The organism is Sphingobacterium sp. BIGb0116 (assembly GCF_024808035.1).
GTDB lineage: Bacteria > Bacteroidota > Bacteroidia > Sphingobacteriales > Sphingobacteriaceae > Sphingobacterium > Sphingobacterium paramultivorum.
On record NZ_JANUDT010000004.1, the window covers coordinates 173,014 to 288,356 of the forward strand.

The following is a 115,343-nucleotide window of genomic DNA, read 5'->3' on the forward strand; positions in this document are numbered from 1 at the left end:
TCAGATATTAATAACCCACGTCTTATCGTAAATGCTAAATTGCCGAATATCGACATAAGCTCATTGGCAGTTGATGGCAATAGCCTACTCTTAGCTGGAGCAGCAGATGAAGGTGTATTGGCAAAAATGACCTCCCCTGCAGTTCTTATTGTTTTACCGCTTCAGAATGGCTTACCTACCGATGCTTATCGTTATACAGGTCTACCAAGCTATGTGGCAACAGATGTTACTTTTAACAACGAAAGCCAGTATGCTGTTTCAGGTAATGCGGGTGCTATTTCCAAAATCAATAAATCTTCGGGTGCTATCGAAAAATCGGTAACTATTGCGGATCTCCTATCTGTAAGAACATACCAAAATCAAATGTATGTGCTTTCAGGAACACAGGGGATAAAAGTTGTATCCAATAATCTTGATCCGGTTAAAACAATCAATGTGGGTCAAAATCCAAGTTCAGCAAAGCGTACTATCGATTTTTACAGCAATTATCTTTTAGCTTCTGAAGGCGCTCAGGGCTTGGGTATTTATAATATAAATACAGGAGCTTTGGATAAACGCATTAGTATTCCAGTAAGTCCTGATGACAGCAACATGGATCCAGAAGATATTGTGACCAATGCTGTATCCACAAACGACAAACGTGTATTTGTTGCCAACGGTGGTGCTGGTATCGCAGCCTATCAATTTGATACACAAAACAACTTTAACTATATCGGTAGTGCAAGTTTCAATGCGATTGACAACAGTTCAAGTAATTTTGTGATCAGTAGAGATAACTATGTTTTTGTAGCAACGGGAAAAGGTGGCTTAAAAATTCTTAAACTCATCGATCTGAAACCAACAACTCCAAGCTGTAATGGTACTTATCCAGCTTTCACAGGCAGTACACAAGGAGACCTGAATGTTAATAATGAAGCGAGCTACTCAGATACAAAAACATTTGCCTCAAATGTCAATATCAACCGGAATTTTAACTGGTGTGGCACACTTAATATCAATGGAAATTCTGTTAACATCAACAGCGGTGTATTCAATATGTATGGTTCAATCGCTTTGAAGCAAAACATTAACATCAATTCAACAATGAATTTGGTGGGCTCAGGTGTTATTGGTGGAACTTTTACCGTAAACGGAAGCGGTATCTTGAGTGTAACAGGTTCACTTTCTCAGGGAACTGTCGGATCAAAATCCACTTCATTTATCAATGGTAAGATGGTTATTGACGGTGAAGTTGTCGTATACGGTAACTTGACTATTAATGGTAGCGGAAAGGTAGAATTTGCCAACAGTAAGTCCAAATTAATTGTTTATGGAAGTCTTACAAATTGGGGAAGCGTTACTAACGGAACAATTACACAAGTCAAATAAGACATTGTATAGCCATTAAGCAGAACACAAAAAAGCCACATCATCTGATGTGGCTTTTATATTTACCGAGAATTACAAAAAGGTCATTATATTGTTGTTATGCTTAAAACCTCATAAATAATCTTATTGCAAAATAGTCCGTGGGGTCAGCGGAACCTTTTGCTTCCAGGTACCCTTCACTTGGAATTCGTGTCCGGATGTTTTATTCTTGATCGTGAAGATATAATTGCAAGTTCTTTCGAGGTATTTGAATTCACCTCTCGCGGTTATCTGGGCATTGGGCTTGAGCAGCAGTTCTTGTTTATCTCCAGATTTAATATAATTTTCAAAAGTTTTGCCTTTGCTGTAAGGAACTTTACCTTGCCAGCGAACTCCACCATTTACCATTAATTCATCCATGAAGATCGTAGAGTCTGTTTTATTGAGCCAGTCAAAAGCGCCGTAGCTGTCACTTATGAATTCGGAACTATACTTTACGTCCTTAAAAATGGCAGTGATATCGACTTTTCGCTCCCGATTTGAGCTATTTACCAGATTCATCGCAGTACACCCTTCGGTACTGACATAGATTTTCCGGCTTTCCTTCACTTCTTCGATTTCTTTTTTGACCAACTCATATCCATCAGCTCTAGTTTGAATAAAATTCACTTCATCCATTTTATCCGCTGATAATATGCCAATAGCAAAATTCCTAGGCTGATCACTAAAATTTTCCAATAAGGTCAATTTAAGCTCGTTATTAATTGTTTTTTCCAACTGTAGCCACCCGCCGTCAACCCCAATCGAGCCCGTACGCTCCAACTTGAGCTTTTTTCCAGTGGAATCTTTCAATATTTCTCCTGTAAGGGCATCTTTGACATAGGACACATACCATAAATCCGCTTTGATTGGAATTACATTTTCCTTGATTCCGGTTTGTAAGTTGACAGCTTTAAAACCGGGATCTATTAGACCTCCTTGTGAATTAAGTCCCTCTTTAGAACAGGATGTTAGTATAAGCAGACAAAAGGGCCATACCAGATAAGAAAAGGAAAACGTTAGCTTCAATGGATTTTTCATAAAATCGATTATTTGTACAACACAATTTACCAAACAAAATCTATCTTGTAAGTTAAAAAAAACAATAGACCTTTTCCCATCAATCCTGAAAAAAATACGCTTAAGCCAGAAATCTTGACAAACAAATAGAAATCTTGACAGACTAATCATCCCTATATTAACCTTCGTCACTACAAAAATGCCGTTCGTCAAACTCTTTTTGCCAAGGAATTGATCCTTTGTTCTTTTGAACAAATCAAAACAATATAAAATGAATAACAAAGCAATTTTATCATGCATCGTATTATTTGCCATGATGTTTAGCAAAAAACTGTTTGCTCAGGAGCAACCTTTCATTCAATTGGGTATTAAAGGGGGAAGTAGTCTCAACAAACTCAATACCGAATTAGCAGACTTAGATGACAAATATGCCATAGGGTTACACGTAGGGGGTATGGCAAGAGTTAATCTTGGAAGAGCCTATATCCAGGGTGAAGCTCTTTTCAATAAGCGTAAAGCAGCACTTAAACCGCAAGGGCAAACCGAAAGCAAACTCAAATGGAATGCGATTGATATCCCCGTCGTTGCAGGCTACAAAATCTACCAAAATCAGGACATCAATTTCCGGGTATTAGCTGGTGCAATTTACAGCTATACGCTAAACGACAACTTGCCGCCTCTAAAAGCAATACAACAGGGAATGAAACATTTTGATAAATCAAACTTACAAGTTACCGGCGGTCTGGGAGTCGATATTCAGCGATTTACACTCGATGTTCGTTATGAACGCGGTTTTTCTGACCTTAATAAATCTTTTAAATCCAAACCACAGGCATTTTCCATTGGATTGGGTTACTTTATCTTCTAAAACAATGAATAAGTTTTACCTTTGGAGCTACCTCGGGATCAGGCTCCAAAGGTATTTTTTTTAAATCGTCATATGTTCAAAAAAAACTATTTAAATAAACATCTTTTTCTCATTTCTTTTTGGTTCGTTCTTGGGTTTGCTGTATGGATTCAAATAAAAGGCGAGTTCGATTCGCTCCAGGCGTTACTGCACACCTCGCTAATCATGGCTTCTTCGATTATTGTATCGCAGTGGCTGAGTGACCGGGTTCTACCACGAGCGATCAAGGCTCAACAAATGAAACCTTTTGTACTAAAAGCAGTGCTTTTTGTAGTTATTTTAGCTATTTTAATTGGAAGTATAGATTTCTATTTCATTCTCACCAAAGAAGGAATAGCTAACCATGAAAGGACAGAGCTAATACTCACTCATTTCTATCAAGCAATTCCATCTTCCCTACTGATCAATGGTACGGCCTGCGGAATTAGATTTTATCAGGAACATGCAGATATTCAACGTATCCATAGTCAATTGCAGCAGAATTTTCTTGAAAGTCAGGTAAAATTTTTACAGGATCAGGTCAATCCTCATTTTATGTTTAATGTCTTGAACCATATTCATATCCTCATGAAAAAGAATGTGGAAATGGCCGATTATTTGCTTCTGAAATTTTCGGACATTCTGAGGTATCAGCTCTATGAGTGCAACCAACCGCTCGTACTTTTAACACGCGAACTGCAATATTTACAGGATTTTATAGCCATAGAAAAAATGCGGTGGGGTAACGAACTGGATGTAAGCTGTTCATGGAATCAATCTTCAAAGGATTTATATATTGCACCATTGATGCTCATCTGTTTTGTCGAAAACGCATTTAAACACGTAAACCGCCTTCCAAATCAAAAAGGAAGCATAGAGCTATCCTGTGTTGAGGAAGAAGGAAAACTTCAATTCAACATCAGTAATAGTTATCAGGACTATCCGCAATTAGCTTCGACAGGACACTCGGGCATAGGGCTGGAAAATGTAAAAAAAAGACTGGAACTGCAATATGAAAACAACTATTCGTTAACAATACATAAACTTGACAACAGTTTTACTATACAACTGACCATCGATCTTAACAGCTAACTATTGACAATGGAAGAAATTAAAATGAAATGTATCATCGTAGACGATGAACCTATGCTGCGGCAACATATTGCCGAAATGACCGAGCAGATCGATTTTTTGGATTTAGTGGAAACATTTCCTTCAGCACTAGCTGCAACTTCGAGGTTACAGCAGGGCGATATAGATCTTATTTTTTTAGATATTAATATGCCCTATCTCAATGGTATAGACTTTTTAGACTCCCTTGAAAACCCGCCTTTATGTATCTTCATCACGGCTTATTCAGAATATGCGTTGGAAGGATTCAGACTTCAAGCTGTTGATTACCTGCTCAAACCTATAATTTTCCAGCGTTTCTATCAGGCCAGCACCAAAGCTTATCAGCTTTTTGTACAGCGGAACAAACCCTTACAGGAAAGTAGTCCGAATGACAATATGTTATTTGTAAGACAGGGGGATGCTTTTGTTAAAATCTCCTGGACAGATATTCTGTACGCGGAAAGTATGCAAAATTATACAAAACTTCACTTTAAAGAACGTACAATTACAATCCATCAAACCATGTTAGCTTTGGAAGAGGCATTACCCGGCAACCATTTTTTTCGTATTCACAAATCCTACCTAGTCAATGTAAACCACATTGATATTATTACTGGGGGGAGAGTATATATACAGGAAAAAGAATTACCGATATCGCGTACAAAAAGAGAGGAGCTTCTCCAAAATGTTGTTTTTAAGAAGCTCCTCAGCAGATGATTAAGGCATATTCCATTTAAGTGCTATGGAAGTATAGAAGGTTGGAGAAAACCGGGGATCCGCCTGACTTTTGTTCTTGAATAAACTTTTCAGCGACCTATCATTCTCTACATACAATCTGGCAAGTGTGCTTCCGCCGGTCAGCTGAAGTTTAAGGCTCTTGCCCAAATTGAACTGAGGCTGAAGCCCAGCTGTCAATAACATAAAACCAGCCAAAGTAGATTTCCCATTCTTTTCTCGCTCTGCAGTCATACCATCTAGATTAACGACAGCACGAAGATCAACCAATTCATTGAGGTGATAGGATGCGGAAAGACCCTGTGGGAAATTCACATTGAACTTCACTTTTCCATTTGTTTTCCAGTCAAAATACAAGCCAGGTAAGATCATTGGCACGCCAAAACTATTGCTCAACACAGGGCCAAAACCAAAAGCTAAATTCGGTCTAAATTTTTTGATAAAAAGCACTCCCCCCTGCCCCAGTACATCCTTACCATTTACTTTAACGAGGTCTGAATAAATCCCAACGGAGGCGAAAGTCAATAGAGACCAATTTTTCCTTAATGAGGTCAGGTATTGAAGTCCCATTTCTGCATTGAGCATTTCAGTCGGGAATAAGGGCTCTTCGTACCCTCTATTTTCCATCTTTGCATAAGCTGCCCCTATCTTCCAGGACCAGCGTTTTATATTGCCAGAAGAATCTATTTTGGTAGATAATGGAACTTCCAGGTTAAACTGTATCCGCCTAAAATCGCTCTTTGAACCTGTCTTAACACTATCTTCAGGGCGAATATAATTTGATAGTGGGACATAATCCACAGCAACCTGTCCCGATACTGCATTTTGAGCATGTGCAGCCAGCGTAGTAAAACCGCTGAGTATAACTGCACATAATACTTGTTTCCTCATGTTTTTTCAACAAAGGAAGCTTTTGGACGGCTCAAGCACCAATCTTTTTGATATAGTGCATGTATACGTTGACCAAATGCAAATTTATCGCGATGTCAAAAAATTTATAACGGCAAGAAGTGCGGATCAAAAGCAATGTTATAGATTAAAATCACACATTGCCGGCATATTAATTTCCTTTACACAGCTTGCCGCTGAAGTAGAGATAATAAATCGTAATGCCTGGATTACATCTTGCAGGGGAATAAGATTACCTTGTGTTTGTACAATAACGTTTTCTATTGTTTCATTATGATCAAATTCTGTCGCTAAATAGCCCAAATTTAATATGGAAACACCTATTTTATCTTTTCTAAGGTTTTCTCGTAAGGAATGGACAACACCACGTAATGCAAACTTTGTCGCAGAGAATGCAACTTCTTTTCCACTATGGTTATCTAAACCCCAAGTAGAACCAATCAATATAATCTTAGCGTTGGACGATTGTCTTAAATTATCTATTACCGACTGTACATTTAAAATGCAAGACGTAATATTCGTATTGATTAAGTTTATTATTTCGGAGGCGCTGCTATCTGCAAAATTATACGCTTCCGTAAATGCATCTTTTTCCCATATCCCAACATTATAGATAAAATAATCAATCCGCTGATTTCCTATTATTGCCTTTATCGTCTCCGAAGATTCTTTCGGTTGGGATAGATCGGTAGCAATCCATCGGATGTCTGAATTGGCACTTAAATAATTTGGTTCATTCCTGGAAATACCAAATATTAGATCATTCTCATTTGGCAAATTCAACGCTATAGCTCTACCTAATCCCCTACTTATACCAAAAATCAAATATGTCTTGCCACCTGTTTTCAATATCTCTACTGTTTTGTTGTGCTCGGATGCCATTTTTTTCTTAGTTTTAAATATCCACTAAGATAAGATTTATTTTACGGCCTCTACTTTGAATCCTTTTTCTCGGAGTAAGGTAATCAGCCCCTGATCACCGGCCAAATGCCCTGCGCCAACGGCAATAAAACAGGATTCTTCATTGATCATAGGGGGTATCAGGTTACTCCAATTCAAATTTCTCCCAATTAACAATTTTTCTTTTTGTTCTTTCGTCATCCAGGCTGGATCTTGGAGCAATTTTGTCAACTCTTCCAAATTCTCTGATTTATAAGCTTGAACCATCTTAACGGTCAATGCAGGGTATTCCTCCAACTGAAAAACAGATTCCATGAACAATTTAGGTGTAATGAGATCCTTCAGCAAATTAAATTGAAAATCAGGTGTCTCCAACTCTCCTATTACCTTTCCTTGGCTGGTCGCAAGTGCTGACAGCTCAACCTCATAAGACTTCATCTTTGTAGGATCCGGGCAATTAAATCCTTTCATCGAGAACAAGGATATAACAGCAACAGGTGATACATAATCCAACAATTTGATTGAAAGCTGCTGTGCGATCAACACGCTGTCCATCTTTTTGATGTCGTCTTCAGAAAATGACTTTATAAAATTCGGATCCGAAACAGTAAATGCCTGTAGAGATTTTGCATTTTCTGGTTTGGAAAGATCAACTTCAAAAACTACCTTTTTACTAGCATTGAGCGCATCTAAATTCTTCTGTTTGATGACAAAGTCGTCTGGACACAACATATGGATCGTACCGAACAAATAAGAATCTTGTTTTAGACCATTACCGGAAATTTTCCATAACATCGAACTGCCTTGGGCAAAGCTATTAATGGTCATACAAATCAGCAGCGCCAATAGAAGTAATGTCTTTTTCATAAGATCGTATAAATTGATTTTTTATATAAAAAAATATAATTTTTGGCTTTTCACCAAAATATTATCTACTGTTTATGGTATTAAATGCTAGTCCCCCAAAATTCTCGCTGCTGTTTTTCGCTTTTAATATCTTCGATATTTTTTTCAATCAACCAGGCTCTAAAATGCTCCGGATCTTGTGGTGTAAAATGGATTACTTCACCACATTTTAAAAGTAGGGAAAAGATTCCGCTAGCGGCAGCGAATTTTACGATTTCGTTAGAATGGTATCCAAGTTGGGAAAAATACTCCATTGTTCTTATTCAATTCTAGAAATAAATGCTTTCCACATCAATGCGGATCCATAGGTCCATTGATCTTTCAGAAAGCATATTAATTTTTATTTCCTCACAGTTTTATAATTCATTCAAATATCGTAAATTATTTCAATTATTTCATCAAACAGATTATTAATTTAATTGTTATTTTCATAAATTAATCAAACAATTAACAAAGCTTCTACAAGAAATTATAGCTATCATAGTTCCATTGTATTCAGATCCAATCAATTTTTCCACAGTGGAGAGGTTTATTTCGACCGTGTCATTCTACATGACATCAGGAGTAAATCTGAAGATGAGCTGGGATCCAATGGATATGTGATAGACAGCTTAGAATCAAGCCTATGTTACTTTTTTTGGGAAAGAAAAATTATAGGGGCACTCTGTTTTAGGGATTATTAATCTTCGAGGAGAGACAGATACTGGAGCCCCCCAAGGGCTGGCTCTCAGTTATATATTTTATTATGGTAAAAAATCCATTCCGGAAGCTTGGTTGCCACATCCAGCCCACTATGAAGATAGTAATACCTTAACAGAAGCTATATTTGCTAGCAAGGATCAATTCGAAAAAGGCTGTCCTTTACCTGTTTTAATATATGCTTCTAAACTTTTCACAAATTGTCGCCATCCATCTGTACAAATATCATAGCATTCGATTTCAGGGGATAAGCCAATATGTTCAAGTTGCAACACAATCCCGTTTTCTTTTTCAGTGATGTCCCAAACGATCGTTGTGCCAATCCATTCTTTTTGATTTTTCAATCCAGGAAGGGTTATCAATGAATCTTCGACATGCCAAACAACTTTTGCATTTTCATATAAGTCTTCCACTTGCATTACTTTGTAAATAAGATCGCCAAAGCGAATTGTAAATCTATCGCCCTTCTTATTGGAAGAGCCCTCAAACATGGTTGTCCACCAAAATGGTATTTCATCGGTTAGCGCTTTAAAAAGCCGATCCTTTGTTACACCCAACTGGATAGTTTGACTATAATTTTCCATTGTCAATTTTTATTTTTTGAATATTAAACACGGCCTGGATTTTCCGTTATTATTAACGAATTTATAGATAGATTTCCCAATCGACCTTAGCATAAGACAAGTTTTTCTTTAGTGTCAGGATAGTACATGACGCTTATATAAAATTTATTGCGGATAATAGCTATATTACTATTATACTCCAAGCAACACGTTACTAATCAAATATAAAACCATCTATGAAGACTATGCTTCAAAAATTAGGAATATTAGGATTTCTGATCGTACTAAATCTCTCCACTTTCGCTCAAAAACTAGAGGTAATTGACCTAAAGGTAGAACATCTGAGCAATCCATTGGCCGTTGAAACCGAGATTCCGAGATTGAGCTGGAAAATAAACTCTACGGAGAAAAACACGCAACAAGCCGAATATGAAATCCGAGTGGGAACAGACAAAGTTTTCTTAAATAAAGATAAAGATCTAGTTTGGAAACATCGTGCTTCCACAGATCAATCTGTGTTAATTGACTACGCGGGATCTCCCCTTCAGTCAAAGAAAAAATATTTTTGGCAAGTTCGGGTAAAAGACAATCATGGCAATACATCTGCCTGGTCCACAATTGGATTCTTTCAAATGGGAATCTCAGCCTCAGATTGGTCTGCACAATGGATCACTGCCTCAGGAAAGGACACTTCGTCCCGAAGTCCACTTTTCAGAAAAGAATTCAGCCTGAAAAAAAAGATAAAATCAGCGATGGCCTATATTACGGCAAAAGGCCTATACGAAGCCAAGCTTAATGGCGCCCGTATAAGTGACACATATTTTGCTCCGGGATGGACCAGCTACAAGAACCAGTTGCAATACCAAGTTTACGATGTTACAGCATTGCTTAGGATCGGTTCGAATGTGCTGGGCGCAAGTCTCGGCAATGGCTGGTATAAAGGCCGTATTGGATTTGGAAACCAGCATAATTTCTATGGCGATACACGGGGACTGCTTTTACAACTTGAGGTCGAATATACCGACGGCACAAAGGAAACAATAAATACGGATGAGAACTGGAAGTATACTTATGGGCCTATTATGGCGTCGGATATCTATGATGGAGAGATTTACGATGCTAGAATGGAGATTACTGGATGGGATAATACTGATTTTAAAGAAGATAGCAACTGGAAGAATGTAAATGTGATGAACAAAGGAACGGAAAAGCTTATCGCGATGAGCGGTCCTCCTGTTAGGAAACATGAGCAGTTTAAAGCCCTCAGCATTTTTAAAACCCCAAAAGGGGAAACTGTGGTAGATTTTGGGCAAAATTTGGTGGGATGGGTGATTTTGAAGGCACAGGGTCCTACTGGAACAAAGATTACACTAAGTCATGCTGAAGTACTTACTAAAGAAGGTAATTTTTATACAACAAATCTACGATCTGCCAAGGCTCAGGACAGCTATATTTTAAAAGGTGGGGCCGAACAAGTCTTTGAACCGCATTTTACTTTTCAGGGTTTTAGGTATGTAAAAGTTGAGGGCTATCCCGGAGAATTAAAATCCGATGATCTAACGGCCGTGGCTCTCTATTCTGATATGGCGACAACGGGTAAATTTACGACTTCCAATCCCCTAATCAACCAATTGCAGCACAATATTCAATGGGGACAAAAAGGAAATTTCCTAGACGTACCTACCGACTGTCCACAACGCGATGAACGCTTAGGTTGGACAGGCGATGCACAAGCTTTCGCGAATACCGCGGCTTACAACATGGATGTAGCAGGATTCTTTACGAAATGGTTAAAGGATGTCAAAGCTGACCAACAACCCAGCGGACTCATTCCTCATGTCGTACCAAATGTACTCGGGATCAATGATGGTGCGTCAGCTGGTTGGGCCGATGTAGCCACAATTATTCCTTGGGATATGTACCGCGCTTATGGAGATCGCAGAATATTAGAAACACAATACGAGAGTATGCAAAAATGGGTGGGTTATATTACTTCTGTTGCGAAAAATAATCTCTGGAATTCAGGTTTTCATTTTGGGGATTGGCTTTTTTACCGTCCGAATGATGATAATGATGGAAGAGCCGCTGTAACCGATAAATATCTAATCGCACAGACTTTTTATGCTCACTCGACGCAACTACTGATTAATGCAGCGGAGGTCTTAGGCAAAAAAGAAGACGTTGCCAAATACACGGCATTACTTTCTAACATCAAAGCAGCCTTTGCAAAGGAGTATATGACTCCAACAGGTCGCCTCGTATCCGGTACACAGACTGCTTACGTACTGGCACTGCAATTTGATATGTTGCCTGAAGGATTACGAGCCGCATGTGCTGATCGCCTTGTTGCCAACATCCGGGATTATGGCAACCACCTCACGACAGGTTTCTTGGGCACCCCTTATATATGCCATGTCTTAACTCGATTTGGACATAATGACGTTGCATACGATCTATTGATGCAAGAGAGTTATCCCTCGTGGCTCTACCCCGTGAAAATGGGCGCTACCACCATCTGGGAAAGATGGGATGGTATTAAACCTGATGGATCTTTTCAAACTCCAGACATGAATTCCTATAACCATTACGCCTATGGCGCCATTGGTGACTGGATGTATCGAACAATAGCTGGAATTAACTCGGCAGCAGATGCTCCGGGTTATAAATCTATCGTTATTGCCCCAAAACCGGGAGGTAAATTAACACAGGCATCTGCAGAACTTGAAACGGTGTACGGTACGGTAAAATCGGCCTGGGTCTTAGAGAATAATCTATTGAAACTAGATGTCACCGTCCCGGCAAATACACGGGCAAAAATTGTACTCGTTGATTCCAGCCATGATATAGGTTCGGGTACTTATCATTTTGAAAGTAGTGTCAAATAAACATAAAAGCCACGTCTCACGACGTGGCCTTAAACTAAACATATGAAACAATTGTATTTTCTGTATCAACAGCTGGAAGATTTTTTAACTCTTTACCTGAAATTTTTGATATCTCTACAATAGCTTTTGTGCAGAAGGTACTTTCATAAGTGATTGCCACACCCTCGTCAATAATACCGAGTGTTTCGACCAAGGTGAAGACTATTTTGCCACCTTTTAGTCTAGCAAGACTGTTACATTATGATTGATGGCTTTTTTACACATTTTTATATCTTTAAATTGAAAAAAATCATTTACGGAGGAACATCAATTATAGACCCAAGCACTAAAATGACGAAACTAAAATGCATCATCCTATTGTTGTTCTTCAATCGTTTTATGGCAGTTGGTCAGGATGCGATTAGAATAAATCACTTACCTTTCATTCAAGGTTTGACAGAGCAATCTGTTTCTATAATTTGGACAACAGACAAACCAGCTACCGGTTGGGTTTAGTTGGCCCTAGATGACTCCAGCCACTTTTACTTTAAGGAAAGACCAAAATATTATGCGGCTGCCTATGGCTTCAAAAAAGTAGGCACCTTACATCAAGTTACATTGACCAATTTAAAACCTGGAACACGCTATAGATATCGTGTGTATAGTCAGGAAGTTCTCAAACATGTTGGAGTCAATGTGCAATATGGAAAAGTAGTGGCCACTGATGTCTATCAAAAGGCACCCCTAGTTTTCCAAACCTTTGGCATGGCCAAATCTACCCATTTTATGGTAGTTAATGATATTCACGAACGCAATGAGGTTCTCGATAAGCTATTGGATATCGGCGGTCTAAAGACTAGTGACTTTGTGGTATTCAACGGTGATATGGTTAGTAACCTATTAAGTGAAACACAACTATATGAAGGATTTATGGATACCGCCATTAAAAAGTTCGCCAGCGAAAAACCAATGTTTTATTCAAGAGGCAATCATGAAACACGTGGACCTTTTGCCACTGAATATCCCCAATATTTCCCAACACCAACAGGTAAACTATATTACCAATTTAGGCATGGAAATGCTGGTTTTATCATTTTAGATTGTGGTGAAGATAAACCCGATACCGACATTGAATATAGTGGCATTGTAGATATGGATAACTATAGAAGCGAACAAGCGGCCTGGTTAGCTCAAGCTATTGAAGATCCGTCATTTAAAGATGCCAAATATAAGATCGTAATCTGTCATATGCCCCCTTTTGGTGGTTGGCATGGGGAACAAGAGATTTTAGAGAAATTTGTTCCTATCCTCAACAAAGCAGGAACACAGATCATGCTATCAGGACATTTACATAGACACATAATCAAAAATGCGACAAATACGATACAATTTCCGGTCATTGTAAATTCCAACAATAATGTGCTTCGCGTAGATTTAGACGATGAAAAAGGAATCTTCAAAATTCTCGATCAGCAGGGGAAAACGGTGGACCAAGTGATCATTAACCCGTTAAAATAAAACAACAAATTTGCTCATGAATGAGGACTATACGGCCATAACCGTATGTTGTAAAACTACCATATAGATAGTTTAACTCTATTCTTTATAATTCAGCAAATTATGGTAAATTAATCTAAATGAATACAATATCGACTGAATATCTGATGACCTCAGAACTTGACAGGAACGAAAAAATTGCTATCATGGGATTATGGAATGAAGAATATCCCGCAGTTATGGCATATTCCAGCCTATCGACCTTTGAGAACTATCTGGAAAGCTTAGGCCAACCACAACACATCCTTGTCAAACAAAATCAACAAATTGTCGGTTGGTGTTCAAAATTTGATCGCGATACAAAACGCTGGTTTCTTATTATACTTTCAAGTCTTTTACACAAAAAAAGAATAGGTTCCAATCTACTTGACAGATTGAAATCTGAAGAAACGGAGCTTAACGGCTGGGTGATAGACCATCACATGGAGAAAAAAAATAATAATTGCCCGTATAATTCACCGCTAGGTTTCTATATGAAAAATGGTTTTGAAGTCGAACCGAATCAACGTCTTGAGACTTCCAACCTATCAGCAGTAAAAATAAAATGGTCAAGAAGATAGCGCAGGAAATTTACCTGCACTTTCATATGCAAATGCTAATAGCAAATCGTACTGCCGTCAATTTCTAACAAAAAAGCTTCGAAAGAGCCAAGAAAAACGCCCCATGTGCATCTATCAGGGGAACGAGCATTAGCTGAAGAGCCTTTGAACCTGAATAAATTTTGAAAATAATGAATGCAATATACCTTAAACCATGGTCAACTTAAAACCACTCTCTGTTGAAGATGTCTCACCATTTTATGAATGGCTCAATGACGATTTATCTATTAAATATTCCCTCTCTCTTTTTCAGTCACTCCGATCAAAGGATCATATAGACAATTGGTTTTTATCCGTTGTCAACGATTCTAAAAATTTTAATCGTGGAATTTTCCTAAACGATTCGAATAAACTGATTGGGTATGCGGGCATTTGTAATATTTCCAAGCTAAACAGATCCGGAGAGTATTTTATCTTTATAGGGGATCGCCAAGAATGGGGAAAAGGGATAGGCTCTTTAGTTACCAAATTAATCCTAGATATAGGGTTTGGAAATCTAGGGCTCAATAGAATTATGCTTACGGTATCTGAACCGAATTATGCAGCGATAAAAGCATATGAAAACGCAGGATTTCAATTGGAAGGAAGAATGCGTAAAGCCTGTTTTAGGGATAATCAATTTCACGACAAGCTATTGATGTCAATTCTGGAAGATGAATGGCACGATAGAATAAACCTAGGTATAAAATAAAATTAATCGCTACATATCTCCACACTATTTTGAATAAAATGTTTTTGGATACAACTTCTTAAAAGCGTTGTAGACCGCTTGATGTATTACAGTGGAATGCAATTCATCAGGCATGTAATCAAATACAAAATGAATTTTTTTATTGTTATTAAGTATATCAGATAACGCTATGGCCTCATCATACATTCTCACATCTTCTTCTTTATTGGGCACACCAAGATAAACTTTTATATCTTTTTTCAAATTACTTTGTAGAAACTTCTCCGCTTTTTTCAATAATGACTCCTCGCCCCACCACAAACTTGGGCTTATAATAATATAGTCATCAAATAGTTCGGGTTGTTTTAATAGTATCTCTACGGAAAGAAGCCCAGCGAGTGATTCTCCTATTAAAGTCTGTTTTCCATTCGATTTATAATTGCCACTTATGTAAGGAATCAATTCATTTTTCATGAAGGTTCTATATTTATCGGAACCACCATACGAGGGAAAGCTAGCTTTTTGAAAACCTTCCTTTTCTATAAAATCTGTATTTTCAACAGGGAAGGTAAAATCTCTCCTACGTGTATTTCCACCTATTCCAACAACAATACTTCGAGGGAACCTATCGATCCAGGGTTGTGTACTGAAACGGACAATACCCGCAATATGAAAAAAATCTTCATCAACACCACCATCAAGAACATATACAATTGGATAGCGAACAGAATCATTGGGGTTATAATTGTCGGGAAGATAAATGTTGATCATTCTGTCTTCACCCAAAACTTTTGAATGCAAAATCTCTGACCTCCCCATCAATAAAGGAGTACCATTTTGTGCCAAACAATCTGTGTTAAAAATAAAGAAAATTAAAAGAATGAGCATTCTATTACCAATCATATCCGATATATTGCGCTTACCAACAATGTTTTTTTAAATAATCCTATATTGAAATCCTTGACTATTCGACATAATATCCCTAAGACCTGCCAACAGTTTTGTTCAACAAATTACCAGCACAATTTACAATGAAAATTAATATAATTGTTAGTTTTTTATTTTTTGAATATAATTAAATGATTCTTTCACAACGATAACCCCACTCAAACATCTTTCTAACAATGCTGTTGGTCTCAATTTCCAATTGTGAAGATTCAATTCTTAGAATACGTTCTTCATCGTCAAGATCGAAGTTAATTTTATAAGAGGAAAACAGGCTGACAAGAGTTGCAACAATTCGCTGTGCATCCTTCATTCGATAAACATTGGTTTTAAATATTTCGACTCGTTTCATTAGATCTGATTAAGTTCAATTCAAGAAATACGGTGTTAATCCTATTCTATTTACTCATTCTAAACTACAATACAGCGCGTGCAACAGCTACAAAATTTAGATAAATACAGTAAAAAACTCGGTAAGTATGGTAAATTAAACGGTAAACACCAGGTTGCTATTTGATAACTGAATTATAACCGTTCATAAATCCCTGAATAAGTTCAGGTAGATTCAATAATAGAAATACGCAAATGACAATAGCAATAATGGCATAAAAAAACCACGACGAACTTTTCTTTTTCATAACAAGCTATTTAAGAATAATCAATTTAAAAATATAGGCTTCACAAAGATGGGAATTGCGCTAGAGCGCTGCAAAAACAGAACAGACACTATAACATACCCTCTTGATTTTCAATATAACCCAATATACGAAATTAATCTATATAACAATAAAGTAATTTAAAAAATTATATTTTTCAAAAAATAAAAACAGTCACTTCAAATAAGAAAGTTAATGTTACAAAATAGAATCTTTGTAATCCATATTATATAGTTGAACCTTATCTTGTCGCATATTGTGTAGGATACTGGGCTTAATAGCGCGATTGATTGAAGATTTATATTCTACTATAGTGTCCCCAATATTGGCCTGAGGATCTTTAGTTTTCACGTTGGTAGAGATGGTTATCAATCCTACTATAGTTAAAATTACCAATGAATTAAAGAAGTGTATCATAAATAAAGATTGAATAGTTTATCAATCCAATTTCAAAAAATAAACTTTAAAAAACCATAAGTTTTCGGTGAAAGAACAATTCCCATCGGTAAACAACAGACTTTTACCTATAAACCGATCAGCTTTTGCTATAAACAATTACACAAGAGAATTCCATACTAAATTTTCTGTCATATATTATTTTTTTTTGCAAACAGATTTTCAGAGGCTCTTGACCATACTAAAAAACAACGCGTTATAACCTACGCTAAGTTCGCGGTCCAATATTAAGTTTTCTTTAATTTTGATGCTTCCTATTTAGTCTGACTACTCAATTTCGTAAATATGTCCCATGAAAAGAATAGGAACATTCATTTTGACAACGTGCATGTTTGCAACCTCGCAGCTCACGTTCAGTCAAAACAATATACAAAATAGGATTAGTTCAATTTTGGAAAGCAATAAGGTTGGACTACCAAATGGCTGGACACTAATCCCTGTTGGGAAACAAATAGAACTCGGAGATTTACCGCTGAACTTAGTTATCAGTCATCATAAAAAGCTGGCAGCTGTCAGCAACAATGGACAAAGTACACAAACAATAGATCTTATCGATCTAGCTTCACAACGAAAAATCGATAGTATTGCTATACCAAAATCTTGGTATGGATTGGCCTTTTCGAGCGATGATAATACACTGTATGCTTCTGGAGGACATGATAACATGATCAGGATCTATAAGATCAACGGTGAAAAAATTGCATTCAAAGATTCTATTGTTCTTGGCAAGCCATGGCCCAATAAAATAGGGATAGCTGGATTGGCTGTAGATGATAAAAACAAACAGCAATTATACACCGTCACCAGAGAAGATAAAAAACTATATGTCGTAGACTTAAAAACCAAAGCAACGAAAGCAATTTATGATTTGGGAGCTGAGGGTTATACCTGTCAGCTTACACCTGATGCAAAACAACTCTATATCAGTGTCTGGGGTGGAGAAAAGATTTTAGTATGGGATGTTACACAAAATAAGATAACCAAAGAGATTCCTGTAGGTAGCCACCCAAATGAAATTACGTTTAGTAAAAATGGTAAATGGCTTTTTGTCGCCAACGCAAACGACAACTCGGTATCCATAATCGATACCAAAACAGGCGCAGTGGTAGAAACATTGAATGCGGCATTGTATCCTAATGCTCCAAGTGGATCGACCAGCAATGGTGTTGCTTTGTCCACAGATGATAAAACCCTTTACATAGCCAATGCAGACAACAATTGTTTAGCAGTATTCGACGTAAGTAAGCCTGGCCGATCTATTTCGAAAGGATTTATTCCAGTGGGCTGGTATCCAACGAATGTAAAAGTAGTCGGTAAAACAATTCTGGTTACAAATGGCAAAGGCTTATCATCCAAAGCTAATCCACAAGGCCCTAATCCGACAGACCAAAAGGAAAAAGTCGATCGTCATGCGGGCGACCTCAACAAACCAAAAGAGATACAATATATTGCTGGTCTTTTTAGGGGAACGTTAAGCTTTATACCCGATCCTAAACCAGAAGAACTCGCCCTATATTCTCGTGCGGTATACCGGAATACGCCCTATTCGAAAGAAAAGGAGCTGCAAACAGAGGGTGAAGTCGGCAACCCTATCCCAATGAAAGTTGGAGACCCCTCTCCGATCAAATACGTATTTTATGTCATCAAAGAAAATCGTACCTACGATCAAGTTCTAGGTGATGTTAAACAAGGAAATGGAGACACTTCACTTTGTTTATTCGGCGAAAAAATCACACCTAATCAACACAAAATTGTCAATGAATTTGCACTTCTAGACAATTTCTATGTCGATGCGGAAGTTAGTGCGGATGGGCACAATTGGAGTATGGGTGCTTATGCCACCGACTATCTCGAGAAAACCTGGCCATCAAGCTATGGCGGTCGCGGCGGTACTTATGGAGGAGAAGGGGAACGAGAAATAGCCAACAATAAAGGCGGATTTATTTGGGATAATGCCAAGCGACATCAGGTATCTTATCGCACCTATGGTGAATTCGCAGACAAAGGAAAACCTAACGTAAAATCTTTGGAAGGGCATGTTGCCACTGGATATACAAGTTATGACTTGAGTGTTGCCGACACCACACGTATAAGACAATGGAAAGCTGATTTTGATCAACTCATCCAAAAAGGAGAAATGCCCCAATTGACAACCATTCGAATCAGCAATGACCATACGGAAGGGATGCGTGCCGGCAAAAAGTCCCCTTATGCACATGTAGCGGACAATGACCTCGCTGTTGGGATGTTTGTCGATCATATCAGCAAGAGTCCAATATGGAAAGAATCTGCGATCTTTATACTGGAAGATGATGCCCAGAATGGTCCTGACCATGTGGATGCACACCGTAGTCCGGCCTATTTGATTAGTCCCTATGTAAAAAGAAGATCTGTAGATCACACCATGTATTCAACCTCAGGGATGATTAGAACAATAGAGCTGATTTTAGGAATGAAACCCATGACGCAATACGACGCCGCTGCAACACCCATGTGGCGATCGTTTAGCACTAGCCCCGACTATACTCCATTTGACCATATCGACGCAAATGTAGATCTCAACGAGCGCAATCCAAGTAAAGGGAAACTAGCTATATGGAGTGACAAATATGATTGGTCGAAAGAAGACGCTGTGCCTGATTTGGTATTCAATGAAATTCTATGGCAGGGACTTAAAGGTGAATCCGCTCCAGCTCCAAAAAGAGCCGCCTTCCTAAAGGTAAGCGAAAAAAAAGAGGATGATGACGATTAATGTATATTTATAAAACCACAATGGTCAGCAATAGTATCGGGATTACTGCTGGCCATTGATCAGTATCCTAACTACTTTCCCTTTTTGAGAATCCCTCGAGCAACTCCAGCATCGATCAATTTTTCTGCATATTCCCACAATACTGCTGAGCCATCCTTAATGACAGATTTTTTTGCATAAACCTTTTCATAATTTACACCAGGTTCATTCCAGGTTCCACCATTATTGGAACTATTCTGTAAAAGTGGCTCCAATCGATCCATCGCTCGCGCGAACTGTGCTTCTGGCGTTTGACCAGCTTCAAATTCTTCCCAGATCGCAATGAGTTCCTCCGCTTGCTCCCCAGGCAAAATTCCAAAAATCCGCTGAGCTGCCAAACGCTCCGCACCTGTATTGGTATGATTTTTTTCTGTATCATAGATAAAAGTATCACCTGCATCAATTTCGACGATATCGTGTATCAATACCATTTTGACTACCTTCAATAAATCCACGGATTGATTTGCGTGTTCTGAAAGTACAATAGCCATGAGGGCAAGATGCCAACTATGTTCAGCGTCATTTTCGGGACGGTCACTATTGAAAAGTTTTGTCCTGCGCTGGATATATTTAATCTTATCAATCTCCTTAATAAACTCGATCTGTTGTAATAATTTGTCTGAAAGCATCATCCTGAATCACTTATACAATTGAATAATACATAAAATTACTCTTTTTGAGCCACAGCCTACTTGTCATTTGGCAAATTCATTCAAACCATATATTATTGACACCCATCGGACAATCCAAACTACCGATATAATCGCAACATTTATTAAATTTGATTGACATCAAATCCCATTGTGATTTATGAAAAAAATAGGCTTTTTATCTTTTGGCCATTGGTCCAAGCATCCCGCATATAGTACGCAGACCGCAAGCGATACTTTATTGCAATCCATCGATCTAGCAGTAGCTGCTGAAGAAATAGGCATAGATGGTGCATATTTCCGTGTACACCATTTTGCGAATCAGCTAGCATCTCCTTTTCCTTTATTATCGGCCATTGGAGCCAAAACCTCAAAAATTGAGATCGGCACCGGTGTCATCGATATGCGCTATGAAAACCCCCTTTATATGGTGGAAGACGCGGGAGCTGCAGATCTAATCTCCGGGGGCAGATTGCAGCTCGGCATCAGCAGAGGATCGCCTGAACAAGTAATAGATGGTTGGCGTTACTTTGGTTACAATATCAACGAGGGCGAAACAGATGCTGATATGGGAAGGCAAAAAGCATTGGAATTTTTAGAAAAACTTAAAGGAATTGGTTTCGCTGAACCAAATCCCTATCCAATGTTTCCAAACCCGCCCGGTTTGCTGAGACTCGAACCCCATTCGGAAGGGTTACGTGATCGTATCTGGTGGGGAGCAGCATCGAATGCCACGGCTGTATGGGCTGCTCAAAACAAGATGCACCTGCAAAGTTCCACTTTGAAATATGATGAAAATGGCAAACCTTTTCATATTCAGCAGGCCGAACAAATACGTTTATACAAAGAGGCCTGGAAGGAAGCAGGGCACTCTGGTGAACCCCGCGTTTCGGTCAGTCGATCCATATTCGCTCTGGTCGATGATTTAGATCGTTATTACTTCGGGCAAGAGGCTGACAAAACAGATAAAATTGGGGTAATCGAATCGGACAAGCGGACGATTTTTGGGCGAAGTTATGCCGCAGAACCAGATCAACTCGTGAAAGAACTAGCGCAAGATGAAGCAATACAGGAAGCAGACACGCTATTATTGACCATTCCAAATACGCTAGGGGTCGACTACAATGTCCACATTCTTTCAGCCATTTTGGAACACGTAGCTCCCGAACTTGGTTGGCGTTAACTCCGCTCTCGTATGATAAAGAACATTCGCTACAAAACAAAAATTGCAGTCATTGGTGCGGGTCAGGCTGGACTTTCTGCTGCTTATCATTTGAAGAAGCTCGGACTTAAAATCGGGCCGGATTTTATCATCCTGGATGAAGCCTCTGCACCCGGAGGAGCCTGGCAATTTCGCTGGGACTCCCTTACCTTAAGTACAGTCAATAAAATACACGATTTGCCCGGCATGTCGTTTGAGGAGACTTTATCAACAAAAGGGGCGGAAGTTCAAGCCAACACCGCTGTTCCCCATTATTTTAAACTTTATGAAGAAAAATTTGAACTTCAAGTATATCGACCAGCTAAAGTAGAAAAAGTCTACATGTACCAAGATCGCTTTCATATCGATACGGCAGAAACTCTTTTCTCAGCACTCGGTATTATCAACGCCACTGGAACATGGGAAAACCCCTATATTCCTACCTATCCAGGTGCAGAATTATTTCGGGGCGAGCAACTTCACACAAAGGATTTTAAAACTGCAGAGTATTTTCGTGGCAAACATGTTATTGTTGTCGGAGCTGGTATTTCCGCCATTCAGCTATTGGACCAAATTTCCCAGGTTACAACGACAACCTGGGTAACACGACGACCGCCTTTATTCAGAGAGGGGCCATTTGATGACATGGCTGGCCATAATGCGGTTGCTATGGTAGAAGAACGTGTACGATTAGGGCTTTCACCTTTGTCTGTCGTTTCCGTTACGGGCCTCCCCTATTCTACAGAAATCCAGGAGATGGAAAAACGGGGTGTCCTTCAACGTTTTCCAATGTTTCAAGAAATAACCGAAAAGGGGATCAAATGGGCCGATGGAACAGAACAAAAAGCAGATGTTATACTTTGGAATACAGGTTTTAAAAGTTCATTGAGCCATCTAGACGCAGTGCTACCAAAAGAAAAACAGGGCGGCATTCAAATGGCAGGCAGACTAGCGACCATGGTCGCTAAAGAACCAAGAATTCACCTCGTGGGTTATGGTCCATCAGCATCAACAATCGGTGCAAACCGTGCAGGTAGCGCCGCAGCTAGAGAACTTCTAAAAACGCTTTCAGCAGCCGACCTGAACACAAGCTCGTATACAATAAGCTAACCTTAGGGATCAGGTCAACTTTAAACACAATCAAAAAATCGGTCTATATGATATAATAACAACCCGACCAATCTTAAACCCACTACAATCGCTGTTATCAGATAACGAAAACAGAAGCTTAATAAGTCATTCAATATAATACAACTACACCATTTAATTTACATAAGCTACCTCAAACAACAGCTTCGCATAAAAAGAATAAACTTACCCTTGAAATTGTTGCTGGGACTACTCGCCGTTGCATTCTTTAGTTGTAACTCGCACAACAAGCATGTGCAATTATCAGAAAATCAGCATTGCAACATTGGATAATTTCGACACTTATGATTATCCCTCGGTTGACAGTTGCGTGCAGGCTATTAAATGTTATACTCCTCCCTACAGGGGACGTTACAGCAAAATAAGCATTTGGAATGTTGGGACAGCAGTGGATTCGGTCGTTTTAAAAAGTGACCTGGGTCATTACAATCCTTCATTGGATTCAAATTGGATTGCCAATTATTGGCAAAATAATTATGTTAAATTACTGGAACATGCTCAATTATTTCAGGTGAGAAGAAAAAATCCCCTTTTTTATTTCAAATAAGTCGGATTGCATGCGTAGACTTTAGATATACTATGATATTACAAATCCGCTAATGAAAATCTTAGGGCAACTCCATCTTATAATAGATTTTTCGGTATATTTAAACGTACAACAGGTCGTAATCAAAAGCCAACAAAGTTAATTGATGAATTCTCAAATTATCAGCCCTGATACATCCATTACATTATTCGTAAAGGCGATCCTGGTATTTGAAAGTCAGAAAAATGATCGCGTAAACTTACCTTTTTATGCTGATGGTTACCCCGGTCTATTGTTTCAACGATGCTATGGTGATTTTACAATCAAGCCTCATGATAAAAAGATGCCGACGATTTTTCTCTATGGTCAGACAATAAAACCGATTTCAATAGATGTAACAGGACCTTTTCAGATTATCGTTTTTCAATTTTACCCATTTGTATTACGCCGATTTTGGGGTATCTCGCCCGAAAGCATAAACGACGGCTGCTATGATCTAAATGCTCCTTCAAATAGAGACTTCCACCAACTAAGCAGTACATTATCCTCATCTTCAAACGCTGAAAACAGCATCCAACTATTAACACAATCGCTCCTCAGCTTTTTCGATAGCAAGAAATATAACATAGATTTTTCGATTCAGCGAACAATTCTCGAAATCATCGAAAAAAAGGGCCAAATCATTATTAAGGAAATTGCAAAAAAAGAAGCATTGAACATCCGAACTTTTGAAAGAAGGTTTTTCAAGGAAACTGGGGTGTCCGCTAAACAATTCGCTAAAATGGTACAGTTTCAGGCCGCTTTGAAACAGCTTAATAGCAAAGATTTCCAAAAGCTAACGGAAGTTGTTTATGAAAATGGGTTCTCCGACCAATCGCACTTTATTCGTGTCTTTAAGACTTTCACAGGAACAACTCCAACATCATTTAACAAAAAGTAGGTTACTGTCGTTTTTATTCTATATTGACTCACTGTTTATCACAACTTTTGTATTGTCTAAGGGCGAGCTCAACGAAAGTGTGTAATTTCTTTAAGCCTCAACTTCTTCGAAATATTTGCTATAAGAAAACAATGCTTTGATAAATTAGAACACCTAGACAATTAAGTTCAGTAAAACATTGTACATCAAAAAAAATATAGACATGAAATCGCAAGACATCATTTTAGCGCTGGCAACAATATTTTCGGCTATCATATCAGGTTTGTTTTTTTCGTATACCTTTTCGGTCAATTTGGGTCTACATAAACTCAACGATAAAGCCTTTTTGATGGCCATGCAAAATATCAATAAAGAAATACTAAACTCAGCTTTTTACTGCTGTTTTCTAGGCGCACCAATTTTGTTACTCATGGCTACTATACTATTTTTTGACCTGTATTCACCTAAATTTTATCTAATCCTAGCAGCATGCCTAAGCTATATTATTGGTGTACTTGTGGTTACAGGCACCCAAAATGTACCCTTAAATAATCAATTAGCCTCGATAGACCTATCGATATCTTCAGAAAAATCGTTAAGACTTGCTCGTGACATCTTTGAAAAACCCTGGGTATTTTGGAATAACATCCGAACTTGCTCTTCTTTACTTACACTCACTTGTTTAGTTATTAACTTGGTCTTTTTTAAATCAAAAAATTGATCATAACATTGGGCTTATAATATAAGATCAAATCCCTTACAACCTGTTTACTGACATTTCCGCCGAAATAAAACTCGAGTTTATCATTTACCTATCTCTTATAGACGAAAAAAAGCCCAAGGCATGCGAATTTAAATTCATTCCCCCCGAATTTAAATCAAGTGCTAAAACCTCTTCCTCAATACCTTACTTTTATAAAAATTGATCAACGGATGTTATTGAATGTGAGCTTAAATCATCATGAAAGCATGTATATTGATGATTCAAAGAAATCTTCAAGAAACTGCCAAAACATAAATGAGCAGAAGTTGTCTATCAATAAAAAGGGTCTTTACAATTAAAAAAGGAGCATAGCAGTATGAAGTATGTTATGCTCAAAATAATATACAATTAATGAAATTTTTCCCCATGAAAACAAAACACTTAATTTCGACATCATTGTTAGTATCTTCTGCCATAGCGTTGTTCGCATCTTGCAATGGTAGTTCTGTCGATACGGTAAAAGCTATCGAATCAAACTATGACAATCAAAACAAAACCATTACGTTAACAGGTGAATTTGATGCACCTTCCTTTACATTCTCATCAGGTAAATCAAAAACTATGGCCATGAATTTCGTAGTTAAATCTCATGCATTTAGTTCTGAAAAATTCACTGCATTCAGCGTTATATTACCTGTAGGGACAGAAAAAAACAATGTTTTATTTGAAATTCCCGCAGATCAGAAAAATTATACGCTTAAGAACTTTTATGTATTTGACGATAAGGGAGAAAAAATCAATCTAGATTCCCATACAACCTTCAAGATGAAGGGAACCGTTCACTACAGTGAAATGGAAAAACCTGAAACTGAACGGAAAAAAGATAATTTTTCCTATAAAATAACCGATGTAAGCTTTGTAAAAGACTAAAATTAACAACAATTGATAGCATAAGAAATAAAAAAGCCAGATTTCAAAACCTGGCTTCAAAAATAAACATATGATGATTAGTAAATGGTAAGTCCAAAGGTACAACTTAGTAAATAGTTCGATTTATTTAAAAATGCCTCCACCCCGCCCTGACAACCTACGCACATGTACCTATTATTTCAATTGAACGTCACGGACATGCCTGAATAATGAGCAACCAATATTCTCGTCACGTTATCAGTCTTCTTAACGTTAAATATATACTAGGAGCGCCAAGACAGCACGCAACAACATGTCCGCATACGTTCAATTTATAGTCAAATATAGAAATAAAAACTAATTATATTAGTTTTTATTTCTATATTTTTTAGCAAACACATAAAGACTTGATACGGAGAACTTTCAATTTAATAGCGGGCGATTGGATTAATTTATCGCACATATAGCCGAAACAAAAAGGTCCACCTATAAACGTTGATATGAAGAGACGAACCACCAAAACGATCATATTCTGAGTTAGGCTGTTCCTAAAGCGAACGGCTAATATCTACAACATTAAAAATTTGGTCAACATCATCTAAACTTACTTCAAAATCCGGGTATCTTGTTTTATCAGCATTTAGCGAACGAAGGGTAAGAATTCCGTTATTGACATCATGATGAGCAATTTCTTTGATAATAACTCCTTCATATTTATGTACAACAACCCAATAACGATATTTGTGGGTATGAAATTTTGATTGCCATAACTCCCTTTTAATCAAACGTCCCGTCACAATATCGCCGTCCAATACACTTGCATCGGTTCCATCGGTCATACTATCACCACTAACTTCAAAAGAACGATAGGCACCTTTATGAAACTCATTGACCGTAATAAAATGTGCCGGTAAATCGTCCATATATTCAGCATCAGAAAAGCCAGACAAATACCCGGCTTTAGCTTTCTCTGTCACAAGTTTTGTCTGCATCAAATATCGTCCTGGGGAAACTTCAAAAAATATATTATTTTTATTTTCGTCAATAAACTTGACGTCCTCCGAAAAATACCCTATTGACTTACCGTTACCAATACTAAGCATTGCTATCGTGTCGGGGTGCATTAAAGGAGTTATCTCTACTCTTTCACCCTTTCCATATAACAACCAGTCATACTGAACCTGAGGAAAAGCTGCTTGAATACGTGTTTTCATCGTAAGTCCAATAGGATACTCTCCTTTTTTAATACGCGAGTACACCTGTTCGCGTACCCCCAATAAAGACGCGAATTCACGGTTGGTAACGCGCATCTCCAAGCGTAAAACTTCAAAGTTATTATTTGGATAAGTTTCCATAGTCGATCGGGTATTTAACAAATGTTACACAAATATATAACAATCTGACACTAAGTTACACAACTTATTAAACCTAAACAAACAGACAATCAAAATAAAACAATAAAAACCTAATTACCAACAAATTATAGTTAAACAAATAAGTTTATATTTTCATATAAAAAGTAAAAATAAGCTTCGAATAAACTTGCTTGATTAACAAATTTGTTTAACTTTGTTTAACATCAATAGACTATATTAAATTCATAGAATAGACGAACAGGTAGTAAGTAAATTAGCTATTCACTGGATTTGCAATTAGCGAGACTAGAATCAGTTCATACTTAAAGATAAAAAGAAAATGGAACAGCTCATGACACAACATCCTAGACAGCACATTGTTTACGCAGTAGATTATCATCAACGACAAAAACACAACAGTAATTTAAAAAAAGAAGAAAGCAGTACAATAACCGACAAAAATAGCTCACAAGGTATGAACTCACTATATTATTCATTCATCATGAGTTTCTTGAAAGAAAATCATCCTGAAATACTAAAATCCATCGATAAGATATATGAATCTGACCTTTCCAAAATCAGTCAAGTAATTGACTGCTATTGTCAATTTGTGGGTATACCTTCTCAACAGATTATGGGTGAATATATCAATTATAAGGATATTCAGCATCGTTACAAAGCTATCGCCGTTGTTCTACGTATTTTTCAGCCGGAAAAATTAGATAATCTGAAAACAAAAGTAAAAAGTAGCATATATAAGGAACTTGGCCCTTATTTGAAAATAAATAATGACACATTACAGAAATCTATCATCTGTGCTTGCAATCAATTTGACCTCTATCGTGATTTCAAAAAGGAAATTAAACAGATTGCCAATTATTACCTTATTGACAGGCATTTCGATGGGGTTTAGTATTATTTGTACAATCACACCAGTTCTGCTAATTCGGCAATTCTGCCCGGTTCCAAAAATATAGTCCTTGAATTTTAAATACTCAAGGACTATTTTGTGCTTCTTATCTGAATTGCATTAAAAATAATAGTAACATTTTTTAATCGGAAACTACCAAGACTCAACAAACTTACGTTTCTTTATCCACCAAATAATCAAACCGACCAATACACCGCAACCCATTAAAAAATAAAGAAGGCTTGACACCGCTGGTTTTGAAACCTCTTTTGATTGTGCTTTGCGTAGCTCCATTTTCGTTTCAATTTGTTGACGACTTTCTACCTTCTGAGCTTTCCAATTGGTATCGAACCTACTCTCAAGCTGCAGCTTTTCAGAATAATGTTCCTTTTTCGTATAGACTTTTCCCTTACGTAGCTGAAAAGCACCATCCTGCATAATCTGGATCCCTTCACCTTCAATTTGCATCACATATTCATCTGTTACCAAAGCCTCTTTATCTGATCGAACAATTTGTATATGTTCCGTGTGCTGTGCTATAGTAGCATAATTGGTATTTTTCTCTTTGACACCAAACTCTTGTGATCCCTTGGTTTTCTCAACCTTTCTAAACAAACCGCAGCTGCTAACCAGTAGCAGCATTGCGATTACCTGTAGTGTATTCTTCATTTTTAACGCGCTTTAATTCAATCTGTAACCTATTATAAAGTTTCATGAGATCATCATATTTCACTTGCAAATCCGCTAAGGTCTTAGCGCAAGACGTACGTTCGTCATTTGCCAAACGTAACCCTTCATTAAGATCTTCAATGATCGTCCGTAATTGCTCAATATCTTTCTCTAATCTATTGGCATATCCTTCCCATTTTTCAATTACCTTTCCGGCATTCTCAACATTTGTTGCCTCCACTTCAGCTTGCTGCTTGGGCCTTCCAACAAAATACCCCCCTACAGCTGTCACTACAGGGATAATCAATTTCTCCAAAATCTCAAGTAATTCCATTATAACTTCCTTTTGTTAACGGTTTAAATTTTTCCCAGGGAAACTGTATCCCTGGATCCTCCTTTCTTCCAGGCGCAATATCCGAATGCCCCAAAATCTCCCGAATTGAATAAGTACGGACAATTGTTTTACACACAGCTATCGCCACATTAATCTGTTTTTCGGTGTAGCTCTCCGTACCCTTATTTTGCAATTCAATTCCAATGCTACAATTATTCAAATCTCTTTGACCAGCCCAGGTACTAAGGCCCGCATGCCAACATTTAATATTAAATGGGGCCAATTGCGTTATAACACCATCACGGCTGATATGAAGATGGGCGGAGACCTTGCTCCGGGAATCAGTCATCCAATCAATTGCACTCGTTGCATTGGATGCACCATCGTAGTGCATAATAATATAAACGGGTTTAATAATTCCACCTTTGTTTGGTGTATCTCTATAAGAAACACCGATCAATTTGTTTTCTTTAATTTCCATATCACGAACTTTTTTATGACTTAACCTGTTTCTACGCTAAAAAAATTGCCATTGTGTATTAAAAAAGGGAAACACACTTTATCAATCGTCATTTAGCTTCTATTTTTATACAAAGTTAAGTGTGATCCTCTGTCGCAGAACGGACTATTAGCTGGATATAAGCGGTAGATTACAGATACCGAATATTACACAAAATTTTCTTCGGTGTACGCGTTCACCAAAAGTGAGTTTAACAGGACCAACTCTTCATAGTGCCCTCAAAAACAGATAATAACACAACAAAATATTACTGAAATTTATGAGGGAACATGTTAACAAGACCGTGATATCATTGTCAAGCCATATCACAACAGACCTCACATCATTGACGAGGCATCAAACATTTCCTATGCTGCTTTGTTATTTGTTTGTTATAGCATAGGATGAGTTATACCGTGAAGGCTAGGAAGTTGGTTCGCCTAGCCTTTTTTGACGAATAAAAACAACATATCTGACTGATCCGCCCATCGCAATGACATAATCATTTTTTACAGAGGTTTCAATTTACACTATATTGCTTCCATGGCCCTGCAGACAATACCATCACAAATCTAGTTGACATAAATCCTACGATTTTTTATTAAATTCGTAGGAGAGAAATCTAAATTCAATAGATTATATGTTACATCCAAAAATGCGATTGATCGACATCGTCATTTAACTTTACATGCGTGAATCTTGATTTATAATACAATGAACAAGTTTGCTTTATTAGTCGGAAACGACATTAATAATATTTCACCAGGAATAAGCTGGAGTGATTTGCTACACAAAATCAAAGAAAAGTATAAAGTCAGCTCATTAGAAAATGGACAAAAACCTTTTCCTATGTTGTATGAGGAAATATTCCTTAACGCAATTCGAGAAAAACATATTAATGAAAGAGAACTTAAAACCTATATATCGGATTGCGTCTCTCAAATCAATCAAAACGAAATACACCAATTAATTCGGGATCTTTCGATCGAAAACATAATCACCACTAACTATGAATTCAGTTTAGAAGGAGAAATCGCCACAGCAAATACCGGCTTAATCCGTGAAACGACCTACAGTGTATTTCGTAAACACCAAATCGGCAACACGAGCTATTGGCATATACACGGTGACTGCCTAAATCCATCTTCCATTAACCTAGGTTATGAACATTACTGTGGTCAATTGCAAAAAATGAGGGATTATGTGGTTAATGGGACAAATTATAATTCACAAACGGTCTACAAGGCTGCACTAATTAAAAGATTAAGCCGAAAAAAGGATACTAAACTCCAATCCTGGATTGATTTATTTTTCACACAGGATATCCACATTCTAGGTCTATCGCTTGATTTTGTAGAAATAGACCTTTGGTGGCTGCTAACCTATCGCGCCAGAAATAAGTATTATAGACGAAGCGCCTTTATTGAAAATCAACTCTTTTATTATACAACTAAAAAATGGTATGCACTCTCCAAAGATAAAATGCAATTACTTCAAGCAAACGATGTTGAAATTGTCATTATTGACGAAACCAATAAAACTAAATACTACAAGAAAGTCCTCGCAGGCATAAAAAATAGATATAAGCTACCCAGCAAAATTTTAAGTTGAACCACACAGCAATCCATAGATTTTCAACTTGTTATCATGTCATTAATAGAAAAAGAATTTCGCGCTGTCAAACCAAACAAATTTACATTAAGCATTGAAAACTTTCTGAATAGTCTATTCTTGAGGAAAACAAAGTTTATACTTACCAAACCCTTTTCAGCAATAAAATTGAAAAGTGAAATTAGCCATGTAGTTTATTTAAACTGGATGGTACCTCTCGCCGAAATTCAACAATTCGTTCCCTCAGGAATTGCCCTCGATCTTGTCGGTGACCATGTTTTATTTTCAGTGCTAACTTACCGCCATGGCCATTTCGGCCCTGCAAAACTATATCATTTAAAATCCTTATATGGGTCACCTCTACAGAGTAATTGGAGACTTTACATCAGTCAAACCCAAAAGCAATTTAAAGTGCCTACAGTCCTATTTCTCGCAAATGTAATGAGTAGCCAGATCTATTGCATTGGTAGTCGTTTATTCAGTAGCATGATGTATACACATCAACCTTTGGCTTTCCAACATAACCATATCGGCGTTCAAACTCACACCAAAATAATCCCTGGAAGAAGCAATGCACCAGACTTGGAGGTTGTTTGCCACCCCTGTGATCACTGGAATATTCCAAGTCAATTTCTCCATCTGTCAAAAGATATCAATCAACTCCTGAATAAAATAATTATTCAGGACCAAGCCTTAACTCCACTGGACAATGGCCTATTCCGACAGGCGAATATTGCGTTAAAGTTCGATCCAAAAGACATAAGACCTTTAAAAATTGATTTTTTTAAAAGCGAAACATTAGCTGATATCGTTCAGCATGAAAAGTGTTTTGCTTTCGAAATACCGGCGGTCTCATTTTTTATGAATCACGAAAAAACAATAAAATTATGAACTTTATCGATTTTAGTATAGCTGTATTGCTCGCGAACGCGATCCCCCATTTTATTTTTGGAATAACAAAAGTTCGCTTCTTGGGGCTTTTTGGTTATACGGCAACGGCAAATATTTGTTATGCACTATGCCAATGTATAGTCGGAATCGGTCTGTTTCATCATAAATACGGGCTAGATAAACTTTTTAGCAATGGTTTTGCACTTGGCAGCACATTAGTTCTGATACTTTATTTTATTTTCGGTAGCTTACTGCTTGTGAAGTTCCAGAAAAAATAAATATTCTTTTTCTGGAAACTCCCTTTGTTGCTCCATACAGCTTTAGGCGATTTAAGGTTGTTAATCCCCCGATGGATGGGTAAAAAATTCCAGCATGACAGATAAAGCAGTAGCCGAATGCATGCGATCACTATTTTCCAATGTATCCTGTGTTGCTTCTGCCCCCCTTCTTATCATATCTTTTTCAAAATAAGATAATGCTTCCAGCAAAGATTCATGTTTCCTATTTGTCAGGCATTCAGCCAACTCGAAGGCATCCTGCATTGCTACATTCGCCCCCTCACCAGCAAATGGCGGCATGCGATGAGCTGCATCTCCGATCATTGTAAGGTTAGTCTGTGTTTCCCAGTGTTGATCAAGAGCAAAATAATATTGGGGACGGGGTATAAACTGTACATTGTCATTCACAAAAAACTCATCCCAAACCGTGGTCCATCCAGGGAAATGATCTTTAAACCATTGCGATACTTGCTTATTGTCCTTAAAATCAATTCTAGCCTTATTATAATCATCTTCTAGAATCTTTGTACTTGCAACAAACATCATTGAACCGTCACCTTTTGTACCATATCCGATAAATTGTTCCGTTCCAAAAGCCATCACTTTACCACCGTTCGCCAATTTAAAAAGATGAGGAGCATTCTTTTCAGCATCATAGATATTTCCCTCAACCAATGTAATTCCCGAATATATAGGCGTTAGATTACTTAAGTAAGGACGTACTCTTGAATTTGCCCCATCTGCTGCGATCACCAGATCGGCAGATGCATCCACTGCATGTTTAAAATGCAACAACCAACCTTCACCATATCTTTCCATTCCAACGAATTGACTATCCCAAACAACGGTATGCGATTCCAAAGCATTCAATAAGATATCTCGCAAAGGGGCTCGGTCTATTTCCGGCCGATTTTCGGCGACTGACTGCTCTTCATCATGGTCATCAAATTTTACGATGAGATCCTGATCAACAATACGCAGCTTACTCGCAGTCGGTCGATGATATTTATAGAACTCTTCTATTAATCCTGCGCGTTTCATCGCTTCAAGTCCCGCCCCTTCATGAAGATCCAAAGTAGAGCCCTGTACACGAACTTCAGGATTTAAATCCCGCTCATAAACGGCTACATCAGCCCCCTTTAACTGTAATAATCGAGCTAACGTAAGGCCTCCAATTCCACCGCCAATTATGGCTATTTTTTTATTTTCTATTAACATCTTATTTGTTTTAAAATTCATAAAACAAAACTATTGAGATGTAAGCGATGATAATAGTATAAATCGGTCGTTTTTATTTTTTAACAGCTCTTTGGGAACTACTCCCGAAAATTTCTTAATCTCTTTAATAAAATGAGTCTGATCGAAAAAATGTTCCTCTGGAAAAAGTTTCCCTTTTGCAATGTGATTCAATGAGGACCTAAAACGTAAAATATTACAGTACGACTTTAAAGAAAGTCCAAATTGCTGATTAAAATAACGATTAATTTGCCTGCTGTTCCAAAAAATCTGTTCGGAGAGTTCGGCAACTGAAATCGCTCCCTTACGCTGATAGATCAGTTCAAATAACTTACGCTTTCGCTCATCAATCATAGAAGGAAGAAGTGACTTAATAATTTGTACAGATTTGACAACAAATAACTCAAAATCAACTAAATCCAATTCACAAAAGCTCCAAAAATCAGTCGCAAGAAACTTACCCGTATTGATGATACCGGCAATACTTTCTTTTAAAATATACTCCGCCCCAAGCAATTTAAAGCTGATACAAAATAGTTGTCCGTCAATAGGAATAGTCGCTTCTTCATGGGGCATTGTTCCTAGACCAAGTAAAACGATCCGAAAGTTATCTACAGAAGATTTGAAAAGAAACAAATCAACACGTCCATCTGGCAAACCGATGGTTTCCTTTATAACGCCAGATTCATTACGCAAATACCAAAAGCTATCCACAAAACTTGCGATCGCTTCATCAGGTTTAACTATTGTATATTGTAGGCCATCTTCCATCATCAATTGTCCTTATCATTCGTATTTTGAGTATGCTAATTGATAAAACAACATAAAATTAACGATTAAATCTTAAGTTTACTTATTGTCTAAAACCTGAACAATAAGGTCTTGACTTCATGACCAACGAGCTTATTTCCCCTACTAAGCCACAAGATCATGAAACAATGAATAACTTGCGCTACGCAACCGTTCTTTCGTACTGAAAACGATTGGCTGTTAAAGTCAATGAAATTACACGTTCAAATCTTTCCCAACTGATGGATTAAACAAGGGGTACAAGGACGGATTCCACATCATAAATACAAGTCAAAAAGACATTTATAAATCAGAAAACCAAATATTTACGACATATAAAATATTTTTTAAAATCGATTTTGAGAAATAAAAAAAATAGATCATTTTTGCTATCATTTAGCTAAGATTAACAGGGAAAGTAAGACCGTAAGGTACTATCATTTATTTTTTATTGATTCTATATGTCATTTAAGAGAATTGCCTATTTCTTTTTGGGATTTTTGTTATTTATTGGTTGTAAAAGAGATATTCATCCAGGAATTGTACCACCTGATCCCGAAGTCATTGAAAAAGATAAATTACCCATTCCTACAGGTTTCACAAGTGATCTAGGTTCAATAAAAATTAATACAATTGCCAATGCAAACCAACCCGGCGAAGAATTCCCAGGCTGGATACGCGATATCTCTGGCAATAGTGCGAGTTATTGCCACCCAGATGTTGAATATTTCCCTGCCGGTTTCAAAGGATACAAATATTGGATGGTATTTACGCCATATTTTGGCATAATCGGGTCAGACCGTACCGCCTCACTCTATGAAAATCCGACTGTGGTAGTTTCTAATGATGGAAAAGAATGGATTACTCCGGCAGGATTAATAAATCCTATTCAACGACGTCCGGCACTAGAAGATTCTTTCATCCAAAAGGACGGCAGCCCTAATCAAGGTTATTGGTCCGATGTAGACTGGAATTTCAACGGTGAGGAATTCGAACTATATTATAGAGGTTGCTTTTTCTCAAGCAAAATTTTAAAAAAATGGGGCGCCAAAAGCGCAAACAACAATAAAAAATTAAATGAAGAAGCTGAACGTGTTATTGTAAGACAAACATCAAAAAATGGGATTGACTGGACACCGCTGGAACTCGTGTATAATAGTAATGAACCTACATCTTTCCAAGATAACCATATCCTTTCACCAACATTTGTGAGAAATTCGAAAAACCTAACGACGAGTTACGAAGTGGATTTCATGCCAAGCTACAAAGCACCAATTATGACCAATATCCTATCGCGTATTTCTACAAATGGCTTAGATTTCACCGCTTATCGCGACAGTAAGAAAGTTGAATTTATGAATAAACCTTGGCTAGAATTCAGCAAGGGATATTCGACTTGGCATCTGCAAGGCTCCTATATTGATGGATACTATTTTCTATGTCTGGCAATTGGAAATGTAGATCGATTTACCTCAGATATGAATTATCTAGCCTATTCAAAGGATGGTCTACACTTTCGCGTCTTCGAAAAACCTTTAGCTGCGGCCAATGTATACCGCTCTTCTGTATTCCCAAAGACCTCTTCCTCAAAAAGCATTGAATTTGGTGCTGTAATTGGTTATAAGTCTGGAGCCTTTGGCTATCGTGAATTCACCATCAACAAACAGGTACTGGAAGATGGTTTAAAATAAAACACCTATATTTAGGTTCAAAATCATTTCGATGGAGTTATTTCCGACAATAGATATTCAAGAATTTAGAAAAGACCAGCTTGCAGGTAATCAAGGATATTTATACTCGGAATTACGTGGTGAACATCATATAGCGCGTCCACATCAACATCACTTTTTTTTATTGGTACTTTTTGACCAAGCAGAAGGTGTTCATACAATTGATTTTAAAGATTATCACATTGATCGTCATCAAATCCATATCCTGTTTCCAAAGCAGGTTCATAGCTGGAAATTAGGGGCCAATACAACTGGTTTCCAATTGATGGTTGATAGAGAATACTTCGAGAAATTTTCACCCAATTTCCGTTTTTCATTCGCTTACTATCAACGTAATCCTGTTATCTCACTCTCCAACGAAACATTTGCTCTACTTTATTATGAATTTAATGCGATAAGAAAAGAACTTGAGGACCACAATTGCGTTCCTGCTATTATCTATTCTCGCACAGCTGTGATCGCATCGATACTAAGAAAAGAGGTACAAAAGGTAGTCCAAAATGAACAAAATAATGAATCCAATCCACGTCTCTTAAAGTTACAGGAGTTAATTGATATCCATTTTCGGCATGAGAAGTCGGTATCTTTCTATGCGAAAGAACTTAATATATCCACCCCGCACCTTACTAAAATCTGCCGTCAAAAGCTCGAAGTATCTCCAAGCCAGCTCATTCAGCAACGAACTATCTTGGAGGCAAAACGATTGTTAAAAGCAACCGATCTATCTATCAAAGAAATTTCGTTCAAACTTGGTTTCGTCGACTCTCCTTACTTCTCCAATTTCTTCAAACAACATACAGGTCTGAATCCAAAGCAATTTAGAACGGACTGAGGTTCGCCAATACCTAGCATAAATTAAATTTTGTACCAACACATCTTTGTTTAAAATAACTAATTTCTTTTCTATTATACCTGTTAGTTTAATAACGGGTTTCATCCTACTTTTTATCCCGCTTCGACTACGCTGGATAGCACCATGGAGAATCGCGACATACATCAAAGCTTCTCTTAGTTTTTCCTGCTTAGTTTGGATTGCAATTCTTATTTTTATCTTTTGACTTTAACGCGCTAAAAATGGCAATAAAAGATATTAGAATTGTAAAAACTGAAATTCTATCAGACAACTGGTACACTTTAAAAAAAGTGACTTATCAATACAGCAAACCCGATGGCACGGTACAGCAACAAAGCAGAGAAGCTTATGATCGTGGTAATGGAGCTGTCATTTTACTCTATAATACCAGTACTCAAACAGTCATATTAACAAGACAATTTCGAATACCCACCTACATCAACGGGAATGAGTCAGGCATGCTTATCGAAGCTTGTGCAGGTCTTCTTGATCAAGATTCTCCCCACGACTGTATACGCAGGGAAACAGAAGAAGAAACAGGCTATCAGATCAAGGAAGCAAAAAAGATATTTGAAGCTTATATGTCTCCAGGTTCTGTAACTGAAATTCTACATTTTTTTATAGCAGAATACACCAATAACATGAAAGTTGGCGATGGCGGTGGTTTAGAAGAAGAGGAAGAGCATATTGAAATTTTAGAAATCAATATCGAAGAAGCACTACATATGATTGATACAGGTGAAATCAAAGATGGAAAAACCATTATGCTACTACAATATATTCGTTTAAAAAATATACTGTAGACGCCTATTTTAGATGATTAGGGCTACTGATTAACTTTCTCAAAGATAAACTTTGGGTCTTGGAAATTGACGGTTGAAGGTATATAATGTGGAATTCCCATATACACTTGCTCCGTTCCTGAACCTAAAATATACAGAGACCCTTTTTTTAATAAAACAAAGGGTCTTCTTTTTTTCTGTCCCCAGCCAAATGGCGTATAATAATAGTCCCCAAGCAATGTGTCCTTTTGGATATTCCCGCGAATATCTCCCGAATCAACCTCACCTCCAGGTCTATAAAAGAACAATTTGCCATGAAAACGGCTCTCAAAAAGATTAAGATCCAAACGGGCACTATCCCGTTCATTATGCGCCATATAATTCAATACTTTCGTATCTCGCCTCCGCTCTTCACAGCTTATCAACAGCAGAGCCGAAAAAATAAAATAAACAGCAATCGAAAATAAACGCATTTTTCTTTTGATCTACGATAATTAACCCTGCCTCAAGATAAACACAAAATTCAACAATACACAAGGAAATTGACATAAGATGCTTTTTCCAAACTCGATTTACTTAGATTCTCTATATAAGAGAACTCAATGCGACCTACACTTCACCAAATCTCCTATTTTTTTCCTTCCATTCAACATAGTTCGCTTTTAAGCAGTGCCCACAAGGACGATATTGATGCTGTAGCGCTTCTTGCTCAGTGGCAAAAAAGACCCTGTTCTCCCGCTTCATCCTTTTTCCCGAAATACAACAAAGCAATCCATAAATTTTTAGTTTTTCATTGCCTCCTAAGCGAATTTCTCCCGTTCGAATCTTGGCGTGCAATGAAGCATCTGATATATTTTTATGCCATTCCATTGTGCGGGTTTTATCTCTCGGCGTCGTGAAAAATAATACCCAACGCATGGCGTTCACCTGCCGTGACTTCACTCACCCCGTGTTTCATATTAACCCTAAAATATCCGAGTCGTCCTTTCTCAGGCCTAAAATTTGTTGCAAATAGGACGAGATCTCCCTTTTGGGGTTTTAAAACGATAGCCTTTGACTGCGCTCTAGGTATTTGTTGCGTTAGGACAAATTCCCCCCCTGTAAAATCTATTTCTGGCTCGTTCAACATAAACACCGCTTGCATTGGAAAATAGATTTCTCCATATAAGTCCTGATGTAGGGTATTGAAACCTCCTTGACTATATTTCAAAATCAATACTGTTGCCTGTTCTTGTCCTTTCAAGCGGCAATCCGTCAAAAGGTCTTCATGTTTCATCGAAAACGACTTATCGACTTTCAGCGCGCGAAACCAAGCATTAGCAATGACGGCCAGATGGGGATAAAGTTGGGATCGAATCGTTTGAATCAACTCTGGTAGTGGGTAGTCAAAATATTTGTACTCTCCTATTCCGAATCGATATCTCTCCATAACGACAGTTTTACGGTAGAGCGTCGAATCGCTATACCCTTTTTTTAATAGATCGCATTGTAAATCTGTCAATAGATTTGGAATGACCACATAACCATGTTTATGCATTTCTTCTGTAATCGCAGGCCAATCTAGATTTTCTATGTTTTGAATGACATTTTCCATACCACGAATCTCCACATTATAGTCCTGTCAAAAAATCCGAAATATGCTAAAAATGATGTATAATAAAAGGAACGTGAACATTTATAGCTCAAGACAATCCATATCAAAAAAAACTAGCCATTTCCAACATTATTCACGATTTTTTCTGCCAAGGCTTTAAGCTGAACCATATCAGCATACTCGAGCTTGAGGGCTTCAAAAATCTGCATGGGAACACAGCTCGCCTTTTCCTTTAATTGCAATCCTTGTGCGGTAAGCCGTACTTTCACCACGCGTTCATCTTCTTTGCTTCGTGTCCGGGTAAGCAATGCTTTCGTCTCCAAACGTTTCAACAGTGGCGTAAGCGTTCCATTATCTAGAAATAGCTTAGCCCCTAATTGATTTACTGTTTGCTCATCATTCTCCCATAAAGCCATCATGGTGATATACTGGGGATAGGTCAAGTCAATCTCTTCAAGGATAGTTCGATATTGCTGCATAATTTCTCTATGTAGCACATAGACTGAAAAGCAAAGCTGCTTATCTAATTTTAATAAATCATCCATCTTACAAAGATATTGAGTTTTTAAGGGATTGAAAAACAGTAATCAACTATTTGTACTCAACAACAAAATCTTCCTTGGGTATTCGAACCTTCTTCATTGTTGAGATCCAATCCCGGGAACTGTCTGCGACACCAACATACATTAACGAGACACTTTTTAATCCATGTTTTTCCAATTGCAATACCGTATCCACCACATGGTTATCGAAGCCTTCTGCAGGGGTAGAATCGACACGAAGTTCAGCTGCCTGAGCCAAAGCCAAACCTAAGGCTATATAAGTCTGTCTTGCCGTGTGCGCAAAATTTCTTTCTGCAGCTTCATTCAGATAAATTGACTTTAACTTCTCTGTATAGGAACCAAAACGCCCACGAGGTAGTTCTCGTTCATCCGTTGTAAAATCATAAACTTTATCAATACGTTCTTCCGTATAGCGATCCCATGCAGCGAAAACAAGCACATGTGAACATTCACGCATACAGTCTGGATTTAGTGCTCCTTTTGCCAATTCTTCTTTCAATGCCTGATTTTCAACAATCAATATCTTAAATGGCTGTAAGCCCGAGGAAGTAGGTGCAAAACGAGCAGCCTCCACGATTTTATCTACATTTTCCTGACTGACTTTTTTTGTCGGATCATATGCTTTCACAGCATGACGCCATTTTAAATCTTCTATTAGTGACATATAATTATTTAATTATTTTAAGAAAATCATGGATAATATTGCTAACAATGCAGGAACTCCTTGTACAAAAAATATCTTTTTGCTCGCTGTGATTCCGCCAAAAACCCCAGCCACGAGGACACAGCCTAAAAAGAACAGGCGTACATTTCCACTCCAGACCGGATCATTGATAAAAAAGGACCAAGCTAAACCCGCAACTAAAAAACCATTGTATAAGCCTTGATTTGCGGCAAGTCCTTTGGTCGGTTTGAAAAGCTCAGCAGGGAGAGCCTTGCCAAAACTACGTTTTCCTGCAGTTTCCCAAGCAAACATTTCCATCCATACAATGTATACATGTTCTAAAAGTACGAGCGCTGTCAGCACATTAGCCAAGTTATTCATCTATTATTCGTTAGTTGATACAGTCAATTTAACATCTATATTACCCCTTGTTGCATTTGAGTAGGGACAAACCTGATGTGCTTTTTCAATCAATTGCTGGGCGACTTCCAAACTCACTCCCGGAATATTGGCATGTAATTCTGCTGCAAGCCCAAAGCCTCCATTTTCCAATTGCCCTATACTCACACGAGCAGTGACAGAAGTTTCTCCTGTTTTTACCTTTTCTGATCTGATCACCAAATTCAAGGCACTATCAAAGCAGGCGGCATAACCGGCAGCGAAAAGCATCTCTGGGTTAGCATAATCGTCATTTGCTCCACCAAGACCTCTAGGCATGCGAACAGCTAAATCCAGTACACCATTTTCACTTGTTACCTGACCGTTTCGTCCTCCTTTGGCTGTCGCGCCGATGTTATATAACGTTTTCATATCTTAATTTGTTTTGACTGCACAAATGTATAGCAAGAAATTATATTGTGCAAAATATAATATCGCAATTTACATTAAGATGAGAATAACGAAATCCAAAAATATCGCCGTAAGTATTGAATATAATATAAAACAATTACATTTGATTATTGCAAATAGATTTTAAATGAAAACGACTTCCATAGAACAGTTTTATCAGGAGATCAATGCCGGTATTCCAAAGGAAATAGCAAGAGAAATTGGTCATTTTAATGTATTCAGCTTTGAGGAGCTTGCAGCTAAATTAAAAGACAAACCGATCATGCCCTACAATAAGCGTACCTACTACAAAATAAGCTTAATCACAGGGAAAAACATAGCCGAATATGCCGATAAAGTAATCGAAATTGATGAATCCGCGCTTGTATTTGCCACACCGAAAGTTCCTTACCATTGGATACCAAAGGACGAAGATCAAAAAGGTTATTTTTGTGTTTTCACCGATGAATTTCTAGCAAGGAATAAAAGTGGTGTGATCATAGATGATCTGCCGATCTTTCAACCCGGAGGACTTCCTATTTTTCAAATATCACCTGAGCAACGAATTGAAGTAGAGGAAATTTTTCTAAAAATGAATAAAGAACTATCTTCAGATTACGTCTTTAAATATGATCTACTGCGAAATTATGTACTGGAAATTATCCACTATGGGCAAAAACTCCAGCCAAAGAGTATGACGAATCCAACGTCTAATGCCTCAAATAGAATCACATCTCTATTTATAGAATTACTAGAAAGGCAATTCCCCATTGAATCCCCAATGCAACGCCTACAACTACGAACAGCTAATGATTTTGCGGAACGGCTTGCCATACATGTCAACCACCTGAATAAAACCCTAAAAGAAAATACAGGTAAAACAACAAGCCATGTCATTGCCGCAAGGATCGTACAGGAAGCTAAAATATTGCTACGACAAACCGATTGGAACATTTCTGAAATCGCATTTTCACTTGGCTTTGAAGAGATAGCCCACTTTTCAAATTTTTTCAAAAAACAGACAGGTTTGGCACCAAACAATTTCCGCTCTCAAACGTTATAATTTGAATTTTACAAATATCCATTTGCTTATTGCAAAGGAGAATCCGTCTTTTTAAAGGACCTTTGTGTTGTTGAATCTTAAAACAAATCAAAAATGACTACAAATAAAATAGCTTTGGTAACAGGCGGAAGTCGTGGCTTAGGTAGAAACATGGCAATTAATCTTGCGAAAAAAGGAATCGATGTCATCTTAACCTATAACAGTAATCGAGAAGAAGCAGATCATGTGGTTTCACATATACAGTCTTTGGGACAAAAGGCTACCGCATTCCAATTAGACGCAGGTAATGTGCAGTCTTTTGATCTCTTCATCGAACGAGTTACACAGCATATAAAACAAGAAACAGGACAACCAAACTTCGATTTCCTAATCAATAATGCCGGAACAGCATTATACGCCCCTTTCATGGAAACTACGGAAGAGCAATTCGATATAGCTTATAATATCCATTATAAAGGGGTATTTTTTCTCACGCAGAAAGTTCTTCCCTATTTGAACGATGGTGGACGTATTATCAATATTTCTTCTGGTCTCGCACGTTTTGCATTTCCGGGATCATCTGCCTATGGCTCGATGAAAGGAGCAATCGAGGTATTGACGAGGTATCTTGCCAAAGAACTTGGTCCCCGTGGTATTGCAGCAAACGTTGTCGCTCCCGGTGCAATCGAGACAGACTTTGGCGGCGGGCATGTGCGGGATAACAAAGAAACAAATGCGCATATTGCAGCTGTTACAGCTTTAGGACGTGCTGGTGTACCTGAAGATATCGGCGGTGTGGTTGCCTTCCTTTGTACCGAAGACGCAAGATGGATCAACGGACAACGTATTGAGGTATCCGGTGGAATGAATCTTTAGTAACGTACCACCTAAATAAGCACATAGCTGAGGCTATTAGCTATGTGCTTATTTTAAAGTATTTCTTCACCAATTTCAACCAACTACTCCCCTTTTAGCCTAAAAATTATAATGCTATTATCATTTTCTTCCTTACCTCGTAAATTGTAGGTTGACTGATTACCCGAATGATTATGTTTGTAGCATAAGAATATGATACAACTTGCCATAATAAGTGACATTCATGCCAATTTAATTACATTGGATGCGGTATTAACGGATATCAAAAACAGAGGATTAACACAAATCTACTGCTTAGGTGATCTTGTTGATTTCGCTCCCTGGGGGAATGAAGTCATTGACAGAATACAAGAAAAAAACATTCCATGTCTACTAGGAAACCATGACCAGAGAATTGCTTTTGACGAAGCCATTATCCCTTTACCACACCATGATGTAATAGAGGCTTCAAATCGGGAAATCGCCATCAACATAAGCAAGAAGGAGATATCGGCCCCTCATAAAAAGTGGTTAGCAACATTACCCTACAACATTGAACTAACCTTCAAGCTTGGAACGAGTTTTAGGAAAATCCTTCTTGTCCATGCCAGTCTCCAAAGCAATGACGAATACATCCATGAATCAACTCCAAAGCATGCTCTATCGACCCTATTAAAGCAAAGAGCAATCGATATTCTGGTGATGGGACATACACACCATTCTTATATTCAACAGGATGGAGACGTCTTTTTTATCAATTGTGGTTCGGTGGGCCGAAGTAAGGAAAAAGACAGAAAAGCAACCTACGCAATAATAACCTTATCCGATAAAGAAATTAATGCCGAGATCATTAAAGTGGATTACCCAATAACAGCTGTCGCAAATGCAATTTACGACAGCAATATCCCCGATTTCTACGGAGACTTCTTACTTGCGAATAATACACTTTAATCATTGTCTATTTGCCACAATAGTTAAAAGTATCGTTTCATTTTTAACATAAAAATCCCCGACACATTCTCCGCATTATTTTCAAAGAAAGGATCTCCTAAAAAACAATACGATTGCATCGGGGATTTATGTACAATTGTTATTTCAGAAACAGTTTCCGAATAGCTTTATTACCAACATCCAGAAGATAGATATTACCATCTTTATCTACTACCACATCTTTTATCAGACCAAACCGTGCTGTCGATAAAGTACCATCCACATATCCATTCGTTCCCTTTATCAAAGTAGTCACTTCTCGTGTCGACATATTGACCTCCCGAATAGCATAATTGTAGTTATCGGCAACAATCAATCTGTTATTTAATCCTGCTGTGATACCGCCTATTCCGTTGAAATATGTGTTCGTTCCAATCCCATCTTGATAGCCCGCATCCGAACCTCCAACCCAACGTTCCCCACGTGCATCACCCGGTCTTACAATTTCGATCCCGTTATTGCTGCTCGTGTTCTGATCCGAATAATATAAAACTCCTTGACTATCCACAAAGGGCTTAGCCATTACCCAACTAGGTCCGGGTACCTTCGTATAACCTCCAGCCACGTTGACTTTGTTTATACCCTGCGCAAAACCAGCTACTGCGACATATAAATTCCCTGACAGATCTAAACACATTGAACCCGGAGAAAATCCTTTTGCATGTATAGTGCGTTTGCCCGCAGGTGTAATTTTAAAGATCTGATTTGTTCGCTGATCGCTGACATAAATATTGTTTTGTGGGTCAACAACTATTCCTGTAGGATAGTCGAATACAGCATTGGCACCATCTACCTGCAAAATAGATACACTTCCAGTCGGGGACACCTTTTTAACTTGTTTATTCTCTGGATCTGCGACATATAAATTTCCCTGCGCATCTATCGCCATTCCAGCTAGGTTGTTGCCGAATACCGTACTTCCTGGCCCCCCTACGAATGTCATTACACCTGCGCGACGGAACGGTTGCGGTGCTAAAGCATCCTGACCGCCAACGATTACCTTTACCTCGCCTGTTGCAACACCCTGTGGTGCCTCCATAACCAACTTATTCTCACTAGCACTGGTCACAGGGGTCAAAACACCATTAAAATAAACCCTATTTTCGACAGCATTTGTACTAAATCCAGTTCCCAATAAGGTTACACTTGTTCCCGCCAAACCATTGTCTGGACTTATAGAACGAATACCAAGCGTCTGATCCTTAAACTGTGGTCCTTCCACGGATTGATCGTTGACTACAACCCTTACCTTTCCTGATCCAGTTCCACCAGGGATGATCAACTTAAGCTGATTTTCACTACTTGAAGAAACAGCAACTTGCTTTCCATTTATAAAAACCTGATTTTCGTCAAGTTCTTTACTAAACAATAGCCCACTTATTGTCATTTCAGCCCCTTTTGGGCCACTCAAAGGAGAAACTGCGCCGATTTCAGGCTTGCCTACAACCGTAAATTTCGGACCTGAAATTTTCTGTTCATTGATATTCACGGATAGAAGTCCTGTACTGACGCCAGCTGGAGCCACTACGACAATTTTTTCAGGACTAGACTCCAATACGACCGCGATCTTTCCATTGAAATCAACGATATTCCCCGAACTGACTTTTTCGAAGCCTTCACCCGTTAGGGTAACTTTGGTTCCCGCCCCACCTGTTAATGGTTTAATACTGCGGACGACCTGATAAGTAAAATTCTGTCCTTGCGACTTTTTACCATCCACACGAACTTCTACAGCACCGTACCCCGCATCTTCGGGAATTTCTGCAACGATTATTTTATCTGTGACACTTACAACCAAAGCTTTTTTGCCATTAACATAGACTTCTGCAGGTTTATCTGTACTACCAAACCCCTCCCCATCAATCCGTAGCTGGGTGCCTCCTGTACCATTTGTCGGAAAAATTTTTGAGACTGAAAGATCTTGATAGGTATAAGTACCAACATCAAAACTATTACTTCCATACTTCAAGACAATTCCTCCACTTTTGTCACCTTTTGGCACACGTAAAACAAACGATGTTGGAGTAGCGCTAATCACTTCTGCCGAACTCCCTGCAACTGTTGCAGAAAATTCTGTAATTGCCCCGCTGAAGCCCTGTCCTTCAATCGTAACTAGTGTGCCAGCTTTACCAGAATTAGGGTAATAACTATCCACTTTAGCCGGAATTTTATCGACCAATTCTTCCTTTTTACTGCAACCGATCGTCGCAATAGCCATCCATATAGATATGATGACTAGATTAATTGTATTTTTCATTGGAATAAATTCTTGTAACTATATATCCGCTATCCTTTTAGGTTTTTCCCAAATGACCAAACTAGAATGTATATCGAACCCCACATTGTATTTGTGCTCTTGAGTTAAAATAATCGATGCTATAAGGCTGCCCAGGATCACTAAAGGTAAATACGGGCCAGCTATCAGCATTTTGCCTCGGCGGAAATAATGATGGGGTAAGGCCCACACTACTCGTCGAATTAAATGTATTGGGTGAAAAATATTGAATACCCCATTTCTTGGAGATTAGATTAGTCAAGTTCATAACATCCACCGAAAATGTTATAAATTGTTTCTTTGACTTCTGAAGAAAGAGATCATGTGCAATTCGAAGATCTGCCTGTACATTCCATGGTGTACGTCCCATATTACGCTCTGTAAAATCACCCCTACGAGAGCTCAGATAATCATTACCATCAATGAACCGATTAAAAGCATCTGCTTGCTGCTGAGCAGAAAGACCATTTGCAAGATCTTTAAAGTAATGAATTGCTTCCGTCGGTCTTGGAATATAAACCAAACTTACTTGCTGTGGCAAGCCTTGTATGCTGTTATTGACGATACCATAGGTAAATGGACTTCCAGATTGCGCACTGACATACAAGGTAAAATTCGTACGTCCTGCATTACGCCAAGTTTGTTCGTAATTTATACTCGAAACGATACGGTGACGGATATCGAAATTGCTGTAAGCTAACTTTGGATTATTAGGGACAAGTGACTGATTCAGTTGCCAGTTACTTTCCATAGAATTACGTACGCCATTACTTAAATCCTTTGATTCTCCATAGGTGTAGCTCAGTGTAGCATTCAATTTTTCTTTGATCGTTTTCCCAATGGTCCCTGTTATACTATAGCGGTACCCCTGATTGGTATTACTCAGAAGATATACATTCGAGAAACGATTATCCACAGTACCGCTATAAACAGGTTGTTGTTTATTGACGTCATACCCATACCATAATGGGTTATCCTTGTTGTTCAGCTGCTGAAATAGAACATCTTTAATATTCTTTGTATAAATGCCTTCAACCGTAAATTTCCAGCTTTCAACTTTGTAATCTATACCCAAGCTGGACCGCAGCACCTGCGGCAGCACAAAATTGTTATCGACCAGATCAACCTGTGTTTTTCCGGTGCTTGGATCATTAATGACAGCGCCATTCTGCGCTATAAACTCACCTATTCCATTCGGACTTGGCTTTATAGGATCAGACCCAGGTGCAAATGGTTTCTGATCTGCTTTTTGATCGAAAGCACCGTAACTGTTACCCGTATTATAGTATGCATAAGCCAACCAAGCAAACGGTATACGCCCTGTAAACAAACCGGCGCCCCCCCGGACAGTCAGTTGTTTATTGTCCATTGCCTCCCATCGAAAGCCAATTCTCGGAGACAACTGTATCCTATTTAGAAACTCATTTCTTAACCGATTCGGTGGTGTATAGGTGTAGGTTGTACCAAAAGTAGGGTCAGACCACATGTCATTGACTTTACCACTTCGTGTCGGCATTGTTGGCAAAGCTGCCAAATCCGCACGGAGCCCAGGTATGATTTGGAAACGATCATTTATACGGATTTCATCCTGAATGTAGAGACTATACATATCAACAGAGAAGTTAGCCGCGGGATGATCCAAAATGTAAGAACGTGAATTATCCTTATAGTTGTAACTTCCTCTTACACGATACGGAACATTCGCGACGAAATCTGCAATACTATTGTAATCAACCCGACCATTCCAACTATTAACAAACCCATACCGAATGCGATAAAGCTCATTATGTGTTCCAAATAACAATTTATGTCTACCTTTTGTCCAATTTAGATTGGCCGTAATCTCCCAGGTACCTTGTCGCATGTTAAATATACTAGCTTCACGATCAGTTCCAAGATAAATTGTTGTGCCCGGTGTACGTCCTTGTATCTGTACCTGAGGTAAGGAAGGATCACTTAAGGGGTCACGTCGATCATTTACCTGTGTATATCCCAACACAATATTGGAAGAAAGATTATTACTAAATCTACTTTTCAATTCTGCAACGGTACTTGTTTGGTTGTTCTCTTGTTCAAAGGCCATACTACTGAACCGAAAATCCTGTTGATCCCGATCCATATGAGTTGCCTTACTAAAGATTGTATTGTTACGGATTGCCAACTGATGTTTGGCATTTATATTCCAGTCTAAACGATTGAAAAACTTGGTTGACCGGGACCAATTTGTATAATTACCTGCGGTTCCAATATTAAAAATATCACCATAACGAGAACGAGCAGCTTCGGCTATTGCTTCTACATCACGCTGTTCTAGGATATGAGCTGTTTCGATAGTTCCAACACGCAACTGCGTAGGATCTTGACGCCTGGTAAACTCTTCATTACTGAAAAAGAATAATTTATCTTTTATTAAAGGAAATCCTATTCGGAAACCTGTTTGATAATCATAAAAATCTTTATTCATTTTCCCCAAAGTTCCCACACGGTCCTTACCCGTTAATGCGGCATTCCGTCCATAGGCGTAAACCGAACCTTCAACTTGGTTTGTACCACTTCGAGTGACAGCATTGACCGAACCACCTGTAAAATTTCCAATCTTGACATCGTAGGGAGCCAAATATACTTGCATATCCTGGATGGCATCTATTGATATGGGGTTTGTTCTTGTACTGCTCCCCGCCATTCCTGAGGTCCCCGTTTGTCCGCCAAGAGAGGGGCTAAAACCTATTGCATCATTATTGATGGCACCGTCTATCGTGACATTATTATACCTAAAGTTTGTACCACCGAAACTATTATCGCGACTTCCTTGAGGGGTAAGCCGAGTTACATCCGTAATCGAACGGTTGACTGTAGGCATATTCCTGACTTGCTCGCCACTGAAATGATTTCCGGTCCCTACTGTCCCTGCCCTTGTATCAGCTTTCCGGCCAGTCACAACTACCTCACTAAGTGTTTCATTACGCTGTTGCATAATAAAATCAGCTTGCAAGGATTCTCCCAAACGCACAAATATATTTTCTTTACGCTCTGTTTGTAATCCAATGCTGCTTACATCAACTGTATATGGACCTCCAATACGAATATTATTTAAAGTAAAACGTCCATCTTTATCGGTCGATTGCACATAACGGGTCCCCGTTGGTGTGTGTATCACAGTAACGGTCGCCTTCTCCACAAGAATTCCACTGCTACTTTGCACCTTTCCGTTAATTGTACCCGAAGTTTCCTGCGCAAAAGAATTGAGCGCTTGCAAAAGAAACAAAAAGAGTAAAATTAGCTTTAGTATTGACATTATAGGATAGAAAGTCATGGTTGATCTTCCTATGCATATACTGTCATATTGATATCTATTCATTGCTATGTTTCATTAATTCGTTAGATAAATCTTCTTATTACTGTGTTAGCCGTAGACCCTGATCAACAATATGTAGTACCCCATCTCCGGTAAGGATATCCTGTTTCTGTAATAAGACATCATTTGTATTTCCCAAACCCCGAAGTGTTATACCGCTAAAAGAGCCCGGAGAACTGGTATTTGAAACCAACTTAATGTCTACACTGTTACCATCTAGCATGGTTTGCTTAGACATATTTGTATTACCCGTACTCAAGATATAGTCGTACACAAAACGACGGTCATGGAGAATATGATAGCGGACTAATTTTTTCAGATCATCTAAATTGGCCAGCTCCACATCCTGCACGGATTGAAATCCCAGCAGAGTCATTGCAGCATTATTTGGTGCAAAAACTGTATAGGCTCCCTGATTTGTTTTTTCGGATAAAATGCCGGTCCTTTTTATCGCACGAGCAAATATGCTGATACTCGCATCTGCGTTGATAGCATCCACAATCTTGTCATGTACATAAGGAGTCATAACGCGGTCGAGCACTTGAATCAGTCCATTAGATGCAGGCAAATTTTGTGTCAATACACGTGCTCCATTCAGTGTCAGTACTGTATCAGCTCCTTTTACCCAATGTGTGGCATAGACCTTACCTCGACGTGTTTTCAATTCTTGATTGAACAGAAAAGGAAGCTTATTGAGCTCATATTTTCCATCCAGTATGTGATAATTAGCGATATTAGAAACTATCGCTGCGCGTTCAGACAACATGCTCACGACAGTTGGATAACCCGCCTTTCCAAAGGCATTGTCGGATGGAGCCAGCAAAGTATAGGGACCTTCGCCCTTTTGCAACTCCTTATCAATATTACTGACACGCAATGCAGCATTAAATACCGATAAATTAAAATTATCAGCAACAACTAAATTGACCTTATTATTATCAAAACTCGTCGCGTTTTCTTCCTTTTTACAAGCAAATAATAGATTAATCGCCAGCAAAAATAGGCTACACTTACTATAACTAAAATTATGTCGTCTCATCTTTTATTTAAGTTTAAATCCTTTTGGAAGCAGTAGGTTATCAACAACATGGATAGGTCCATTGACCGTATTGATATCTGTATCAATAATATTGATCGGTGCTTGCTCGGCTTCTTTGACCTTCATTTGGATCTGGTTCGCATTTTTGGAAAAGGAAAGCGGCATTTTATAGGCATATTGAACTTGTCCTGACCCTCCCACATTCACATAGTAATCATTTAACAATACAGGATCCAGGTCATTACTGTAAAAGACGGTATTATTAGATAGCGCAATGCCATATGCAGGGTCTTTAGTTGCAAACACTCTACCCCAATTGCGATGAAAACTGAATAAAGTATCTGTCGGATATGCTCCACGTGGTTCAAAATAAATGTCGTCGTATCTTACATCTCCTCGTTTAGCATTAAAAGCCAAAATATCGGCCACGCTATTAAACCCTGCTTTTCGAAAGGCATCATCTGTTGGTGCAAAGGTGGCTGTCAGGGTAAGATTAGGTGACTCATTGTAAGATGGCCCACTATCTACATCCCAGCCTCGTTGAAAGGGAGCTCTGGCCTCTGGATAATAGCTCAAAAACTCCTCTTTACTCATACGATATCCCCATAGAGGTTCAATATCATCCAACATTTTTTCATAAAACATTTCCTCGGACAAACGTTGGGATTCCACAAAAAAAGTAAACCTTCCATCGGCTATTAGCGCCTCCAATATGGTCATAGTCGGTTTTTCGATCACTTTTTCCAACATATAAACACCGCCATTTGTCGCAGGCTCATAGGCTAATTTCCCTTTCGACTTACCATTGACTAGCAAATCGCCATCTTTCACAGCGAGATAATGACGATAAGCATAGATATCGTAACGTCTTCCTACAGGCTCGGTATTATCATAAAAAGGTACGCGGTAATTTTGATTTTTTAACATCGAGCGAACCATGAGACTATATTTACCAAGTTTAATTTGATTAAGATCTCCTAAAAAACTGTAAAATTGAATGAAATCGGCAGCTTCCTCAGTAGTCATTTTTTGAATAGTCTCTAATGTTATTCCTGCTTGCTTCAACGCATTATCGGTTGGGACCAATACGGTCACTTTTGTATTGACTCCCGCAGCCTTGATCAGTGCTACAATGTTACTTTTCTGCCAAGCCGCTAAAAACACTTTTGCTTCATTATGCTTTGTCAATAGTTGCGTAACATCTTGTGAAGCTTCATTTTTATAAGGGACTTCCTCACCCACAAGCTCCGGCATGAACTCAGTTTTTTGGCAAGATAGCAGTACAAACACAGCAGTAGTACATAACAACAGTATATGCCAAACGGCATTTATTGATTTATTTTTCATCTTTTCCTTTTTTTATCGCTTGATCTGGGCTTACTAATCCTTGATCTAAATCATGAACCAAACCATTACTACACAAATAGTCCATTTTAGCGCCGACAGCATACGTTACATCAGCGAGTATAATCGAATAGAAAGTATCATTGTCCCTGAGCCTCATATTATAACTTAGTTTCCAGGTCGGATAGGCTTCATTGGCAAAATATTCCATATAATGTATTTTGTCTTTCAAGTGGTATTTGTAATTACCATTCGAATTAATGACATTAAAAACTTGCGAATCCGATATAAAAAAATGTTTATCGTACATGATGTAAGCACCAAATAATACCTCAGCGATATAATTTTGAGGAACGGCACTATTCAAAAATTCCATCGTAATCCCTCTCTTTTCTAGGGCCTCATTTGTTGGTGCAAATACCGTAAAAGGTCCTTTTTCAGCTAACTGATCCCATAGCCCAAATTTCTTCAGTCCAGCTACAAAAACAGTATAGTCTTTCTTGTCACTGAGCCAATCCTGAATATTTTTCTCAAATTGTGGTTTCATTACCTTATCCAGCACATGCAACACCCCGTTGGATAAAACCACGTCTTTGCGGACCGCTTTCGCTCCGCTAAAAAACAGCATATTTGTTGGAGTAATAGCCCCAGGTGAGATAGAACCGATTGAGGCGTACAATTCGGAACCTTCCAGTGTTGCATACCTAAAATCCACCGAATTGCTCGGAATATCGCTCACATAAAGACGCCTTGTGAGAATATGATAAGAAATCAGTCGCCGCAAGCTATCCTTATTCATTCGATCAAGGTCAGCTGGACGAAACACACCGATCTCATTAAAGGCGAGATCGTTTGGCACAAGAACTGTAAATGGCCCATTACCATTTAGTTCGACATTCAGACCTGTTTTCTCCAGCGCCGCATCAAAGAGGCGCATTTCGTAATTGTTGTGAATAAAGTCGGCGGCCGGTCGTATATTTTCATTAGGTTGGGGCACCGTGAGATTATCATGTTTGCAGCCTTGTAGCAACAAAATAAATAAGCACGCAGAAAACCAGCCCATAGCATGAAGCAGTGAAACCTTCTGTTCTATTTTGCTATTATATTGAATCATTTCTGCTAATTTTAGTAAATAGGTGGAGCATATTTTCGTTGTATGGTAGTTAGGTAGACGCGACCATTGACAATTTCGATCGTATTGACCGTTGCGAAAGTGCGTGGATTATCCTTTCCCGAATGTACATTGACCAACAAATTTGGAAGCAGTGTTCCGTTTTCATTACTGGTCAATCCTACTTTTCCGTTCAGGAGACAATTAAGTACAGCCCAGTTGCTACCTGTATTTGTATCACTATCATAAAATGGATTCGTGACGGGATCCATTCCAAGTGTAAAAAAGTCAAATCGTTGCCAAATAGCTGTGCGGATACCGTTGGATTTACTACTCGCCCATAACGGAAAACTTGCATATGCATTCACTTCATTTGAACTTGTATTACGTTTAACGGTTGTCAAAAAACGCCCTTGGTAACCATTTACTTTCGCAGCATAATGGCTGAGCTCTTCCTGACTTTCATAAAGTGACAAAAACACATTCATTTCATCTTTGACGCCATTTTTGAAGCTTTTCAACCTATAATCATCATCTTTTAAGCTTGCATCAGCTTCCCAGAACCCTTTTGCACTCATATTGTAAAAGTTTACGTACACCAATGAATCTGATAAAGGGAGTTTATAGAAATTTTCATGTCTCAATAAGATTCCATGATCCTTCTTGATAAAATCCGTTTGCAAAAGATGGAGTGTATAAACTTCTTTGCTTTGAAGATTGATAACCGTGTCAATCAGAATGTCATTTTTCAAACGATCTTCCAATTCAAAGAAGGGTACCGTATTTTTTGGACGATACGCAAATACGACTCTTACCTCGCCTGAGGGTACCTGAGCCCAGCTACTTAAGTCAAATCCGTTTAAAATAGGGCCGACTAGGACATTTTCCTTTCCTGGATATTCGGGATTGCTTGGGTCTGTACTATTCCCGATGTGAGAAGGATATGGGGGAGCATAAGGATCTCTTTTATCCAAGAAATCACCTATAATTTCCGCTCCTGTAAATTTTCCATCAGATCCTATTTTCGGATTGATAAGCATGCAGAAATAGGGTACTTTATCATCCTTGCTACCCATAGTCTGTACGTAATTGACATTATTAAAAACACGTAGGTAAGCCGGCTCTGCGATCTGTGTATATTCAATCTTCGTACAGGATGCAAACAATAATATAAAAATGGCCAATAGCCAAATACGATTTGATATGTTTTGCTTTTTCATTATTTATTATGTTTGATAATGATCATTCGCGCTTTCTCTTTATCGGACAGCCCCGTTCCACTTTTTCCAATCAACGCCACAGTATAAATTCCTGGCTCAAATGCTGGTAGAGACCTTCCAATGTTTGTGTATAGTGATTTATTTGCTATAAACTCCGTCGATTTCAATACGTCAATATCATCAGCCCAGATACCTGGTATTACATCTGGTTTAGAACGATAAGCCATTATAGCGTAGGGATCCGTCATAACATTTACATTGGTATAAGGCATATTAATCGAAGGAATCCCAGGTTGCAGATTTACATTGCCATTGTTCCCGAAAGGCTGTCCGTTGGGCAGTGTAAAGGTGATATAAGGATTGCTTGTCGATAGATTTAAAAAGCGATTAAAGAAGAAGAATTTAAAAGCTAGCCGACTGTATGTCCCATCGTCTTCAGCCGGTAAAGGGAGTGTACCACTCAGATCATTGGAAATGAGAAGCAACTGAGCTTTTCCATTTAGGTCAGGATAGAGCCATAACGTATAATTTTGATTGCTCCGCAATTCCTGTTTTATTGTCGCCAGTACGTTTCCAGTTGCATCTATAGCCTCTATATCATATTGCTTCTGGGTAAACACACTATAATTGCTTCCTTTTCCAAATCCGATACCGCTGGCAATAACCTTTCCATCGACCCGAAATCCTATCGATTGATCCTTATATGCATTTACACCTTGTATCCTCAAATAACTTTGATTAACCTGTCCTGAAATATCTGTGATAATCTGAAACGAATTTTGATAGGCCTCAGCTGTTTCGTTCATCTCATTTGAGAAATAACTAAATCGCTGCGGGGTGACTACGATCGTATAAACACCACCAGGTTGGAAATCCTGAATCGGAGCATAAGCAAAATTAGTGGACTTCGCATAATCTTTTGGAATGGTGGAAGTCGGTAGATCAATAAGCCCATACTCAAACCGCCCCGAGCCCAAAGAAGGAAGGGGTCTGCCATCTGCTAGCAATATTTTAAACTGATAGGTCCCATAGGGCAGTTCAATATAGTCTGAATTGCGACGTGCGACAGAAATATCATTCGTTTTTTGATCAACCAAAGTACCATCGGCATAAGCTAACGATATTGCACCAACGAGATTCTCCTGTGCACCGCCCATCCCATTGGAAGGGTTTTTGATCGCTCCAGCTAGGTTAACAATCCGAATCTTAAAATGGTCTGGCTTACTGGGACTGGTAATAGTCCGCGTTAATGCAACAACTTCAGGTTGACCATTCATAATTAAGGAAGGAAGCAAAAAATAATCCTTGGGTTGCTCATAACTATTGTCAACCTTGACTTTAAAATCATGGTTCAAACCAAAACCCTGATAAAAGCGAGCTGCAAACGTAAGATCTGTCTCTTCTTTCTGATCAAAAAGATCTTGTGGAACTGTCCATGTCTTTCCCAAACGTCCGTCTGTTGGGAAATATGACGTTCCAGGATATTTATGATTCCCCGGATTTAACGGATGCAACACAACAAAACTTGTCAAGCTGTCGCCATTAGCAATAACCTGATTAAAGTCAGATAGATTAACAATTCTGGTATTCGAATTTGGTCGGTTTTCAGTTACAGGACGATTGTCATTAATCACATCCAGCTTTTCTTTTTTACAAGAAACAAAGGATAAAAAACATAAAGCTGCAACACCAAAAAACCGACAACTCACACGCTTAAACATACTGATTTTCATTAGATTAAAATAAGTTATAGGTAAAACCGATCATAATTTCCGCACCGCGCTTATAACTTCTGTTGATATACTCATTTCCATACCACTTTCCTCCGGTTTGCGGATTTGCATAAACAGTTTTAATAGCAGGATTCATTATATTTTTGGCATACCCTTTAAACAAGATCCGTTTATTGAGCTTTTGGGAAAAAACAAAATCAAGGTAAGGTACTGGCTGTGTATACAGATCCGGTTCCCCTGTCAGATTAATTTGCACTAAGCGTTCCCCAACCATATTAAAGGTCATTGTGAGGTCGGTCCCTGATTTGTCGTTATCATAGTTTAACCAAGCATTAATCGAATAAGGAGCCTGCTCGAATAAAGGACTATTTTTTGGCGTATATCTATCCAGTGAACGATTTGCTTCATAACGCTCCTCAGATTTTTTAATTTCACTTTGTGCCAATAAAAGATTGGTACCCAAAAACAAGTTTTTTAAAGGATCATATAAGGTTCCTAAGTTCTTAACAACCTCAAATTCCAATCCCCATACCCTACCAGTATTACCGTCATTCTGAAATTGGATGGTTGGAAATTCCGGATAAGTAGCAGCTAACCCTTGGGTTTTTAGATTAAATACCTTAACCAATTGATTTTCTATACGCTTTCCAAAAGCCGACACAGCAATAACCTCTCCTTTAGCAGGAAACCATTCCCAACGAAAATCCGCATTTTGGGTATATTGGTTTTTCAAATTGGGATTACCAACAACTAAGCCCATTTGAAAGGCATCAAATTCAAATACATTGGTAATCTCACGCAATTCAGGTCTTGCCAGGGTCGTGTTGAAGGCCCCACGAAAATTCATATTGTCATTCAGCGTGTAGGTTGCATTGACAGAATAGAATGGTTTATACTTCGTTTTATAGACAGAATTGGGATTAATCGGGTCTAGTGGAATACGTGTACCATCTGGAGATGTTGCGGTCAGTGCAGGGTCTAAAAATACATTAGCAGTATCCACTGCCGAACCAATATTTGTCATCTCAAACCGAACTCCTCCAGCCATGCGGAATCGTTCAGCTATCTTGAGATCCAGCATACCATATAATGCATTGGTTTCAAAATAACCTTTGTAGTTATTTGGCGATTTTTGGCTATTGTATAGAAATCCACCTACTGGCATCATACCTTCACCCTGTCCCGCTTTTGGTAATACAACACCTACAATTTCATTGCTTACCAAACGGTCTAAATTGCCTTGGACGTCATACAAAGGAATGGCCTTATTACCCGTAAAATTTGAACCTGGCAGAAACAGCTGGTTTTCTGTAAATTTACGATCCCTAAATAAATAATTGAACCCCGTTTTAAACAGCTGCTTTTCACCCAATAGCCTGAAAGGAAAACTCAGATCAGCTTTTGCATTAAAATTATCTTCGTTCAAATTTCTCCATCTCCGACCATTAGGTTCAGCTTGAATAATGCCATAATTTCCAAATCCGTTTACATAGCCCGATGTAAGTGCATAGAGATGTTCAGAATATACATAGTCATCAAAATGAGCCTGCTCACCTATAATGGGACGTCGATACCATCCCCCACCCCGAGGTTTGTAGTCTACAAGACTTGCAAATCTAAAATCCGGATCATTCTGTGTGGACTTTGACGTTGCAACATTATAACTCAAACGAGGCGACAACTCATTTTTCAAAAACTTATGTTCGCCCTGCAGGTTAAAGGTATTCAGATTACGGAAAGTCTGCTTAAGCGAGTGTATAGTACTTCTGACTTCGCCAGGCAAGCCCGAATACTCATAGCGCCCGTTTAAATTTGTTGCGATAGATTCTCCTCCCCAGCTTCCCAAATATTGCATACTGATCTCATGCTGCGGATTAAATCGGTAGGTGACCCCTACAAGTGTACCATAGTTTAGTGTTTCGGTTCCTGTATTTTCACTATAAGTTTGATACTTCCCCATAAAAAGACTATTCGGTGTAATATAATTAGGGATATTCCTAAAACTAAAAATATCAGGGTTACCGGTTACTACCCCTTGATAGATGCTATACTGGGTCAGTTCGCCCTGATAAATATCAGCGGTTCTTCTATAATAATTCCCTCCGACAACAAGTCCCAATTTATGCTTTCCAAAAACATCATAACTATTACCGAATGTTGCCGAGTAAAGTTGATTCATCGGCGCACGGCGGTATCGAGTTGTCATAACGGGATCAAACCCTTTCATAATCGTATTAACCCGATTTACCTCCTGGTATCCTGATGGGCTATAGTTGCTATTGGCAATCATATCTTGGATGGAACTTAATCCATTGGGATATTGCGTTGCAAGATTTAGAAAATCCGAGGAAAGGTCTTTTTTATTGATTCGTGTTCCCAATAATCCCATCTCACTGTTCCAAAAGCTGTTGTAATTTCCTCCCAAACCAATGTTCGAATTGAGCCCGGTTTGAGCGATAAGCTCAAATGTCATTTTCTCAGGTACAGATTTCGTTTTGAGCTCAACGATACCCGAAGCAGCATCGGCAGGTTTATCTGGTGTTACTGTTTTATAAACGGTAATATTATCCAATAAGGAAGCCGGAACAAGATCCAATGGGATGGCGCTACGGTCAGGATCAGAAGAAGCCAATCTTACGCCGTTCAACTGACCGATCACAGATCGATCACCTAGCCCTCTTATCGCAACATATTTATCATCAGTCACCGTAACACCAGTAACGCGTTGTAATGCTTGTGTAGTCGTGATACTGGCCGTACGCTCAATCAATTCGGCCGAAATAGCATCCTGTACAATAGAAGCGCGTTTACGTTCTTCCAGCACGGCCGTTTCAGTGTTCATTTTACGCCTTGCCTGAACGGTGACCTCTTCCAATGCTGTAGCAAGAGGGTTCAACCCAATGACAAGGTTTTCCTTCACATCATTAATTTCAATTTCCTTGGTCTGATAGCCTAGATAGGAAAGAACGAGAACAGTAGGGATTTTAGAAATCGATAACGAAAAATTTCCATTTGCATCAGAATTCGTTCCTCCAGATGTCCCTTTAACACGGATTGAAACACTGGCCAATGTCCTTTTTGTCTGTTGATCAATGACTCGACCAGCCAAGCGCTGCTGCAATACATCAGCGGGCTTTTCCAGCGCAGTCCGAAGCGCCGTAACAACAACCAGTTTATTTTTCACAACATAACCGAACGGTTGTCCTGCAAAACATATATTCAATGCTTCTTCAACAGTTGCATTGTTTAGATTGACATTAACGGGTTTTGCTCGATTAAAGAGCCCATTATCGTAAAAAAAATCATAACCGCTCTGCTGCCTTATTTCTTTTAATATAGCTGGGATATGACTATTTTGTTTGTTAAGTGTAATACGTTGACCGTAAGTAAACGCACTGACTTTCATCAACAAACAAGTTAAAAATACCATGGTGATTTTCATAACACGCATGCATTGATAAAAACTCATATATTTGTTGTTGTTAATATTATTTGATGATCATTGAATCGCAACATGATCGATAAGCTTAACACATTGACCAAAGGTGTTACCAGCACCTTTGGTTGTTTTTATCCGGCTTATCGTAAAAATTAGATAGGTCAATCTATCACAATAAGCCTCCTTCCATTTAGCGTTAATTTTACTTTTCCTGTTGTTTGCAACATATCAATAATGGTAGATAGCGGTTGAGAACGCGACACCATACCATCAAATTTCAACTTCTCAAGTCGTTCCGGACATGCTACATCCACGTTGTACCACCTTGAAACTTTACGCAGCAGACTTACCAACTCCTCTCCTTTAAAAACAAAGTCACCATTTATCCAAGCTACTTCCTGAGAAATATCGACATTTTCTACACGCAGGGCTTCATTTAACAAGGCCCGCTGTCCTGGTTTTAAGAGCACCGATTCATTTCTTTTTTTCGAACTAACGCGTACACTTCCCTCCAATAAAGTTGTTGTTGTATAAGGTTCGTCATCATATGCGTTGACATTGAAATGCGTACCAAGAACTTCTATTTTTTGATTTGCTGTCTCCACGTAAAAAGGAATTCGTTTTCCCCCTCCCATTCCCGTCTCAATTTTTGCAATTTCAAAGTAAACTTCTCCGGTCATATGCACATGCCGTTCGTTTTCACTAAATTTCAAAGGATATGTCAGGGTTGAATTTGCATTGAGGAAAGCTTTCGATCCATCTGGCAATATAATTTGATATTGATTTCCCCTATTCGTCGCAATTTTATTCATTGCTGTACTGGCGATCCGTTCCTTTTCAACAGCTTTATACACCAATTCACCATCCTGGTTCTTTTGTATTTCTACCCCGCCCTGAAGTGCAACAACACTTCCATTCTTTATATCAGCTAAGGAAACAACGGAGCCATCTTTTAATGTCAATAAGGCATCATCCTTTCCCGGAGCACCGATATGCTGTACGTTTTTTGGCTGTTCTTCAGCAAGCTGATGTTTAAATAGAAACAGTGAGATAGCGCCAACAACGACTAGGAGCGCCGCAATTTTTAACCAGACAGCCATACCAATTTCTATGAAGCTGTGCTGGTTAGCGCGCTTTTTTATTTGAGATTGCAAACGCTCATAGTTTGTTTGAACGGATAGTTCGCCCGCATAATGTCCCATTGCCACAATGGTTTCCTGCAACTCCGCTATGGACGCTTTATGTTCAGGATATTTTTGTAACCATTTTTCCCATTTTTCGATATCTTCTTTATTTGTTCCCTTACAATAGTTCACAAAAGATTCGTCCAATAATAACGCTTGCAAATTAAGTTCGTTCATACTACTCTAATCGTAATTTATACAATAGAGTGAGCAGGGTCATTTTTTCACTACTCGTTTTTAAGAAAAAATCAACAAAAATGAAGAAAGTAGCCCTACGGCAACTTTAAGAAAGATTTCTTGTTCACTAGAAAGATTATTTTTTATTTTTTCTAGAGATTTATAAATGGTATTATAGATCGTATGGATCGAAACCTGATTGGCATCAGCGATTTCCTGATAAGAAAGATCCAAAAAAAATCGTTGGTAAATCACCAGTCGTTGTTTTTTCCCTAATTGCTCCATATGCTCCTCAACCAACTGTGTGACGGTATTTGTTGTTACCGCACGGATATGTTGTTCTTCAACAGAGTGATGGATTGACGGATCATGGATTTCTTCTACAAAATCCAAATCTGTCAGCTGTAGTGATTCCTTGCGGAAAAGTTTTTGAAAGAAAACCGTAATAATGTAATTATGATGATTACGTATCTGACAATTGCTGGACTTTTTCTCCCATAGATGTAGAAACACATCATTCACGCTATCCTGAACACGCTGTACCGACATTTTCTTTTTTAGCCCCAAATAAGAAAGATAGTGGTAATAATGTTTATATAACGTATAAAATGATTCTTCACACTCCTCTTTCACAAATTGGTCCCAAACATTTCTTAGATCTTTTCCGGTTAGTGCAAACATGATATCTTGGTAACAATGACTTTATACAAAAAAAGGAAAGTCTTATTAACAAGAGATTAACCAAAGATGAAGAATAGGAAAATTGTATGTAAATTGGACTTAGAAAACCAATACCAATTCTTCCTATAGCTGTAACGTGTAAATAATGGCAAAGGGCAGGAAAAAACTAATCATTGGAAAATTTTAACACAAAATGGAAAGACGTATATTTCTTGCAGATAGACTTCGCGAAGTTTTTTTGAATGGACGTTGGATTGCCAACACCAACTATCAGGAACAATTATTGAACACGACCTGGGAACAAGCCATAATCAAAATAAGTAATCTGAATTCTATCGCTGCCCTAACCTATCATATCAATTATTACCTCGAGGGATTACTTATGGCATTTGAGCATGGAAAATTGGAAATCAGCGATAAATACAGCTTTGATATCCCGCCTATCCGATCCAAAGCCGATTGGAATGCGCTAGTAGATCGATTCCTAAAAAACGCAGCAACATTTGCCGACGGCATTGCCCAATTTGAAGAAAACCTCTTCGATCAGCCATTTATTGATAAAAAGTATGGATCTTACCTCAGAAATATCGAAGGTGTAATCGAACATAGCTATTATCACCTTGGTCAGATTTCACTGATCAAAAAGTTAATTCTTCAATCGGAATAAATTGTTATTTCACTAATGCAGCGAGTTCCTGTTTCACCTTCTCTCGGTATTCCAAACCCCAACTGACCAGAGATTCGGTGACGGGGAATACACTTTTACCATAGACCGTAATTTTATAAAACACTTTTACGGGGTCTTCGCTGGGCTGGCGGGCGACTAACAAGTTTAATTCAAGGTCTCGAAGTTCTTTCGTCAACACTTTTGCAGAAATTCCCTGAATCTCCCGTTCCATTTTTTTGAAATAGATTTCCTGCGACTCCCGATTAGCCAAATAACGCAATATCATCAATTTCCATTTTCCGCCCAAAATATCCAGCGCGTCACGCATAGCGCGCAATTCTTCTGTACAACTCGCCTCCCGCATTTGATTTCCGTCCAAAACTTGTCCCATATTGATTTCTAACAACTAGTTACCACTTGTTAACTACCAACAAATATATAGCAAACGAAAGGTAGATTTGTCATAACAACTATATAAGATGTAAAATCTATGGATGCAGTGTAAATTATTTTCAATTTGATTTTTCATCCCTTAAAATAGATAGAGTTATGAACGCCGTTATATTAAATAAAGACAATCAATTGATAAATGCCAACGTTGACCTTCCTCCATTGAAGCCCAACGAGGTGAAAATTACAATAATAGCTTCCGCAATCAATCCCATAGACTACCAAATGCGTGAAAATGAATTTGAACGACGTTATTTATTTTCACCGATACTTGGTAGAGAAGGGGCAGGAATTATTACAGATAAAGGTTCAGAAGTAAGTGAATATGCAATTGGAGATGAAGTGTTTTTTGCCTGTGGTAGCATGGGCAGCAACGGGACCTATGCAGCATACATTCAGTTACCAGCCGGCCTCGTTGCCCCTAAACCAAAAAATATTTCTTTTGAGCAAGCAGCAGCACTTCCTACCGCTGGTATCACCGCATTACAGGTTTTCGACAGAGCAACAATTAATCCGCAAGACCATATTTTCCTAACCGGCGCGTCCGGGGGCGTAGGGCTTTTTGTATTAAAATTACTCCTGGCTAACGGCATTAAAAATATTGTGGCAACTGCAGGAAGTATGAACAGTATTGAAAAATTACACCAACTAGGACTGCAAAAAGACAGCATCATCAATTATCGAAAAGAGAATTTAACGGAAATAATCAAGCGTAGAAGTAATCAGCAGGGTATTGATGTCGCTATCGATGCGGTGGGTCAGCAGCTCTCGGAAGTTGCCGCCGCAGTATTAAAGCCCTATGGAACTTATATCGACATCACACATTTTACCACCGCGGCAGCAAGAGACCAACTATTTAGTTCGGCCGCACAGATCATCAATATATCCAACTTTATCCACGCGCAAAGACTAAATTATACCTATTTCAAAAATGGGCTGGATCGGATCAGACACAATATTGAGCAAGAAATTATTCAATCCGCCCCTATTTATCTTATTGGTAAACTGAGCCCCGAAACAATAGAAAAAGGGCATCTAATGTTGAAAAACAACCAGACTCAAGGCAATAAATTAATTATACAAAATCAATGAGAACTATACCTAGACGAATCGTGACAGGCATACGTGCCGGCAAATCCTTTATCGAAGCGGATGCATTGGTCGATAATGTATCGGAGCACTATCCCAATCTCGTGATCTCGGATATCTGGCAAACCAGTCAAATGCCGGCCAAGTTTGAGAAAGAGCAACCCATAGAAAACACTGCTATACCCCAAGTCATCAAAAATGGCACGTACTTCCGCTATGTACAGATCCCACCCGATCGGGAACTTGGTATAGAAACAACGATTGGCAACCCTCATCCCCTCATGCATCAGACAGCAAGTTTAGATTACATCGTTATTCTTTCAGGAGAGATTTACTTGATTACAGACACAGAAGAAACGCTTTTACAGGCCGGCGATATTGTGATTCAGCGTGGCACGAATCATGCTTGGAGCAATCGCTCCGATCATATGTGCCTGCAATTGGCGATTCTAATCGATGCGAATTAAAAAGCAAATTAAAAATCTACCTATTGCTCAATCGGCAAACAAAACATAGCGTCGATTGAATCACATTGAATTTATCTTGCATGAACACTGCAATTTTTCTAAGTTTGGACTTCATGATAGCAACATATTTTCGATCTTTGCATCTGTTCGAGGAAGAAGAGATCAATCAGATTGTTCAGCTTTTTGAATACAGAAAGCTGAACAAAAACGACTTTTTTGTTAAAGAGAATCAACCTTGTCATGAGGTTGCATTTATACAATCAGGGATCTTCCGTTCTTATTATAGCAGTGCAAAAAAGGAAGATATTACCTATTGTTTCCGCTTTCCCAATACCTGGATAGCGGCCTACTCCTCTTTTATTACAGGCGGGCCGAGTACGGAGACCATGCAGGCCATCACCCCTGCCGAACTATGGACGATCAAAAAAAACACCATTGATACACTCGCTATAAATAGCCTAAAATGGACAAAGTACCTTAAAATGATTGCCGAGGAACAATATCTTGAGCTTGAAAAGCGCGTCTTTCAATTGCAAAAAGAAACCGCATCACAACGTTATGCCAATTTACTCAAAGATCATCCTGAGTTTATCCAACAACTTCCTTTACAATATCTTGCATCCTATTTGGGCATTACACAACGTCATTTAAGTCGTATTCGCAGCGAAATTTCTTTTTAGACATTTGTCCTATAAAGACGGTGGTTCTATCGCTACTTTTGTGATGTAATACGACATCATGCAGAAAAAAATACTGATTATCAATGGTCACCCGAATCGGGAATCCTTCAATTTTGGCATTGCAAATACCTATCAAGAAGCTGCGGTAGCGTCCGGAGCTACAGTACGAACAATCCATATTATTGACCTGGACTTCAATCCAAACCTTGAATTTGGTTATCGTAAACGGACAGAACTTGAGCAGGACCTACTTCTTGCCTGGGAGGACATCTTGTGGGCCGATCATTTGGTCTGGATACATCCCGTTTGGTGGGGTGGTCTTCCTGCCTTGATGAAGGGCTTTATCGATAGACTATTTCTACCTGGACGGGCCTTTCAATACCGCGAAAATTCTCTTTTTTGGGACAAATTGCTAAAAGGAAAATCTGCCCGAATTATTACAACACTCGATCAACCAAGTTGGTATTATGCATTAGTTTACGGCAGACCAAGTGTTAATCAACTAAAAAGATCCACCCTTCAATTTTGTGGAATATCGCCGGTGAAAGTCACCTATATCGGAATTATCAAAACTTCCGATCCTATTAAACGGAATAAATGGCTACAAAAAATACAACAGTTGGGACACAAACAAGCTTAAGCGCAATTCAAATTCAGTAATACTGCTGGCCAAATGATAATGAGGAGCACTTTTTGCCAAATGGCAATTGTCCTCCGCTTTGCAAGCCCTAGCTTTGACCATAAATTCAAGACAAACGCAATATGGACATTCTAATTGGGCTCCAATGGGGAGACGAAGGTAAAGGAAAATTCATTGATCTGATCGGAAGCGACTATGACATTATCGCTCGATTTAATGGCGGCGCGAATGCCGGACATAGTATTTATTATCAAGGTAACAAAGTTACGCTTAAACTACTTCCATCGGGCATCTTTTCGTCGCATGTCAAAAACATTATTGGCACCGGTGTGGTGGTTGACCCATTAGCATTCAAAGCGGAAATCGAAGAACTAGCACACATTATGCCAGATCAAGATCTCTTCAATAGGATTTTGATATCCCAAAAAGCGCATCTCGTTTTACCGACCCATCGCTATTGGGATATCTATATGGAACAGTCCCCATTGTACCGTACAATAGGAACGACCAAAAATGGAATTGCGCCAAGCTATTCCAATAAAATCCTAAGACAGAACCTTCGTGTTGGTGATATTCACTCGGATAGTTTTAATACGGACGTATATCAAATTTTAAATCGTCAATACAATGAACTACAGCTTCTCGGACAAGAAATGCCTGCATTCGAAGAGCTCTACCACGATTTTATTCAAGGATGCGCTTCTTTAAAACAGGTACCAATTATAGATACTGAAATCTTTCTGAACAAGGCAATCCGAGATGGCAAGAAGGTATTGGCGGAAGGTGCGCAGGCAACCCTGCTTGACATCGACCATGGAAGTTATCCTTATGTGACCTCATCAAATACGATTGCCTCCGCAGCCTGTGTAAGCTTGGGTGTGTCGCCTAAACTGGTGGACAAAATTTATGGTGTTACAAAAGCCTATTGCACGCGTGTGGGTAATGGCATTTTCCCAACCGAGATCACAGGACAAGCTGCCAATGATTTACGGGAAAAAGGAGCTGAATTCGGTTCCAATACCAAGCGTCCCCGTCGTGTCGGCTGGCTGGATCTTCCAGCATTAAAATATGCCATCATGTTAAATGGAGTCACTCAGCTTGTTCTTACGAAAGCCGACATCTTAAACGAAATGGCTGAGATTCCCGTCTGTACACATTATGAAATAGATGAACAAAAAATTTCCTTAGCATTTCCTCAATCCGCTGAACAAGAAATTAAACCGATCTGGAAATCTTTAAAAGGTTGGAATACCGATTTCTCTAATATCAAGCAGGCAAACTTACTTCCAGAAACCTTGGGTGCATTTATCTCATTTTTAGAAGAAGAGTTACAAGTTCCCATAAAGTATCTTTCAACAGGACCTCAACGTGAAGAATTGATTAACTTAGCAAAGTAATATAAAGGTAACATGGAGCAATTACTGGAATACATCCGAAAATTTGGACAGCTCGATTTGCGAGAAGAGAACTTAATTCGACAGGCATTCGAAAAAAAAAGTATTCCAAAGTCAAGCTATTTTGTCGCTTGCGGTAAAGTAAACAATAGCATTGCTTTTGTGGAATCGGGGGTATTCCGTTCGCTCTATTACAATAGTAAAGGTGACGATTTTACGCGTTATTTTATCTATGAAGGTCGTTTTATTGGGGATCTTCAGAGCTTCTTGGATCGAACACCTTCCAATGACTATATAGAATCCCTCACAGATACCGAGATCTGGAGCCTTGATTTTGACAATTTTACGCTCCTTGAAAGGGAAATTAAAGTTTGGCCATTGCTAATGGCCAAACTTTATGGTTTTGTGGTGGAAAGCAAGCTAAAAACGGCAAATACCATGATGAATCTCGATGCCAAAGAACGCTACCTCCTGTTCTTAAAGCTTTACCCTGGTTTGGCCAATCGTGTTCCATTAGCCATGTTAGCATCCTATTTAGGGATTACCGCATCATCACTGAGCCGTATTCGGAAAAATATCTAGTAACCTCGCAACATCTAAATCAAATCGAGCCCCACTAATGCATTAGTCACACGAATACGAATCCTTCCGATCAACTCCGATTATTGCGATAAAATCGTGGCCCTGAACCAATTTACCAACGATAAAGTAGTCTTGTTGTGAAGACATTATCTTTCAAATCGGCCGAAAAGTTTGGTAAACTTGTGGTTTCGTTTGTTACATGCTCATTATATACGGTCAATTTTATCCTATTGTTAATCTGATAGGCAAGACCATAGCCCAGCGTACTAAACTTAACATCTCCGTCGGCCGTAAAATTATCAGGCATGCCAATTGTCATGCCACTTGCTTTAGTATTTGGATCATAGACATCATACGCTAACAGCGCGGTTATACCGGTCTTAGCAATCTCTTGCGTAAACCAAAGATAATATCCGTTAAATTTACGCTGATAAAGGTCTGTTGTCGGTTGGGTCGTAAAACTTCTGCTTGCGTAAGGTCCTTTGATATCGGCACCACCCGCTACCCCTGGCTGATCACCGGCGACATATTCTGTTTTAAAGCTGGACTTTCCCAAACTACTATCAAATTCCAACTGTAAATTGGCGCCATAATAATTCCGACCGATCGCCCTGCCTTCATTCTCGTCGCTGGTATGTGCTGTATAACCATTGCTATTGGGCGTATAATAAGTTTTCGTATCATTACGAACCGAACCTTTATAGAATGAGCCACCAAATCCCAAATGAAGTTTTTTATCTGCTAGGCTATCAAATTTAAAAGCAAGATTACCGATGAGATCTTTTTTGGAATCATAATCTTTAGCCGAATGGCCACTCCCATTCACCAAGGCTAAATCTAAGTTCAAGAACTTGGCTTTACCGCCAGGGTGATAGCTTACCATCCCTCCAAGATCACGTTCGCGTGGCATCAACGTCTGGAATACACGTGCCCGTTCCGGAAAATCACGATAGCCGGATGAGTACACAATAGAGTATCCAAAAGGTCTATTGAAAAGACCCGCCGTTAAACTTAAGCCTTTTTGGCTTGGGTGACGCAATTGAATAAAGGCATCCATCAGTTGTACACCGTCTTGAGTAGCATCCAATTGAAAGACAATACTGGAGTACGTATCCACCCGGTCAATTTTAAGACGTCCCCTGCGGATCATAAATCTGTTATCCGAATTCTTTGAAAAATCACCACCCGAAAATGAAGTAATTCCGGGAGATTGCGCTTTCTGAAACTGTGTCTGAAGGTACCCCGTAATCTTGATATCATGTGGATCATAGCTGGAGGGTGCATTATTATTTTGCGCAAACGCTACGACAGGACCTATCAGGGCTAAGAGTAAAAGTGCTTTTTTCATGAGAATTTTAAATAAATTATCTTTTTCGCTTGTGATGATATGATACGAGTAGAATCATTTTTCCATCTTCTATTCCATCATCTTTCAACGGCGTAAAAATAGATTCTCAATATTAAGTTAATATTAATAAATTGTTAGTCTATTAATTTATATACATAAAATTAACGATTTAGTAATATATCTCGTAAGAGATAGGTCAATACAATGGTGACTCTCGCAATGTAGAGGTATCCTTAAAATAAAAAGGCCGATACAAATTGTACCGGCCTTTCAATCCTATTGATTTATACGTTGAATTATTCCAATCCCTTATTATAATCGCTTTCGCGAAGAGGGATAGACCAAGTCCACTTATTTTTATCTTGTGGATTAATTGTAACAGCTAAAGATGTAAGGAAATTACCCCCGTTTGCGTTATTTCTTCTCACAATAGTATCTCCCCAACGTTTCATATCAAACCAATCGAATCCTTCGCCCCATAGTTCAACCGCGCGATAAAGTTTAATTTCATTAAGTAGATCTGTACCTGTTTTTGTACAAACATATTTCACATCTCTTCCTGAAGTTGCGTTTAATGCGTTAAGAACACCTTGAACTTCACTTGCTGCTTTATTTTGGAAAAATTTAGCTTCAGCTTCAATAAGATACATCTCGGAAGCCCTAAAGTGATTTAAATTTCCAACACCCGGTAGATCATTCGCTTTGAACTTAAAGTTCATGTAAGCGTAAGGCACTGCATTAGACTGTAAATCTGGAAATGTAGCAAAAGCCCTAGCCTTCATAGTCGCTCCGGCCAATCCTGTAGCTGTTGTGTACGCTTCGCCTTTTGGATCTAAGAAAAGATCTCTTCTAATATCTGTTGAAGGAATTTTATCGAATAGTTCTCTACTGATACATTTAGGCGCTGTTCTAACAGCACTTGCCGACGAATTATAAGCAATATACGATTGAAATGAATAGAAGTATAACGTTTCATCAGACGCACCGTAGCTACTCCAAATCCACTCTCTATTTGGATTTGCAAAGCCACTTTTATACTCTGCATTATTCATCAGTTCATAATTAGCCCGTGCCAAAACAGCATATTTTTCGGCATTGACATAATCCTGTTTATTCAAAGCTGCTCGCGCATAAACCGCATAAGCAACATCTTTGTTTACTTCGTAATTTTTATTTGCATTACGAACTAATTTTGAAGATTCATACAATGAAATGGCATCATTCAAATCCGTATAGATCAAATCATAAGTCTGGCCCAAGGTAGATAAAGGCATATCTCCAGTTGACACATCTTTTCTTAACACCAATCCATTTGTCTGCCCATTATTTGAATCACTCCATCTATTGCCATAGATCTGAGCTAGCATCATGTAACTGTAAGCACGGTAAGTCAATGCTTGCGCTTTTATAAATTGTTTGTCGGCTAAGTTTCCATCCGCAGCATCAATATTTTCGACAATTTGATTTGCGTTACCAATGATTTTGTAGTAATAAAACCAAGGATAATACAGGTAAATGCTTGTTAAGTTTTGATTATAATTTGCATTGATAATGTCTGCCCAGCCACTTAAGTTGACAAAAAAATTGTTTCCAGGATAGTTCCCATAGTACATTTTGATTGTCCCCTCTCCATTAAAACCTTGGCTACCTAAATACTGTTGGGTCATCATTTTTGCCAAACCGTTAACGGCTACTTCAGCATTTTTTGTCGTCTCAAATACTTTAGAAAGCTCAACGGAATCTGTAGGACTTGTATTTAGATAGTCTTTTTTGCAAGAAGAAACAAGAATCATTCCTGCTAACAATACTTTTATATATTTATTATTTTTCATTGTTTGATTTCTTATAATCCAATTTTTACACCAAAAGAAATTGTACGTGGAGTAACCCAAGCATTTGTGCTGGTACCATTCCATTGCTGTTGCGGGTTCATTCCTTTACGTTTTGTCATTGTAGACAAGTTTTCAATTCCAGCAACAACTCTCACGGAAGACAAATCTATTTTACTAACCAATTTTTTTGGCAAACTATAACCCACCGCAATATTCTTGATAACCAAATATGATCCATCAGTTAAGAAACGGTCACTAGTAGCATAATTATTCATACTACTTTGAGAAAAGTTGATAGAAGGAATACCGTTTACATCCAACCTATCCGCCGAGGAGGCTGTCATTCCATCTGGAATACCGTTCCACGATTTCATGATATCCGTGTGTAGCGCACTTGGCGTACCGGACATGGCCATTAAACTAGCATAGGAAGAATCGTATACTTTACCACCGATAGCGTAAGTGAATAACGCTGAGAAGCTGAAGTTTTTATACTCAAAGCTGGTATTGAAACTTCCATTCATTTTAGGAATAACCGATCCGGACCAGCCCCTTAGACCATAGCTAGAAGCATTAGTAACGTAGTATTTTCCATTAATTTCAACAAGTTCCGCTGTAGGGATCTCTGCTTTTCCTGGGGCAGAACCATTCACATTAAAACGCTCTGTGTCTGCCAGGTAAAGTGAACGACCAGTCATCTGATCTACACCCGCATACTTAAACAACCAGAAGTCATAACGGCTTCCGCCTTCAACCCATTTGAAATTACCAGTTACAATTCCGTTCTCCCTATTTTCTTCAGGTAGTGATAATATTTTATTTGTCAACCAAGTCGCATTCGCACCAACATTCCATCTCCATCCATCACCTTTTAACACGTCTACATCAAAAGTTAACTCGAAGCCCCTATTTGACATTGAACCAATATTCCTTGTTACTGTTGAAACTGCACTTGAAGATGATGTTGCTCCAGCAGACAATGGAAGATTAAAATCAAAAATCAAGTTTTGAGACTGCTTGTTAAAGTATTCAAAGCTTAAATTTGCTCGTTTAAATAATCGAGCTTCTACTGCCGCAGAGAACGAACTAGAGGTTTCCCAAATTAAGTCAGGTGAAGGATTTTGGTTTTTAAAGACCGCCCCTGCATTCGCATTTTGGCTTAACTCATATAAGGATAAATAAGAATACTTACTTGCACTTTCATCATTACCTACTTCACCGTAAGATGCTCTCACCTTTAACTCATTAACAGTATTCAGCATATCTTTAAAGAAATCCTCTTTAGATACACTCCAGCTACCACCTAATGACCAAAAATTCCCCCAACGATTGTCTGGGCTGAATCGAGATGAACCATCTCTTCTAAAAGATGCTTCCGCAAAATATTTACCCGCGTAATTATAACGAGCGCGAGACAAGAAACTTTCTACACGATAATCTTCCTGATAGTCATACAGCGACGTAATTTTGGTGAAATTTACCATATCAGTTTGGCCTTCAAAAATTTCATCTGTTTTATAGCCATATAGATAACTCCAGTTGTCAGAATAATTCTCATGTCCTGCCAATAAGTCCAGATGGTGTAAGCCAAAATCTTTGTTCCAAGTCAATAATTGTTGAACTGTATAGTTTTTGTAGCGATAAATATTCCTAGCCGCTCTACCCTGACCGGCACCATCACCTATTATTGCGTTATTATACGTACGACGTTCCGAATTGCGAAGATTAAGATCACCGTTTAGCGTTAAAGTAAAATCCTTAAGAAACTTAAACTCAAGAAAGCCTCTACCATTTACTGTATTACGAACTGTTTGGTCTTTGTTTAATTCATTTTCCCAAATGGTATGTCTTCCGACATATTGCAATCTTGTAGATTCACCGTTATCATACTGTATTTTTCCGGCCTCGTCCAATGCATAAGATCCGTCTGCGTTATGCAAATGAATTGGATAAATTGGTGCTATCGATCTTGCATAGTTATACGGATTAACAAATGAACTGGCATCGTCAGTAGAACCGCTAATTTGATTTGAGATCTGATGTGAACCTGCTAAGTTAAAGCCATATTTGAACCAATCTTTAGCTTGAAGTTCGGCATTTAATCGTCCAGTAAATCTTTTTAAACCCGAATTTTTAATGTATCCTTTCTCGTCTAGGTATCCTGTCGAATAAAAAACCTTTGCTTTATCCGTAGCGGTAGTTCCATCAATGTTATAATTTTGACGGTGTCCCACACGGTCTACTTCTTTAAACCAGTCCAAATCGTCTGCATATCCACTTTTAATTTGGGCATCAGAGACAAGTTTTCCATTGGAATCAAATAGTTTATCATCAGCCTTATCATAGATGTTTAATTTCAAATAATTGCTCACCAAAGATTTTGTAGCTTCATCATTTGCAGATTGAACTGTTGGATAGGATGCCGAATTGTTAGTTAGTAAACTATTTCTATATCCCTGCCACATGGCTTCCATAAATTGTCTATCATTCACGCGATCGTATTCGGCAATACCTCTCGAGTAGAAACCCTGGTCTGTTGAGATATTAACCTGAGAACGGCCAGCCTTACCCTTCTTGGTGGTAATAATAATTACCCCATTACTAGCCCGACTTCCATAAAGTGCAGATGATGAAGCATCTTTTAAAACTGAAATACTTTCCACATCATTGGGGTTGATATCGGAGATATTGCCACCAAAAGGTACACCGTCCACGACATAAAGCGGGTTGTTAGATCCATTCAATGATGAAAATCCACGTATCCGTATACTAGGTTCTGCGCCTGGCATACCAGAAGTATTGTTCAGTTGAATACCAGCAGCAGATCCCTCTAAAGCTGCAAATGCATTGGTAACAGGTCTCTTTTCGATATCTTTTGCAGAAACAGAGGTTACGGATCCCGTTACAGATTCTTTCTTAGCAGTACCATAAGCGACTACAACGACCTCATCTAATGCCGTATTCTGATCCTCTAAAGACACATTGAATAATGATTGTCCTTCTTTAACGATTACAGTTTTATCAGAATGACCGACAGATCTAAAAACCATCATTTTACCAACTGAAACTGATAAAGAATATTTTCCATTTGCATCTGTTTGAGTAGCAATGTTTGATCCTTGAACGGCAATTGTAACTCCTACCAACGGTTTCCCATCAGCGCCAGTTACACGACCGCTAATCTTCTTCTCTTGCGCAAAAGCAACAGACGACAGGATCATACTCCCCACGAAAAAACTGAGTAGTTTGTGTTTCATATGTTTATGTTTGTTTAAATAAGTAGTTTATCTAACTAAATACGATAAAAGCACCGAAGAAACTTTTAATATATGTTTTTCAAAAGTGATGAGCCCAACAGGCTAATACAGTTAGTGTGCAAAACCAGACATGAAATGTTAAGGTTTTGTTAAAAGCAAAGATAAAACAATCTTTTAAAGATGCAACAAGAAGTTAGAAATAGAATTAAAAAACTGGAAAACAAACGATATAAATCATAGTATTTCACACAAAAAACGACACAAAAAATACTAAATACCAAACAATTACACAAACAACTCACCTTAATCCAAAAAAGTAAATATTTTTTTCATGAAGTAACAATAAATACTGTAATATTTTGTATTTTTCATCATAAAACTATCATTACAATCGATAACAATATAAAAAAAACACATAACTACTATCAAAAAGACAAAACAATAGTTCAAAACAATCAAAGGCAAATAAAGATGAACTACAAAAGCTTAAATCCAATATTATATACAAAAAACTTAGATCAAACTATTCAGTTCTATACTGAAAAACTCGGGTTTACATGTGTTGAAAAAAACGAAGCATTGAACTGGGCTCTACTGCGAAGTGGAACCATCGAAATCATGTTTTCGCATCCTGTTGAAAGCATTGCTTTTGAAACAGCACAATTTACAGGGTCCCTTTATTTTAACATAGCTGATGTTGATAATTTATGGGAAAGTTTGAAAGATAATGTCAAAATATGTTATGAAATAGAAACTTTCGAATAGGGCATGCTTGAGTTTGCTATTTATGATAATAATGGATATGTGCTTCAGTTTGGTGAAAAAATATAGAGGTAGCAAAATACTTGCTACCTCTATATTACATAAAAATTCCTTTTTGATCTAATTAAATATGTGTTCTGAATTCTTTCAAATTCAATTTGAATGGAACAACAACAGAAGACTTTACAGCCTCCCCGTTTTGGGTTGCTGGTTTCCATTTACCTGCTCTGTTAAGTGCACGTTGCGCACTCGTTAATACGCCATAACCAGGATCATCTTTTAATTTAACACCAGTAATTTTCCCATCTTCTTTCACAATAAAATTTAACTCATAATCACCAGACAAGCCTGCTTTCAGTGCTTCAGGTGGATATTGGAAATTTTTATAGAATTTTTCAATGAAAGTAGACATGCCTTCAATTGGTTCTGCCTTTACTAGCAGCGACGAACTAGCAGATTCTCTCAAGCTTAATACTTTGTAAGGAAAACGAACCCACGAAGCTACTGGTGATCCATTCTTCTTAGCAGGTTCCCAATCCCCCGATCGTTTAAGAATATCGATCAAGCGGAGTGAAATTTTATCGCCCAAATCCCGAACGATATCAATTGAATCAATTTTCCCATGTTCGTTGACACGAAAATCAAGAACTACTTCGCCCGAAATATCACGTTGTATTTCGGAATTCGATAATTTTAATTGCTTATTCAATTTCGCTGCGAACTGCTCATCGCCCTCTTTAGGACGGGCTGGGTTATTCTGGCCATATAGACTTATGGACAAAGCCAGAAAGCATAAGGTACCTAATAATTTCATAATATAAGTTCTAGAGATTGTTAACTAAATATAGGTAATTATTACATAAAAACATAGACTAAGGCACCACTAAAGAAAATAATTTCACATAGAAAAGGTCGTCTTTTCAGACGACCTTTTCTATGTGAAATTTGTAGCACTATGGTCTAGGAGAATCAAATTTGATCTGAAGATCAAGAATTTCTCTCTTATTCGTTGTTTGTGCCCAGTCAAAATTTAATGTAAATGTTTTTGTTGCAGGATCATATTTATTGACCTTCCCCGCAATATTTCTTAATGTCGGTGCACCTAAAGCAAACATAGTGACTTCATTAGTAGCAGGGTTAATTGTCGCCCGCAAGTTGTCGATACCAGCAATACCAGAAGTACCACCTGCCCATCTCATATTTGTAATTTCGACAGTGTTTCCATCTATTGATTTAAGCGTAACCTTTGGATTACCAGCCAAACTTCCGTTCAATGCATCACCAATATTTAAAGCACCGCCAGTATAACGTTGTACAAGCCCTTTTTCAACGGTGTAAACACCGTCATATAAGTTTTTCGGTACAACACCTAAGACTATTGCTCCAAAATTACCAGAGATTGTCCCCTCACTTACAGATTTGATTTTTAATCCCAAAGCATAGCTTTCTTTAAAATCGAATTTTTCAGGAAAAAACTTGATGTTTAAGTTTCCAATTTTTTGACCTTTTGGAATTGTAATCTCGTAAGTTGAAACAGTATAATTCGCTGTTTGCAACGGTTGATATTTCGATCCATTCTGTGCATTATAAGCAGTAATTATACTATTATCCAATTCTAGTGTAACTTTAACATCCGCTTTCGGATTATACACCCCTGCTATTTGAACAGGAATTGCAAAATCCGTTGTTGGAACCATATCAAAAGCCTGAATATACAGCGGATATTTACTAGATGTCCCCGAAGATGGCGCTACAAAGTTTTTAAACTCGATGATATTTTCAACATTCCCACCTGCATCGGGACCGATGATTGCATCATCCTTCAAACAACTTGTGAACATAAACGGTAACAACAGTACCGAAATATAATTTATAATCTTTTTCATTTCAAATCAATTTATTTTGCCCAAAACAATTTATCAGTGTATTTATTCACCGTCGGGATATTTGCACCGTTATAACTGAACTCACTTGCTGGATAAGGTAGCCTAGCAAGATTTTTATCAGGAGCGGTCGAGCGTGACTCAGTAGAAATAAAGTTCAACTTACCATTACCAATCACATTTCCACCTGCAATTTTCGGATAACCAATTCTACGGTATTCATTATACGCCTCGTGCCCAAATAAGAAGTTCATTGCTATATATTTCTGTGTCACAATAGCCTCTAATTTTTGGTCTTTTGTTTGTGCTGCAGACCAGTCTGCCAGGTATTTACCTGCATTGGCAGACACGTAACTTGTCAAATAAGTAGCCGCATTTGCACCATTTGATACAACATCGGACTCATTTTTATTTAAATAAGTGAAAGAAGCTTTAATTCCGTTTTCAAAAAATGTTTTCGCATCACCTGAAAGTAATCCTTCAACGACAGCTTCTGCACCAAGAAAATTACCTTCTGCACCAAGCATTAAAGGTTGACCTGCAGATGGTCCTTTAATAACACCATAACCTCTATAGTTTGTTGCACTGATTGTTCCTGAGGCTGGTTTCATAACCCAAGCAGAAGGAGAGATTCCCACTGGCGGATTGTTTGTATTTCCCAACTGGTTTACGTTTGTTGAAATACCATTGGCAAAAAACAAGTTCGCACGTGCTTCATCACTTAATTTAGATCCATCAAAAAAAGCCATTACAAATGGTGTAGGGATAAATTGCGTTCCCCATGTACCTACAGCAGCACCATCAGCACCATATGCCCAGGTATTCCACATTGGATTCTGTTTTCCCGCAATTTTAGTAAATCCAGGTTGTACAATCACATCATCTGTAATTACACCAATAGGATCTATCGTCTTATTTGCAAACGCCGCTTTACTGCCTGCACGCAATACCAACCTTAATTTAAGTGTATTAGCAAATTTAGCCCAAGAGGTATTATCTCCTTTGAAAATGATATCCGATTTTTTAAATACATCAGAAGAAGCATTTGCCTTAAAATACGCCACCGCTCCATCGAGCTTTTTAGCCAAATCGACATAAATATCACTTGCTTTATCGTATTTCGGTGTTAAGAATGCTGCTCCTTGCAGTGCTTCAGAATAAGGAATGTCATTGTAGGTATCTACTAAATTAGCATAGTTGTAGGCCATCAACACTACGGCAGCTTGATTTAAATCCTGATAACCCGCGTTTCCGGAGGTATTTTTAACAACATAATCCAAATCCGTAAGTGTATTATAAACCCCGCTCCATAAACCACCGAACGCACTTGTTGCATAATCGTATGTCAGGATATCTCCCCAACCCGAGACCCCACCAGATGTCGCATAGTATCCTACAAAGCGTGCTCCATAGGTATTAAAACCTGGAACTTGCTGAGCTGTAGCGACCATAGCTTGCGGTAACACCAATTCAGGTGTAGAATAAGTCGGTGAATTTGGGTTAGTATTTATATCTAACGCTTTATTACAGGATTGTAAACCTTGTGTACAAAGTGCAGCTACCAATCCCAACATTATATATTTAATATTTCGTTTCATTTGTAGTAAGATTAAAAAGTTAAACTAACAGAGAATCCAAGGTATCTCGATGGTGGCGTTTGGCTCAAACCAGTTAAACCAATCGCATTTCCGTTTGAAGAACCATTTCCGTCAGAGTATTCTGGATCGGTGTAAACGTTCGTTGCTGGAGTCCATAAGAATAAGTTACGACCTTGCGCACTTACTCGAGCTCTTTTAATTACTTTTTGTCCAGCTAACCAACTTTTAGGAATGTTATAGGTTACTGACATTTCACGAATCTTCCAGAAAGCTGCCGAAGTCACATAAGTTTCATCAATATCCCTTCTTCCGGTTCCCATTGTCCAATAATCTGAACCGCCATCATACACTGTTATATTCGTGTTAGCGACATAAGATTGTGTTGCATCATCCCAATAAGATGAATTAGGGATAACAAAACGCTCTCTATCATAACCGACAGTATTGATTCCTGATCCAGAAAAATCAAAAGTGCTTGCTCCTCTATGATAGATATAATTTCCAGTGCGGTATTCAGCACTCGTATAGAACGTCAGGTCTTTCCAAGATAAGCTAAGATTCAACCCAAGTGTATGCGTAGGCATTGCAGGCCCCATATTGATCAAGCTTTCTGTTTTTGTTGGATACCCCGTATTTTTATCTACAATAATCCGTCCTTGAGGGTCTCTGTTATAACCATAACCCATGATCACTGGAAACTTCTCTCCTGCAATTGCGTATGATCCTGTACTTCCTCCATATGTTCCCAAAGCCAATTGTGTTAGACCTGCTCCTACTGCCTCTACTCTATTATCAATATAGGTAAAGTTACCGCCTACCGTTAAATCCCAATCCTGTGTTCTGATCGGTGTAACCGTCAATTTAGATTCAATCCCCTTACCAGTTGTAATACCTGCATTGACCAGGTAATTGCTGTATCCAGTTGCCCATGAGATGATAGCTGGAACGGTATTATCTGTTGTTCTATTGTTAAAATAGGTTGCATTTGCAGTTATCCGATTATTCCACCATTGTGACTCAAAGCCCAACTCAATTGAGCGAGTCATTTCAGGCTTTAATCCAGGCTGAACAATCTGATTTCCGATTGTAAAACCGCCGACGCCATTATATGGATATCCTGAGCCTTGGCTGAAAGTTGGAACAGTTGCATAAGCTCCAAATGTAGAAGTACTACCTACGTTAACTTGTCCCACTTTTGACCAGTTAGCAATCAGCTTCAAGAAATTTAATGGTTCAAAATCTTTCAATCCGTCAATAGCATCAGTCGCTACAAAAGATAATGCTACACCTGGATAAAAGAACGATCTATGATCTGGATCAAGAATAGAAACCCAGTCATTACGTCCAGTCAGACTCAAGTAAAGATAATTTTTGTACGCAACATCCACTTTTCCAGATAAACCAAATGTACGGGCGAGGTATGAAGATTGACCCGCGCTTGGATTGTTCAATGAGTTCCCAAGATTATAAATATCAGGAATGACCAAGCCACTTACAGAGGCGTTCATACCTGAATATTGATTTTGTAAAAATTGGAAGAGTAAAGTATAATCAAACTTGAAATCACCATTGGTATGTGTCGCATGGGAAATAAAGTCTGTTGCTATATTTGTAGTATAGTTAAATGCATCTGTAACATTACCCGTAATATTATTAGCCTTATAGGAACCATGAAGCCCTGCTGCATAAGGTGTAAATGAATATTTACCCGTCGTATATTTATAAGACTGATTGGCAGTTGTCATACCAACACGGCCTGTAAAATCTAACCATTGTAATGGTTTGAAACTTAAGTCAATGTTCCCCATAAAATAGTCATTACGGATATTCTGACGATTATTAGCAGCCACAAAATATGGGTTATTATAATAAGCATTGTAATAACCGCTAGGGTCAGCAAACGGATTATTTTTCCAGTCTTTATAACTTAATAAAGGGATTTGTCCAGGTTGATTCAAAACTGCATCATAAATGGAAGAATTCGCTGATGTCTGATCATATCGATTTTGTGCATAGTAAGAAGAATACGAAATATTCAACTTATCACTTAATTCTCTAGCCCCATTTACGCGAGCTGAAGCTCTTGTGTATTTATCTCCTGGAACCGTACCTGTAGAATTTAAATACTGACCAGAAAAACGGAATGAGCTTTTATCGAGCTTTGATGCAACAGACAAGTTGGTCATATTAGTAACGCCGGTTTCCCAGAATTTATCTTTATCACCGCTATAAGAATATGGTGTATATTGCGTGCTTCCATCTTGGAGCGGATCGCCAATTAACACATTTGAACCGTCAAATTTAGGTCCATATTGTTGGTTTTCATAAGGTGTGTAAATCTGAACATATTTATCCGCACCAGACCCGAATAACTTCTGCATCTTAGGTAAAAAAACCGAATTTTCAAAAGTTGTTGTGTTATCGATTGTCACTTCTAGGCCTTGGGAAGCAGCACCTTTTTTCGTTTTTATGATCAAGGCACCATTTGATGCTTGTGATCCATAAAGCGCAGCAGCAGAAGCACCATTCAGTACGGTGATATCTTCCACATCATCAGGGTTTAGATTACCTAACATAGATGAGGGAGAAATAATATTATCAATAACAATTAAGGCCTGGTTATTCCCCGTTAAAGAGCGCATTCCCCGCAATACTACGCGGTAATTGGGATTTACACCACTACCAACTCCTTGTACTGTTAGACCCGCAACTTTTCCAGTCAGACCGGTCACAATGTTTGTCGGTTTTGCCTTTTGTAGATCATCTGCTTTAATGGTTGTTTGAGTAACACCAATAGAGCGACGACTTGCCTGAAGACCCGCACCAGTTACCACGACTTCGTCAAGAACAGACTCATTGTCATTTAGTTGTACGTTATACAAACTTGAACCTTGTGCAACTGTAATGGTTTTGTCTGAATAGCCGACAGAACGAAAGACTAAAATTTTTCCCGTAGGGACATTAATGGAATAGTTACCGTTTGCATCGGTTTGTGTGGCTTGATTAGTGCCTTGAATAACAATAGTAACTCCTGGCAACCCCTCGCCATTATTACCTGTTACGCGTCCACTAACCTTCTTTTCTTGAGCGAATGCTACCGAAGTCAAGATAGCACCACCCAATAAAAAACTGAGTAGTTTGTGTTTCATATGTTTATGTTTAATTAAGTATGTTTATTTCTGCTTTTTGGCATTAAATACCATGGTTAGGAATCTTTCCTCTAATTATTGTTAGTTAGTTAGTTAGTTAGTTAGTTAGTTAGTTAGTTAGTTAGTTAGTTAACAAAAGGTATTTCATAGAAACGTACCAGCATATAAATACTTGAAAAACTTTTCACACATCCCGTTTATATACAAATGGGACGATATTGGTCAAGTCAAAACTCTAATAAAGTGTTAAAGTTTTGTTAAAAACAAAGATATAATAAATTTTTATAATAGCAATACTTACTATTTATTTTAAAAAATAAATCCCAACTTCTCTTAAAAAGTATTACGAGAGACAATTGCATTTGTTGTATCCAGTATAGTAAATTTGAAAGCGACCAACTTTCACTTAAACAATCTTATTTAGTAATTATTCATCAAGTTCTACACTAAACTTCTAATGAAGAGTTTAGTACAAAAAAAGAAGCCTCTGACACACATGTCAAAGGCTTCAGCATAGTTAATTTCAAATTCTACAAATCAAACCAAACCTTATCATAGTATTTAGGTTGGGGGTTTGGAATATTTGGATTAGCAGCTGTTTCATCCGTAGATAATGGAAAACGTCTAAACAGAGGACCAGATGTAGCCCCCTTAGGAACTTCCATTTTTGGAATCTCATTTCCATCTGTTCCGGATCTTCTCCATTGAACGAACGCCTCTAGAGGTCGATCCATTAAGTCAATCCATTGTTGGGTATGAATCTCTTTAAGGGGATCAGCAAGCGTATTTAAGGCAGGCAAGGCATTAAGATACACAGACACTGCTGCTGGATCAGCCTCATAAAAATTCATTGCTGCTTGAAGCCCTTTCCTGTAAAGATCATTCGCTTTTGTCATATCCTTAGAAACACCTAGACCTCGTGCATAAACTTCAGCCTCCAAAAAGAGCATTTCTTGATAAGAAAGCAATAAAGATGGCGCATCTTTCCTATATAGGTATTTTGATATTAAAGAAGTTTTACTATCTGCATCAACATTGGCTAACACACCAACATATGATTTTGAATCAGGTCCTAAATCGAAATATTTCGGTAATCTAGGATCACTTTTTGGAACCATAATATCTGTCACCAATTTATTTGCATAAGTAAATGGATTTTCACCTAAAAACAGACGATATTTTGGATTTTCATTATTTACAGTTGTTGTATAAGGCACTTTCCAAGTATCGACCGCTGCATTTATCATAGTTTCAGGAGCGGCTGCTAATTTTCCAATCGCATCAGCTTTGGATGGATCTTTATCCACCATCACCATTAAAGTTTTAAACTTAATTGAATTAGCCAATTTTTTCCATTGATTTAGATCCCCTTTGTAGAAGACGTCATAATCAGCTATTTTCAGAGAACTATTAGCATCAATCTGCGCTGTTGCTTCATCCAAAAGTTTAATTATATTTTCTAAAACATCCTTTTGTGCATCGTACTTCGGATAAGGAAAATTCTCAGGATCCCATGCTTCGGTATAAGGTACATCGCCATAGAGCGTGGTAGCTTCAAACATCAATTGAGCCAATATAATTTTACACTGAGCAGCGGCATTATTTTGAACTGGATTTGCTGATTCTGCAATTTTTATAGCCTGTTTCAAATTATTACCAGAAGTACTATAATATACTTTCCAAGTATTTCCAACAAAATTGGGACTAATATTATATAAATTAGAAGAGCCCCAATTATCTGAAAAATCTCCACCTGATGCTAGAGTTTGTCCAAGAAATCCCAATGCAATATAACAGTCACCACTATTTTTACTCACGTCCCAAGCTGTAACTGCGTATCCAAATAAAAGCTTCGGCTCAACTTTTGTTGCAGTTAAAGGATTACTATTTATATCTAAATACTTATTACATGAAACTATGCCCGAGGCAGACATTAATAATAAAGCCCCCGCCAGTAATTTATTTTTCAATTTCATAACGTCAATAATTAAAAGTTTAATCTCAAATTCATACCAAAAGATCTTGTTGAAGGGATACTATTAAATTCGACACCTTCACCTACACTTCCTGATCCAAAGAAATTCAATTCAGGATCTACATGGGGGACATGGCTCTTAATTAACCACAGGTTTCTTCCTTCAACACCAATTTCAGCTCCTTTTATAAATTTAGATTTTAATATACTTGAAGGTAAGGCATAAGCAAATCTAACCTCCCTCAATTTTACAAAGCCTGCGTCAAATACATTGGAAACAGTATTTGTTGTACTTGCCTCCCAAACCCAGTAATCTTGTGCACTGATTTCTTTAGTATTTGGAATATAAGCCCCATTAGACAACACCACCCCAGGCGTCACAATTTTATCACGATTGGCAGTTTCTGCGGCCAAGCCACTACCCCTCAAATTTGCAACTGTTCCCGAGAAAAATTTCCCACCTTTACGGATATCAATGAGGGCACTTAGAGACAATCCTTTATAACTAAATGTATTATTTATTCCCATTGTCCAATCCGGATAAATACTACCTAATCGCTGATTTGCTACCGCAGTTTTTAATCCCGTTTTACTGTCAATAATAATTTGCCCATCATCAGTTCTTGCCCAGTCGCTTCCATAAAGTCCGAAGCTTTCACCTACACTAGCTTTTATCTGAAGACCACTATAACCACTAGCTAAACTATATTGAGTCAACCCAGGCGCTAGTTCATTAACTTTTTGCTTATTTTTAGAAAAGTTAAAATCTAGATTCCAGTTAAAATCTGTTGTTCTAACAGGCACAATATTCAAACCAATTTCAACCCCTCTGTTTTGAATTTCCCCTACGTTTATATACTTCGAAAAATAACCAGTAGAGATTGCAACATCGATAGGAATTAACTGATTTCTAGTCACATTATTATAGTATGAAAAATCAAATCCAATTCTATTCTTTAAGAATTTCATTTCCAATCCTGTTTCGAATGAATTTTGCTTTTGAGGTTTCAAATTTGCATTCGGCAATATTTTAGGTGCTGTAAAAGCTGTTTCGATTGGTCCTGCAGGGAAAACGGTTGCAGTTGACGAAACATATTGCAAAAAGACGGTAGACGTTGGCGTATATTGATAATCTAAGTTATAAGCAGCTAAATCACTACCCACTGAAGCCCAGCTCGCTCTTAATTTCCCATAATCTAACCAATCTAGGCCTTTATTTTTAAGTAATTCAGAGAAAATAAATGAGCCTCCCACAGAAGGGTAGAAATATGATCTATTCGCCACAGGCAAAGTAGAAGTCCAGTCATTCCTACCTGTAACATCTAAGTATAAAAAATCCCTGTAACTAACACTTAAATTACCATAAGCCCCCAAAAGACGTCTTTTACTATAACCCAACGTAGGAGTTTTGCTAGAAGCATTGGTATAGTTCCATAGTTGATCAATTGTCAAACCTACAGCCTCAACGTTAGTACTTTGAGTAGTACGCTCATTAATATTACCACCAACGATCAACTTAAATTTAAAGTTATCAACCAAATTATTTTGTTCGATGGTAGCGATTAAATCATCATTAAACTGCTTACTTAACAAGTCGTAATTGATAAATTTTCCAGTCATAAATCCTGCTGTACCCTTACGTACATGCTGAGATCTTTTCTCCGTATATACGTCAGCACCAAAATTATTACTAATAGTAACCCAATCAACCGGTTTATAAGTTAAGGTATATGTTCCTAAAAAACGATCAACCGTGTTTCCATTTCTATTATAATTCATTACCCAAAAAGGGTTATTTCCGTTCCTATTTGGACTCAAGAAAATTTGGTCACCAGTTTCTGGATTTTCAAAATTATTCTTTAACAAGTTAATATCTACTGTTCTCGGCAAACCAAAAATAGTAGAAATAATTGCATTTGTATTATTGGAACTTTGAGCGGGTCTACCATCTGATTTTAAATTGGTATATGAACCTGTAAATCTAGAAGACAGCTTAGGATTAAAGTCCTTCCCAGCGTTAATCGATAAAGTATAGCGATCCAATTTCGATTCCGGAATAATCCCTCTTTCGTTCGCGCTTGAAAAACTAATCCGATAATCAGAATTGTCACCTCCGCCTGCAAATGCTATATTATTCATCAAGGAAGTTCCTGTTTGGAAATAATCTTTGACATTATTAGGATAAGCCTGCAGAGTACCATCTTGACCTAAGAAATTTTTAAATTTTTGCCCACTTACCTCAGCGATATTTGGTCCCCAACCATTTGTCTGCGTTAAAGCATATACACCTTGATTTCCTTGAGCATATTCATTTTGAAATTTTGGTAAGATTAATGGGTTATCAAAGCGTAATGACGAATTTACACTAATAGAACTACTTCCCTTCGCTCCTCTCTTAGTGGTAATAATAATCGCCCCATCCTTTGCCCGGGCACCATATAGAGCCGTCGCAGCTGCACCTTTAAGAATTGTCATTGATTCAATATCATCTGGACTTAAATCTCCCATTCGGTTCCCAAAATCAACGTTACTAGCTGTAGTTCCACCGACAGAAGTTGCGTCACTTACAGTTAGTCCGTCAATTACATAAAGAGGAAAGCCTCCATCCAAAGAATTAACACCACGAATAACAACTTTAGTAGATCCCCCAATTGTACCCGACTGAGCATTTACCCTTACGCCAGCGGCTTTACCAGCCAATGAATTTAGAACATTTGAAGACCTAGCTTTTGTTAATTCTTCCGATTTAATGGTCGATGCCGCATACCCAAGTGATCTTTGTTCTCTTTTAATTCCCATTGCGGTTACAACAACTTCTTCTAATGCATTATCCGTATTAGCTAAAGTGACATTAAATGCAGATTGAGTTTCTTTCACGATCAATGTTTTATCGGCGTATCCCACCGAACGGAACACAATCATTTTACCTGTAGGAACAGACAGCGAATAATTTCCATTCTCATCTGTTTGGGTAGCTATGTTTGATCCTTGCACGGCAATCGTTACTCCCACTAATGGCTTTCCATCAGCACCAGTAACACGACCACTTACTTTTTTCTCTTGTGCAAATGCAACAGAAGTCAGGATCATACTACCCACGAAAAAATTGAGTAATTTGTGTTTCATATATTTTACGTTTATTAATAAATGTTATTCTTGACAAAATACTTCGGTTAGCGAATACCTTCCAATAGTTTATATATGTGTTATAGTTAGTAACATATTTCTCGTTGAATTGTTCCAACATGTTAAAAAATGTTAAACACAAAATTATAATTTTTTTTACTTTTTACAATGCAAGCATAACTTTAAACCAATAACTAACCTGATAATTAACACAATAAACTGACTTACAGCAACTTATTTTTACAACAAGTTCATCTCAAAGTAACATTCTTTTACTGAAACACAAAAAAAATGCTATAGCTTTACCAAAAAATTTCATTAAAACATATATCTCACTTGTATATACCCTTCTACAAGACAACTTTGTCGACATATATGTTCGTGTAGACTACGCCAAAAACACTTCCTATCAAACTCATTAATTCAGAACACATTATCATTTTCAGCAAAGCTTTCACCAAGAATATCTTTGTTCAAGATTGTGTGGAGAAATTAAAAAAACAGATTCCGTGGCATTTCCCCATCTTCTTTATAGGTCAAATATTCTCATATAAATTTCACCTAAACAGCAAATATTTAATCTTTCGTATAATAAAATCCAACCTATTTATTAGATACTTAAAATCTGAAAGATGATACATAATACCTTTATTAAAAATTTGCCTGATAATAATTCGAAATTTTTCTTTGAGACTGATCTCATTTTCCTTTTTGCCACAAAAAGATCAAACGTTAATGCAGACCTAAAGGTAAAGTAATAAAAGAACGTAATATACCATACCTTTAATCATTGGGAAATAGAACATAATTTTGGACAACTGTCTATTCGGATGGTAGGTACTCGATTCACCAATATACTTCCACCCGAAAACCCCAACTGTGCTGTCAAGGCTATAAGCTAAAGATTTCATGGAATCAGTTGACGTATAATAGCTAACTATATTAAAAAATCTATTCGATTCATCCCAACAGGAACAATACATTTATAAGAGTTAGACGCTAGTTTTGTTCTTACTGAATTTCCTGATTTATCAAAGTAATTCACTATCGTATCGCTGATAAACATTTCCTCCCTTTCTTTAGAAGAAAAAGTTCCCGTATTCGTTTCTATCAAAACAAGCACAATTAAAACTAAAATCAATCTTTTCATAAAATATACAGGCGTTAATAAGGACGACAACACAGCTTTTTCAACAATATATTTCAAAAAACAAAAGCGGCAATTTCTTTCGAAATTGCCGCTTTCATACGTATATAATCTAAAAGATTACTTAACATCCCACCAAACTGGCACTGTGATCGCTTTTGTACCTGGATAGTTTAAGTTAGTTGTCAACTCAGTATTTGGATACAACAAACGCTGTGGCATTTCACCATTCGCTAAAATTGACGCTTTTGATTGAACCAAGAATGTAGGGTAACCTGTTCTTCTATATTCAGTCCATGCTTCAAAGTTTTGGAAACCATTCATTGCATAGTATTTCTGTGTAATAATTGCTTCCAATTGTTTAGATGCATCAGTTGGAAATTTACCAGCAGCAGCTAAATAGTCAGCCACCCCTGCCGTCTCTAGGTAGGAAAATGAAGCTGTAACACCTTCATTGTACAATGTTGAAACAGCACCTGTTCCCCATCCTTTCAAAGCAGCTTCAGCTTGTAAGAATTTGCTTTCAGCAACAGAGAATAATTTTACAGGAGCTGTTGCAGACGCTGTATTTTTCGCATTTGCACCAGTTATTGGAGAAGGAGCAGAAACTTTTTTCGTGTTTTGTCCTCTAAAGTCTCCCTGTTCTAAGTATGCTACTGTATCCTGCAATGTTACATTATCTGCTTTAAACAATCTGCTGTATAAAGCAAATGATCTTTTATCATTGTTTGCAGCATAAGCTTTAACAGCTGTTCCACTTGCAACTACATTCTGAACATATTTTAAACCAACCATCTCTGTATAGAAAGGGTTTTGGTTACCACCTGTCGTCGTAAATGTGATGGATACATCTTCATTTAAGAATGTTGGATTTGTAGCATATAACGCTTTGATACCTGCTTGAGCAGTAGCAGCATCTACGTTAGAAATACGCAAATACGCTCTCAATTTCAAGGTATTTGCGAACGCAATCCAAGAAGCCTTATCACCACCAAACAACATATCTTGTTCACCTGGTGTGGTACCAAGGCTACCTTTCAATAATTCAACACCTTTATCGATATTTTCAAAAATACTATTGTAGATCTCTTTTTGAGTTTGATACTTTGGACTCAAATTAGTTGCTCCTTGCAAAGCTTCATCCAAGGGAATATCTCCAAAAGCATCAGTAGCTACCTGCAATGTATATGCTTTCAATAAATACGCCATACCAATTGTATAGTTGTTGGCCCCCCGCTCTGAATTGATGATTATTTCAGCATTGTTTAGCGCACTTCTATAAATTGTTGACCAAATACGATCCGTAGCAGTATTTTTGATATTATACTGATCAATAGTCTGATACTGTGAGGACGATGGAGCCTGCGTCCAATATTGGGCCCATAAACCACCATACACTTGAAGTTGATTACCTACGATCTGACTTACCGAAGCTTCAACTGTCGGCAACAACAGATTTGGCTCTACTTTTTCCGGGTTATTTGGATTTTCGTTAACATCCAAATATTTATTACAACTTGTAAATGCTACTGATCCAACCAATGCAGCAAAAACAAACTTTTTAATATTCTTGTTCATTCTATTATTCTTTATAGTTTAGAAGGATACCTTCACATTGATACCATAGTTACGCAAAGACGGCTGAGCAGTATAGTCAAAGCCCTGTGCATTTCCAGCACCAGCAGAGTTTACTTCAGGATCTGCATATTTGTTTTCGCTTGGAGTCCAAATAAACAGGTTGTTTCCAAACACACCCACAGTCACATCTCCAAATGGCGTATTTTTAAGCATATCTTTCTTGAATTTATAAGAAATAGCCAAGTTGCGCAACTTCACATAAGAAGCATCAATAACATTCATACCCGCTTCCAAATATGGATAGTAATCCACTTTGTCATAAGTCGCTGTTGTATTTACAACAGAATTACCATTTGCATCTAAGTAGACTGAGTTAGGGAAGATTTGACCAAAACGCTCACCCCCTGTTTCAGCAGATGTACCTGTGAATGCCATGATATCTTTAGTACGTGAATAGAATACACCTCCATGTTTCATGTCAAACAATGCTGTTAATGACCAGCTTTTGTAATTTACGGTCGTTCCTAATGATGCTTGGAATTTAGGATTATAACTTCCTAAATACTTTGCTTCTGAAGTAGGTACTGGTAAACCTGTTTCTTGGTCAACGATAGTTCTGCCTTCCGCATCAGTTGCATTGGTTACTGCATAAAATTCTCCGTAAGGGTGACCCTTTGCCGCAACGATAGACATCCCTGAGAAACCACCTAGAGAAACTTGGTCAATACCATCCATCAACTCAACAACTTTACTGTTGTTTTTAGTGAAAGTACCCATCAATTCCCAGCTAAAGTTTTCAGTTTTCACTGGTGTTCCACGCAATGCAAGTTCAACACCCGAGTTTTTAATTTTACCTGCATTAACAACATTGAATCCGTAACCTGTAGAATTTGCAATAGGAATTGCTAAGATTTGATTTTTAGAATTGTTATTGTAGTAACTAAAATCAACAGTTAAACGATTTCTAAAAAACCCTAATTCTGCACCTACTTCAGCTGATGTAGTGATTTCTGGTTTCAACTCTGCATTTCCTAAAGTGGATCCCGACATGAATGCGGAAACATTACCAAATGGGAAAGTTGTCGTTCCAAATCCACCATTGATCTCGCCTCTAGAGAAGGTTGTCAACAATTGGTATGGATCTGTATCCGAACCAACTTTGGCGTAGTTGGCACGCAATTTACCGTAAGAAAGAATTCTCTTAGCATCTTGGCTTAACAACTCAGAGAATACAAATGAACCACTTACACTTGGGTAAAAGAATGAATTGTTTTTCTTAGGTAGTGTAGACGACCAATCATTACGTGCTGTCGCTTGTAAGTACAGGAAGTTTTTGTACGACAAGTTCAAATCTGCATAAAGTCCAACCAACCGGCGTTTTGACCATGAATCTTGAATCAAGTTCAATGGACCATTGGAGTTCGCTAGATTATAATAACCCGGCTGTACCAAACCTCCACTTTCATTTGTCGCAGTACTTAGATTAGAAACATTACGTTGACGGATATTATTACCCAACATTAATGATCCTTTAAAATCTTGATTAAACTCATGGGTAGCAGTAACCATGAAATCATGAATGATCTCTGTTACATTGTATTGATCGATACGATACTCTCCATTGTCAATAAGATCATTAGCAGTCGAATAATTACCTGAAGTTTTATCGATCGGCGTAAAATTATATTTTGGAGATTCTGAACGTCTGCGGTCGGTATAGTGATCCACCCCTACACGCTCTTTGAAATCCAACCATTCAAATGGCTTATAACCAACGTTAAAATTACCCATAATGCGGTTTACATTATTGTAATTGTTGTAATTTGCCAATGTCCAATATGGATTCATAGAATATGCTCCATAATAGCCATACTCATTACTATGGTTTAAACCATTTGCATCAATATAACCATACCCATTATATGGGTTGCTTAAATCTTTCATGTCAGCAACAGGAATATCGCGGGGAGTTTGCAACAAGTTATTATAAACAGAACCACCACCTTGGCCACCACCTACATTGTTCGAGTTGATCTGACTATAGTTCGCTGAAATTCCTGCATAAAATTTATTAGAGAATTCAGTTTGACCATTGAAACGAACACCGTATTTATTGTAGTTGTCCTTGCTTCCAGGATAAACACCATTTGAGTTCAAAGAATTCAGCCCCAAATAGAAGGAAGATTTTTCACTACCACCTGAGAAGCCTAAGTTATTGTCTGTTGCAAACCCAGTATTAAAAAAGTCTCTAACATTGTCTTTTACGGCAGAATACGGTTTTGTTTGTCTTACACCATTTACAGCTTGCCCCCATTCCTGTGTTTTTCCTGTAAAAGGAGCTCCCCAGGACCAGTTTTCTTTTGGATCATTGACAAATACCAGATCTCCATTTTTAGTATAGCCAGAGTAACCTTGACCATATTCATTTTGGAACTCAGGCAATTTCAAAATAGAAGAAAAAGTATTTGTAGTATTGAAGGTAATATCTGTTTTACCTCCACCTTTTTTACCGGTCTTAGTTGTAATGATCAAAGCTCCATTAGATGCCCGCGATCCATACAATGCAGCTGCAGCAGGACCTTTTAATATAGTCATTGATGCGATATCATCAGGATTGATATCATTACCACGGTTACCAAAATCAACACTAGATAGCGATGAGGCACCACCAATCACACTGGAATTGTCAATAGGAACACCGTCAACAACAATTAATGCTTGGTTATTTCCTGAAATCGACGAACCACCACGTAATACCACACGAGATGAACTACCTGGCGAATTCGAGGTTGATGTAATATTCACACCAGCAACCTTACCAGCCAATGCATTGATAGCACTCGAATTTTGACCTGAGCGTAATTCTTCATTATTCAATGTCGGTGCAGAGTAACCTAACGTTCTTTTTTCACGCTTAATTGCATTAGCAGTTACAACAACCTCTTCCAAAGCATTGTCATGATTTACCAAAGAAACATTGAATACCGCACTATTGTTGTTAACAATAATAGTTTTATCGTCAAAACCAACGGAACGGAATACGACAACCTTACCTGCCGGTACATTCAATGAATAATTACCATCAGTATCAGTCTGTGTAGCTTGATTAGTACCTTGTACAACTACTGTCACCCCTGGTATTGCTTTACCGTCAGCAGATGTAACACGACCACTAATCTTCTTTTCTTGAGCGAATGCAACCGAAGTCAAGATCATACCGCCAACAAGAAAACTTAGTAATGTTTGTTTCATGTTTTAGTTAGTTAATTTTATTATTTTCTAATCCTATATATTGATATAAATTATATCCGTTATCATAACCGTCTAAACATAAATTGCCTAGACAATAAACAGCAAAAAACATAACATGCTATTGCAGTTCATTTAGTAACAGTTGAAAATATTTTTGGAAAAGCGGGCCCCAGGTAGATGTAGGGTCAGTCCTTAGATAAATATCCAGCTGTAAAATTTGCTCTTTTCAGCATTTACAGTAAATAATAGTTAGTGCGATTTTTATTAGCGGTGTCAAATATAGAAAGCCAAAGTTGCTTTTACAAGTTTTTTAACATAATCTCCAGAAAACAAGAAATACCGCAATAATAAGTTCACAATTTTACAAATTGTTACAAAAGAATCATTTTAGAATAAAAACTCTTCAAACAATTTTCAAACAGAATTTTATACGGAATGAACCATAATTAACAAAACATTAACAATGTTATAAGAAAACGTTAACATGCTATTCTATTATTTTTCTGTATTAATACCGCATGTAATTTATAATGATTCTAAACATCTTAAAATCGAGTTATAACAAAAAAAGACGCTCTACCTTCTCAGGCTGAGCGTCTTTCGTTTTTATATTAAACAAGCGCAAAAGCAACTTATTTATTGATATTTAATCGATATACTCAAATTTAGTATACGGCACCAAAACTGCAGGAATCTTAATTCCTTTTTCCGTTTGATTATTCTCCAATATCGCTGCGACAATACGTGGTAAAGCTAACGCCGAACCGTTCAAGGTATGTGCCAGTTGCATCTTGCCATCAGCATTTTTAAAACGGACTTTCAAACGATTCGCTTGATAAGTTTCAAAATTGGAAACGGAAGATACCTCTAACCAACGTTTCTGAGCAGAACTATACACTTCCATGTCATAGGTCAATGCAGAAGTAAAACTCATATCTCCACCGCAAAGGCGCAATACACGGTAAGGAAGCTCTAATTTCTGCAACAGCCCCTGTACGTATAAACTCATTTCCTCAAGCACTTCATAAGACTTTTCAGGATGTACAAGCTGCACCGTCTCCACTTTGTCAAATTGGTGCAGTCGGTTTAATCCACGCACATGTGCACCATAAGAACCTGCTTCACGACGGAAACAGGGCGTATAAGCACAATGTTTAATTGGAAACTGTGCTTCTTTTACAATCTCGTCTCTATAAATGTTGGTGACCGGAACTTCAGCTGTAGGGATCAAATACAGATTGTCGTTACCCACATAGTACATCTGTCCTTCTTTATCCGGTAATTGTCCCGTAGCAAATGCAGAATCTTCATTGACCAAAATGGGCACCTGTACTTCTTCGTATCCTTCTTCTGCTGCCTGATCCAAAAAGAAATTGATCAATGCGCGTTGCAATTTAGCGCCTTTACCTTTATAGATAGGAAAACCCGCACCGGCAACTTTTACGCCAAGCTCTAAATCAACAATATCATATTTGTTCAACAATTCCCAATGCGGCAATGCATCCTCCGACAAAGCCGGGATTTCGCCATGGCTCAAAACAACTTCGTTGTCCTCAGCACTTACACCTGCAGGAACGGATTGATGCGGTAAATTAGGTAATTGTACGATCTTCTCATTCAATTCGGCCTCAATTGTACCCAATTGATCCAAAAGTTGCTTAACTTGCTCCTTATATCCCGAGGATTTGGATTTAACGGTTTCAGCTTCTTCTTTTTTACCTTGGCGCATCAGATCTCCAATCTGTTTTGCTGCCGCATTAGCTTCTGCCGAAAGTGCGTCTGATTCCGATTGGATCTTACGGCGATCCTCATCTAAACTGATGATTTCGTCGACCAATCCAATTTCCTTGAAATGCTTGACAGCCAATCTTTCGATTACCGTATCCCTGTTCTCACGGATATAATTTAATTGCAACATAATATAAATGTGTTATTTAAAATAGTGAACAAACTTAGATAAATTTGCCTTTATTTACAAGCAATTTTATTCCTAAACCACCATCCAAAAGGCTTTTTAACTGCTTTACGGTCCTCTATTTTCATCGCACCGCACCAGTTAGCATCCACCAACTCATTGAATACTGATCTTCAAAGGGATCGGTATTTACAAACTATGATCCATAGAAAGAGCGTATCCATTAGACTGCTAATCGATACGCTCTATAATTCGATCTATACGCAAAGCCCTGTCGTGAGATTCAACCTGATGAACTCATGTGATGCGCATTTGCTAAACAATGCTTACCTCATCGCATAAATAAACATCCTGAATGGCATGTAATAGTGCGACGCCTTCATTCATTGGCTTTTGGAAAGCCTTACGGCCAGATATCAACCCTGTGCCACCTGCACGCTTGTTGATAACCGCAGTTTTTACAGCTTCCTGTATATCATTCTGTCCCGAAGCTCCACCAGAATTGATCAAGCCAGCCCGACCGGCAAAGCAATTAAGCACCTGGTAGCGGCATAAATCAATAGGATGATCGGAAGAAAGCTGCGTATACATGCGTTCATCCAGCTTTCCATAACTACTTTTCCCCATATTTAATGCTTTAAAGCCACCGTTCAATTCGGGTAGTTTTTGCTTAATAATATCCGCTTTGATCGTTACGCCCAAATGATTGGCCTGTCCGGTAAGATCCGCTGCTAAATGATAATCTTTATCACCTACTTTAAACGCCGAGTTGCGCAGATAACACCATAATACCGTCGCCATCCCCAAAGAATGTGCTTCTTCAAATGCTTTTGCAACTTCGATAATCTGACGGTCTGATTCCTCAGATCCAAAATATATGGTCGCCCCTACCGCAACTGCCCCCATATTCCATGCTTCGCGAATTGTTCCGTACAGGATCTGGTCGGCTCGATTGGGATAAGTCAATAGTTCATTATGATTGATTTTAACCAGAAACGGAATCTTGTGCGCATACTTTCGGGCAACGGCTCCTAAAACACCAAAGGTAGATGCCACGGCATTGCAATTTCCTTCCAAAGCTAGCTTGACAATATTTTCCGGATCAAAATACTGTGGATTTGGAGCAAAAGAAGCTCCTGCACTGTGTTCGATTCCCTGATCTACAGGCAATATCGAAAGATAGCCAGTATTGGCTAACCGACCCGTTCCAAAAAGCTGCCCCAAACTCCGCAAGACCTGCGGGCTACGGTCACTCGAACTATATACTTGGTCAATAAATCCTGCTTGTGGAAGATGAAGTATTGTTTTGGAAACTGCGGGTTGATCAAATTCTAATAAATAACTCGCTTCTGCACCCAGATGTGCCTGTATTTTTTCAATGTATTGCATAATTTATTTAAAATAAAGTGATGGAGTTTACCATTATCTTTAAAATAAAACTCCAAAAAGCACAGAATGTTTTAGCGCATATTATATAGTAAAAAAAACTTAACTTTGACCATGTTATATTTAGTTCCAACACCTATTGGCAATCTGGAGGACATGACGTTCCGTGCGATCAATGTCCTGAAAGAAGTGGACCTCATCTTAGCAGAGGATACAAGGACCAGCGCTCCGCTTTTGAAGCATTTTGGAATCGACAAAAAAGTATTTGCGCATCATCAGCACAATGAACATAAAGCGGTATCTGAAATCATTAAATTCCTGAAAGAAGGGCAAAACATTGCATTGATTTCAGACGCAGGCACACCGGCGATCTCAGATCCGGGATTTTTACTGGTACGTGAGGCCATCAAAGAAGGACTCGAAGTGCAGTGCTTACCAGGCGCAACAGCTTTCGTGCCAGCGCTTGTCAATTCGGGTCTTCCCAACGACCGTTTTTGCTTTGAAGGTTTTCTACCCGTCAAAAAAGGAAGGCAAACGCGCTTAAAAGCTTTGGCAGAGGAAAAAAGAACGATGATCTTCTACGAGTCGCCACATCGTATTCTCAAAACCATAGAAGAATTTATCACCGTTTTTGGCGCAGAAAGACAAGCTTCGATATCGCGTGAACTGAGCAAACTCTATGAAGAAAATGTTCGCGGAACATTAACTGATTTAAAATTACACTTTGAAAACAATCCGATTAAAGGAGAATTTGTATTTTGTGTAGCAGGATTGGAATAAATTTTGACAATCTTTAGGTATTAAAAAGTATTTGACATGAACATGGAACAATTTGCACAGGACGGGCAGGACATAAAAATCATTGAAAAATTGGTTACTAAAGTCCAAGATATGCTTACTCCAGGGGAAAAAATAGATTATATTGCAGTTCAAAAGAAACCTGCAGTTACTATTTTACCAGATAGTATCACCATCAGTAATAAGCGCATATTTATGTGCGAATTTACTAAACTGGGTCTGGCTACTGATTTTGAAATCTTCGGTTGGCAAGATATCAAGGATATTGCCTTTAAGGAAGAAATCTTCGGTTCAAAAGTTACGGTTATACCATTTACGGGCGAGAATTTAAGCATAGACTATATCCCTAAAGTTCAGGCTAGAAAATTGTATCAATATATTAAAGCCGCCCTTGAAAACTATAAAAAAGCGGAATTGGCGGCCGAAAAAGAAAAAATAGTCATTGCTCCAACAGTTGCTAAGGAAGTGATTATCGAACGACCAGAAAATAATATACCAGTTCAGCCAGCAGTTACAGCTCCGGCGGCACCTCAACCTGTTGTATCGGCACCAGTAACTCCGCCAGCGCCAACGGTATCAAACATCCCGCCCGCTCCACTCGTTAAAGAAGAGGAAGATGATGAAATTACCTTAAAGCTCAAAAAATTAAAAACACTCTTCGACAAACAATTGATTACCCAAGAGGAATACGAGAGTAAAAAGAGAGAAGTTTTATCCAGTTTATAATCATAAATGGGAGAAAATATATAGTGAAAAATAACTATTTACTGGCACTTTTAAGTGCCTTTTTATTGTGGTTGGGCTGGCCTCCAATCCCCTATTCCAGTCCATTGTTATTTATTGGGTTTGTGCCTTTGCTGATTGCAGTAGAAAATATTATCCGCAGTGAAACACTCCAAAGAAAAGGCCGTAAAGTATTTCTTACAGCGGGACTCACGGCTGTTGTTTGGAACACGGCTTCCATTTACTGGGTATACAACTCCATTTCGGCAGTTATGCCGCCTTTTGCAGCTGTTGTTATCAGTCTGATACCTTTTTGTCTTGGCGCCGCTTTAATGGCGTTGGCTTTCAGGTTATATGGGCAATTACGAGGCAAAACGAACATCCTGTTATCCCTTTTCGGATTAATGGGATTCTGGATAAGCTATGAATTTCTACACGAATCCTGGGATTTAGCCTTCCCGTGGATGACTTTAGGCAATGGTTTCGCAAGTTTCCACCAATTGATCCAATGGTACGACATCACAGGGGTCTATGGCGGAACAATATGGATCTGGCTGGTCAATATCTTGGTATTTACACTTTACCTCAATGGAAAAGGACTTTATCCCATCAAACGTAAGATTGTCCCGATTGCCTCTTTGGCGACTATATTGTTGGTTCCCAGCGCCTACTCGCTCCTACGTTATTTCAACTACGAAGAACATCAGAATCCTGCACAGATTGTTGTTGTTCAACCGAATATTGACCCTTATATTAAATTCAATTTAAGTCCCGAGGAACAATTAAACACCTTATTCGCCTTATCAAATTCAGTCGCCAAACCCAATACGGAGTTTTTCATCTGGCCTGAAACTGCACTTTCACAGAACGGCGATTTTGACGAGGAAAACTTTAGGGAAACCTATTCTTACCAGCGCATTTTAAAATTTTTAGATCAATATAAAAATGGTAATGTACTTTCAGGTATTGAAAGCTATCAGTTGTACAACTATGCAAAAACACCTACTGCGCGTGAAATAGCTCCTAATGTATACCAGGATAATTTCAATGCTGCGACATTGATCGATTATTCCTCCAAACTTCAGTTTTACCATAAGTCTAAACTCGTGCCGGGCGTAGAGCAAATGCCTTTTGGCGCAGCGATGAATTTCCTGAAACCTTTATTTAAAGCGTTCGGCGGTACGACAGGTGGCTACGGGAAACAGGCCGAACCTTCGGTATTCTATGCCCAAAGCGGTATTGGTGCCGCACCCGTAATCTGTTATGAATCCATTTGGGGCAATTATGTTTCCCAATATGTCAAAAAAGGCGCTCAGTTTATTGCGATCATCACCAACGATGGCTGGTGGGGCAATACTTCGGGTAAAGACCAGCATTTACAGTATGCAAAACTGCGTGCGATTGAAAACAGGCGCTGGGTTGCTCGATCCGCAAATACAGGGATTTCAGGCTTTATCAATCAACGAGGCGATATTGTACAACAGACTAAATGGTGGCAGCCTGCGGCCCTAAATCAGGAAATTAATTTAAATGAAGAAATTACTTTCTACACGCAAGCAGGTGATATTGCTGCCTATTTGGGCTTGGTGCTCGCAATGGGAGGACTTGTGATACTCATCGTGGTCCGACGAAAAAAAGAACTTATCTAAATTGAACAGTAGCGCCAAACTGAAATAGTAATTTGGCGCTATTTTTTCAGTATCAGAATGGGAAAGCACCAATCCTATACCTTCCTCGGCAAAAAGAACCTAATTCTGATGAGCCCCCGGCACGCCAACGCCTATCAGCTATAATTAGGAAAATAAAATGATAAAAATAAGTCATTTAATACCTTTAATTTACTTTGGAGATTTGTAATTTTGCAGCATGCAAGTATATTTTGATAATGCAGCGACTACAGCCTTAGATCCTGAAGTAATAAAAGTAATGGTGGATGTGATGAACAATAACTTTGGAAATCCATCTTCTATCCATAGTCACGGACGACAAGTAAAAACAATTGTAGAAAAAGCACGTAAAACGATTGCCAATCTACTTCATGTATCTCCAGCAGAGATATTCTTCACATCGGGTGGAACCGAGGCCGACAATATGGCCATCGTTAGGTCAATCGCCGACTTTGGGATAACCCATGCCATCACCTCACCGATAGAGCACCATGCCGTATTACATACGTTAGAAGAACTTGAAAAAGCCGGTAAGGTGCACCTCGACTTATTAGAAGTTGACGAAAAAGGTAATTTAAATCTCAACCAGCTGGAAGAACTTTTAAGTACCAATCCGCGTACTTTTGTTTCCATTATGCATGCCAATAATGAGATCGGAAATCTCAACGATATTCAACGTATCTCCGAGTTATGCCAAATGCATAATGCGATATTCCATTCGGACACTGTACAGACCATGGGGCATTATCCACATGATCTTGGTAAACTTAAAATAGATTTTATAACAGGGGCTGCACATAAATTCCATGGCCCAAAAGGGGTGGGTTTTCTTTACATCAATGCGAATAACAAGATTAAACCGTTAATCTATGGTGGAGCACAAGAACGCAACATGCGTGGTGGAACAGAAAATGTCTATGGAATAGCGGGTCTTGCCAAAGCTTTAGAACTTGCCTATGAGCACATGGAAGAACACCACGCTTATATTCAAGGACTCAAATCTTATATGATCGACGAGTTGCAAAAAGCAATCCCTGAGATTGATTTTAATGGTGTAATCGAAGCTGATAAATCACTGTATACCGTAATAAATGTTTCTTTCCCATGTAGTGACCTTGCCGACATGCTTTTATTCAACCTGGATATTGCGGGTATATCCTGCTCTGGTGGGAGTGCCTGCAGTTCAGGAACAGATATAGGCTCGCATGTATTGGGTGCAATCAAATCCAGCTCGGAACGACCTTCAGTTCGTTTTTCATTCTGCAAGCATAACACCAAAGAAGAAGTTGACTTCGTCGTAGCAACGTTAAAAGAACTTTGTACTAAAAACAACTAATATTTTAATAGTTGACAATAGACAACGAATAAAATCGCTCAATGTAGCGCTAATTAAAAATTCAAGCAAGAATTCTTAATTAGCGCTACATTGAGTTAGATAAGTTTAATCTTGCTCCAGCGCGCTATCAGAGCAGCAAGCTGGAGTGAGAGGACTTCCTCATCCAACAACACGTTACACGGCATATTTGTATTCGCTTAACCGTTCTGGATACGTACACCCCCATTTTCGACAACTACCATAATTACCCGAATTTATACAGCATCATACCAACTTAAGCCTAAGAACAGTTTTCAATCAGTTTTTAGACAGTGATCAGTCACTCCTTATTCAGTTCATACTGAGCAAGCACTGAACAATCTCTGAACAAGTACTGTCAAAAGAGACTATTTGATCCTAACTTGATGCGGTTAAAAATTAAAGAGAAGAAGGGAAGAAAACTTTCAGTATAACCCCAATTAAAGATTGTAATACTGGAGAAAGTGAATAATTTCAAAAAAATAAAAAAGCCGAAAATAGATTCGGCTTTTTCATTCTTCATACATCTTTTATGCTAGATTCAATTTTTTGTCAAGACATAATATCTGGAAATATCTCCCGTAATGTCATTTCCGGAAAGATCCAACTGACTGAGTATCCGATTCCCTAATTTGAACTTATAGTCGACCCCATCCAGTGTAATGATGTTGCCATCCAATTTCCATTTTCCTTCACGCATAAACACATCATCACTTTTATTAAGGTATTTAGATGAATATTGGTAGGTGTTGTCAGCATGCAATGAAATAAGTGTTTCTATACCATCACAATCCGCACAAGGCATTACACCTTTGTATTCACCAATCACTACTTCCGCCTTATCCCTACCTTTTAGGTCCTGTAAATTATCTTTATAGACCGCAACACTTTGTTTGGGATTATCACATCCTACCATTCCAATTGTCAACAACAAACCCACAATCCAAATAAACCTTTTCATCTCATTCCAAATTCAAAAAAATCAGCATCTAACAGTTACACCAATAAATTCATAACAAATTAAATACCAAAAATTTAGAAAAGATTAAAAATCATCTTCATCATCGTCTGTTAAGAAAGACAATGCACCTTGTAACTCACCCAAAGCATGGAAATTACGCGTCTTACGAGCGATCTCAATCCCCGATCTATAGGTATCAACAGCGGACTCCTGTCTATTCAATTTTTCGTACAATTTACCCAAATGATAATACGTTCCTACATAATCTGGATTCGTATGTACTAAATTCTCAAATCTTAACATGGCCTCTTGTTCATCTTCCTGCTTGAGATATTCAGCCGCAATCGCATATTTTAAAAATGGATCTTCGGGGCTCTCCTTCAAAAATTCATTCAGTTGATCCAATCGTGTCGACATATCTTTTTTTATTTCAAACTTAGACAAATTGCATTTTATATGCAATTTAATTGTGTATCCACTAAAACAATTCCCCCCTCGCCATACCGGTCGACAGCCTTTTGTAAACAGGAACCTCAAACGAGCTTACGGCCCGTCATGAAATTACTATGCTAGCATATAAAATGACAATTTACTGACGTAATAAATCTATTGTCAAAAACCGGTTATTTAAAATAAAAAATTACGAAAAAGACAACAAAACACCTTAATATCACATCACATCAAAAAAAATACAAGAAAATAACTGGTAAAATTAAAAATTCATCAAAATCTCAAGACGACTTTTTAACAGCATTTAAAACGCCTTAGCACTTTTTAATTGAAAGAAAATATGGTAAGTTTGAGTAAAACCAATCGTATATGAAAATATTAGTTTGTATAAGTAATGTCCCTGACACTACATCCAAAATCACTTTTACAGATGACAACACTGCATTTAATACAGCTGGTGTACAATTCATTATAAACCCTTATGATGAAATTGCTTTATCCAAAGCAGTTGAGTTGGCCGAAGGTGGAAAAGGAACCGTAACTGTCATCAATGTGGGCGATGCATCTACTGATGCAACCATTCGAAAAGCATTGGCAATTGGTGCAGACAATGCTGTACGGATTAACGCCGTTCCGCGCGATGCTTGGTTTGTTGCGAATCAGATAGCACAATATGCCAAAGACAATGCATTTGATTTGATCTTAACCGGCCGCGAATCAATCGACTATAACGGTGCTCAAGTGGGAGCAATCGTAGGAGAACTGCTGCATATCCCTTCTGTTTCCATTGCCAAAAAAGTTGACATTGCGGGCGACGCAGTCACAGTTGAGCGCGAGATTGAAGGTGGAAAAGAAGTATTGACAGCAAAGCTACCCATCGTCATTGGCACTGCCGAAGGTGTTGCCGAACCTAAAATACCGAATATGCGTGGTATTATGAGCGCACGGACCAAACCATTGGATGTGCTGGAACCTTCCGCAATAGACGTTCTTGAACACATTGTCAGCTATGAGACGCCTGCTCCACGGGGTACGGTCAAACTTGTTGACGCTGCCGAGGTAGAAAAATTAGTTTCTCTTCTTCACGACGAAGCTAAAGTTATTTAATCTTTAAACGCTAAAACACTATGTCTATACTCGTATATGTAGAAAATACTGATGGAAAATTCAAAAAATCAGCTTTTGAAGTTGTTTCTTATGCAAAATCCATCGCCGATAACATACAGACTGATCTTGTGGCTATTTCAATCGGAAATGTCGCTGAAGACGAACTTGCTGGTTTGGGCAAGTACGGTGCTTCCAAAGTATTAAATGTCAATAATGAACAACTTGCTTCTTTTGTAAACCAAGCGTATGCAAGCATCATTGCTGAAGCCGTAAAAAGTACCGGTTCAAAAATACTTGTGCTGTCCAACTCATTCTCAGGTAAGGGACTCGCTCCACGTATTGCAGCCAAATTGGAGGCTGGTCTGGCCGATGGCGCACTCGAATTGCCCACAATCAATGGCGACAACCTGACTGTCAAAAAAACAGCGTTCTCCAATAAGGCTTTCGCTACGCTCGAACTAACCTCGGATATAAAAGTCATCACACTTAGTCCAAATGCATATGAAACAAAAGAGACCGGTGGTAGCGCAAATGTCGAAACTTTTGCTCCAAATATTGACCAAACAGATTTTACAACTATGGTCAAAGAGATTGTTCGTGCAACAGACAAAATATCCCTACCGGAAGCTGAAATCGTCGTCTCTGCCGGCCGTGGTCTAAAAGGACCTGAAAACTGGGGGATAATTGAAGAACTCGCCGATGTGCTTGGCGCGGCTACAGCCTGTTCAAAACCCGTATCTGATGCAGGCTGGCGCCCGCATTCGGAGCACGTAGGCCAGACAGGTATTGTTGTTAGCCCCAATCTCTACATTGCTATCGGTATCTCCGGAGCAATACAGCATTTGGCCGGAGTAAGCTCTTCTAAAACAATCGTTGTCATCAACAAAGATCCAGAAGCGCCCTTTTTCAAAGTGGCCGATTATGGAATTGTAGGCGATGCTTTCGACGTCGTTCCGAAATTAACGCAGGCATTGAAGGCTTACAAAGGTATTTAAAGCTTTCATCCGATATATTCTCCCCATTTATCCAAAATGAATGGGGAGTTTTTATTTGTTATAATTGCATATAAAAGCAAATTTATCTAAGTTTGTAGACCGCTTTGGAATTAAAATGAAGAAAATCAGATTAGATATCGTTGGTTTATCCTATAGTCAAACGCAATCTGGGGCTTATGCTCTTGTATTGGGAGAAGTGGAGGGCAACAGAAGATTGCCCATCATTATCGGCAGCCACGAGGCTCAAGCTATTGCTATTCGGATAGAGAAAATGATTCCTAGTCGTCCGCTGACACACGACCTATTTCAATCTTTTGCAGATTCTTTTGGTATTAAACTCATTGAAGTACTGATCTATAATTTGATTGAAGGGATATTTTATGCTAAAATTATCTGTTCCGACGGCAACAAGATTGTCGAGATTGATGCCCGCACATCCGATGCCGTTGCACTGGCTGTACGGTTTGAAGCTCCGATCTATGCCTACGAATTTATTATGTCCTCTGCTGGAATTATCATTGAGGGACATGAGTTCGCATTTTTGGAAAACCTAGACAAATCCAATAAAGTTCAGGATCCAAGTGTTGTTGAGGTCGAAGAAAAAACACCTTCAAAATCCCCACAAAATCCTTTCTCCTCGTTGACAGATGAGCAACTGGAGCAAGCACTTAATCAGGCATTGACCGAAGAGAACTACGAGCAGGCTGCATTGATTAGGGATGAGATTTCCAAAAGAAAATAACTCCTTTCATTAAAGCGAAACAAAAATTTTAAATAACATCGATTTATGTCTATTAAATTAAGATTGACCATTATGAGCTTCTTTCAGTTTTTTGTCTGGGGAGCATGGTTGATTACAATAGCAAACTATTGGTTTGGCACAAAACAATGGGATGGTACACAATTTGGAGCTATTTTTGCAACCATGGGGATCGCTTCTTTATTTATGCCTACCCTGATGGGAATTATCGCCGATCGTTGGATAAATGCCGAAAGACTATATTTTATTCTTCACTTATGTTATGCGGGTGTTTTATTCTATTTACCGCAGGTAAATGATCCAAACACCTTTTTTTATGCGATGCTTGCGGCAATGTGTTTTTATATGCCGACTTTGGCCCTATCCAATTCCATTGCGTACACGGCATTGAATGAAAATAACTACGATTTGGTCAAGGCATTCCCCCCTATCCGGGTTTTCGGAACAATAGGCTTTATCATTGCCATGTGGATCACCAATTTAACAGGCAACAAGGCTACAGCTTATCAATTTTATATCGCCGGAACCGCAGCTTTGGCTTTAAGTCTCTATGCTTTTACATTACCTAAATGTCCACCGAAGAAGCTACAACAGGAAGATGCTTCCTGGACACAACTATTAGGCTTGGAAGCATTTAAGCTTTTTGGAAATTATAAAATGGCTTTATTCTTTATTTTTTCCATGTTCTTAGGTGCCGCACTCCAATTGACCAATGCCTACGGTGATGTATTTTTGGATGAGTTTAAATTCTACCCTAAATTTGCAGAATCTTTCGTTGTGAAATATTCGACAATCATTATGTCGATTTCGCAGATATCCGAGACACTTTTTATTCTTGCTATTCCATTTTTCCTCAAAAGATTCGGTATAAAAAAGGTAATGCTGATTTCGATGTTTGCCTGGGTATTACGTTTCGGATTATTCTCATTTGGTGACCCTGCAGGTGGACTTTGGATGATTGTATTATCCTGCATCGTCTATGGTATGGCATTTGATTTCTTTAATATTTCAGGTTCTTTATTTGTCGAAACCTCGACAACATCACGTATACGCAGCTCGGCACAAGGCTTATTTATGATGATGACAAATGGTTTTGGTGCCGTTGTAGGCAGTTTTGCATCGGGTTGGATCATTGACCACTACTTTACCAAAAGTTTTCAAAACAGCAAGGATCTCGCACAATACCTGGATACAACAATCGATAATACCCATTTTCTACATTTTCTGAAGGAAAAGAGTATTTCAATCTTACCTGACGGCATGTTAAGCGGTAACCTCATGCTAAAAGACTGGCATGACATCTGGCTTGCATTTGCCATTTACACCTTGGTTATAGCAATCTTCTTTGCGGCATTCTTTAGACATAAACACGAGCGTGAACCGCTAAATTCAAAATAACAAAAAGCCGCTAATTGCGGCTTTTTGTATATTTGTAACATGCAAAGCACAGCAACGGAATTATTCAAAGATTCCCAATCCTACATCTATAACTGGACATTTCAATGGATTAAACAACTTGGTCTTGATAATCAGGGTAGCCACTTTGTTAACTCGATCCTTTTACTCTTACTGGTTATCCTGTTTTTGATCGTCATTGACTATTTCACCAAAAGAACGTTACTCCTGTTAACAATCAAAGCCATCAGACGCAGCACAAATCGCTTTGATGATCTATTGATCCGCAATAAAACGCTGAAACTTACTGCTCATTTTGTCCCGATCCTAGTGGCACAATATATCATGCCCATTATCTTCATGGGTTTTCCAACCTGGAAAGAAAACAGCAATAAAGTACTTGACATAGCGACAACCGTCGTCAGTTTACTGATTATTCATTCGCTTCTGAAAAGTTTACGGGATATGCTGCGCATGAAAAAATCTTTTGCCGACAAGCCCCTGGAAAGTTATTTACAGGTCTGTCAGATTATCCTATTATTTATTGGTGGGACGATCTGCTTCTCGATATTGACAGGGAAATCTCCCTGGTCCTTCTTATTATCCTTGGGTGCCGCGTCAGCAATCTTGATGTTGGTATTCAAAGACACTATACTGGGATTTGTTGCTAGTATACAAGTTTCGGCCAATGACTCCATCCGCGTAGGAGATTGGATAGAAATGCCTAAATATGGCGCCGATGGAACTGTCAAAGAGATTAACCTCAACAATGTGAAAGTGCAGAACTTTGATAAGACCATTACGACGATACCGACGCATACACTATTGTCGGATTCTTTCAAAAATTACAGGGGCATGCAGCAATCGGGCGGGAGGCGCTTAAAACGAGCCATAAACATCAAAATTTCCACGATCCGTTTTTTGGAAAATGAAGAAATTGAAAGGCTCAAAAATATACAGATTCTGCGCCCTTATATCGAGGAGCGTGCCAAGACAATTGACCAATTCAATACGGAACAGCAGATAGATCAATCAAGTCCCATAAACGGTCGCAAAATGACCAATTTAGGAATGTTCAGAGCTTATACACTCACCTATCTACGTCAAAATCCCAATATTCACAAGACCATGCCCTTGATGGTACGTCAGCTTGCTTCAACCGAACACGGTGTTCCGGTCGAACTTTATTTCTTTGTAAATGATATCCGCTGGGAATATTACGAAGGAATTGTTTCAGATGTATTCGACCACTTATTTGCTGCAACAAAATACTTCGACCTGGAAATCTTTGAAAATCCGGCATCAGATGATTTCCGGCAGGTTATCCGACAACAAAACCTTCATGACTTCGCAGACCAACGGCAGTAGGAGCGAACTGAAAGTTCTTTCCGGCCAATAACATCAGTCGCTTTCAGAAAAAAAAGCCGCTACCGCACTAACATTCATATACCAGGTTAACGGCTTAACAAAGTTTGTAGCTGCAAACCGGATAAAGTGTAGATATAGATCGTAGTAGAAGGACTTAAATTTTGGCAGCATAATTTAAAGTGAAAGGTCTAAAAACAGTGAAAGGTAATCTGGGGAGATTACCTTCACTTTAAAAACAAACTAAATTTTCAGACGTGTTTCACAACAGATCTACACATTAACCCTAACTCTTTATGAATCAAAAATTACTCTACACAAATATAGGATGGTAATGTTAAGTGCATCTTAAGCTATCTTTAAACTTAAAACAACTCTACAATCGGTTATTTATCTCACCTCAATAGTCTTCGTTGCTAGGTGTACTCTATTGAAAAGATCAACAGCCTGAACCTCAATCTGATATTTACCAGCTTTTAATTTAGGCAAATTAGCCGTCCACAGATGACTGGATTTTTCGGGGTTTGAAGGTCTACGCGTATTCTTTAATTCAGTTGCTGTATCGTACTTAGCCAAAGAATTTAGAAATGCTGGATCGTTTTCATTGACAAAATCCATTTTCTTCCATTCGCCCTCATTGATTCTATACGTTACCTTGTCCCCTTCCTTTCCAATAAAAAAATTAGCGTATATCGGATATCTCTTTGTGTATTTTTCTGGAACGACCGAAGCTCCATATAAATCGATCTGATACGTTGCCGGCTTACCTACAACCTTATAATCAAAACTGTATTGGTTGCCCTCGATTTTTAAAATGGCATACCCTTTTGGTGTACCGTCCCGCATTGTAGAAACAGGAATTCCCTTTTCATTCAACTCGCCCGAATACCAGTCACCAGAAGTTGTACCTACATTATATTCGTGATGTGGCTTTTCTTGTTTCCATCCGTCCTTTTGTCCATAAAAATATTGGCGCTGAAAGTGTGTATGCGCAGACAAAGACAAGGTATGCTTAAATGGAGCCAAAATATCGAACAGACGTTGTCTATCTTCATTACGAAAGACATCCGAGTTTTGATGATATAAAGGAATATGAAATGCCAATACAATCAATTTATCTTTAGCTACGTTTTTTAAGTCATTTTCCACAAAATCAAGCTGATCTTTACGAAATCCACCTAAATAACCTTTACCTGTCCGCGGATTCGGATAAATGATATTATCAAGAATGATAAAATGCGTGTTTCCATAATTGAACGCAAAGTTATTGGGGCCAAAAGTCTGCTCGAACGATTCATCGGAGAGGCTATCCTCTTTGGCATCATAGTTCATATCGTGGTTTCCCATGACATTATACCACGGTAATCCCATCGTGGAAATCACCGATTTATACTTTGGCTGTAGTGAAAGATCATCTCCCACTAAGTCGCCTAAGCTTATTCCAAATTTCGCAATTGTCTTATCTGAAATTTCATTGATCACACCATTTTTGAAATAGGCTAGTTCTTCCTCCGTGTAGGCTTGTGGATCACCAAAAACAAAAGCTGAAAAGTTAGGATCTTCATCTTGTTGGTACAATGCAAAATTTACAGCAGCCGGGATTTTCCCTGTAGCAGCAACTGCAGGATATTTTGAAGCTGGACTACCGTTTAACTTATGGATATAATAGAATTTTGGATGGTTATTTTCATCCAAAGGCAAAGCGTAGCCTGTCGGTTTAACCACGAAAATGATGTTGTCATTTCCAACAGGCAACTGATAATTGCCATCTTTATCGGTTGTCGTCACCTCGCGCCCGTTACTAACAGCAACGGAGGCAACGCCTCTTTCGTTTTTATCCAATTTTCCGTTTTTGTTTATGTCTAGATAAACTTTTCCTTTCGCAAAATCTTGGGCCTGCACCGCGTTTACGAATGCCCAGGAAATTGCTAATGCCAAAAATGCTTTCATATGAAATTTTGTTTTGGCGCTAAAGTATTCGATTCAGGTTAAAGTAGTATAAAGAGAATATAAAGAATTTATCAAAAAACAAAGGCAACAATTTAAGACTTCCGTATTAATTAACGCATATTTAATAGTATCGTTATAGGGACTTTATCCGTGTTTTATTCGTATTCATCCGAATGAGGTCCCTATCAGGTCCCTATTAGCTCCCTATAAAATCCCTATTAGAAATAATATTGTTAGCTACTTAAATCCTTCTCCCTTTGTTTTCAGACAGGTATTTGGCAAAAAAAAAGAGAAACCAATTGCTTGATTTCTCTCTTACCCTTAGGGTTTATTTCTTAACTATCGGGCTTGCGCGGTTGCCAACATACGGTTGACTTCATCGATCATTGATTTTGCTGCGTCGTGCATACGCGGGTTGCCTGCAAAATCTGCATCTAAAGTAATATGCTTGGACTTATCTTTATAGTTGTACTCTAAATAAAAGCGTGGGACTTTAGAATGTGTTGAATCCTGCTGCCATTCAGGTCCAGTCATATCCGTGTCCAAGTTCCAAAAGCCGAGCTCCATTGCTTTGCGGTGCAGGTACAATAAATCGTCTTTTGTAAATTTTACAGTATCGGTAATTAAAGAATCTTTTTTGTCTAAATACTTATAGATGCGTGTTTTTGAATTGTATTCGTTGACCATGTGATTCGGCTCGCCGTATTTGAATTCTATCGATTCAAAATCAGCAAAACGAAAAGGGGCATTTTTGATCATATTACTATAGTAATAAACACAATACATCAAAAACGGCACAATAATACATAGGCCCAAAAAAATCTTCTTACTCTTGATTGTCATTTCTATAAAATTTTGACAAAAATAAGGATTTATATAGGGTATAAAAGTTTATATCAAGATATGACATAAAACCTACATGAAATTCACGCATTTAGATATTCGGAGAGCCCGCGTCAACAAAGGTCTTAGCATACCAGCTGTCGGAAAGATCAGAGATGATAACGCCTTTTCGTGTCGAAACATGAACAAACTTATTATTATGCAGGTATACACCAACATGATCTATCCCATTTCGTCCGAAAGAAAAAAACACCAGATCTCCTTCTTCAAGTTTATCGACCTTTTTTCTTTTTACTATTCCTTCCATGTCACGCGAAGTCCGGGGCAAATTCCCTTTGTATACTTCAATATAGAGCAAATTAACAAATCCCGAGCAATCTACCCCCGATTTGGTCTGTCCACCCATACGATGCGGTATGCCCATCCAATCGTCAATAAATGAATAAAGGTGCGGATTTAGTTTTTTTGTACTCACATTGAGTAAGTCTGCATAATTATCAAGTCGGGATCCGGAAAAGGTTTTTCCGCGCGCTGAGCTTGCATCTGTCAAAACCGCACCATTGGAAGAATGTGTATTGGAGCTAAGTACCTTTTTCTTCGTTGAACAACTGCTCAAAAATAGAACCGCACCTAACAAAAAGATAAAATAAGATCTGACACTCATGCTGTTCGATTTACGTTCTTGCTTAACAAACTTACTTGCCTAACAAACTTAATTAAATTGCTGTTTATATCCAATAAATTTGCCTGCTGCTAAAAAAACAATTTACTCCTATGACCGCTGCTATAAAGCCGTCCCCTGCAACATGCTACGACGAAAAGCAACGTTTCCAGCCAGAGAATTTCACTTGTTGGATGCACTCACTCCTTACTGTTAAGTTTGTCCCCGGAGATTGCTTTTCTTGATAAGAACGTCAGATAAGAAAAAGAATTGTTCAGAAATCGTAACTTTGACGCCTAATTTATTTGAGAATGGAAAAATTAAAAGGTGCATTAGCTGTCTTTTTAGGTGCGAGTAGTTTTGGGATACTATCAACGTTTGTTAAAAAAGCCTATGGTAAAGGGTTGACTTTAGGAGAGGTAACGGGAATTCAGGTATTGTTTGGCATGCTTATACTATGGCTTATCTATATTGTCATCAAACTCTTTTCTGCAAAGTCATTTCACTCTTCAAGCAAGAAATCTTCATGGATCAAGATATTAATCAGTGGTACCTCTACAGGTTTGGTGAGTATCCTCTATTACAAATGTGTGCAGCTTGTTCCGGCTTCGTTGGCCATTGTACTGTTGATGCAGTATATCTGGATCGGTGTGCTGATTGAATTTATCTTTTTCAAGGCAAAACCTTCAAAAAACAACCTGATTGGTATCGGCATTGTACTCATTGCAACATTATTAGCGACTGGACTTATTGAAAAAGGCTTACAACACCTCAACTTAACAGGTGTCTTATTTGGTCTTTTAGCGGCGACCGCCTATTCGGTCTTCATGATCGTGAATGGCCGTGTCGGCAATGACTATCACCCCATTCAAAAAAGCGCTATTATGGTAACGGGGGCCTGTATCATGGTCTTTACCTTATTTCCACCTGCTTATTTATTGAATGGTCAATTTGATGGTAACTTCCTCTATTTCGGCTTGATCCTTTCTCTATTTGGCACAGTCATCCCGCCTTTATTGTTTGCCTACGGCTTACCTAAAACGGGCTTCTCCTTAGGCGGAATATTAAGTTCGGCGGAGCTACCTGTAGCTACCTGTATGTCATTTTTTATCCTTCATGAAAGTGTATCCACGATACAATGGCTCGGGGTACTTTTGATCTTGGGTACCGTCGTCTGGTTGAACGCAGCAAACAGCAGTGCACATTAGGGGTGCAATCAATAGGGAAATTAGGAAATTCCCTTTAACGAAAAAAGGCAATCTTACTAGAGAAGATTGCCTTTTTTATATGTTATAAATCTTAATATGATATACCCCTTAAAAAGATTAATGTGTCAGTGTCTCCGGAATTTCTTCTACCTCCACTTCACAGGAATCCGTTACGTCCATAAATTTAACCGGCACAACCTCATTCACCAATAATGGATCGTACAAGGTCCTTACTTTGACATAGTTTTTAGAAAAACCATGCATATATCCATCTTTCTCATCAGCCTCAAACAAGACATCACCAGTCTCGCCAAGCTGTGACTCATAAAAAGCACGGCGCTTCTTCTCCGAAAGGATATGCAACATTTTGCTACGGTCACTACGTTGAGCTCCCGGTACAGCGCCGTCCATTTGAGCTGCAATCGTATTCTCTCTTTCTGAATAGGTAAAGACATGCAGATAAGAAATATCCAAATCATTCAAGAAATTGTACGTATCGATAAAGTCTTCACGTGTTTCTCCCGGAAATCCGACAATAACGTCAACACCAATACAGCAATTAGGCATCAATGACTTGATAAATGCGACGCGCTCTGTGTAAAGTTCTCTTTTGTACCTTCTGCGCATTAAACTCAGAATTTTATTGCTTCCAGACTGCAGTGGCATATGGAAATGTGGAACAAAATGTTTTGATTGTGCCACAAACTCAATAATATCGTTGGAAAGAAGATTAGGTTCTATCGAAGAAATCCGAATCCTGTCGATACCTTCGACTTCATCCAAAGCCTTTACCAAATCCAAGAATCGGTCTTCACGCTTACCATCCCGAATACCAAAATCACCAATATTAACTCCCGTTAACACAATTTCTTTTACGCCTGAAGCTGCAATTTCTTCCGCTTGACGCACAATATCTTCGATCTTACCCGAGCGGCTTCCGCCACGTGCCAAAGGAATCGTACAAAATGTACATGAATAATCGCACCCGTCCTGTACTTTTAGGAAGGTACGCGTACGATCGCCAATCGAATAAGCCGAGACAAATTGATTGGTCTCATCGATTGGACCATTATAAACGATCGTTTTTTCCTGTTTCGTCAAATCATTGATATGCTCAATAATATTAAACTTTTCAGCTGCACCTAAGACCATATCCACTCCGGGAATCTCTGCAATCTCTTTTGGTTTTAGCTGCGCATAACAGCCAACAATCGTAATATAGGCGTTGGGAGAGTGCTTTAATGCTTCCTTCACTACTTTTCTACACTTCTTGTCAGCATTATCCGTTACCGAGCATGTATTGATTACATAAACGTCTGCACGGCTATTGAACGCTGTGGTATCATAGCCCGCATCTTTAAATAAACGACCAATGGATGATGTCTCTGAATAATTCAGTTTACATCCAAGTGTATAAAAAGCTACTTTTTTATTCTCCATAATATTTTGCAAAATTACATTTTTTTTCAGTAACCGCTCTTATCATTTTAAGTTTTGACTTTCTCGTTATAAGGATTTTCCTTAGTTTTGACTATCTTGAAAGGCTGAATGCACCGGCGGCTTATTACAGGCAAACGAAATTAGTCCGGACATGATGTATTCAAATATTCCCCGATTGAGAATCAGACACATAAAACAGCGCTATTCGTCCCTATCCAGTTCGATTATAGCATTGATATTTAGTATTTAATAATTACTTTTTTACAGATGAAACAATATTTAGATTTACTCAGACATGTATATACGAATGGTGTTGTAAAGACAGATCGTACTGGCACGGGTACCAAAAGTGTCTTTGGATATCAGATGCGTTTCAACCTTCAGGAAGGTTTCCCTTTGGTAACGACGAAGAAATTACACTTGCGATCCATTATTCATGAGCTGATCTGGTTCCTTAAAGGTGAAACCAATATTCAGTATCTTAAAGAAAATGGCGTAAGCATTTGGGACGAGTGGGCTGACGAACAAGGGAATTTAGGCCCTGTATACGGATCACAATGGCGCTCCTGGCCAACACCTGATGGCCGCCATATCGACCAGATCACACAGGTGATCAACCAGCTAAAAAATTCACCGGATTCACGCCGCATTATTGTATCGGCATGGAATGTTGCCGAAATAGAGCATATGGCACTCCCTCCTTGCCATGCTTTTTTCCAATTTTATGTGGCGCCAGCACAGCCCGAAAAAGGCATCATGAAACCACAATTGTCCTGTCAACTGTATCAACGCAGTGCGGATATATTCCTTGGCGTACCTTTCAACATTGCCTCTTATGCTTTGTTGACGATGATGGTCGCACAGGTTTGCGACATGGAAGCCGCAGAGTTTATCCATACTCTGGGCGATGCACACATCTACAGTAATCACTTCGAGCAAACGGAGCTCCAATTGAGCCGCGAGCCAAAAGCGCTACCACAGATGAAAATAAACCCGGAAGTAAAAGATATCTTTGAGTTCAAGTTTGAAGATTTTGAATTGTTAAACTACGAATCACATCCACATATCAAAGCTCCGGTTGCCGTTTAACAATGAAGGCACCTAATTTTGTAACAACATTATTTTAGCGGACGAATAATCACATTATATCAAAAATGAGCAACCCAACGATCACATTAATCGTAGCTGCGTCGGAAAACAATGCCATCGGAATCGACAACCAGATGCCTTGGCATTTACCCAACGACTTTAAATATTTTAAGAGAAATACCATTGCGCATTCTGTCCTAATGGGCAGAAAGACTTTTGAGGCCATAGGCAAAGCTTTACCGGACAGAAGGAATATTGTCATCACGCGTAATGCGAATTTCCAGGGAGAAGATATTGATGTAGCCAATAGTATTCAAGAGGCACTTTTATATTGCCGGGATGAACGTGAAGTGTTTATCATTGGTGGCGCAAACATTTATCAGCAAGCACTACCCTTGGCAAACAAAGTGCTTTTGACACGGGTACATACAACCCTAAAAGGAGATGCTTTCTTCCCTGAATTACCTTCCGAAGAATGGGAATTAATTTCCTCAGATTCGCATCAGGCAGATGAGAAACATGCATTTGCTTATACCTTTGAAGTTTATTCGAGAAAATAATTCCATGTTTACGAATATCAAAACGCAATATCATGGGGCAAAAAGCTCCATGATCCTATTGACATTAAATTTCAGTTTTTTTCTACTGGGTACCTCG

The 115,343-nt window shown here is 38.4% G+C and carries 100 protein-coding genes (2 of these 100 only partly in view); 46 read left to right on the top strand and 54 right to left on the bottom strand.

What is annotated here, in order from left to right; genetic code table 11:
- On the top strand, positions 1–1,368 hold the 3' portion of the coding sequence (locus M2419_RS11820) for a hypothetical protein (RefSeq protein WP_182329859.1). 396 nt of this gene lie to the left of the window's left edge; 1,368 of the gene's 1,764 nt are visible here — the last part of the coding sequence; the start codon falls outside the window, past its left edge; it ends in the stop codon at positions 1,366–1,368.
- Positions 1,369–1,491: 123 nt separating this feature from the next.
- Here M2419_RS11820 and M2419_RS11825 read toward each other — a convergent pair whose 3' ends face one another.
- Positions 1,492–2,427 carry a hypothetical protein gene (locus tag M2419_RS11825; RefSeq protein ID WP_182329861.1) on the bottom strand — a complete coding sequence of 312 codons (936 nt, stop codon included), beginning with the start codon at positions 2,425–2,427 and terminating at the stop codon, positions 1,492–1,494.
- A 250-nt stretch (positions 2,428–2,677) separates the two neighbouring features.
- Between M2419_RS11825 and M2419_RS11830 the strand changes: the two genes are divergently transcribed.
- The 3 genes from M2419_RS11830 to M2419_RS11840 all read left to right on the top strand — a co-directional run bounded on the left by M2419_RS11830 (position 2,678) and on the right by M2419_RS11840 (position 5,122).
- The gene (locus tag M2419_RS11830; RefSeq protein ID WP_182329863.1) at positions 2,678–3,274 is read left to right on the top strand and encodes a porin family protein; all 597 of its coding nucleotides are present in this window, start codon (positions 2,678–2,680) and stop codon (positions 3,272–3,274) included.
- 72 nt (positions 3,275–3,346) lie between these two features.
- On the top strand, positions 3,347–4,384 hold the full coding sequence (locus M2419_RS11835) for a sensor histidine kinase (protein ID WP_153847030.1): 1,038 nt from the start codon (positions 3,347–3,349) through the stop codon (positions 4,382–4,384).
- Positions 4,385–4,393: 9 nt separating this feature from the next.
- The gene (locus tag M2419_RS11840; protein WP_202883689.1) at positions 4,394–5,122 is read left to right on the top strand and encodes a LytTR family DNA-binding domain-containing protein; all 729 of its coding nucleotides are present in this window, start codon (positions 4,394–4,396) and stop codon (positions 5,120–5,122) included.
- Here M2419_RS11840 and M2419_RS11845 read toward each other — a convergent pair whose 3' ends face one another.
- The 5 genes from M2419_RS11845 to M2419_RS11865 form a co-directional block, all read right to left on the bottom strand.
- Positions 5,123–6,031, bottom strand: coding sequence for a DUF6268 family outer membrane beta-barrel protein (locus M2419_RS11845; RefSeq protein ID WP_153847031.1), 909 nt, complete (start codon positions 6,029–6,031; stop codon positions 5,123–5,125). It lies immediately after the preceding gene.
- A gap of 138 nt (positions 6,032–6,169) precedes the next feature.
- A complete protein-coding gene (locus tag M2419_RS11850) occupies positions 6,170–6,931 on the bottom strand; it encodes an SDR family oxidoreductase (protein ID WP_153847032.1) in 762 nt (253 codons plus the stop codon).
- Between the two features lie 36 nt (positions 6,932–6,967).
- Entirely contained in the window at positions 6,968–7,816 is an 849-nt protein-coding gene (locus M2419_RS11855) for a TraB/GumN family protein (RefSeq protein WP_153847033.1), read from the bottom strand.
- A gap of 80 nt (positions 7,817–7,896) precedes the next feature.
- On the bottom strand, positions 7,897–8,109 hold the full coding sequence (locus M2419_RS11860; RefSeq protein ID WP_153848488.1) for a hypothetical protein: 213 nt from the start codon (positions 8,107–8,109) through the stop codon (positions 7,897–7,899).
- A 585-nt stretch (positions 8,110–8,694) separates the two neighbouring features.
- Entirely contained in the window at positions 8,695–9,138 is a 444-nt protein-coding gene (locus M2419_RS11865; RefSeq protein ID WP_153848487.1) for an SRPBCC domain-containing protein, read from the bottom strand.
- Between the two features lie 224 nt (positions 9,139–9,362).
- Between M2419_RS11865 and M2419_RS11870 the strand changes: the two genes are divergently transcribed.
- The 5 genes from M2419_RS11870 (at position 9,363) to M2419_RS11890 (ending at position 14,828) form a co-directional block, all read left to right on the top strand.
- Entirely contained in the window at positions 9,363–12,002 is a 2,640-nt protein-coding gene (locus tag M2419_RS11870) for an alpha-L-rhamnosidase (protein ID WP_182329868.1), read from the top strand.
- Between the two features lie 240 nt (positions 12,003–12,242).
- On the top strand, positions 12,243–12,497 hold the full coding sequence (locus M2419_RS11875) for a hypothetical protein (RefSeq protein ID WP_200845629.1): 255 nt from the start codon (positions 12,243–12,245) through the stop codon (positions 12,495–12,497).
- Positions 12,498–13,499: an FN3 domain-containing metallophosphoesterase family protein gene (locus tag M2419_RS11880; protein ID WP_259255151.1), complete on the top strand. Its 1,002-nt coding sequence runs from the start codon at positions 12,498–12,500 to the stop codon at positions 13,497–13,499.
- 119 nt (positions 13,500–13,618) lie between these two features.
- Positions 13,619–14,098, top strand: a complete 480-nt coding sequence (locus M2419_RS11885; RefSeq protein WP_182329870.1) for a GNAT family N-acetyltransferase — start codon at positions 13,619–13,621, stop codon at positions 14,096–14,098.
- 193 nt (positions 14,099–14,291) lie between these two features.
- Complete coding sequence (locus tag M2419_RS11890) at positions 14,292–14,828, top strand: GNAT family N-acetyltransferase (RefSeq protein ID WP_182329872.1); 537 nt, start codon at positions 14,292–14,294, stop codon at positions 14,826–14,828.
- A gap of 24 nt (positions 14,829–14,852) precedes the next feature.
- Here the strand turns inward: M2419_RS11890 and M2419_RS11895 are convergent, their stop codons facing one another.
- The 3 genes from M2419_RS11895 to M2419_RS11905 form a co-directional block, all read right to left on the bottom strand.
- On the bottom strand, positions 14,853–15,710 hold the full coding sequence (locus M2419_RS11895) for an alpha/beta hydrolase (RefSeq protein WP_259255152.1): 858 nt from the start codon (positions 15,708–15,710) through the stop codon (positions 14,853–14,855).
- A 172-nt stretch (positions 15,711–15,882) separates the two neighbouring features.
- Complete coding sequence (locus M2419_RS11900; protein WP_075991379.1) at positions 15,883–16,104, bottom strand: methyltransferase type 11; 222 nt, start codon at positions 16,102–16,104, stop codon at positions 15,883–15,885.
- A gap of 157 nt (positions 16,105–16,261) precedes the next feature.
- Positions 16,262–16,390, bottom strand: coding sequence for a hypothetical protein (locus M2419_RS11905; protein ID WP_256602545.1), 129 nt, complete (start codon positions 16,388–16,390; stop codon positions 16,262–16,264).
- A 766-nt stretch (positions 16,391–17,156) separates the two neighbouring features.
- Here M2419_RS11905 and M2419_RS11910 point away from each other — a divergent pair.
- On the top strand, positions 17,157–19,616 hold the full coding sequence (locus M2419_RS11910; protein WP_259255153.1) for a glutaminyl-peptide cyclotransferase: 2,460 nt from the start codon (positions 17,157–17,159) through the stop codon (positions 19,614–19,616).
- A 71-nt stretch (positions 19,617–19,687) separates the two neighbouring features.
- Here M2419_RS11910 and M2419_RS11915 read toward each other — a convergent pair whose 3' ends face one another.
- The gene (locus tag M2419_RS11915; RefSeq protein WP_235032931.1) at positions 19,688–20,287 is read right to left on the bottom strand and encodes an HD family hydrolase; all 600 of its coding nucleotides are present in this window, start codon (positions 20,285–20,287) and stop codon (positions 19,688–19,690) included.
- A 178-nt stretch (positions 20,288–20,465) separates the two neighbouring features.
- On the opposite strand from M2419_RS11915, the gene M2419_RS11920 reads away from it, so the two are divergent.
- From M2419_RS11920 to M2419_RS11935, 5 genes are all read left to right on the top strand, one after another.
- Entirely contained in the window at positions 20,466–21,488 is a 1,023-nt protein-coding gene (locus M2419_RS11920; protein WP_159729738.1) for an LLM class flavin-dependent oxidoreductase, read from the top strand.
- Positions 21,489–21,500: 12 nt separating this feature from the next.
- Entirely contained in the window at positions 21,501–22,616 is a 1,116-nt protein-coding gene (locus M2419_RS11925) for an NAD(P)/FAD-dependent oxidoreductase (protein ID WP_259255154.1), read from the top strand.
- A gap of 731 nt (positions 22,617–23,347) precedes the next feature.
- Positions 23,348–24,121, top strand: a complete 774-nt coding sequence (locus M2419_RS11930) for a helix-turn-helix domain-containing protein (protein ID WP_259255156.1) — start codon at positions 23,348–23,350, stop codon at positions 24,119–24,121.
- Between the two features lie 409 nt (positions 24,122–24,530).
- Entirely contained in the window at positions 24,531–24,821 is a 291-nt protein-coding gene (locus tag M2419_RS27510) for an anthrone oxygenase family protein (protein WP_369073911.1), read from the top strand.
- A gap of 408 nt (positions 24,822–25,229) precedes the next feature.
- A complete protein-coding gene (locus M2419_RS11935; RefSeq protein WP_259255157.1) occupies positions 25,230–25,733 on the top strand; it encodes a hypothetical protein in 504 nt (167 codons plus the stop codon).
- A 527-nt stretch (positions 25,734–26,260) separates the two neighbouring features.
- Here the strand turns inward: M2419_RS11935 and M2419_RS11940 are convergent.
- Complete coding sequence (locus M2419_RS11940) at positions 26,261–27,067, bottom strand: LexA family transcriptional regulator (protein WP_153848475.1); 807 nt, start codon at positions 27,065–27,067, stop codon at positions 26,261–26,263.
- 340 nt (positions 27,068–27,407) lie between these two features.
- Here M2419_RS11940 and M2419_RS11945 point away from each other — a divergent pair, with 340 nt between their 5' ends.
- Positions 27,408–27,980, top strand: coding sequence for a hypothetical protein (locus M2419_RS11945; protein WP_075991371.1), 573 nt, complete (start codon positions 27,408–27,410; stop codon positions 27,978–27,980).
- A gap of 150 nt (positions 27,981–28,130) precedes the next feature.
- Here the strand turns inward: M2419_RS11945 and M2419_RS11950 are convergent, their stop codons facing one another.
- From M2419_RS11950 to M2419_RS11960, 3 genes are read right to left on the bottom strand one after another with little or no spacing between them, the layout of a single operon-like run.
- Complete coding sequence (locus M2419_RS11950) at positions 28,131–28,646, bottom strand: hypothetical protein (protein ID WP_153848473.1); 516 nt, start codon at positions 28,644–28,646, stop codon at positions 28,131–28,133.
- Complete coding sequence (locus M2419_RS11955) at positions 28,603–28,980, bottom strand: hypothetical protein (protein ID WP_153848472.1); 378 nt, start codon at positions 28,978–28,980, stop codon at positions 28,603–28,605. The genes M2419_RS11950 and M2419_RS11955 overlap by 44 nt, the downstream gene beginning before the upstream one ends.
- A complete protein-coding gene (locus M2419_RS11960) occupies positions 28,967–29,461 on the bottom strand; it encodes an N-acetylmuramoyl-L-alanine amidase (protein ID WP_153848471.1) in 495 nt (164 codons plus the stop codon). Before M2419_RS11960 ends, M2419_RS11955 begins: the two co-directional genes overlap by 14 nt.
- Before the next feature lie 717 nt (positions 29,462–30,178).
- Here M2419_RS11960 and M2419_RS11965 point away from each other — a divergent pair.
- From M2419_RS11965 to M2419_RS11975, 3 genes are read left to right on the top strand one after another with little or no spacing between them, the layout of a single operon-like run.
- Positions 30,179–31,090: an SIR2 family protein gene (locus M2419_RS11965; RefSeq protein ID WP_259255161.1), complete on the top strand. Its 912-nt coding sequence runs from the start codon at positions 30,179–30,181 to the stop codon at positions 31,088–31,090.
- Positions 31,091–31,126: 36 nt separating this feature from the next.
- Complete coding sequence (locus M2419_RS11970) at positions 31,127–31,981, top strand: DUF2071 domain-containing protein (RefSeq protein ID WP_259255163.1); 855 nt, start codon at positions 31,127–31,129, stop codon at positions 31,979–31,981.
- Positions 31,978–32,259, top strand: coding sequence for a hypothetical protein (locus tag M2419_RS11975; protein ID WP_259255164.1), 282 nt, complete (start codon positions 31,978–31,980; stop codon positions 32,257–32,259). Before M2419_RS11970 ends, M2419_RS11975 begins: the two co-directional genes overlap by 4 nt.
- A 60-nt stretch (positions 32,260–32,319) precedes the next feature.
- Here the strand turns inward: M2419_RS11975 and M2419_RS11980 are convergent, their stop codons facing one another.
- Both M2419_RS11980 and M2419_RS11985 read right to left on the bottom strand, forming a co-directional pair.
- Entirely contained in the window at positions 32,320–33,477 is a 1,158-nt protein-coding gene (locus M2419_RS11980; protein WP_159729752.1) for an NAD(P)/FAD-dependent oxidoreductase, read from the bottom strand.
- 30 nt (positions 33,478–33,507) lie between these two features.
- Positions 33,508–34,269, bottom strand: coding sequence for an AraC family transcriptional regulator (locus M2419_RS11985; RefSeq protein ID WP_235032934.1), 762 nt, complete (start codon positions 34,267–34,269; stop codon positions 33,508–33,510).
- A 476-nt stretch (positions 34,270–34,745) separates the two neighbouring features.
- On the opposite strand from M2419_RS11985, the gene M2419_RS11990 reads away from it, so the two are divergent.
- The 3 genes from M2419_RS11990 to nudK all read left to right on the top strand — a co-directional run bounded on the left by M2419_RS11990 (position 34,746) and on the right by nudK (position 37,670).
- Positions 34,746–35,975, top strand: coding sequence for a hypothetical protein (locus M2419_RS11990; RefSeq protein WP_259255165.1), 1,230 nt, complete (start codon positions 34,746–34,748; stop codon positions 35,973–35,975).
- A gap of 31 nt (positions 35,976–36,006) precedes the next feature.
- Entirely contained in the window at positions 36,007–36,846 is an 840-nt protein-coding gene (locus tag M2419_RS11995) for an AraC family transcriptional regulator (protein WP_259255166.1), read from the top strand.
- Positions 36,847–37,088: 242 nt separating this feature from the next.
- Positions 37,089–37,670, top strand: coding sequence for a GDP-mannose pyrophosphatase NudK (gene nudK / locus M2419_RS12000; RefSeq protein WP_153848465.1), 582 nt, complete (start codon positions 37,089–37,091; stop codon positions 37,668–37,670).
- A gap of 23 nt (positions 37,671–37,693) precedes the next feature.
- On the opposite strand, the gene M2419_RS12005 is transcribed toward nudK, so the two are convergent.
- From M2419_RS12005 to M2419_RS12035, 7 genes are all read right to left on the bottom strand, one after another.
- Positions 37,694–38,122 (bottom strand): hypothetical protein, encoded by a 429-nt coding sequence (locus M2419_RS12005; RefSeq protein ID WP_153848464.1) that lies wholly within the window; start codon positions 38,120–38,122, stop codon positions 37,694–37,696.
- Positions 38,123–38,258: 136 nt separating this feature from the next.
- On the bottom strand, positions 38,259–38,519 hold the full coding sequence (locus M2419_RS12010; protein WP_075991360.1) for an Ada metal-binding domain-containing protein: 261 nt from the start codon (positions 38,517–38,519) through the stop codon (positions 38,259–38,261).
- A gap of 10 nt (positions 38,520–38,529) precedes the next feature.
- Positions 38,530–39,243 (bottom strand): 2OG-Fe(II) oxygenase, encoded by a 714-nt coding sequence (locus tag M2419_RS12015; protein ID WP_259255167.1) that lies wholly within the window; start codon positions 39,241–39,243, stop codon positions 38,530–38,532.
- 113 nt (positions 39,244–39,356) lie between these two features.
- Complete coding sequence (locus M2419_RS12020; RefSeq protein WP_259255168.1) at positions 39,357–39,722, bottom strand: MarR family winged helix-turn-helix transcriptional regulator; 366 nt, start codon at positions 39,720–39,722, stop codon at positions 39,357–39,359.
- Positions 39,723–39,834: 112 nt separating this feature from the next.
- Positions 39,835–40,470, bottom strand: a complete 636-nt coding sequence (locus tag M2419_RS12025) for a nitroreductase family protein (protein ID WP_145327697.1) — start codon at positions 40,468–40,470, stop codon at positions 39,835–39,837.
- Positions 40,471–40,482: 12 nt separating this feature from the next.
- Complete coding sequence (locus M2419_RS12030; protein ID WP_145327696.1) at positions 40,483–40,851, bottom strand: DUF1304 domain-containing protein; 369 nt, start codon at positions 40,849–40,851, stop codon at positions 40,483–40,485.
- A 3-nt stretch (positions 40,852–40,854) separates the two neighbouring features.
- A complete protein-coding gene (locus M2419_RS12035) occupies positions 40,855–41,280 on the bottom strand; it encodes an organic hydroperoxide resistance protein (RefSeq protein ID WP_259255169.1) in 426 nt (141 codons plus the stop codon).
- Positions 41,281–41,446: 166 nt separating this feature from the next.
- Between M2419_RS12035 and M2419_RS12040 the strand changes: the two genes are divergently transcribed.
- The 3 genes from M2419_RS12040 (at position 41,447) to M2419_RS12050 (ending at position 44,146) form a co-directional block, all read left to right on the top strand.
- Positions 41,447–42,361: an AraC family transcriptional regulator gene (locus tag M2419_RS12040; protein ID WP_259255170.1), complete on the top strand. Its 915-nt coding sequence runs from the start codon at positions 41,447–41,449 to the stop codon at positions 42,359–42,361.
- A gap of 93 nt (positions 42,362–42,454) precedes the next feature.
- On the top strand, positions 42,455–43,216 hold the full coding sequence (locus M2419_RS12045; protein ID WP_259255171.1) for an SDR family NAD(P)-dependent oxidoreductase: 762 nt from the start codon (positions 42,455–42,457) through the stop codon (positions 43,214–43,216).
- Between the two features lie 192 nt (positions 43,217–43,408).
- Positions 43,409–44,146, top strand: a complete 738-nt coding sequence (locus M2419_RS12050; RefSeq protein ID WP_259255172.1) for a metallophosphoesterase — start codon at positions 43,409–43,411, stop codon at positions 44,144–44,146.
- Between the two features lie 139 nt (positions 44,147–44,285).
- Here M2419_RS12050 and M2419_RS12055 read toward each other — a convergent pair whose 3' ends face one another.
- The 10 genes from M2419_RS12055 to M2419_RS12100 form a co-directional block, all read right to left on the bottom strand.
- Positions 44,286–46,442 (bottom strand): IPT/TIG domain-containing protein, encoded by a 2,157-nt coding sequence (locus tag M2419_RS12055; RefSeq protein ID WP_259255173.1) that lies wholly within the window; start codon positions 46,440–46,442, stop codon positions 44,286–44,288.
- A 61-nt stretch (positions 46,443–46,503) separates the two neighbouring features.
- A complete protein-coding gene (locus M2419_RS12060) occupies positions 46,504–49,755 on the bottom strand; it encodes a carboxypeptidase regulatory-like domain-containing protein (protein ID WP_153848628.1) in 3,252 nt (1,083 codons plus the stop codon).
- Positions 49,756–49,855: 100 nt separating this feature from the next.
- The gene (locus M2419_RS12065; protein WP_153848627.1) at positions 49,856–50,854 is read right to left on the bottom strand and encodes a fasciclin domain-containing protein; all 999 of its coding nucleotides are present in this window, start codon (positions 50,852–50,854) and stop codon (positions 49,856–49,858) included.
- A gap of 3 nt (positions 50,855–50,857) precedes the next feature.
- Positions 50,858–52,201 carry a fasciclin domain-containing protein gene (locus M2419_RS12070; RefSeq protein WP_153848626.1) on the bottom strand — a complete coding sequence of 448 codons (1,344 nt, stop codon included), beginning with the start codon at positions 52,199–52,201 and terminating at the stop codon, positions 50,858–50,860.
- Positions 52,191–53,312: a fasciclin domain-containing protein gene (locus tag M2419_RS12075; RefSeq protein ID WP_182329903.1), complete on the bottom strand. Its 1,122-nt coding sequence runs from the start codon at positions 53,310–53,312 to the stop codon at positions 52,191–52,193. The genes M2419_RS12070 and M2419_RS12075 overlap by 11 nt, the downstream gene beginning before the upstream one ends.
- 11 nt (positions 53,313–53,323) lie before the next feature.
- On the bottom strand, positions 53,324–54,529 hold the full coding sequence (locus M2419_RS12080; protein WP_159729788.1) for a hypothetical protein: 1,206 nt from the start codon (positions 54,527–54,529) through the stop codon (positions 53,324–53,326).
- Positions 54,529–56,262, bottom strand: coding sequence for a DUF4397 domain-containing protein (locus M2419_RS12085; RefSeq protein ID WP_259255174.1), 1,734 nt, complete (start codon positions 56,260–56,262; stop codon positions 54,529–54,531). Before M2419_RS12085 ends, M2419_RS12080 begins: the two co-directional genes overlap by 1 nt.
- A 4-nt stretch (positions 56,263–56,266) precedes the next feature.
- Entirely contained in the window at positions 56,267–59,668 is a 3,402-nt protein-coding gene (locus tag M2419_RS12090) for a carboxypeptidase-like regulatory domain-containing protein (protein WP_259255175.1), read from the bottom strand.
- A gap of 194 nt (positions 59,669–59,862) precedes the next feature.
- On the bottom strand, positions 59,863–61,062 hold the full coding sequence (locus M2419_RS12095; protein WP_259255176.1) for a FecR family protein: 1,200 nt from the start codon (positions 61,060–61,062) through the stop codon (positions 59,863–59,865).
- Positions 61,063–61,122: 60 nt separating this feature from the next.
- Complete coding sequence (locus M2419_RS12100; protein ID WP_159729794.1) at positions 61,123–61,743, bottom strand: RNA polymerase sigma factor; 621 nt, start codon at positions 61,741–61,743, stop codon at positions 61,123–61,125.
- A 193-nt stretch (positions 61,744–61,936) separates the two neighbouring features.
- On the opposite strand from M2419_RS12100, the gene M2419_RS12105 reads away from it, so the two are divergent.
- Positions 61,937–62,410, top strand: coding sequence for a DinB family protein (locus tag M2419_RS12105; protein ID WP_259255177.1), 474 nt, complete (start codon positions 61,937–61,939; stop codon positions 62,408–62,410).
- Between the two features lie 4 nt (positions 62,411–62,414).
- Here M2419_RS12105 and M2419_RS12110 read toward each other — a convergent pair whose 3' ends face one another.
- Positions 62,415–62,801, bottom strand: coding sequence for a helix-turn-helix domain-containing protein (locus tag M2419_RS12110; protein ID WP_259255178.1), 387 nt, complete (start codon positions 62,799–62,801; stop codon positions 62,415–62,417).
- A gap of 158 nt (positions 62,802–62,959) precedes the next feature.
- On the opposite strand from M2419_RS12110, the gene M2419_RS12115 reads away from it, so the two are divergent.
- The 6 genes from M2419_RS12115 (at position 62,960) to M2419_RS12140 (ending at position 67,712) form a co-directional block, all read left to right on the top strand.
- Positions 62,960–63,952 (top strand): NADP-dependent oxidoreductase, encoded by a 993-nt coding sequence (locus M2419_RS12115; RefSeq protein ID WP_259255179.1) that lies wholly within the window; start codon positions 62,960–62,962, stop codon positions 63,950–63,952.
- On the top strand, positions 63,949–64,416 hold the full coding sequence (locus M2419_RS12120; protein WP_259255180.1) for a cupin domain-containing protein: 468 nt from the start codon (positions 63,949–63,951) through the stop codon (positions 64,414–64,416). The genes M2419_RS12115 and M2419_RS12120 overlap by 4 nt, the downstream gene beginning before the upstream one ends.
- 113 nt (positions 64,417–64,529) lie before the next feature.
- On the top strand, positions 64,530–65,096 hold the full coding sequence (locus tag M2419_RS12125) for a Crp/Fnr family transcriptional regulator (RefSeq protein ID WP_259255181.1): 567 nt from the start codon (positions 64,530–64,532) through the stop codon (positions 65,094–65,096).
- A gap of 58 nt (positions 65,097–65,154) precedes the next feature.
- Positions 65,155–65,736, top strand: coding sequence for an NAD(P)H-dependent oxidoreductase (locus tag M2419_RS12130; protein WP_153848617.1), 582 nt, complete (start codon positions 65,155–65,157; stop codon positions 65,734–65,736).
- A gap of 122 nt (positions 65,737–65,858) precedes the next feature.
- Complete coding sequence (locus tag M2419_RS12135) at positions 65,859–67,133, top strand: adenylosuccinate synthase (protein WP_159729798.1); 1,275 nt, start codon at positions 65,859–65,861, stop codon at positions 67,131–67,133.
- Positions 67,134–67,145: 12 nt separating this feature from the next.
- Entirely contained in the window at positions 67,146–67,712 is a 567-nt protein-coding gene (locus M2419_RS12140) for a Crp/Fnr family transcriptional regulator (protein WP_259255182.1), read from the top strand.
- Positions 67,713–67,824: 112 nt separating this feature from the next.
- Here M2419_RS12140 and M2419_RS12145 read toward each other — a convergent pair whose 3' ends face one another.
- From M2419_RS12145 to M2419_RS12155, 3 genes are all read right to left on the bottom strand, one after another.
- Positions 67,825–69,060, bottom strand: coding sequence for a porin (locus M2419_RS12145; RefSeq protein ID WP_259255183.1), 1,236 nt, complete (start codon positions 69,058–69,060; stop codon positions 67,825–67,827).
- A 296-nt stretch (positions 69,061–69,356) separates the two neighbouring features.
- The gene (locus M2419_RS12150) at positions 69,357–70,892 is read right to left on the bottom strand and encodes a RagB/SusD family nutrient uptake outer membrane protein (protein WP_153848613.1); all 1,536 of its coding nucleotides are present in this window, start codon (positions 70,890–70,892) and stop codon (positions 69,357–69,359) included.
- Between the two features lie 11 nt (positions 70,893–70,903).
- Positions 70,904–74,149 carry a TonB-dependent receptor gene (locus M2419_RS12155; RefSeq protein WP_159729804.1) on the bottom strand — a complete coding sequence of 1,082 codons (3,246 nt, stop codon included), beginning with the start codon at positions 74,147–74,149 and terminating at the stop codon, positions 70,904–70,906.
- 471 nt (positions 74,150–74,620) lie between these two features.
- On the opposite strand from M2419_RS12155, the gene M2419_RS12160 reads away from it, so the two are divergent.
- Positions 74,621–74,914: a VOC family protein gene (locus M2419_RS12160; protein ID WP_200845632.1), complete on the top strand. Its 294-nt coding sequence runs from the start codon at positions 74,621–74,623 to the stop codon at positions 74,912–74,914.
- A 121-nt stretch (positions 74,915–75,035) separates the two neighbouring features.
- Here M2419_RS12160 and M2419_RS12165 read toward each other — a convergent pair whose 3' ends face one another.
- The 11 genes from M2419_RS12165 to M2419_RS12215 all read right to left on the bottom strand — a co-directional run bounded on the left by M2419_RS12165 (position 75,036) and on the right by M2419_RS12215 (position 95,923).
- Positions 75,036–75,725 (bottom strand): energy transducer TonB, encoded by a 690-nt coding sequence (locus tag M2419_RS12165; RefSeq protein WP_259255184.1) that lies wholly within the window; start codon positions 75,723–75,725, stop codon positions 75,036–75,038.
- Positions 75,726–75,864: 139 nt separating this feature from the next.
- On the bottom strand, positions 75,865–76,797 hold the full coding sequence (locus tag M2419_RS12170) for a DUF1735 domain-containing protein (protein WP_159332777.1): 933 nt from the start codon (positions 76,795–76,797) through the stop codon (positions 75,865–75,867).
- Between the two features lie 11 nt (positions 76,798–76,808).
- Complete coding sequence (locus M2419_RS12175) at positions 76,809–78,392, bottom strand: SusD/RagB family nutrient-binding outer membrane lipoprotein (protein WP_159729811.1); 1,584 nt, start codon at positions 78,390–78,392, stop codon at positions 76,809–76,811.
- Positions 78,393–78,403: 11 nt separating this feature from the next.
- Positions 78,404–81,541 (bottom strand): SusC/RagA family TonB-linked outer membrane protein, encoded by a 3,138-nt coding sequence (locus M2419_RS12180; protein WP_259255185.1) that lies wholly within the window; start codon positions 81,539–81,541, stop codon positions 78,404–78,406.
- A 530-nt stretch (positions 81,542–82,071) separates the two neighbouring features.
- A complete protein-coding gene (locus M2419_RS12185) occupies positions 82,072–83,517 on the bottom strand; it encodes a SusD/RagB family nutrient-binding outer membrane lipoprotein (protein ID WP_259255186.1) in 1,446 nt (481 codons plus the stop codon).
- Between the two features lie 11 nt (positions 83,518–83,528).
- Entirely contained in the window at positions 83,529–86,642 is a 3,114-nt protein-coding gene (locus M2419_RS12190; RefSeq protein WP_259255187.1) for a SusC/RagA family TonB-linked outer membrane protein, read from the bottom strand.
- Positions 86,643–87,579: 937 nt separating this feature from the next.
- On the bottom strand, positions 87,580–87,792 hold the full coding sequence (locus tag M2419_RS12195; protein ID WP_259255188.1) for a hypothetical protein: 213 nt from the start codon (positions 87,790–87,792) through the stop codon (positions 87,580–87,582).
- 117 nt (positions 87,793–87,909) lie between these two features.
- Entirely contained in the window at positions 87,910–89,367 is a 1,458-nt protein-coding gene (locus M2419_RS12200; protein WP_259255189.1) for a SusD/RagB family nutrient-binding outer membrane lipoprotein, read from the bottom strand.
- Positions 89,368–89,385: 18 nt separating this feature from the next.
- On the bottom strand, positions 89,386–92,619 hold the full coding sequence (locus M2419_RS12205; protein WP_259255190.1) for a SusC/RagA family TonB-linked outer membrane protein: 3,234 nt from the start codon (positions 92,617–92,619) through the stop codon (positions 89,386–89,388).
- A 646-nt stretch (positions 92,620–93,265) separates the two neighbouring features.
- Positions 93,266–94,537 carry a serine--tRNA ligase gene (gene serS, locus M2419_RS12210; protein ID WP_159731792.1) on the bottom strand — a complete coding sequence of 424 codons (1,272 nt, stop codon included), beginning with the start codon at positions 94,535–94,537 and terminating at the stop codon, positions 93,266–93,268.
- 312 nt (positions 94,538–94,849) lie between these two features.
- The gene (locus M2419_RS12215) at positions 94,850–95,923 is read right to left on the bottom strand and encodes a class I fructose-bisphosphate aldolase (RefSeq protein WP_159731794.1); all 1,074 of its coding nucleotides are present in this window, start codon (positions 95,921–95,923) and stop codon (positions 94,850–94,852) included.
- Between the two features lie 111 nt (positions 95,924–96,034).
- On the opposite strand from M2419_RS12215, the gene rsmI reads away from it, so the two are divergent.
- From rsmI to M2419_RS12235, 4 genes are all read left to right on the top strand, one after another.
- Complete coding sequence (rsmI, locus tag M2419_RS12220) at positions 96,035–96,700, top strand: 16S rRNA (cytidine(1402)-2'-O)-methyltransferase (RefSeq protein ID WP_083663502.1); 666 nt, start codon at positions 96,035–96,037, stop codon at positions 96,698–96,700.
- 36 nt (positions 96,701–96,736) lie between these two features.
- Positions 96,737–97,444, top strand: a complete 708-nt coding sequence (locus M2419_RS12225; protein WP_159731796.1) for a PH domain-containing protein — start codon at positions 96,737–96,739, stop codon at positions 97,442–97,444.
- 23 nt (positions 97,445–97,467) lie between these two features.
- Positions 97,468–99,090, top strand: a complete 1,623-nt coding sequence (gene lnt, locus M2419_RS12230) for an apolipoprotein N-acyltransferase (RefSeq protein WP_159731798.1) — start codon at positions 97,468–97,470, stop codon at positions 99,088–99,090.
- Positions 99,091–99,307: 217 nt separating this feature from the next.
- On the top strand, positions 99,308–100,444 hold the full coding sequence (locus M2419_RS12235) for a cysteine desulfurase family protein (protein WP_259255192.1): 1,137 nt from the start codon (positions 99,308–99,310) through the stop codon (positions 100,442–100,444).
- Positions 100,445–101,003: 559 nt separating this feature from the next.
- Here M2419_RS12235 and M2419_RS12240 read toward each other — a convergent pair.
- Together M2419_RS12240 and M2419_RS12245 are read right to left on the bottom strand one after the other, a co-directional pair.
- Positions 101,004–101,423 (bottom strand): copper resistance protein NlpE, encoded by a 420-nt coding sequence (locus tag M2419_RS12240; RefSeq protein WP_120335376.1) that lies wholly within the window; start codon positions 101,421–101,423, stop codon positions 101,004–101,006.
- An 84-nt stretch (positions 101,424–101,507) separates the two neighbouring features.
- Entirely contained in the window at positions 101,508–101,840 is a 333-nt protein-coding gene (locus M2419_RS12245; RefSeq protein ID WP_259255193.1) for a lipopolysaccharide assembly protein LapB, read from the bottom strand.
- 402 nt (positions 101,841–102,242) lie between these two features.
- Between M2419_RS12245 and M2419_RS12250 the strand changes: the two genes are divergently transcribed.
- The 5 genes from M2419_RS12250 to M2419_RS12270 all read left to right on the top strand — a co-directional run bounded on the left by M2419_RS12250 (position 102,243) and on the right by M2419_RS12270 (position 107,498).
- A complete protein-coding gene (locus M2419_RS12250) occupies positions 102,243–102,980 on the top strand; it encodes an electron transfer flavoprotein subunit beta/FixA family protein (protein ID WP_259255194.1) in 738 nt (245 codons plus the stop codon).
- 20 nt (positions 102,981–103,000) lie between these two features.
- On the top strand, positions 103,001–103,975 hold the full coding sequence (locus M2419_RS12255) for an electron transfer flavoprotein subunit alpha/FixB family protein (protein ID WP_259255195.1): 975 nt from the start codon (positions 103,001–103,003) through the stop codon (positions 103,973–103,975).
- A 115-nt stretch (positions 103,976–104,090) separates the two neighbouring features.
- Positions 104,091–104,717: a bifunctional nuclease domain-containing protein gene (locus M2419_RS12260; RefSeq protein ID WP_046674002.1), complete on the top strand. Its 627-nt coding sequence runs from the start codon at positions 104,091–104,093 to the stop codon at positions 104,715–104,717.
- 45 nt (positions 104,718–104,762) lie between these two features.
- Positions 104,763–106,133, top strand: coding sequence for a nucleoside permease (locus tag M2419_RS12265; RefSeq protein WP_153846575.1), 1,371 nt, complete (start codon positions 104,763–104,765; stop codon positions 106,131–106,133).
- Between the two features lie 39 nt (positions 106,134–106,172).
- Positions 106,173–107,498: a mechanosensitive ion channel family protein gene (locus M2419_RS12270; protein ID WP_153846574.1), complete on the top strand. Its 1,326-nt coding sequence runs from the start codon at positions 106,173–106,175 to the stop codon at positions 107,496–107,498.
- A gap of 387 nt (positions 107,499–107,885) precedes the next feature.
- Here M2419_RS12270 and M2419_RS12275 read toward each other — a convergent pair whose 3' ends face one another.
- The 3 genes from M2419_RS12275 to M2419_RS12285 form a co-directional block, all read right to left on the bottom strand.
- Positions 107,886–109,445 carry a calcineurin-like phosphoesterase family protein gene (locus tag M2419_RS12275; RefSeq protein ID WP_153846573.1) on the bottom strand — a complete coding sequence of 520 codons (1,560 nt, stop codon included), beginning with the start codon at positions 109,443–109,445 and terminating at the stop codon, positions 107,886–107,888.
- A 339-nt stretch (positions 109,446–109,784) separates the two neighbouring features.
- On the bottom strand, positions 109,785–110,288 hold the full coding sequence (locus tag M2419_RS12280) for a hypothetical protein (protein WP_228280036.1): 504 nt from the start codon (positions 110,286–110,288) through the stop codon (positions 109,785–109,787).
- 91 nt (positions 110,289–110,379) lie between these two features.
- Positions 110,380–110,952, bottom strand: coding sequence for a C40 family peptidase (locus tag M2419_RS12285; protein WP_259255196.1), 573 nt, complete (start codon positions 110,950–110,952; stop codon positions 110,380–110,382).
- 308 nt (positions 110,953–111,260) lie between these two features.
- On the opposite strand from M2419_RS12285, the gene M2419_RS12290 reads away from it, so the two are divergent.
- Positions 111,261–112,157, top strand: coding sequence for a DMT family transporter (locus M2419_RS12290; protein WP_259255197.1), 897 nt, complete (start codon positions 111,261–111,263; stop codon positions 112,155–112,157).
- Positions 112,158–112,274: 117 nt separating this feature from the next.
- Here the strand turns inward: M2419_RS12290 and mtaB are convergent, their stop codons facing one another.
- The gene (gene mtaB, locus M2419_RS12295; protein WP_259255198.1) at positions 112,275–113,597 is read right to left on the bottom strand and encodes a tRNA (N(6)-L-threonylcarbamoyladenosine(37)-C(2))-methylthiotransferase MtaB; all 1,323 of its coding nucleotides are present in this window, start codon (positions 113,595–113,597) and stop codon (positions 112,275–112,277) included.
- A 267-nt stretch (positions 113,598–113,864) separates the two neighbouring features.
- Here mtaB and M2419_RS12300 point away from each other — a divergent pair, with 267 nt between their 5' ends.
- From M2419_RS12300 to M2419_RS12310, 3 genes are all read left to right on the top strand, one after another.
- A complete protein-coding gene (locus M2419_RS12300; RefSeq protein ID WP_120335367.1) occupies positions 113,865–114,686 on the top strand; it encodes a thymidylate synthase in 822 nt (273 codons plus the stop codon).
- Between the two features lie 65 nt (positions 114,687–114,751).
- Positions 114,752–115,246: a dihydrofolate reductase gene (locus tag M2419_RS12305; RefSeq protein ID WP_153846570.1), complete on the top strand. Its 495-nt coding sequence runs from the start codon at positions 114,752–114,754 to the stop codon at positions 115,244–115,246.
- 4 nt (positions 115,247–115,250) lie between these two features.
- Positions 115,251–115,343: the beginning of a hypothetical protein gene (locus M2419_RS12310; protein ID WP_159731814.1), read on the top strand. It continues 558 nt past the right edge of the window; only the first 93 of its 651 coding nucleotides appear in the window; its start codon is at positions 115,251–115,253; the stop codon falls past the right edge of the window.

Bases quoted from the DNA above. Each gene is read 5' to 3' on its own strand.
- M2419_RS12035 (WP_259255169.1), bottom strand. From the start codon at position 41,280: ATGAAAACGTTATATAACATCGGCGCGACAGCCAAAGGAGGACGAAAC.
- M2419_RS12010 (WP_075991360.1), bottom strand. From the start codon at position 38,519: ATGGAATGGCATAAAAATATATCAGATGCTTCATTGCACGCCAAGATT.
- M2419_RS11915 (WP_235032931.1), bottom strand. From the start codon at position 20,287: ATGATGCTTTCAGACAAATTATTACAACAGATCGAGTTTATTAAGGAG.
- M2419_RS11850 (WP_153847032.1), bottom strand. From the start codon at position 6,931: ATGGCATCCGAGCACAACAAAACAGTAGAGATATTGAAAACAGGTGGC.
- M2419_RS12015 (WP_259255167.1), bottom strand. From the start codon at position 39,243: ATGGAAAATGTCATTCAAAACATAGAAAATCTAGATTGGCCTGCGATT.
- M2419_RS12055 (WP_259255173.1), bottom strand. From the start codon at position 46,442: ATGAAAAATACAATTAATCTAGTCATCATATCTATATGGATGGCTATT.
- M2419_RS12130 (WP_153848617.1), top strand. From the start codon at position 65,155: ATGCAGAAAAAAATACTGATTATCAATGGTCACCCGAATCGGGAATCC.
- M2419_RS12080 (WP_159729788.1), bottom strand. From the start codon at position 54,529: ATGAAAAAGCAAAACATATCAAATCGTATTTGGCTATTGGCCATTTTT.
- M2419_RS11910 (WP_259255153.1), top strand. From the start codon at position 17,157: ATGAAAAGAATAGGAACATTCATTTTGACAACGTGCATGTTTGCAACC.
- M2419_RS12260 (WP_046674002.1), top strand. From the start codon at position 104,091: ATGAAGAAAATCAGATTAGATATCGTTGGTTTATCCTATAGTCAAACG.
- M2419_RS11830 (WP_182329863.1), top strand. From the start codon at position 2,678: ATGAATAACAAAGCAATTTTATCATGCATCGTATTATTTGCCATGATG.
- M2419_RS12155 (WP_159729804.1), bottom strand. From the start codon at position 74,149: ATGAAACACAAACTACTCAGTTTTTTCGTGGGGAGTATGATCCTGTCG.
- M2419_RS11920 (WP_159729738.1), top strand. From the start codon at position 20,466: ATGAAAAAAATAGGCTTTTTATCTTTTGGCCATTGGTCCAAGCATCCC.
- M2419_RS12145 (WP_259255183.1), bottom strand. From the start codon at position 69,060: ATGAAAAAAGCACTTTTACTCTTAGCCCTGATAGGTCCTGTCGTAGCG.
- M2419_RS12215 (WP_159731794.1), bottom strand. From the start codon at position 95,923: ATGCAATACATTGAAAAAATACAGGCACATCTGGGTGCAGAAGCGAGT.
- M2419_RS11940 (WP_153848475.1), bottom strand. From the start codon at position 27,067: ATGGAAACTTATCCAAATAATAACTTTGAAGTTTTACGCTTGGAGATG.
- M2419_RS12115 (WP_259255179.1), top strand. From the start codon at position 62,960: ATGAACGCCGTTATATTAAATAAAGACAATCAATTGATAAATGCCAAC.
- M2419_RS11985 (WP_235032934.1), bottom strand. From the start codon at position 34,269: ATGATGGAAGATGGCCTACAATATACAATAGTTAAACCTGATGAAGCG.
- M2419_RS12110 (WP_259255178.1), bottom strand. From the start codon at position 62,801: ATGGGACAAGTTTTGGACGGAAATCAAATGCGGGAGGCGAGTTGTACA.
- M2419_RS12090 (WP_259255175.1), bottom strand. From the start codon at position 59,668: ATGAAAGTCAGTGCGTTTACTTACGGTCAACGTATTACACTTAACAAA.
- M2419_RS11975 (WP_259255164.1), top strand. From the start codon at position 31,978: ATGAACTTTATCGATTTTAGTATAGCTGTATTGCTCGCGAACGCGATC.
- M2419_RS12140 (WP_259255182.1), top strand. From the start codon at position 67,146: ATGGAGCAATTACTGGAATACATCCGAAAATTTGGACAGCTCGATTTG.
- M2419_RS12235 (WP_259255192.1), top strand. From the start codon at position 99,308: ATGCAAGTATATTTTGATAATGCAGCGACTACAGCCTTAGATCCTGAA.
- M2419_RS11845 (WP_153847031.1), bottom strand. From the start codon at position 6,031: ATGAGGAAACAAGTATTATGTGCAGTTATACTCAGCGGTTTTACTACG.
- M2419_RS12225 (WP_159731796.1), top strand. From the start codon at position 96,737: ATGAACATGGAACAATTTGCACAGGACGGGCAGGACATAAAAATCATT.
- M2419_RS11925 (WP_259255154.1), top strand. From the start codon at position 21,501: ATGATAAAGAACATTCGCTACAAAACAAAAATTGCAGTCATTGGTGCG.
- M2419_RS12255 (WP_259255195.1), top strand. From the start codon at position 103,001: ATGTCTATACTCGTATATGTAGAAAATACTGATGGAAAATTCAAAAAA.
- M2419_RS11870 (WP_182329868.1), top strand. From the start codon at position 9,363: ATGCTTCAAAAATTAGGAATATTAGGATTTCTGATCGTACTAAATCTC.
- M2419_RS12280 (WP_228280036.1), bottom strand. From the start codon at position 110,288: ATGACAATCAAGAGTAAGAAGATTTTTTTGGGCCTATGTATTATTGTG.
- M2419_RS12270 (WP_153846574.1), top strand. From the start codon at position 106,173: ATGCAAAGCACAGCAACGGAATTATTCAAAGATTCCCAATCCTACATC.
- M2419_RS12305 (WP_153846570.1), top strand. From the start codon at position 114,752: ATGAGCAACCCAACGATCACATTAATCGTAGCTGCGTCGGAAAACAAT.
- M2419_RS12200 (WP_259255189.1), bottom strand. From the start codon at position 89,367: ATGAACAAGAATATTAAAAAGTTTGTTTTTGCTGCATTGGTTGGATCA.
- nudK (WP_153848465.1), top strand. From the start codon at position 37,089: ATGGCAATAAAAGATATTAGAATTGTAAAAACTGAAATTCTATCAGAC.
- M2419_RS12095 (WP_259255176.1), bottom strand. From the start codon at position 61,062: ATGAACGAACTTAATTTGCAAGCGTTATTATTGGACGAATCTTTTGTG.
- M2419_RS12290 (WP_259255197.1), top strand. From the start codon at position 111,261: ATGGAAAAATTAAAAGGTGCATTAGCTGTCTTTTTAGGTGCGAGTAGT.
- M2419_RS12265 (WP_153846575.1), top strand. From the start codon at position 104,763: ATGTCTATTAAATTAAGATTGACCATTATGAGCTTCTTTCAGTTTTTT.
- M2419_RS12170 (WP_159332777.1), bottom strand. From the start codon at position 76,797: ATGAAAAAGATTATAAATTATATTTCGGTACTGTTGTTACCGTTTATG.
- M2419_RS11930 (WP_259255156.1), top strand. From the start codon at position 23,348: ATGAATTCTCAAATTATCAGCCCTGATACATCCATTACATTATTCGTA.
- M2419_RS12125 (WP_259255181.1), top strand. From the start codon at position 64,530: ATGATAGCAACATATTTTCGATCTTTGCATCTGTTCGAGGAAGAAGAG.
- M2419_RS12005 (WP_153848464.1), bottom strand. From the start codon at position 38,122: ATGCGTTTATTTTCGATTGCTGTTTATTTTATTTTTTCGGCTCTGCTG.
- M2419_RS11960 (WP_153848471.1), bottom strand. From the start codon at position 29,461: ATGGAAATTAAAGAAAACAAATTGATCGGTGTTTCTTATAGAGATACA.
- M2419_RS11970 (WP_259255163.1), top strand. From the start codon at position 31,127: ATGTCATTAATAGAAAAAGAATTTCGCGCTGTCAAACCAAACAAATTT.
- M2419_RS12105 (WP_259255177.1), top strand. From the start codon at position 61,937: ATGGAAAGACGTATATTTCTTGCAGATAGACTTCGCGAAGTTTTTTTG.
- M2419_RS11990 (WP_259255165.1), top strand. From the start codon at position 34,746: ATGTCATTTAAGAGAATTGCCTATTTCTTTTTGGGATTTTTGTTATTT.
- M2419_RS11980 (WP_159729752.1), bottom strand. From the start codon at position 33,477: ATGTTAATAGAAAATAAAAAAATAGCCATAATTGGCGGTGGAATTGGA.
- M2419_RS11905 (WP_256602545.1), bottom strand. From the start codon at position 16,390: ATGAAAAAGAAAAGTTCGTCGTGGTTTTTTTATGCCATTATTGCTATT.
- M2419_RS11855 (WP_153847033.1), bottom strand. From the start codon at position 7,816: ATGAAAAAGACATTACTTCTATTGGCGCTGCTGATTTGTATGACCATT.
- M2419_RS11885 (WP_182329870.1), top strand. From the start codon at position 13,619: ATGAATACAATATCGACTGAATATCTGATGACCTCAGAACTTGACAGG.
- M2419_RS12040 (WP_259255170.1), top strand. From the start codon at position 41,447: ATGAAAACGACTTCCATAGAACAGTTTTATCAGGAGATCAATGCCGGT.
- M2419_RS11825 (WP_182329861.1), bottom strand. From the start codon at position 2,427: ATGAAAAATCCATTGAAGCTAACGTTTTCCTTTTCTTATCTGGTATGG.
- M2419_RS12150 (WP_153848613.1), bottom strand. From the start codon at position 70,892: ATGAAAAATAATAAATATATAAAAGTATTGTTAGCAGGAATGATTCTT.
- M2419_RS12085 (WP_259255174.1), bottom strand. From the start codon at position 56,262: ATGAAAATCAGTATGTTTAAGCGTGTGAGTTGTCGGTTTTTTGGTGTT.
- M2419_RS12240 (WP_120335376.1), bottom strand. From the start codon at position 101,423: ATGAAAAGGTTTATTTGGATTGTGGGTTTGTTGTTGACAATTGGAATG.
- M2419_RS11895 (WP_259255152.1), bottom strand. From the start codon at position 15,710: ATGATTGGTAATAGAATGCTCATTCTTTTAATTTTCTTTATTTTTAAC.
- M2419_RS12025 (WP_145327697.1), bottom strand. From the start codon at position 40,470: ATGTCACTAATAGAAGATTTAAAATGGCGTCATGCTGTGAAAGCATAT.
- M2419_RS12285 (WP_259255196.1), bottom strand. From the start codon at position 110,952: ATGAGTGTCAGATCTTATTTTATCTTTTTGTTAGGTGCGGTTCTATTT.
- M2419_RS12135 (WP_159729798.1), top strand. From the start codon at position 65,859: ATGGACATTCTAATTGGGCTCCAATGGGGAGACGAAGGTAAAGGAAAA.
- M2419_RS11835 (WP_153847030.1), top strand. From the start codon at position 3,347: ATGTTCAAAAAAAACTATTTAAATAAACATCTTTTTCTCATTTCTTTT.
- M2419_RS12160 (WP_200845632.1), top strand. From the start codon at position 74,621: ATGAACTACAAAAGCTTAAATCCAATATTATATACAAAAAACTTAGAT.
- M2419_RS11860 (WP_153848488.1), bottom strand. From the start codon at position 8,109: ATGGAGTATTTTTCCCAACTTGGATACCATTCTAACGAAATCGTAAAA.
- M2419_RS12175 (WP_159729811.1), bottom strand. From the start codon at position 78,392: ATGAAACGAAATATTAAATATATAATGTTGGGATTGGTAGCTGCACTT.
- M2419_RS11955 (WP_153848472.1), bottom strand. From the start codon at position 28,980: ATGGAATTACTTGAGATTTTGGAGAAATTGATTATCCCTGTAGTGACA.
- M2419_RS12120 (WP_259255180.1), top strand. From the start codon at position 63,949: ATGAGAACTATACCTAGACGAATCGTGACAGGCATACGTGCCGGCAAA.
- M2419_RS12060 (WP_153848628.1), bottom strand. From the start codon at position 49,755: ATGTCAATACTAAAGCTAATTTTACTCTTTTTGTTTCTTTTGCAAGCG.
- M2419_RS12050 (WP_259255172.1), top strand. From the start codon at position 43,409: ATGATACAACTTGCCATAATAAGTGACATTCATGCCAATTTAATTACA.
- M2419_RS11840 (WP_202883689.1), top strand. From the start codon at position 4,394: ATGGAAGAAATTAAAATGAAATGTATCATCGTAGACGATGAACCTATG.
- M2419_RS11900 (WP_075991379.1), bottom strand. From the start codon at position 16,104: ATGAAACGAGTCGAAATATTTAAAACCAATGTTTATCGAATGAAGGAT.
- M2419_RS27510 (WP_369073911.1), top strand. From the start codon at position 24,531: ATGGCTACTATACTATTTTTTGACCTGTATTCACCTAAATTTTATCTA.
- serS (WP_159731792.1), bottom strand. From the start codon at position 94,537: ATGTTGCAATTAAATTATATCCGTGAGAACAGGGATACGGTAATCGAA.
- M2419_RS12180 (WP_259255185.1), bottom strand. From the start codon at position 81,541: ATGAAACACAAACTACTCAGTTTTTTATTGGGTGGTGCTATCTTGACT.
- M2419_RS11875 (WP_200845629.1), top strand. From the start codon at position 12,243: ATGATTGATGGCTTTTTTACACATTTTTATATCTTTAAATTGAAAAAA.
- M2419_RS12030 (WP_145327696.1), bottom strand. From the start codon at position 40,851: ATGAATAACTTGGCTAATGTGCTGACAGCGCTCGTACTTTTAGAACAT.
- M2419_RS11950 (WP_153848473.1), bottom strand. From the start codon at position 28,646: ATGAAGAATACACTACAGGTAATCGCAATGCTGCTACTGGTTAGCAGC.
- M2419_RS12100 (WP_159729794.1), bottom strand. From the start codon at position 61,743: ATGTTTGCACTAACCGGAAAAGATCTAAGAAATGTTTGGGACCAATTT.
- M2419_RS12190 (WP_259255187.1), bottom strand. From the start codon at position 86,642: ATGAAACACAAATTACTCAATTTTTTCGTGGGTAGTATGATCCTGACT.
- M2419_RS11945 (WP_075991371.1), top strand. From the start codon at position 27,408: ATGGAACAGCTCATGACACAACATCCTAGACAGCACATTGTTTACGCA.
- M2419_RS11865 (WP_153848487.1), bottom strand. From the start codon at position 9,138: ATGGAAAATTATAGTCAAACTATCCAGTTGGGTGTAACAAAGGATCGG.
- M2419_RS12045 (WP_259255171.1), top strand. From the start codon at position 42,455: ATGACTACAAATAAAATAGCTTTGGTAACAGGCGGAAGTCGTGGCTTA.
- M2419_RS12275 (WP_153846573.1), bottom strand. From the start codon at position 109,445: ATGAAAGCATTTTTGGCATTAGCAATTTCCTGGGCATTCGTAAACGCG.
- M2419_RS11995 (WP_259255166.1), top strand. From the start codon at position 36,007: ATGGAGTTATTTCCGACAATAGATATTCAAGAATTTAGAAAAGACCAG.
- M2419_RS12165 (WP_259255184.1), bottom strand. From the start codon at position 75,725: ATGAAATTATTAGGTACCTTATGCTTTCTGGCTTTGTCCATAAGTCTA.
- M2419_RS11935 (WP_259255157.1), top strand. From the start codon at position 25,230: ATGAAAACAAAACACTTAATTTCGACATCATTGTTAGTATCTTCTGCC.
- mtaB (WP_259255198.1), bottom strand. From the start codon at position 113,597: ATGGAGAATAAAAAAGTAGCTTTTTATACACTTGGATGTAAACTGAAT.
- M2419_RS12185 (WP_259255186.1), bottom strand. From the start codon at position 83,517: ATGAAATTGAAAAATAAATTACTGGCGGGGGCTTTATTATTAATGTCT.
- M2419_RS12070 (WP_153848626.1), bottom strand. From the start codon at position 52,201: ATGAAAAATAAATCAATAAATGCCGTTTGGCATATACTGTTGTTATGT.
- M2419_RS12245 (WP_259255193.1), bottom strand. From the start codon at position 101,840: ATGTCGACACGATTGGATCAACTGAATGAATTTTTGAAGGAGAGCCCC.
- M2419_RS12065 (WP_153848627.1), bottom strand. From the start codon at position 50,854: ATGAGACGACATAATTTTAGTTATAGTAAGTGTAGCCTATTTTTGCTG.
- M2419_RS12205 (WP_259255190.1), bottom strand. From the start codon at position 92,619: ATGAAACAAACATTACTAAGTTTTCTTGTTGGCGGTATGATCTTGACT.
- rsmI (WP_083663502.1), top strand. From the start codon at position 96,035: ATGTTATATTTAGTTCCAACACCTATTGGCAATCTGGAGGACATGACG.
- M2419_RS12300 (WP_120335367.1), top strand. From the start codon at position 113,865: ATGAAACAATATTTAGATTTACTCAGACATGTATATACGAATGGTGTT.
- M2419_RS12250 (WP_259255194.1), top strand. From the start codon at position 102,243: ATGAAAATATTAGTTTGTATAAGTAATGTCCCTGACACTACATCCAAA.
- M2419_RS12075 (WP_182329903.1), bottom strand. From the start codon at position 53,312: ATGATTCAATATAATAGCAAAATAGAACAGAAGGTTTCACTGCTTCAT.
- M2419_RS12195 (WP_259255188.1), bottom strand. From the start codon at position 87,792: ATGAAAAGATTGATTTTAGTTTTAATTGTGCTTGTTTTGATAGAAACG.
- M2419_RS12020 (WP_259255168.1), bottom strand. From the start codon at position 39,722: ATGCAGCAATATCGAACTATCCTTGAAGAGATTGACTTGACCTATCCC.
- M2419_RS11890 (WP_182329872.1), top strand. From the start codon at position 14,292: ATGGTCAACTTAAAACCACTCTCTGTTGAAGATGTCTCACCATTTTAT.